We start from the raw sequence: 115,343 nt of genomic DNA, 5'->3' as shown, positions 1-115,343 counted from the left end.
TGTTTCCTTTACCAGCACATCCGCCAGCATAGGCTGTTCCTTCATCTCCGGCATTCTGTCTGAAACTCCCTGGACAGTGACCGGATTCAGAACTTTGTTGATTTCTCTTACCAGTGCCTCCCGGTCTTCGATCACTGCATGCTGTTCCACGGCTCTTAAAATTTCTGCTGCATCAATCTCGTGAGGCATAATGCCGTTAATCTCACTCAGTACCTTTTCCCGGAACTTGTGCTTGGAAGCCTCGTCTAGAAATGGTTTAACAAGAAACTGAAGCTTATCAGTCTCCAGCCGCACCATGGTGAAAACCAGGTCAAAGTCTTCCTTATATTCTGTAAAGTCTCTCATGGACAGACAGGTCAGAAATTCAATCTCAGGAAACAATTCCCGAAGTGTAAAAAATAAGAAATTAGACACGGAGACTCCGTTTGCACAGACGATGACAGCCCGTTTTTTCTGATCCTGAATATCAAGAATTCCTTCTCTCTGCAGCCATGCTCCGAAAAGTGCAGTAATATAGACCAGCTCTTCATCGGGAAATTCATTTCCTGCGAGCTCTTCCAGAGGCTTCATAGACTTTTTAACCATGGAATGAAGAGAGCTGTATCTGGGAAGCACCATATCCACAATGCTCTGTTCAATATGATAGTGGTATTTCACCCGGTAAAACGCCGGCTTCACATGCTGAAACAAAGCTTCCAGGAGGATGTCCCGTTCTTTAATGTTGACACATATAATCTTTTCAAAGTTATCAATCACCTGTCTGGCAGCTTCCATAATCTCTACTTCACTCCGCAGATTATCCGACTGAAAACTGTGATAATTGGAAATCTGGATCTGTGCGGCAAAGAAAATCTTCTCTGTCTGCCATGACACCTCATGTTCTTTGGCAAACTCCACCATGACAGAGTACTCTTTTGTTCCTGCGATATGCTGAAAAGATTCCGGAAGGTCTTCCAGTATCCTGCCTTTCTTGATGCGGATCAGCACCAGGCAGAGGATGTAGGGAAGCTCCCGAAGCCTTTCATCGGTAAAGCGGATTTTCAGCTTATTTTCAATTACACTGATCTGTCCCCGCACCTGTTTCATAAGCTCCGGATCCACCTGGGAAATCTCCATAATTGCTTCCTGCCCGTTGGGCATGTTTAAAATCTGCCGTATAATCGGGATCATAGCCTCCCTTTTGCAGAATTCACTTCCCGCCAGGTGATATCCGTCCTGTCTGCTGTAATTGATTCCAAGCCCATACGGCGCAAGCCTTTCCTCCAGTTTTTTAACGTCAATCAGAAATGTATTCTTGCTGATATCCAGCTTTGATGTAAAATGATAAATTGACAGTTCCTCTCTTGCACAGAGAAGAATCAAAAAAATCAGCGCACACCGTTCCTTGTCTGAATACACATAAGTATTATCTTTCATACCCATATCTTCGGTTCGGTACTGTTCAAGCACGGGAACCGGTATTACAAACTTTCCGGTACGCAGCCTTTCAATTTTGGGCAGTCCGTTATCCGCCAGGTATTGGTTGATCTTATCCATCGTATAGCTAACCTGTTTCCTGGACAAATCTAAAGACTGCTCTACTTCCTTTCCAGTTATAGACGGATTATTTACAATTGTTTTTAATACTAAATAGCCTCTTTCGTCTAAATACACTAGAATCCCTCTTTCATCGTTTCCGTCTCTACTTGCCGACCTCTATACCCGGTGACTTAGCCTCATAATCCAGCAGTTCTTTTAATTCGTCATCCAGGCGCATCACAGTCAGGGCAGCTCCGTTCATATCAAGTGAAGTCACATAATCCCCGATAAAAACTTTATAAACGGAAATCCCTCTTTCTTTCAAGTACGCTTCTATTTCATCATACAGTACATATAACTCCATAATCGGAGTTGCACCAAGACCGGAAAGCAGCACTGCTGCCTCTTCCCCATCTTTCAGTTCAAGATCCTCTGCCACAGTTTCTGCCATATTGCGGGCAATCTTATCTGCAGGCTCTAATTCCTGCACATTGATTCCCGGCTCCCCATGATGTCCGATCCCTACTTCCATGGTTCCTTCTTCAATCTGGAAATTCGGATGTCCCACTGCCGGTATAGCACACGGACTTAATCCCACACAAATACTCCTTGTGTTGTCCACAGCTTTCTGTGCAGAAGCGATTACTTCATCCAGGCTGCCGCCCTTTGCGGCTCTGGCTCCCCCGATCTTCCACATAAAAACGCCGCCTGCGATTCCATGCCGCTTTTCTTTTGTTTCCTTCGGAGATGAAGCCACATCATCGTTTGCGGTTACATATTTAACAGTGACACCGGCTTTTTTAGCTTTTCGGACAGCCATTTTCACATTCATATTATCTCCGGCATAATTGCCGAACAGGCAGGCTACTCCTTTTCCTGCATCTGCTTCCATAAATGCATCATAGAATGCCTGGGCGGACGGCGAAGAAAAAACTTCGCCGACTGCCACAGCATCCACCATATTCTTTCCGACATATCCGAGAAAAGCAGGTTCATGTCCGCTTCCGCCGCCTGTCACCAGTCCTACTTTTCCCTCAACCGGTGTATTTATGTACTTTACCACACGGTCGTTGGCTTCAGACTTAACAATAAGATCTCCATGGGCTTTTAAAAACCCTTTTACCATATCTTCAACGACGTAATCCGGATCATTGACAAACCTCTGCATAACTATTTCTCCTTTTCTATGTCCTTCAAATTAGCTGTTCATTTCCTCTCTTGCTTCCTTGGCAAGGCTTCTGTAATAGAATACAAAGCATACAACCCAGACAATCAGGATTACCAAAGGAATAAAGTCGCCGTCCAAAATCTTAAATACATGTGAGAACGCATAAGTCTGGATCGGTCCGTCGATAGAACTGTTAGAGATCATCTCTCCTGCTTTCAGTGATACAGCCCCTGTAGTTCTTGCCAGGTCTGTCATAAACGGTGCAAAAGCAGTACCTACCCATAAGAAGACCGGTGCAAAAATCGTACACAGGATAATCATTCGGATCAGGTTTCCTCCTGTTACAAGGAATGCCGGCACAGCCAGTGCAATGTTGATGATTCCGGCAAACGGAAGGATCTCATTTCCTGGAAGGAACATTGAGAATAATAATGTAATCGGTACTGAATAGATAACTGCCAGCCAGATCTCATTGGATCCTCCAAGGAACGGCCAGTCAAGTCCTACAACAAGAGTTCTTCCGGAGAACTTCTTATTCATGAAGTCACTGACTGCCTCTGAGATCGGAGCCAGAGCCTGCATGAAGTATTTTGTGATAACCGGGAATAAAGTCAGCGCAGTTGCGGCCTTGATTGCCAGTGTCAATGTATCTGCAACACTGTATCTTGCCAGTACTCCGAAAATAATACCAAGAATAAATCCAAGGATGTGGTTTTCAGCAAAAATACCAACTTTTTCTTTTAATGCTGCAGCGTCAAACTGCTTGTTCAGGGAAGGAACCTTTCTTAAAATGCAGTCGATCGGATACATCACGGCACCTAAGAAGGTCATCTTATGAGTACAGGTAACACCCGGAATTCCGGAAAGCTTTTCGATTCTGTGCTGATGCATATCTGCTGCCTTCAGCTCAAATATAATCTGGATTGCCGCTACAACAAACGCACACACAATAGAACCAAATGCTCCAAAATGTGGTTTTGTGATGGCTACAACAGCTACCGCAGTAAAGATCTTGCCCCATACATTCCAAAGATCGGCGTTAAATGTATTTGTTTTATTAATTAACAACATAAAAACATTAACAATAATCAGCAGCGGGAACATTAAGAATGCATATGGCCAGGACCATGAAATAGTGGACATCGTAGTCCATCCTCCATCAACGATAGGCAGTGAGATACCGGTTGATTTCAGCATGGCCTGCGCTGCCGGGCTGATGGTGTCTGTCATGAAGGAAATGAGCATTGTCATTCCTGTAAATGCCACACCAAGGGTGATACCTGCGGAAACCGCATCTCTCACTTTCATTTTAACAATAAGTCCGGCGATAATGATAATAATCGGTACAAAAATCGCCGCCCCCAAACTTAATAGATAATTGACAACTGAACTTAAGCCTTGCATAAATGCTTGCATACAATCTCTCCTTTCATTCTCTTACAAAGTGTCTTTAGTAGTTCTTCTCCTCTTATTTGCATGCCTCGATAAGCTTTTTCAACTCTGCGTCCTGTCCGACACCAGTTAAAAATGCAATACCGTTGATTACCGGAATCGGATACTCTTTATCAATCTTTGTGATTGCAATGTACGCTGCACTGGAATCCATGTAACGGTCTACAGATTTTAAATCCACTGCTTCTACCTGAGCATCTACTTTGTTTTCCTTTAATAAACGGTTTACCTTACTCGCTACTGTCTGAGATGTTGCTACTCCGCTTCCGCATGCTACAATAATCTTTTTCATAATTTTCATTTCCTTTCTTGTTATAATCCCTTTTATTCATTTACTTTCAGTTCGTGCTTAAAGTCCTTCCATGGAAAGAATAGCTTCCATATACTCTTCTTTGGTTTCTGCTTCCATAAGGCGCTTCATCAAAGACTCATCCTGGAAGTTTGCCACCAATACCTGAAGCAGTTCCACATGTTCGTCGGAACGCTTAAAGCCCAGCATAAAAACAAACCTCACATCATGCTGTACATCGTTTGCTGCCATCTCACACCACTTGATCGGTTCTTTCAGTCTCACCGGCGCAATAAAAGGCTTCAGGATGTGTTCTGGATCTGCATGAGGAATTGCTACCGGATACGGCTCTACAGCGAGTGCCGTTGGAAAGTTTTTCTCTCTTGTCTTGATCGCATCCACAAAGGTGTCTTTTACAAAACCGAGCTCTTCTAGCATTGCGGCCATCTTGTTAAAAAAGTCATCGGTGTCCGCCGCTTCCATATCAAGTTGTATCAGCTCTTTGTAAATCATGTCGCGTTTCAAACGTTATCACTCCTTTTCTATTTATTTTCGTTTCATTTTTATTACTCTTAAATTGTAACCCTGTATTACCCACTAAAACAATCTGAATTGGGTCCCAAAGTTGCTCATTGGATTGCTCATCACAAGCATGCGCAATGTCATTGCGCAACAATAAAAAAAGAGGACCCCTCCCAGAATCATCATTCTGAGGGTTGTCCTCTGAGTCTTATGGCGGCAGGGCGTTAAGCCTGTTTTGTCTCCATATATTCATTCAGTCTGCCAAGTAGTTCGTTCACATTCATACCGTGAACAAAAGCTGCTTCTTCCAGTGTCTCTCCCTGAGAAGACGGGCAGCCTACACAGTGCATTCCGGATGCCATTAAGATGGCAGCAAAATTCTGGTCAAGAGCCAGCAGATCTCCGATCACCATGTCTTTTGTGATTGTATTCATAAACAATACCTCCATTCTTAACAATTGATACTCTCCTCCATAAAATCCATGGGGAAGAATCTAACTTAGTATAATACATTACAGTTAAAAATACAATAATTCACGGGAATTCCCTTGATATTGTATATTAAGTATATTAAAATGAAAAGTACCTGGAAGGCGGGTTGCCCGCCATTTCATACACAACTTTTTAAAGGAGGAATATAGATATGGCATATGTAATTTCAGACGCTTGTATTTCTTGCGGAGCTTGCGAAGGAACTTGCCCTGCAGGAGCTATCAGCGAAGGGGACGGACAGTACGTAATCGATGCAGATACATGCTTAGACTGCGGAGCTTGCGCAGACGGATGTCCAACCGGCGCTATCAGCCAGGAATAATCGGTACATAAAAAGAGATGCCTCAGGGCATCTCTTTTTTACGTTTCCATTATTCCCGGTTTCTTTTCTTTTTCCTGAAAAAGAATCCCCGTTCTTTTGTAGCTGCAATCTCTTCCCGGCTCTGCTGCTGAAGACGGATCAGCTCATCAATTTTCTGGAATCTCTTTTCTTCTGACTCCTCCTTTTGACGGAACTGGTAGTCCATCTCCTTTGCCACCTGTCTGGAAACCTGGTCTCCAATCTCCCGGCTCAGCTGGCTTTTCTGCTCATTTAAAGCCCGTCCCATAATCTTAACCATAACACTTTGGAACTGTTCCATTTTATCCTGCGGACCCACACTGCTCCCGCCTGCGGGAAAAGGAATGACATTCTTCGGCAGAGCCTCTTTGATTTCATCCATGCTCATACCTTCATCCCTCATATCACGGATCTTCATAAATGTATGTAATTCTTTTTCCCCATAGTAACGGTAGCCTTTGTCATTCCGCGGAATATTCAGTTTCAGCTCTTCCTCCCAGGCCCTAAGAGTATAGGTTTCTAACCCTAATTCTTTGGCCGCTTCAGAAATCATTCGTCTTTTTTCCTTCATAAGTCCCTTCCTTTCTTCTTACTTATTATAAGGTGGGACTCCTTTTGCGGACAAGAAAAACCGCCCTCTAAAAGACGACGGTTTCTCGCATATTCTGCAGGCTACATCCTGATTTTTTCTTTGTTTCCGAACTTGGTGTACTGGCCTAACCAGACAAGCTCCACACTTCCGGTGGAACCGTTTCTCTGCTTGGCCACAATGATCTCCGCAAGCCCCTTTTTCTCTGAGTCCTCATTATAGTAATCGTCCCTGTAAATGAACATAACTACATCGGCATCCTGCTCAATAGAACCGGACTCTCTCAAGTCAGACAAAACCGGTTTCGGAGGCTTTCTCTGCTCCACCATACGGCTCAGCTGGGAGAGCGCAATGACAGGGGCATCCATCTCCCTTGCCAGCGCTTTCAGAGAACGGGAAATCTCTGAGATCTCCTGCTGTCTGGACTCTGACTTTTTACCGCCTGACATGAGCTGCAGGTAGTCAATGATGATCAGCCCCAGTCCGTAGGTCTGCTTATACCGCCGGCACTTAGACCTTAACTCTGCCACCGTGATTCCCGGGGTGTCATCAATAATCAGCGGAGAACGTCCGATAGTGCCGGCACTCTCCATGATCTTCTCCCACTCAGTCTCCTGAAGTTCTCCGGTACGGATTGCCTGTGAATCCACCATAGCCTCCATAGAGATCATACGGGTTACCAGCTGTTCCTTGGACATTTCCAGGCTGAAAATAGCGGTCGGCACATTCTTTCTCACCGCTGCATGCTGGGCAATATTTAAGACGAAGGCTGTTTTACCCATGGCAGGCCTTGCAGCCACCATGATAAGTTCAGACGGATGAAGTCCTGTAAGCTTAAAATCAAGGTCATCAAACCCTGTGGCAACCCCGGTGATCCTTCCGTCAGATGCCGCGGCTTCCTCTATACTTTCCAGAGTATTTAACACAACCTGGTCTATGGACACAAAATCCTCACGGCCGCTGGCCTCCTGCAGAAGTCCGAACACGTCCTTCTCTGTCTTTTCCAGGATCAGAGGAACTTCATCTTTTCCAAGATAGCAGTCCTTCGTGATTTCTTCCGTAACCCTGATCAGCTTTCTCAGGGTTGACTTCTCCTTGACAATCTGCGCATACTGCTTGGCATTGGCAGATGTAGGCACTGCCTCTAAAAGATCCCTTATAAACTCAAGGCTTTTCATGGACTCCGGCACATCTTTTTCTTTCAGCTTATTCTGAAGGGTAACCAGATCTACCGGTTTTCCCTCCTTATAAAGCTCTGACATGGACTCAAACAGAATCCCATTCTGCTTCTGATAAAAATCTTCTTTGGTGACAATATCAGAAACGTCAGCGATGGCATCCCGGTCCATAATCATTGCTCCGATGACGGACTGTTCTGCCTCCATGCTGTTAGGTTGTATTTTCTTGATAAATGCCTCATCCATTGTCTCTATTTATCCTCTTGCACTTTCACCTTTAATGTGGCTGTCACTTTCGGATGCACTCTAACCTCTACATTGTGTACTCCCAGAGTCTTGATCGGTTCTGTGTGCATCTTCTTTTTATCCAGTTCGTAACCCAGCTGTTTTTTGGCAGCCTCTGCAATCTCCTTTGTGGATACAGCACCAAATGTCCTTCCGCCTTCGCCGACTTTCATCTTTAAGATAACTTCTTTTTCTTTGAGCTCCTGGGCAAATCTCTTTGCCTCCTCCAGTTTCTCTTTTGCCACTCTGTCTTCATTGGCCTTTTTAAGCTTCAGGTCATTGACCGCCTTCTTGCTGGCTTCCACGCCAAGCCCCTTGCGCAGGAGCACATTCCTTGCGTATCCGTCGTTTGCATCAACAATATCGTCTTTCTTTCCTACATTCTTTACATCCTGCAATAAAATAACTTTCATTTTATATGTCTCCTTCCTCTTTCATAAACTGCAGAGTTCCTTTAATAATCTGTTTTGCATCATAAAGGGATACATCCACCATCTGGGCTCCCGCCACAGTCAGATGGCCTCCGCCTCCGAACTGTTCCATGATCTTTTGGACATTTACCTCATCAATGGATCTGGCGCTGACGTAAACACGCTCTTCCACGCCTGTCAGCACAAAGGATGCCTTGATTCCGTCAATGTCCAGCAGTTCATTGGCCACCTGGGCACCTACCACAGTAGGGCTGTCAATCCCGATGCCCACCAAAGTTGCAATGGCAAAAGAACCATACATGATCTCAGCATCACTGACTGCTTTGGCCCGGATCTTATATGTGTCCATACTGGTTCTGGACATCTTTCTGACCTTATTCAGGTCGGCTCCGCTCCGCTTCAGGAAAGCGGCTGCCTCAAATGTCCGGACTCCCGTCTTGTTGACAAAATTATCCGTGTCTATGAGCATTCCGAAATACATCGCATTAGCCTCCACCGGCAGAAGCTTTGGTTTTGTTGCAATATACTGCAGAATCTCGGCTACCAGTTCACAGGTAGAGGACGCATAAGGTTCGATATACGAAAGCACCGGATACTTAATCGTCTCTCTTCCCTTTCTGTGATGATCCAGTATGACAATGGTATTGGTCTGCTCAAGAAGCTCCTCACACTCTGTATAGCTTGCATGATTGACATCCACCACAATCAGAAGCGTATTGTCATCTGTGATCTCCATAGCCAGATCACTGGTGATGAACATATCCTCGTCATATTCCTCACATGCCAAAAGCTCTTCCACAATAGGGCGGACTGAAATTGTCGCCTCATTCATGACAATATGGGCTTTCCTTCCCAGGGAGAGCCCCAGCCGGTACAGCCCTACCGCCGCACCCATGGCATCCGGATCCGGTATCTTGTGGCTCATGATAACCACATTGTCTTTGGATTCCAGAAGTTCTCTCAGGGCATGGGCCTTGACTCTGGCCTTGACCCGGGTATTTTTCTCTACCACGGCTGCATTTTCGCCGTAGTATGAAATATCCTCACCGTCTTTGATCACCGCCTGGTCACCGCCCCGGCCCAATGCTAAATCCATGGCCGTACAGGCTGCCTCATAGTTTTCCTGATAGCTCTGTCCGTTGATTCCCAGGCTGATACTCAGTGTCATATTGCCGCTGCTGCCCAGATTGATGCTTTTAACTTCCTCTAAAATATGAAACTTTTCCTTTTTCACTTTTTCCAGGTACTTCTGCTGGAAAATGATCAGATACTTATCCTTCTCCGTCTTTTTCACAATACCGGAAATATTCTGGATAAACTTGTTGATCTTCTGGTCAGCCAGCGCCAGAAGCATGGACTGTTTTACCTCGTCCACATTGTCCAGAAGCTCGTCATAGTTATCAATATAGATCAGCCCGACCACCATCCGCTGATTCTCATTCTGCTCCATATACATCTTTAACATGGTCTGGTCAAAGAAATAGGCAGCTACCATAGACTGGTCTCTGAGCCACTGCTTTGACTTGCTCTCTGTCTCTTCATCAATCAGGCTGTCCATCTGAATCCTGACAAACTCTATCTTATAGAAGCAGGTCTTCTCCTCATCCTTCTCCACCGTTTGTTTCTTCACATGAGAAACTGCGTGGTTCATCTCTGACGGCAGAAGATTCTTGTCCAGCTCCGGAAACATCTGCTGCAGTTTGGATATGCTCTTCCCGTCCAGAATCTTTTCAAATGCCTGGTTGTGCCACATAATATCTCCGTCCCCGCCGATGAGCACATAGGGAAGGGGCAGTTCCTTGATGAGATGATTCTGGACACGGCTCTGCTCAAACATAAAATCCATCGTTTCCTGCATCATTTTCTTTTTATGGTATGGATAATAAAACAAAGAAAACAGCATAAAAACGAACACAAAGCAGGCCAGAATAACCCCTGACTTCACATCAATAGAAAATACCAGGATATCTGCCATCAGAAACAGCAGTCCGGCCAGAACCGGCCAAATGATATCTTTACTGATATTTATACTTGTATTCTTATTTTTCATGGTACAGCTCCTTAAACCTCGGATTCAAATATTGTATTTTTCATTATAGCATGACTGGCTGGCAAGGTCAAAAAAGCCGCCATACCCATAAGGATACGGCGGCTTGTCTTTTATTAATCCTGTGTATAAGGCATTAAAGCGAGATGTCTTGCTCTTTTGATCGCGCTTGTGACAGCTCTCTGATGCTTTGCACATGTTCCTGTAATACGTCTAGGTAAGATCTTACCTCTCTCAGAAACATACTTCTTTAATGTCGCTACATCTTTATAATCGATAACGGCATCGGCTTCTGTACAGAATGCACATACTTTTCTTCTTCTGCGTCCGCCTCTTCTCCTGTTCGGAGAATCACCTCTATTGTAAGCCATGATTAAACCTCCTATTTAACTAAATGGCAGCTCCTCTTCCAATCCGTCCGGAATGTTCATAAAACCGTCTCCTGCGGCCTGGCTTGGCTGCGGCGGTTTTGAAGGATTGGCTGTCTGCATGCCTCCCCCGTTATACTGGTCTGTAGCTGCCTTGCTCTCGCAGAAATCCTGTTCTTCCACGATCACGTCAGTAGTGTAGACCTTCATTCCGTCTTTGTTGGTGTAACTGCCTGTCTGGATTCTTCCGGAAATGACGATTTTGATTCCCTGGCGGAAATACTTTTCGGCAAACTCGCCGGCACGTCCAAATGCAACACAGTTAATGAAATCTGCATCCGGTTCGCCATCTCTTTTAAATCTCCTGTTAACAGCTAAAGTATATCTTGCAACTGCCGTCGCTCTTTCGCCCTGTGAATATCTCACATCCGGGTCTCTGGTAAGACGGCCCATCAAAATCACTTTATTCATATTGGATTCCTCCTGCCTATCAAAATGTTAGGCATCCTGTTTTACGACTAAATAACGTAATACATTTTCTGTAATTCGAAGTTTTTCTTCTAAAACAGCCGGAACTTCTGTCTCTGCGTCGAACTGGATGAAGTAGTAATATCCTTCTTTCATCTTCTGGATCTCGTAAGCTAAACGCTTCTTTCCCCATTCATCGACGTTTTTGATCTCAGCTCCTGCGTCTGTAATCATAGCTTTTGCCTTTTCTACTACTTCTGCTCTTGCTTCGTCTTCGATCTTAGCATTCACGACTAATGCGAGTTCATATTTACTCATGTTATCTGCACCTCCTTCTGGTCTTTTCGGCTCTTGGTCTACTGCCAAGAGCAAGGATAAATTTATATATCACAAGTTGATATGTTACCATATATTCCTGCTAACCGCAAGCTTTTTTGATAAATCCCCGGAAATTCTTCTCCACCAGCTTTCTGGAGACCATCACCTGGCGTCCGCATCCGGAACATTTAAGGCGGAAGTCCATCCCTACTCTAAGGATCTCCCACTCATTGCTTCCGCAGGGATGAGCCTTCTTCATTCTGATCACATCACCGACCTGAAACTCCATACATTTCCTCCTGTCTTGCTTTTTCTGAACAATGTTGTTAAACTCTCACTCTTTTAAAGGCTTAAAAGAAGAAAAAGGCAGCCGGATCAGGGCTGCCTTTAACAGAGACCGTTTATTTCTTCTTCTCTGTAGTTGCTTTCTGCTTTGCAGTAGTAGTCGCTTCTGTAGTTGTCTTTTCTGTTGCTGTGGTAGTTGCTTTGTATTTAAATGTGATTTTCTTCCACAGTTTCTGATTGATGCTCTTTTCGTCATCCCACTTCTTGTCTGCTTCCTTGGTCCACTTTTTGTATACCTTCTGATAAGCAGCCTGCTGTTTTTCCTGGAGCAGTGTGCTCTTGGATGTAGCGAGCGCACTTTTTACATTTGGATTCAGCATCTTGATGATAACATAAGCATCTCCCGTATCAACCACGCCGCTGACCTGATTCTTCTTTAATTTAGAAGCTGCATCTTCAAACTTTGTTCCAAGCACTGCTTTTCCTTTTGTGTAGCTTTCTTCATTGTCGGAATCCACCTTGTATTTCTTGGCAACAGACTTAACACTCTGGCCTTTCTTGATAGCCTTTAACGCTTCCTTGGCTTTCTTAAGCTGTGCAGCTTTTTCTTTTGCTGTCATGTCCACTTCTTTGCCGGTTTTGCTGTCGGTTTTCTTTGTAGTGAATGCAATTTTGTATACTTTTACAGTTTTTGCTTCCTCATCTGTCACCTTGACATCTGCCTTTGTGATGATCGCATTCATCACCTTCTGTGCGATGAGATTTTCCTTCTGGATCTCTTTGATATAATCCTTATCTGCATTCGTCACCTTCATCACGCGTTTTCCAAGTTCATTTTTTGTAAATGACTTTACAGACTCATCCAGCTGCTTTTTCTCATCAGAAGTAAGCTTCACCTTATAGTCGTCTGCATGGGCAGCCAGTACCTTTACAGTTTTAATCTGGTTAATGACATTGTCTTTGATGGAATCCTGCATGGTAATTTTCTTGCCTTTTTTGTCGGTTCCAACCTGAGTTGACCACAATTTATCACCTAAATATGCCGCATACTGCTGTTCTGCGCTGTACTGCATAATTCTTGCATATACGTGGGCTTCCTTATAAGTCACCTTATTTCCTGCATATTCAAACAGCTTCCTGTCATCCTGCTTTTTGCATCCCGCTAAAAGGGCTGCACACAAAGCCATGACCGCTGTAAGACATACGATCTTTTTCGCTACACGTTTCATTCTTTGTTTTCCTCCATATAATTTATTTCATTTTGCATTATACTACATAACTATCTGATTATCAACGCATCCAAAGAGTTCACACAATGTTCAATTTTTGAAAGCCACTGGCTTTTTTTCAAAGATGACAGATCCAGAATAAACACAGGCCGCTCTCCAGGACTGACGGAAAGCTCTTTCGGAAATTCGTTTAAAACATCCGGAATCTTCTCCACCTGTACGTTTGCCTGCGGATTCATCTCAAAGGATACCGTCTCGCCTTTCTGCTTTACATCGGTCATAAAGGCATGATGGGCCATAGATTTTAACAGTGCAATGTGGAGCAGATTGACAACCGCTGCCGGCAGGTCGCCGAAACGGTCCAGAAGCTCATCCTGCATATCTTCCATCTCATCTCTCGTTTCAATGGCAGATATCCTCTTATACAGCTCCAGCTTCTCCACTTCATTCCGAATGTATGCAGACGGCAGGAATGCGTCAATGTTCAGATCCAGAGCCGTATCGAAATCGGAATCCTCTGAAAGCTCTCCTTTGAGCCTCAGCACTGCATCATTGAGCATCTTGCAGTAGAGATCATAACCCACAGCTTCCATATGCCCGGACTGCTCTTCTCCCAGCAGATTTCCTGCACCACGGATCTCCAAATCCCTCATGGCGATTTTGTATCCGGAACCAAGATCCGTAAATTCCCTGATGGCCTGCAGTCTTTTTTCTGCAGTCTCTTTTAATAAAGTATCCCTTTTATACATTAAAAATGCAAAAGCATTCCGGTTGGACCGCCCCACACGTCCCCTGAGCTGGTAGAGCTGGGAAAGCCCCAGCTGGTTGGCATCGTGAATAATCATAGTGTTCACGTTGGGGATATCCAGCCCGGTCTCTATGATAGTAGTCGAGACAAGAACGTCGATCTCTTTTTCCATGAACTGCATCATGATATTTTCAAGCTCCCGCTCCCTCATCTGTCCATGGGCATAGGCAACTTTGGCCTCCGGGAGCAGTTTTTGGAGCCCGCTGGTGATCTCAGCAATATTGTTGACCCGGTTATATACATAATATACCTGCCCGCCCCTTGTCATTTCCCGGTGGACTGCTTCTTTCACCAGTTCTTCATTATATTCCATCACATAGGTCTGGATGGCCCGGCGGTCATGGGGAGGTTCTTCCAGGATGCTCATATCTCTGATGCCGATCAGGCTCATATGCAGAGTCCTTGGAATCGGGGTCGCAGACAGGGACAGCACGTCCACATCCTTCTTCAGCGTTTTAATCTTCTCCTTGTGTCCTACGCCGAACCGCTGCTCCTCGTCAATGATCAGAAGCCCCAGATCCTTATATTTCATATCCTTAGACAGCAGCCGGTGAGTCCCGATCACAACATCCACGATTCCTTTTTTCAGGCCTTCCATGGTTTCTTTCTGTTCCTTGGGGCTGCAGAATCTGGACATGACACGGACTGTCATAGGATAATTTTTGAAACGCTCGCAGAATGTATTGTAATGCTGCTGGGCCAGAATCGTTGTCGGCACAAGATAAGCCACCTGCTTTCCATTGGTCACTGCTTTGAACGCCGCCCGGATCGCCACCTCTGTTTTGCCGTATCCCACATCCCCGCAGATCAGCCGGTCCATGATCTTTGTGCTCTCCATATCCCGCTTCACGTCCTCAATGGCATTCAGCTGATCCTGTGTCTCTTCATAAGGAAACATTTCCTCAAACTCTTTCTGCCATACTGTATCCTTTTCGCACACATAACCTTCCTTGGCCTGGCGGACAGCATATAATTCTACCAGTTCTTTTGCAGTCTCTCTGACCTGCCCTTTCACCCGCCTGGTAGTCTTCTTCCACTCATTTCCGCCCAGTTTGTTCAGCTTCGGCTTCTTTGCATTGGCGCTTGCATACTTGGCAATTTGGTCCAGGGCAGAAGCCAGGATAAACAGATTGTCCCCGCCTTTATACTCAATGCTGATATAATCCTTCTCAACATTGTTCACGGTAATCTTTTCAATTCCCCGGTAAATGCCCACACCGTGCTTTTCGTGCACTACATAATCACCGATGGATATATCAGCGAAATTCTTTATTTTCTCGCCTTTTCCCTTAAATGCTGCCTTTTTCCTGCGCTTTTCTTTTCTTCCGCTGAAAATATCACTTTCAGAAATCAGCACCCACTTTGTCTCAGGATATTCAATTCCGCTCTTTAACTTCCCCGGTGTGATAACGATCTGCCCCGGGACGATGTCCTTTGAAAGCTTTTTCTCATAAGTAACCGTAAGACCGTTATCCCTCATGTCCTCAGACAGACGCCTGGCTCTTGTGACGGAAGGTGAAACTACCAGGATCCTGTAGTCCTTTTTCTGGTAGCGTTTCAAATCCTTGACCAGCTGTTCAAAACTGTTGTTATAGGACTGAACCGATTTTGCTTCCATAAAAAATGTCTCTGTGCCCGGTGCAGACTTCACCTCGGATGCCAGCGTGGATAAGAATACTGTCTGCTGCTTCATCAAACGGCTGAATGCCTCCTCAAAGCAGGACACTGTTTCCATCTGGCTCGGCAGAAGGTATCCCGCCTCCAGACGGCTTTTCATGCTCTCGGTAAACTCCAGATAAAATCCTTTTCCCCGTTCTTCCACATGCTGGGGCTCATCCACATAAACAACAGTATCCTCAGGGAAATAGTCCAGAAACGATACCAGTCTGTCATAAAAATACGGAAGATATCCTTCTGCCCCGATCAGCATGGACAATTCAGAAAGTTCTTCCCTGAGCCTTTTGTATTCCTTTGTAAGCCTTACCTCTTTGTCCGTCTCAAAAGCATTGTGGAACTTTGCGGCCAGGTCTTCATATTCCGCCTGTATCTTCTTAAGCCCGGCTGCGATTCTTTCCTCGCTTAACACAATCTCTGTGGCAGGATATACAGTCAGGCGTTTGACCTCCTCGATAGACCGCTGGCTTTGGGCATCAAAGCTGCGGATGGAATCCACTTCCTCTCCCCACAGCTCAATCCGGTACGGACAGTCTGCGGTAAACGGATAGATATCTATGATTCCGCCTCTCACGGCAAATTCACCGGCAGCCTCCACAAACGGAGTTCTTTCATATCCCATAGCCGTAAATTCTTTTGTAATCTCCTGCTCGGAAATCTCTGTCTCCAGGCTGATAACCACCCGGTTCTTCTTAATCTGTGAAAGCGGCACAACCCGGTCCATCAATGCATCAATCGACAGAACGAAGACTCCGCCCTGCCCCTTTATGATACTCTCGATTCCTTTCAGCCGCTCTTTTGCAATGGCATTTCCATGGACATCCGCACTATAAAACAGCGGATCTTTGGCAGGGAAATAGATGGCGTCTCCCCCAAAAAACCGATAGTTCCCGGCCCATTCCTTGGCCTTGTTCTCATCCGCAGTGACAATAATCTTATAATCCCCGCGTTTCCTGCTCCCTTTGAATGTACTGACCAAGTGGGCTTTTGCCCCATCCGTACATCCTGACACCAAAACAGGGCCCTGATGCTTCTCAAGGCCTGCTTTGATCTGTCCATATACTGCGTCGTTTTCAAAAATCTGCTCTAACACGTCTCATTCCTTACTTTCTGCTGCGGTTACTTCCTCGCCTTTTTATTATATTGATTCATTGCTCCGGATATGTCATCCATTGCCATCAGCTTCACCGCATCGTTCACATCCGGGAACACATCATCGTATAATTCCATCTCTCCTTTGGAGAAATGCCCAAGCACATAATCTGCCAGATCGTATCCTTTTGGTTTTTCTCCCACACCGATCTTGATTCTCGGAAAATCCATACTGCCCAGATGGCTGATGATGCTCTTGATCCCGTTGTGCCCTCCTGCACTTCCTTTTCTCCGAATTCTGAGCTGCCCTACATCCAGGGAGATATCATCAAAGATCACGATAAAATCGGAAGGATCCAGCTTATAAAAATCCATGATTCCCCGGAGGCTTTCTCCGCTCAGGTTCATAAAGGTCTGCGGCTTTGCCAGCAGGACTTTCTGCCCTCCTAAGTATCCGCTTCCGATGAGCGCCTTATGCTTCTTTGTAGAAATTTCTATCTGGTTCTTACCGGCAATATAGTCGACAGCTTCAAATCCAATGTTGTGTCTTGTGCGTTCATACTGCCTGCCGGGATTGCCCAGTCCGACGATAACTTTCATTTTACTGCTCCTTTGTCCTGATTCCTTATCAAATAAGTCTGCAACCAGTATAACAAAAGATTATAAATTTTGAAAGAAGTCTCTTGTTTTCGTAACTTTCTTCATCATTTCATCGAATCCTTCCGGTGTCAGTGACTGCGGGCCGTCGCAGAGCGCCTTGGCCGGATTGTTATGAACCTCCACCATCAGGCCGTCAGCACCGGCGGCAATAGCGGCCAGCGCCATAGGTTCTACCATAAACCGGATCCCGGTAGCATGGGAAGGATCCACAATGACAGGCAGATGGGATTTCTTTTTAATCATCGGGATTGCGGACAGATCCAGAGTATTTCTCACTGCCGTTTCGTAGGTTCTGATTCCGCGTTCGCAGAGAATTACGTTTTCATTTCCTCCTGCCATGATGTACTCAGCACTCATAAGCCATTCATCAATTGTACAGGCCATTCCCCGTTTTAACAGGACCGGTGTTTTGATTTTTCCAAGCTCTTTGAGCAGCTCAAAATTCTGCATATTTCTGGTTCCCACCTGGATCAGATCCACATCCTCAAACAGATGGAGATGACTGGCATCCATGATTTCTGTAACCACCGGAAGACCAGTGGCCTTTTTAGCCTCCAGCAAAAGCGTAAGCCCCTCATCATGCAGTCCCTGGAAAGCATAAGGTGATGTTCTCGGCTTAAACGCACCTCCCCGTAAAAATCCTGCCCCGGATTCTTTTACTTTGCGGGCCACTTCTGTCATCTGTTCCTTGTTCTCAATAGAGCAGGGCCCTGCGATCACCTGAAAGTTCCCTCCTCCGATCTTGACTCCTGAAATGTCCACGGCTGTGTCCTTGGGATGAAATTTCCTGTTGGCTTTTTTGTATGGTTCCTGAATTCTCTGTACGGTCTCCACAATGTCATTGGCCATTACATGGTCAACATCCACCTTGGAAGTATCCCCTATCAGGCCTAAAAGTTTCGTGTTGATGCCGGCCGACTCGTGAATGGCAAATCCCTGGGACTCCATCTCCTGTTTTAATGCTTCTACCTGCTGATCCTCTGCGCCGCTCTTTAAAATAATAATCATGATACTTTTCCTCCTTCATATAAAGTAAAAAGGACCTGTATTCTACTACAAGAATACAGGTCCTAAAAATGAACTTTACCGATTGACTTTACCGGATCCTAGGAGATGATTCATTGTAGCACAAAAAGCCGGGATTAAAGTAATAACCCCAGAAATAAAATGAAAAAGCATATGCATTTGACATTTCTCTTTTTGCTGACATAGTAATCTCCTAAAAAACAGCTGCAACATTCAATCAATAACTTTTATCTATCAATTTAATAGCTTCTGTCTATTAAATTACACGATTTTCCTCTGATTGTCAAGGCAAAACCTTTTTTCCTTCTCTGCTTTGTCAAATGACTTTGTACTGCCACTTTCCTTTGATATAGCGGATCAGGAAAAGAACAGCGCGCACTGCCCAGTCCAGTGTCATGGCAACCCAGACTCCAAACACTCCCCATCCAAGCCATTTGCCCAGCACAAAACTGAACAGAATGCGGAAAATCCACATGGAGATAATCGCAGTGACCATCGTATACTTCACGTCATTTGACGCTCTCAGTGTATTGGGCAGTGTGAAGGATACCGGCCAGACTGTAACACAGCACAGGGTATGGTACAGCAGGATTTTTCTGGTGATTGCCGCCGTCTCCGGCGACAGATGATAAGCCCTGATAATCACAGGAAGCATGACTACGATAAATGCGTTAAACACGATCAGCGAGGCATAGGCTGTTTTCAGCAGCTTCTTTGTATAATAGCGGGCCGCCTCATAGTCATCTGCGCCCACACACCGGGACACCACGGTAAGCACCGCAAGCCCCACTGCCATTCCGGGGATGATCTCAAACATGGCAACCATGTTGCTGACCGCATTCGCTGTGATTGCTGAGGTGCCAAAGCCTGCTACCAGACTCAGAACAAGGATTTTCCCAAGCTGAAACATACTGTTTTCCACTCCGTTGGGAACTCCGATATTTAATATCTTGCCGACCAGAAATCCCTTGAATTTAAAATGAAAATTCCTGCTGATATGTACCGCCTGGTTCCTGTTTTTCAACAGAACCAGGATCACGGCAGCTGCAATTACACGGGATGCTAAGGTCGGGATCGCCGCTCCTTCCACACCCATGCCCACACCGTAAATCAGTACTGCGTTTCCGGCAATGTTGATAGCATTCATAAACAGCGACATCTGCATGGCGGTCTTTGAATTCCCCATTGTCCGGAACAAAGCCGCACATCCGTTGTAAACTGCCAGAAATGGAATAGATGCCGTCACGATCATCAGATAGACTTCTGCATTATGCATAACCGCGGGCTCAATAGCCCCAAAAACCCCGTGAAGGATAAAACTTCTCAGAGCATAAATGGCGGCCATGATCGCCACAGCCAGCGCTGAGATAAATAAGATCAGCTGATCTGCTGTCTTACATGCCATCACATGCTTTTTCTGCCCAAGATACTGGCCGGCCACTACCGCTCCGCCTGTCGCCAATGCTGAGAACATATTGATAAGCAGAACCATGATGCTGTCCACCAGCGACACTCCTGAGACTGCCGCTTCTCCCACACTGGAAATCATAATAGAGTCAGCCAGGCCTACGGTTACGGTCAGAAGCTGTTCAATAATCAGCGGTATGATCAATTTCTTCAAATCTTTATTTGTAAATAATACCTCTCTTTTTTCCATTCCTTATTTCTTTTCCCCATTTTTCCTGTCAATACTGTCAACCATACAGGCAATGGCCTGGTCTCCGGTAATATTGCAGGCTGTCCCAAAACTATCCTGGGAAAAATGCAGGGAAATAATCAGCTGGCTCATCGGATCTGTAAAATGAAGCATTGATTTAATCAGTCCAAGTGCTGCCATGACTCCTCCTCCCGGTACTCCCGGAGCAGCCACCATTGTGATCCCCAGCATAAAGATAAACGGAAGGAACATGGACAATGTAGGCGTCAGCCCGTTGGCAATCATAATTCCCATAGATCCTATGACCAGACAGATGGTATCTCCGGAAAGATGGATCGTTGCACACAGAGGAATCACAAAATCCGCAATGTCCTCAGATATACCGCTGTCCTTGCTGCTCTCAAGATTCACCGGTATCGTAGATGCAGAGGACTGAGTTCCAAGCGCCGTAAAATATGCAGGTGCAATTCTTTTTAAGTTCTTAAACTTATTTTCTTTTGTAAACAATGTGGCAATCAAAAACTGGAATGCGATATACAGCCACTGAAAGATCAGAATCATCACATATAATTTGATGAACATCTTGATCGTCGGAAGAAGTTTTCCTTCTGCCGCAATCTTGCTGAACAGTCCGGCCACATAAAATGGAATCATCGGAATGATGATCTTATTCAGTGTTTTTGTAATGATCTCCTGAAGATCTTTTAAGCAGAGCAGCAGAGTATCATTTTTGCTGTTTGCAATCCCAAGCCCTAAAAGAAATGCCAGAATCAAAGCAGTCATAACCCCGAAGACGGGATCTGCCTGGATCGTAAAAATCGTTTCAAAAGATTTTGTCTGAATCTCACTCCCGGTGATCCGCTGGATCAGGGACGGCAGCAGAGCTTTTCCCGCAAAAAAGGCACCGACACCTGCAATGACAGTGGATGCATATGCCAGGAGCAGCGTCACTCCAAACAGTTTATTCGCCTTTTTCCCCAAGTCGGCAAGCCCTACCGCTACAAAGGAAAGAATCAGAAGCGGAATAATAAAATTCAAAAACGTACTGAACAGTGTGGTAAATGTAATAAACAGCCGAATGATGCCTTTAAAAATAAATGTATCTCCGACACCGAACAAATCCCCTATGGAACCAATCAGCATACCTGTAATGATACCGATCAGCAGCCGTGTCAATAATCCTATTTTTTTCTTTTTCATAAATATCAAGTCTCCCTAATTTTCATTTGTTTAAACCGCGGATAAAACTCCGTCTCACAGATTACTATTATACGTTGTGACAATAAAGATAACAAGGGGCACCAATATTTTTCCTATGAAACAAGAAAGAATCCCGCTTGCAGGATTCTCCGCATGAGGCGGGTCGCTTTGGCGACATGATTCCTTATCGCCGCAGTGCGATCCCCGCGGAGCGTTTTTTATTTCATGGGATGCACTTTCCCATGAAATAAAAAATAAGCACCAGACAAATGTCTGATGCTTTCAGCAGTCGGGGCAACAGGATTTGAACCTGCGACCTCGTAGTCCCGAACCACGCGCTCTACCAAGCTGAGCCATGCCCCGCTTTTGCTATTATATTACGTCTGGTTCAAAAATGGAAGAGGAAATTTCAATTTTTTTAAAATTTATTGTATATTTTTCTGTACTTCAAATCTTCTGCGCCAACAGCGGTCCAAATTCATCACCCGGCATGGGCCTGGCAAAATAATAACCTTGAATTTCATCACATTCAAGCTCTTTTAAAAATTCATACTGCTGTTTTGTCTCCACTCCTTCTGCGGTCAGGTGAATGCCCAGACTTTTGGAAAGATCAATGATACTCCTGATAATTTTTTCTCCCCTGCTGTCCCCGATGTCATCTACAAAACTCTTATCCAGCTTCAGCACATCAATCGGCATGGATCTTAACATGGTCATGGAGGAATACCCCGTTCCAAAGTCATCCATAAGCACAGAAAATCCGATTCCGTGCAGCTCATCAATGATGTTTCTCAGCAGTTCCTCATCCTCTGACATAACACTCTCCGTGATCTCTAAAGGAACCAGTGCCGGAGGAATATCAAATTCTTTGAGAGTATCCTGATATTTATTTATGAAAGCACTGTAAAAGATATTATACCGGGACAGGTTGACAGATATAGGCACCGCCTCTCTTCCCTCATCCATCCATTTCCTCTGCTGCCTGCACACTTCCCGGAACATAAATTCATCCAGCCCCATAATCAGCCCGTTTTCTTCAAAGACAGGAATAAAGTCAGACGGAGGTATGATCCTGCCGTCTTCTCCGATCCATCTGACCAGAGCCTCCGCTCCCACGATCTCTTTCGTCTCTGTGTCATATTTAGGCTGGTAATAGGCACAAAATTCATGTTGTGCCAGGGCGCTCTCCATCCGGTCTTCCATCTCTTTATTATGAATGATCCGGTTTTTCAGTTCTTCATTATAGAAAGCATAATAACTGTGCAGCTGGTTTTTCACGGTTGCCTGTGCAATCAGAGCCATATCCGGCATGGCATCAATGGATATGCTGCGGTCAGTCACCAGATAGATACCGATGCTGGGCTTTATTTTGTAGTTCATATTCTTCATTCGCTGAATATGCGTGATGAATTGATCCAGCCGCTGCAAAAGCTCATCCTCAGAATCATAATGCATAAGCCCTACAAAACGGTCGGCTTCTCTGTGGGCCGCCAGCTCTCCTTCCTTCATCATTCCGCTCCATACATGCCAGATCAGACGAATAATCTCATCTCCTGTCTTAAACCCAAACAGCTCATTGACCAGCTTAAAACGGTCAATATCCATACAGAGAATGGCGGTCTTTGCGGTCTCCTTTTCCAATATCTTTTCAGCTTTCAGGCAAAATGCCCGGTAATTGTCTCCGCCTGTCATACTGTCCGTATATGCAATCTCCATCAGCCTCAGCTTTTTCTTTTTTTCAGAGCGCACAATGAAGATCAAAAGGGCGAGAAACACCGCAACAATGATCCCTGACTGAATATAAGTAAGCTTCATGATCGCCATAGCTTTTGTATTTGCCACTTCCATTGGAACCACAGTCAGAAGATACCAGTCATTGATCCCTGTGGGAACATAATACATATACTTTCTCTCACCGTTGAAAAAATCGATGTGACCTTTTTTCTGATTTTTTAAGGCTTCTTTCAGTTCCTCTGAGCACCTTTTATTTTCCGAAGATGCAGCACGGAGAGATGTGAAAATATTATCCATATTCTGAACACTGTTTTTATTATCTGAATCCACCACAAGGTCACCGTTTCGTTTCACAACATAAGTATAGCCTTTTCCATAATAGGAGGATATGGACAAAGTCTTTTTAAAATCAGCGGTTCTGTAGGCAGCATACAGCACTGCTGTAACCCTGTTTCCCCGTATGATCGGTGTACTGTAAATATTGATTTTCTCACTGTTGGGGTCCAGACGGTCTGTCAATGTCTCTGAGATGGAAGAAATGCCCTTAAGCCCTGACTTAAAGTATTTACGGTCCGCCAGGTTCCCGCTCTTTCGGTCACTTGTATAAACGGTTCCATCCGTAAGAATAATCCCCATGCGCTTAAACTGGTACTTGTCAGAAACCTTCTGAAAGCTTTCAGCCAGCTTCTTCGGATCCTCAAGCCTTTTGTCACTGATCTCATTGGCAATCCCGTCCAACAGGTTAATCTCGCCAAGAATTTCTTTTCTCAAAATCTCCACACTCTGGCCGGAAACCTCATGGAGAGAACTCAGCACCTCATTTTCCAGATTCCTGTGCAGAGCCTGAGAGTATAAATATAAGGAAGAAAATAAGCCTAAAGAAAGCGCAATTACAAAAAGCAGTATTCTTTTCATGATAGAGCTCTCTTTCATTTTAATTCCTCCCTTGCCTTATATCTTTACTGTTCTTAAATTATAAGTCATAAGACGGGTTCAGCACAATCATTATTTTGTACAGCTGAGCTTTGCAATCTCCTGATCTGCCTGGGCCCTGCTCCGGAATAAGATTCCCGCATACCCGTATCTTTCTGCCCCTTCAATGTTTTCTTCTAAGTCATCAATAAAAACAGATTCCTCAGGGCTGATGCCGTATCTGCTTTCCAATGCCTGATAGATCTCTCTTTCCGGCTTCACCGAAAGTACCTCATACGAAATCACCTTGCCGTCTGCCTCTTCAAGAAATGAAAACGGATGTTTCCTTTTTTCAAAAGCTGTTTTTCCGTAATTGCTTAATATATATACAGAATATCCTGCTTTCTTCAGGCTTCTGACCCATTCTGCCGCATAAGGATATTCGTCCGTCATCTCGTGTATATGCTCATAAAACAGGTCCAGCTGCTCTCTGTACCGGGGTGCCAGGGAATAAAATCCCTCCATAATCTCCCGGTCAGACATGCGTCCCCGGTCAAACTCCTGCCAGTAAGGTCCTCTTACCGTGGCATCTGCTATATTCTCAAAAACCTCATCCTCAAATCCAAGCCTGTGAAACAGCCGTTCCCATGCAAAATCCGCCAGGACATTCCCGATGTCAAATATTATATTTTTTATCATGCTATCCTCCCAACCGCTGGTTTAAATAAGTTTAGAAAAAGATTTCCGGCTCTGCCCGCTCTGTATACTGCTCTTCCAGTTCAGTTTTGTGATACAGATAGCCTTCATCTTCATAGTATCTGGCCTGCTTAGGGCATTTCTTAATGCAGGCTCCGCACTTAATACAGATGCCGTTTACTTTGCTGAAATCCTCACGGCTTATGGATCCCATCGGACAGACCTCAGCACAGATACCGCAGCCGTCACATAACTCTGAGGTCAGCGGCTTTACCTTTCTTATATCAATAAAGGTTCCTTTTCTGTCACGGGGCTGATAATAACCTCTGTACGGAGCCGGGGTTCCTTTCACATATACAGGATGTCCGGCCGCTTCTCTTTCATACATCCTGATGCGCTGGCAAAGCCCGAATGCAAACTCCCTGGCCAGGCTGATGTCCTTGTGATCCGGCCGCCCTTCTGCCAGCGTTTTGGAAAAGGCATGTTCTCCCACAAAAGCTCCTGCCGCAACAGTACAGAACCGGTTCTGCTCCAGCAAATCACGGAGTTCTATCAGTGCATCATCATAATTCCGGTTTCCGTAGACTGTAACCGGCACTGCCAAGGCATGATTTCCCTTTATGTAATCTTTTAAGAACCCAAGAAGCACATTGGGCACTCTCCCGGCGTAGACTGGCGTCCCAAAGATTACAAGATCTTCAGGTTCAAAAACAAGGAACTCCTTTCTTGCACCGGGCAGAGTGAAGTCATACTCATGATATTGGGCCCGCAGCGTTCTGGCTGATTCCTTTGCCAAAGCTGTGACAATCTTTTTTGTTGTATCTGTGGCACTGAAATAGACTGCCCAAACTCTTTTACATTCCATAACCGATCCCTCCTTTGAACCAAGTCCGTATGTACAATAGTAATACAACTATTATATCAACTCAGTACCCGGTTTACCATCCGTGAAACAAAAAATAACAGTCCGGATTGACTGGCTAATTCAATCGTGGGATACTTACTGTATAAGTTTAACATGACTGGAATAAGGCACTCTAAGAGCCAAACGGAAATCATGTGGAACATGTCATGAAATATTAACATCTGCAAAAGAAAGGTTTGTAATTATGAAAACATCTGATGATTTGAAATCATTATTGCAGCGGATCGACCATAAGGGTTATCCAGCTTATAAGGATACAAGAGGAAGCTATCGGTTTGACGGTTATGTACTGAATATTGACCATGTACAGGGGGATCCTTTTGCATCACCATCTAAGCTGAGTGCTGTAATCCCCGGCGCAAAGGCCGGTTTCCCTCCTTCTCTGTTTGACCTGCCCCATAAACGTACTGCTCTCCAGGATCATCTGACACGCCTGTTTGGCAGGAAACTGGAGTCCTATAATTTCAAAGCGAAAGGTTCCGGAAAAAGCGGACTGATCTCTGTCAGCAGATGCGGACAGGAAATTCTTTCACGGACCGCTCTGTCCATTCATCCTTCCACCGGAGATCTTTCTGTTCACTTTGAAGTCGGATTTCCGGCCAGAGGGCGGACAATCGCAGCCTTTGAGCTCATCAAGATCCTGTTTGATTTTCTTCCCGAATGCATACACTCTTCCTTCTATTATAATAGGTTAAATTCAAGGGTCATAAAAGATGTGGCAGACCTTGCGGAAGATCAGCAGTATATCAGGGAACAGCTGCCCAAGCTCGGCCTTTGTGCTTTTGTGGCGGACGGTTCCATCCTGCCCAGAGAGAGCGGTGTATCTTCCCGTCCCATGAAAAAAGCAGTTCCGTTCCATTCTCCGGAATCCCTGAAGATTACGTTAGACCTGCCTCATCACGGACCCCTTGCCGGAATGGGGATACCCAGAGGAATCACCCTCATTGTAGGCGGAGGATACCATGGAAAGTCTACTCTGTTGAAAGCACTGGAGCTGGGAGTCTACAATCATATAAAGAATGACGGCAGAGAATATGTCATTACTGATAACACTGCGGTAAAACTCCGGGCAGAGGACGGACGCAGCATCAAAAACACGGATATTTCGCTGTTTATCAACAACCTTCCCAACGGTAAGGATACCTCATCCTTCTCCACAGAGGATGCCAGCGGCAGTACCTCACAGGCCGCTAATGTGGTGGAAAGCATGGAAGCCGGGACTTCTCTGTTTCTCATCGATGAAGATACCAGCGCCACCAATTTTATGATCCGTGACGAACTGATGCAGAGGGTAGTCCACCGCAATCATGAACCGATCACGCCGTTTATCGAGCAGGTTCAGGGATTATATGAAGACCACGGTATCTCATCCATTATTGTGGCCGGAAGCTCCGGAGCCTATTTTCAGGTTGCAGACCACATCCTTCAGATGGACCGTTATGTACCAAAAGAGATCACTTCCTTTGCAAAGGAAAAAGCCAAAGCCTTTCCTTCTGTGACACTTCCGGACGAAAAGCCGGCAAAACCTTCTTTCCGCCGAATTATCCGTAGTCATCCTTCTTTTGCAAAGAACGGAAGAAACAAACTGAAAACTCTGGGGAAGGACGCCTTTCAGATCAATAAGGAGACTGTGGACTTAAGATATGCAGAACAGCTCTGTGATTCCGAGCAGACTGCCGCCCTCGGATATGCACTTCTCTATGCCCAGCTTCATCTGATCGACGGACAGAAGGATCTGTGCCAAATCGTCGGGGAACTGATGCAGATGATAGAGACAAAAGGCCTTGCGTCGATTCTTGACTGCGGATATGTAAAGTCTAACCTTGCAGAACCAAGAAGACAGGAAATCTTTGCGGCATTTAACCGATACAGGAACCTTTAACGTTATCACATGAAATGATCTGTCTGATGTTTGTCCTCCTTTGAGGGATCATACAGACAAAAGGAGAAATGTATTATGAGTGAAATCATGGAATTTTCCAACAGAGAAGACTTTAGGAAATGGCTTTATAAAAATAGTCTGTCAAGTGCCGGTATCTGGCTGCTATTTGGCAAAGCCGGCGGGCCGAAAACACTCAAAGCAAAGGATGCTCTTGAGGAAGCCCTGTGTTTTGGATGGATTGACGGACAGATGCAGAAGATCGATGACAAAACTTATAAAAAATATTTTTCTTTGCGCCGGAAGAACAGCAAATGGTCAGAGAAAAACAAGGCATTAGTAAAAAACCTTGAGGAACAGGGACTTATGACTGATTACGGCAGAAAGAAAATAGAGGAAGCCAAAGAAAACGGTCAGTGGGATGCCCCGAAATCTCCGGCTGTAACAGAAGAACAAATGGATATTTTATCTGACTTATTAAAAGAATATGAGCCCGCCTATACAAATTTTCAGGCTATGTCCTTATCAGTAAAAAGAACTTACACAAGGGCATATTTTGATGCAAAAACTGATGCGGGGCGGGAAAAGCGAATCTTATGGATGATTGACCGCCTTAATAAAAACCTGAAACCCATGTAAAAAAGAAGCCCTGGCATGAAAATTTCTCATGCCAGGGCTTCGTCCCTGCGGGCGAAAAATGATTCAGAATATATTTACATCCTGCGCTCAAACACTTTATAAGAGACTATATATGTGATTACGAACACCCACACAAGAACTGTCATAACCTTAGTCAGGACCGGATACCAGAGACCTCCGATGAGCCAAACCCCATAGAGGGCAATAATCAATGCTGTTGCCGCAAACCGGTATGCTTTTTTCCCTATCTCCTGATTTCTCTCATCTGTATTGCTGAGCCGCAGTTCTTTTAATTTTGTGGGGTTCTTCAACACCAGCTGAAACCGGATCCACAGTACTAAAGCAGCTGCCATCAGTCCTGTTCCCAGTCCGGAATATGCACTTAACATATGATCGTTAATATTAACGTCCCAATAGCTGTATGCCATAAGGGAAACCGCCAGTGTCGCCGCTCCCACTATAAACAGAAGAATCAGATATTTCTGTTTTTTCTTTACCGCTTTCTTATATTCCTCATCGTTTTTTGCATTGCTTGCACAAAATAATCCTATCATAAATTCTCCTCCTCCTGATCAAATATAAAGATGTCCTCAATGGTCACCTGAAAGAACTGTGCAATCTTATGGGCCAGCACCAGCGAGGCCTTATATCTGCCGTTTTCCAGAGATATGATTGTCTGCCGGGTTACTCCTACAGATTCCGCCAGTTCTATCTGCGTTACCTTCTTTTCCTTTCTCAATTCCTGTATTCTTGTTTTCATATGTCACACCCTTTTTGTTTCCCCACAGGATACACCTGGTGTGTCCTGCATGTTAAAGTATAGTTTGCTTTACAATTAGAGTATAGTTCACTTTACATCTAATGTCAAGTATATTTTACATTGAAATATTTACATGTTTTCTTCCTTGTGTTAGAATCTTTACTGGCACTTTTACTTTCTATATTAGAATGGAGTCTTAAATCATGGATACTTTTAAAAAATTTATTAAATACTACGGCCCATATAAGGCTGTTTTCTTATTTGACCTGTTCTGCGCTGCCTTTATCAGTATCGTAGACCTGGCGTACCCGCAGATACTCCGCACGCTGACCAACACTTTATTTTTAGAAAAAGGTTCTGTTATTTTAAATAACATTTTTATTATCGGCGGCATACTCCTTGTCTGTTACATACTTCAGGCACTGTGCAAGTATTATGTAAGCTGCCAGGGTCATATCATGGGCGCCCAGATGGAAAGAGATATGCGCAGGGAGCTATTTGAACACTATGAAAATCTTTCTTTTTCATACTACGACAAAAACAACACCGGCCAGATGATGAGCCGTCTGGTCTCTGATTTATTTGACATTTCAGAGTTTGCCCACCACGGTCCGGAAAATCTTTTTATTTCAGTCGTTAAGATCGTCGGATCTTTTATCTTTCTATTTATGATCCAATGGAAGCTTGCGCTGATTTTATGTGCTGTTGTCCTTCTGATGATCTTTTTTAGTGCACTCCAAAACAAACGGATGCAGTCTACGTTTCTGGACAACCGGAAGAAGATAGGAAATGTTAACGCCACACTGCAGGATTCTCTGGCAGGCATCAGGATCGTACAGTCCTTTGCAAATGAGGATATTGAACGGGAAAAGTTTCACCGGGGAAATGAAGACTTTCTTCTTTCCAAGCGGGACAACTACAAGGCTATGGGTACTTTTCAGGGTGGCAATACCTTTTTTCAGGGTCTGATGTATCTGGTAACGCTTGTTGCAGGAGGCTGCTTTATCGCTGCAGGACAGATGAGTGCGGCAGATCTTGCCATGTATGCTCTGTATATCGGCATCTTTATCAGCCCGATTCAGATTCTTGTAGAACTCACTGAGATGATGCAGAAGGGATTATCCGGTTTCCGGAGGTTCCTGGATATTATCGAGACAGAACCGGAGATTACAGACCTGCCGGGTGCTGAACCGATTAAAAATCCCGAAGGAAACATCTCTTATAAGGATGTGAGTTTCAGCTATGAAGAAAATGAAGCAGTCCTTAACCATGTTTCCTTTGAGATTGAAGCAGGAAAATCTGTCGCTTTGGTAGGACCGTCCGGCGGAGGAAAAACTACCATCTGTTCTCTGCTTCCGAGGTTTTACGATGTCAGCCAGGGGACAATTTCGATCGGCGGACAGGACATCCGGGACATGACTCTTGAAAGCCTTAGAAATTCCATCGGCATCGTCCAGCAGGACGTCTATCTGTTTGGCGGAAGTGTCCGGGAGAACATCGCCTACGGAAATCCGGAAGCCTCTGTGGATGAGATCGTGGAAGCGGCAAAAAAAGCCAACATTCATGACTTTATCATGGGCCTTCCTGACGGATACGATACGTTTGTGGGAGAACGCGGAACCCGCCTGTCCGGGGGCCAGAAACAGCGGATCTCCATTGCAAGGGTCTTCTTAAAGAACCCGCCGGTCCTGATCCTGGACGAAGCAACCAGTGCTCTGGACAACGAAAGCGAACGCCACATTCAAAAGAGCCTGGAAGAGCTGTCCAAGAACAGAACTACCGTAACAATCGCCCACCGGCTGTCTACAATTAAACATGCCGACGAAATCCTTGTCATTGACGGCCACACCATCCAGGAACGCGGCTCCCACAGAGAGCTTTTAGAACAGGATGGCATCTACGCAAAATATTACAAAATGCAGTTTGAAGGGCTCGAAACCTTTGACATTTAAGGCAGACAGGGGATTTTACAGGGATTTCCTATACCTTATCGTGCGGAGCACGTCCATCCGAAGGATATAAAATACGGGATGCCCTGTGGGTATACTATAAAGAGGGACCGGACATTTTCTCCATGTCCGGTCCCTTTTCTCTTAATTTATTATCTCACAACTCTTCCGCTCCCGCCGCTGGCTGCCAGTGATTCTATCTCCGCTGCACTGACGTAATTCATGTCCCCTGGAATGGTGTGTTTTACCGCAGCCGATGCAGTGGCAAACTCCAGTGACCTTTCCGGCGGCCAGCCCTCTATGATCCCGTGGATAAACCCTGCCGCAAATGCATCTCCTGATCCCACCCGGTCCACAATATGCACCATATACTGTTTTCCGCGGCAGAGGCCGAAGTCTCCGGCTGCCTCTGCCCCATACCTGTTATCGGAAGCAGAGATGCTCTCCCTCAGTGAACTGACAAGGTAAGTGAACCCATAAGCTTTTCTTACATTCTGCATGTGCTCCTCATCCACGCATATCTGGTAATCCCCGGTGATAAAATCTGTCCCTTCTTCCTCATAACCCAGTACAAGCGCTGCGTCCCTGGCATTTCCAAAACAAATATCCACATAGCTCATCAGTTCTCTCATGATCTCCTGCTTTTCTTTTCTGTTTTCCGTCCAAAGCTTGGCCCGGTAATTCAGGTCAAAGGAAGTGGTGATTCCCTTTTCCCTGGCAGTTTTAAGTGCCTCTAAAGTAATCCGGGCTGCATTTTTGCTGATGACTGGGGTGATTCCGGATGTGTGGAACCATTCGGTATCTGCAAGGAGCCGGTCCCAGTTAAAATCTGACGGTTCAGCCTCTGCCATGGAAGACCCTGCACGGTCATACACAACACTGGAAGGCCTGACAGAAACCCCGTTTTCTAAAAAATAGATCCCCAGTCTCCGGCCGCCGTATTGGATCCCGGAACAATTAACACCAGACTTTTTCAGCGTGGCCGCTGCACAGTCTCCGATGGCATTTGAAGGCAGCCTGGTTACATATCGGACCTCATGTCCATAATTAGAAAGGGCCACTGCTATGTTTGCCTCTGTCCCTCCGTAGGTCACATCAAAGGAAGAAGCCTGGACCAGTCTTTGGTTTCCCGGAGGAGACAGTCTCAGCATTATTTCACCCAAGGCCGTTATTTTTCCCATCTTATCACCTCCCCTATTTCTGAACCAGATGGACCGCGAATCCTCCGATCTCCTGCCTGAAATAAACCGCACCCAGCGATCCGTCCGTCTTATAACTGGCACTTTCCTCCCGGAATGCATAGCCCCGTCTCTTAAAGTAGCTGACAGCCCGCCCTGCATCATCGGTTCTCACTGCAATGTGTCCCTTCTCCCCCAGAAACGGATATTTCATAGCTTCTATATAACTGCCTGCAAAAATAGAATTATCATTCTCACTTTTCTGGAATCCAAATATGGACTCAAACATTCCGGCAACCAGGACAGCTTCATCCCTGCTTTCCATGTTAATTCCCACATGAGCAAGCTCAAATCCCAGCATCCTGCGGACAGTTTTTTCCGCCATTGCCTTTACCGATATGAAATCACCCTTTTCCACCATCTTCTCCGGCGCCATAAAGGATCCCCCGCAGGCGGCTACCTGTGTAAGCTCCATATAATCCTTCAGATTTTCTTCTGTGATCCCTCCGGTAGGCATAAACTTCATTCCGGAATAAGGACCTGCCAAAGCCCTGAGCATGTTTACACCGCCGGCTGCCTCTGCCGGGAAGAATTTCACCAGCTCAAGTCCATATGCCATAGCCTGTTCTACATCTGACGGGTTTGAACAGCCCGGAATGACAGTAATCTCATGTTCCGTGCAGTATCTCACCACCTCCGGATTAAAGCCGGGGCTTACGATAAACCTGGCACCTGCTCTGACTGCCTGTTCTGCCTGCTCCGTTTTTGTCACCGTTCCCGCACCCACAAGCATCCCGGGACAGGACTCCGACATCCGTTTAATGGAATCCACACAGGCCTCAGTCCGGAACGTAACCTCCGCACAGGGAATTCCCCCTTCACACAATGCCTCTGCAAGGGGCACTGCTTTCCCGGCATCCTTAAGACATATGACCGGAACAATTCCGATATCCTGAATCCCGCAAAGAACGTCATTCATAATATCTGCCTCCTTCCATCCGGTTCACCGGATAGCGGATCGGTTCTCCCTGTGCAAACCGCACAGCCTCCTCTGCTGCCTTGCGTTTCAATTCCTCAGCGGCTTCCTCGGAGTACCACGCCATGTGCGGAGTCACGATCAGATTCTCATTTTCAAAAATGGACGAATCCGGAGACACGGGCTCTGCGCTCATACAGTCAAGGGCTGCTCCCGAAATCATCTTTTCCCTCAGTGCCTGATCCAGATCCTCTTCGTTGATAATTCCTCCCCTGGCTGCATTTATAATCACTGCTGAATTTTTCATCTGTTGAAACACTTCAAGGTTAAACAGATCCTTGTTTCCATCTGCCGGACAGTGCAGAGAAATTGCATCGGACTGGCTCACAAGTTCCTCAAAACTTACGATCTCGGTCTCCCCGATCCGGTCCCCCTGTGACAGTTGGGGATCATAGCCGATCACACGGAATCCAAGAGCCGATGCTTTTTTGGCAAAATTTCTGCCGATCCGTCCCATTCCCACAACCCCTGCGGTCTGCTCTGACAGGCGGCGGACCGGTATTGCCCGTGTATAATCCCAGCCGCAGGATTTTGTGAACCGGTTCATAATGTGCACTTTGCGGACCATCATAAGCATCATAGCCAATGCGTGATCTGCTACCTCATTCATGCCGTAGTCAGGCACATTGCCCACCTGGACTCCGTGCTGCACAGCTGCTTCCACATCCACCGTATCTACTCCTACACCATACCGCACAACGTACTTAAGCTCCGGCAGAGCCTCCATGACCCTTTCTGAAATGTTTGCATACTGCACAATAAATATATCTGCTCCTTTGCACTGCTCTATCACTTCATCTTCTGTCCTGGCACATTTCAGCTCAAATTCAATCCCGGCTTCCGTAAGAACCTTTGTCTCGATTTCAATATTATCATGATCACAGTCTGTAATAATAACCTTCATGTCATGCCTCCTTTTCTACCTTACAAGGTATCCGCCGTCTACCGGGATCACTGCGCCGTTCAGATAATCTGATGCGGAAGATGCCAGAAACACACATGGTCCCTTCATGTCTTCCCCGGTTCCCCATCTGTGGGCCGGAATTCTGTCAGTTATCTCTTTGTTTCTGGGATTCTTGGGATCCAGCAGTGCCGTATTCATCTCCGTGGCCATATATCCTGGTGCCAGTGCATTGACATTGATATTCTTTGATGCCCACTCATTGCAGAATGCTTTGGTGATCTGCGCAACTGCCCCTTTTGATGCCGCATAGGCCGGCACTGTATATCCTCCGAAGAAGGAAAGCATAGATGCAATGTTGATAATCTTCCCTTTTGTCTTCTGTACCATAAACTGCTTTGCGGCCATCTGGCACAGACTGAACACTGCTGTCAGGTTCACATCCAGCACAAAATTCCAGTCCTCCAGAGGAAAATCCTCACTGTTATGGCGTCTCTGGACCCCCGCTCCGTTGACTATAATGTCCAGCGTGCCTCCCAGTTCTTTTACCGCTTCTGAAAATGCCTGTTCCCTTTCCTTTTCATCTGCAATATTTGCAATTACATAACTGCACCTGAATCCCTTTTTTCTCATCTCAAAGGCAGTTTTCTCCGCTTTCGGATTGATATCAATAATGCACACAGAGGCTCCTGCCTCCATCAGGCCTTCTGCCATTCCCAGGCAGAGACCTCCTGCCGCGCCGGTTACGACAGCACATTTTCCGGTCAAATCAAAATATTCCATATTGTCTCCTTCCGCATGCAAAACACACATTATTCTACTTTTCTACATGTTTTTTACATCCGAAAGGTGCAGAGTGCCGCAGTCTATACAGCACCTTATTCTTATTTTCCGCTGATCAGCTCTGATACCGTCTGCTTTGTCTCCCAAAGCTTTTCCTGGATCCGGTTCAGATTATCTTCCTCTGCCCTGGTGACCGGCGCTGATATGCTGATCCCATAATTATAAGCTCCCTTATAATCCGGAATGCTCGTGCCGACACAGAACAATCCTGCTTCCCGTTCTTCCCAGTCATAGGCAAACCCTGTCTCCCTTGCCTGTTCCAGCTCTTTCAGAAGCTGATTAAGGTTCTGGATTGTTTTGGGCGTAAAAATGATATTTTCACTCTGATCCCAGATCTCCCGGACTTCCTCCTCCGGAAGTTCCGCAAGGATCGCCTTGCCCACCGCTGTGCTTGACATTTCAAGCTCCAGCCCTATGTAGGACCCTGTGGCAAAAATGTTTGCCGCCGGAAGCACTTTATCGATATAACGGATCTTGTTTCCCGCTCTCTGTACAAAATGCACTGTCTCTTTGCATTCATCTGAAAGCTGCTTCAAATAAGGATGCACCAAACGAATGACATTGTTTCTCTCCTGCACATAATTGCCCATTACAAGCAACCGGTAGGTTAAAAAATACTTGTCTGTTTCCTTTTCCTGCTTCGCATATCCAAGCTCCACCAGCGTGTTCATAATCCTGTGGACTACCGTCACTGTCAGCCCCGTCTCATGATGGATCTCCCGAATACCCATTGTTTCATTTCTTGCCATCAGTTCTATGATCTGAAATGCCCGTTCTACAGACTGTACTGTTTCTTTCGCCATAATATCCTCCTGCGTCTTGTCTATTACAGCTATTATACCACAATCTGCAGACTCGTCATATGAATCAGTCAGTCTCTGATGCCTCTCCATTGTCTTCATCCAAATGGCTCAGATCTTTAAACTTATCCTTTCTGGACAGATAGATCGGAAGCCCAAGGAGCGTAAGTCCTACTCCAACCAATGCGTTGACCGGCTGTGTAAAGACAGTGATAACTACTACGAACAGTCCGCCTAAAATTGCCAGGATCGGAATCAGCGGATAACACGGCGTCTTGTAAGGCCGCTTCAGATCCGGTTCATCCCTTCTCAGCTTGATTACTCCGTAAAAGGCGATTGTATAAAAGATCCAAATAACAAACATGCACATGTCCGTGAGAGAGTTATAAGACCCTGATATAATCATTATCGATGTGACAGCCAATAAAAAGATGCCGCTGACAACCGGAGTCGCATATTTAGGGTGGAGATAAGCAAACTGTTTGCTGAACGGCAGCTTATTCTGCACTCCCATGGCATATGGTATTCTCATACCCATCATAATGTTGCTGTTCAGCGTACCGAACACAGCAATCAGGATTCCTACGGTGATGAGCTTTGCACCTATGTTTCCGCCCAGCAGCTTAGCTGCCACATCCGCTGCAGGTGTTGCTGTATTGGCCAGCTGGTCTGCCGGTATCACAAGAAGGTATCCAATGTTGATAACTGCATATACAAGAATGACAATACTAAGACCCAGTACAATGGCCTTGGGAAGGTCCTTTTTAGGATTCTTCATCTCCCCGGCGGCATTTCCCACATGGATCCAGCCGTCATAGGCATACATACAGGTCAGCATTCCGGTGGCAAAGATGGCTATAAACGAATCTCCCGTGTGGATAAACGGCGTCAGATTTTCCGGGCTGCTCTGCGTGGAGGTGAATGCCATGAGAATAATCACGGCCAGCGGCACAAGCTTTGCGACTGTAAACACATTTCCGATCATTCCCCCTACATTTGCTCCCAGGCAGTTACATACGATCAGGAAAAACACCATAAAAATGGCAAACGAAATCGTATATTTACTGTCCACACCTACGAGCTTTAATGCCTGGATGGAAAAGATCGTTCCCAAGGCCCCTACGTTCGCCGGCCAAAACACTACGGACTCACACCATCCCAGCAGATATCCCAAACCCTTTCCAAAACATTTCTCTACCCAGGACACCAGACCTCCTGTTTTGGGAATAGACGCTGCAAGCTCTGCTGTCGTCAGGCCTCCGAACAGTGTAATCAGTCCTGCAAAAACCCAGATCAGCAGACCGATGCCGGGTGCACCTCCTGTGATCGTGTAGACTGCCTGCGGCTTGAAGAATACTCCGGAGCCGATGACCATACCAATGACAGAAAGCATAACAGTACTCAGTCCAAGGCTTCTTTTCAACTGTGTATTTGATTCATTTTTCATACGAATGCTATTAATCCTGAGATTAATATCCTCCTTTCCTGATTATAAACTCTCAACAAACTTCTGAATCCGTGCCATTCCCTTCCGTATTGTCTCCACTGAGGCTGCATAAGAGATTCTGATATATCCCTCTCCCTGTTCTCCAAAGGCAGATCCCGGTGCTACCACAACTCCCTCCTTTTCAAGCAGCCCTTCTGCAAACTCCGTAGAACCAAGCCCTGTTTCTTTGATATTGATAAAGGCGTAAAAAGCTCCTTTGGGAGGTCTGCATGAAATCTTTCCGATCTTTTCAATACATTCCAGCAGCACTTTTCTTCTCTCTGCATACTGTCCGTACATTTCCCGTATGGATGCCTGCCCGTTATTGATGGCCTCCACTGCCCCGTACTGTGCAAAGGTTGTGACACAGGACGGAACGTTTTCCTGAAGCTTGGGCATCAGGCTTACGATCTCTCCCGGCCCTGCCAGATATCCGATTCTCCACCCTGTCATTGCATAGGTTTTTGAACAGGAATCTATATAAATGGTTCTGTTCTTCATACCATCCAGGGATGCGATGTTGACATACTCACCCTCGTACAGCAGATGTTTGTAAACGGCATCATAAACCACATACAAGTCATGCTCCAGTGCCACTTTTGCGATATCTTCCATGACTTTTCTGCCTGCCACAGCTCCGGTAGGATTGCACGGTGAATTCAGCAGAATGACTTTTGTTTTATCTGTAACCTTTTCAGACAATGCCTCATAGGTAAAGTTAAAGCCATTTTCCTCATATACAGGAACCGGCACTGGTACTCCGTGGTTCATGCTGATCTGTCCATAATAATTTGCATAGCATGGATCAGAAATGAGCACCTCATCCCCCGGATCCAGCAGTGTGGCCATGCTCAGGTACAGTGCTTCCATTCCCCCTGTGCATACAAGAATTTCATTTTCCGGATTATATGCTACATGGTCATATTTTTTTGTCTCTCTGGCTATAGCCTGTCTCAGCGGCAGAATGCCTGCATTGTCTGTGTAATGCGTCTGTCCGTCCTCCAGCGCTTTCTGGGCCGCCTTTATAATGTTTTTCGGTGTATCAAAATCCGGCTCTCCCAGAACAAAGCTTATGGTGTCCTCTTTATTTTTTGCCAGATCAAACATCCTCCTGATGCCTGACTGAGGCAGCAGTGTTGCATCTGATAATTTCTTCATCTTTTATCCTCCTGACTTCAATCTTTATTCCCCAGGCTGCAGTCCACCAAAACCTTTAACGTACTCTCCCCGGGATCACGGATCAGATCAAATACAGTTTCTGCATTTTTAAGGTCTACAATATGAGTGACTACCCTTTCTAAGTCGTCCGCTATACGTCCGGCGTATTTCACGGCCTGTCCGAACTCTCTTTTTGTATATACACGGCTGCCCACCAAAGTCTGTTCCTTGAAATTCACATCCTGCAGGTTCACCGCATGGGGCTCCTTATGTACTCCTGTCAGACAGATTGTCCCTCCGATCCGGCAGATTTCTGTCATCTGGGCTGCGGCCGGTGCAGAACCGCTGCATTCAAACACCAGATCTGCCCCGGTTCCGTCGGTCTGCTGATTCACATACTCTGCCAAATCCTGCTCCTGTACATTTACTGTCTCAAGCCCAAAGTCTCTGCAGATTTTTAGCCGTTCCCGGTCCACGTCAGAAATTATGATCCTGGAGGCACCTGCATTTTTCAGCACAATTCCTGTCAGAACTCCGATCGGCCCGGCTCCGATAACTGCCGCTGTATCCAGCATTTGAAAATCTGCCTGATGCATGGTTCTGATGATCACCGCCAATGGTTCTATCACTGCCGCTGCCCGGTCCGATATCTCATCATCAAGCTTAAACAGCATATCCTCGTCACAGTTCACATACTCAGCGATTCCTCCGTCCACATCAATCCCGATCAGCTTTAACGATCTGCACACATGCGGAATGCCGTTTCTGCAGGCAAAGCATTCCCCGCAGGATAAAAGCGGATACGGAGCAACCCGGTCTCCCACCTTAAAATTTTTACTTCCGCCCCTGATCTCTTCAATGGTCCCGACAAACTCATGTCCCAGCACAAGCGGAGCCTTTGCCCTGGGATGTCTGCCTGAAAAGATCCCGATATCAGAACCGCAGATTCCGCAGTAATGCACCTTGATGCGCACTTGTCCTTCTCTCAGTTCTGCCGGGGGCCTTTCCTGCACTTCAGCCTTCTCAGGCCCGGAATAAACTAACGTTTTCATACTGCCTCCTTTCATTTGTTCCGTTATCCGGAACAGTGTTCCTTAATTACACTTGCATCATACAAGAATCATTTCCGGCTGTCAATCAGTTTTCGATAGATTCCATACGAACTATTTGTTTTTCCACGATTTAACCAAGATTTAATTTAAAACGAACCTGATTCTTCTCTTACTTTTAGTTAATTTTGCTAATTAACTTTTGTTAACTATCTCTTTTAAGTGACGTAAAAAAGATGACAGAGGTTCCAAAAAACCTCTGTCATCTTTTTCTTTTCCAAATTAATTATTCTAAAACTGCTCCGCTGCTGCCTGAAGTTACACTTCTTGCATATCTTCTCAGATAGCCTTTTTTAAGCTTCTGTTCCTTTGGCACCCATGCGGCTTTTCTCCTGTTAAGCTCATTTTCATCTGCCAGCAGGGAAATTGTATGATTGGGAATATCAATTTCGATCAGATCTCCCTCCTGTACAAGTGCAATGGGGCCTCCCACCGCCGCTTCCGGTGACACATGGCCGATGGCTGCACCTCTTGTAGCGCCGGAAAATCTTCCGTCCGTAATCAGTGCCACGCTGTCTCCCAGGCCGCTGCCCATGATAGCCGATGTAGGATTCAGCATTTCTCTCATGCCCGGTCCCCCTTTAGGGCCTTCATACCGTATCACAACCACATCTCCGGATACGATCTTCCCTGAATTAATTGCTTCCAGGGCAGGTTCCTCTCTGTCAAATACTCTGGCCCGGCCTTTGTGGTACAGCATTTCATCAGCCACTGCAGAACGCTTTACCACGCAGCCGTCCGGTGCAAGATTCCCTTTCAGCACAGCAATACCTCCGGTACTGCTGTACGGATTTTCTGCTGTTCGGATAATGCTTGTATCTTTGATCTCTTTTCCTCTGATATTCTCCCCAACCGTCTTCAGCGTGCAGGTGGGCAGATCTGTATGGATCAGTCCCAGTTTGTTCAGCTCATGCATTACCGCAGGAATTCCCCCTGCCTCATTCAGATCCTCAATATAGGCTTCCCCGGCCGGCGCAAGATGGCACAGATTCGGCACTTTCCCGGATATGTCATTTGCCATGGCAAGATCCAGGCGGATACCGCACTCATGGGCCACAGCGGGCAGATGAAGCATACTGTTTGTGCTGCATCCCAGAGCCATATCCACCGTCAGGGCATTTTCAAAGGCTTCCTTCGTCATAAAATCAGAGGGTTTCATATCCTTCTTAACCAGTTCCATGACCTGCATTCCTGCCTTTTTTGCCAGCCGGATCCTCTCAGAATAAACAGCCGGTATGGTGCCGTTTCCCGGCAGTCCCATTCCCAGCACTTCAGTCAGACAGTTCATACTGTTGGCCGTAAACATGCCGGAACAGGAACCGCAGGTAGGACAGGCTTTCTGCTCACATGTCTTCAGTTCTTCTTTGGTGATTTCACCTGTCTGATGTCTGCTCACTGCTTCAGACACAGTGGAATAGCTGATCTTCCGTTTCCCCACAGTTCCTGCCAGCATAGGCCCGCCGCTTACAAAGATAGACGGAATATCCAGCCGGGCTGCTGCCATCAGAAGGCCAGGTACATTTTTATCACAGTTGGGTATCATCACCAGCCCGTCAAACGGATGGGCTGTGGCCATAGCTTCCGTAGAGTCAGCAATCAATTCTCTGGTCACCAGGGAATACTTCATTCCCTCATGCCCCATCGCAATGCCGTCACAGACAGCAATCGCCGGAAACACAATGGGTACGCCTCCGGCCAGGGACACTCCTTGTTTTACTGCTTCTTCGATTTTATCCAGGTTCCGGTGTCCGGGCACAATTTCATTTTTTGAGCTGACAATTCCGATCAGCGGTCTTTCCATTTCTTCTTCTGTAAGTCCCAGTGCATACAGCAGAGAACGCTGCGGGGCTGCGGCATCCCCTTTTTTAATGCGGTCACTTCTCATATTCATATCCTCCTTTTATTATAAGACATCATATCTCTTGTTTGTTGTATTATAACTTATGCGTTGTATGATGTCAATGTATACATATGATATCATTTCTTTATACATTTGCACGGATCCGTTCAGAGTGCTTTTTATTCCAGCCGGTTGAGACTTCTCAATAAGCTGAAAAGCGCATGGCTACTGGGTTTTTAGCCAAATGTATCAGTTTATATATTGGCCGATTTGCCGCCTAAATGCTGCCCATATTTACTAAAGCCTTATAAAGGCTTGTAGGAACAAGTAACAAGTTTTAACTATGCCGCTCTGAATTTGACTTTTATGAGGAGCAGCTTTAGAATGTAAACATATACACCTTTGGCGGATAAGGTGTACTCGACAAATCGGTGTTTGCAGGGAGGTTACAATATGGACGGAAGCATTATAGGATTTATAGTATGGGCGTTATGCGGTTGTCTTATGATTGGTCTGGGAATTAGTGCCTTTTTCTCAAAGAAAGCAGTTGGTTTTTGGGCAAATATTAAGACTTTTCCAGTGAATGATATAAGGGGATATAATCATGCAACTGGTAAACTATTTATTATTTATGGAGTCATTTTTATCGTATTAGGAATGCCGTTACTCTGCGAACAAAATACGCCATATATCTTGCTATCCGTTTTGGGTGTAATGATAGAAACAATAGCAATTATGGCGATTTATAGTTTATCTATTACAAAGAAATACAGAGAGAAATAGAACAATTCCCATTTGTCGGTCTGATTCAACTACGCCTTATTGGGAGAATGCATACTACGTTATCTAGTTGTTTTCAATCGTGGAAAGTGTGGTATTTGATATGCCTCAGTAGGCTGGACAAGGACTTGCTGGTTTTACTTTTTCTTCCGCCCAAATGCAATTTGCCACAGGCAAATAATTTCTCTATGCATTTGTGCGCATCCTGCACGGAGTGCTTTTTTATTCCATAGGGAGGTTCGGAGAACTTTCCTATGGAATAAAAAAAGAAGGCCAAAGCCTTCTTGTAGTTCAACTCATAGTCTATATATTCAATTCCTTCATCGCATGCAGAATATGAATCCTCATTGCGCTTCTGGCTCCCTCTGCATTTCTGGCTTCCAGAAACTCCATAATCAGTCTGTGGTCATTTAAGGTATCTTTTACTGCCATCTCCTTCTGCCTGGAAAGAGTGACCCCCTGACCGATTCCCTGATAGATCACAGGCATAAGCTGATTCATAAATTCATTGTGGGTTGCCTTTGCAATGGACCGGTGAAACAGCTGCTCCACTTCCGTCCTGTCTTCGTTCTTCTGAATTTTATCTTCCACCCGGCGCCCATAGGCCAGAATCTGTTTAAGCTCTGTATCACTTGCCCTCATAGCCGCATAATAGGCGGCTTCCGGCTCAAAAATCAGTCTCATCTCATAGAGATCTCCTGCATTCACCCCGGCATCCTTTAAAGGTGTCAGAAACTCCAGATGATCCGCATCAATCCCCTGGCTCACAAACGTCCCCCGGCCTCTCTGAATCTCCAATATACCGTTTGCCACCAGCGCCCTGACCGCCTCCCTGAGAGTAGTCCTGCTGATCTCCAGCTCCTTTGAAAGTTCATTTTCATTGGGCAGCTTGTCGCCGGGCCCGAACCTTTTTTCCATTGTGATCATTGTAAGTATTTGCTCTGCAACGCTGTCTGACAGCCGTTTCTCTCCCATGATACCTCTCCTTTTACCTGGCGAGCAGGCCGAAGCCCTTCTCACTTTCCTGTCTTATCCACAGCCGCCTTACATGCAGCCTTCTTTTATCAACACCTGAGACAATACCTTCCAGACTCTTTCATACCCTTCCCTTGTGAGATGAACTCCGTCCACAGTATAGCTTAAAGGCAGTTCCCCATCTGCTCCTGCCAATCCGGCAAATACATCCACATAAAAATATCCACTGCTTTCGCATAGACTTTTAACAGCAGAATTTATCATCCTGATCTCATCATTTGACTTTCCCTCGGACCAGAATGGAATCCTGTTTCCAGTTTTTTTCGTATACATAGGATAAAGGGATTCTATGTAGATCCTGGTATCAGGCAGCTGCTTTCTGAGCCTGTCCGCTGCCCGCAGAAGCTGTTCTGCCACCGTCTCTGCGCCTCTGTAAAAAGGCAGCAGATAATCATTTGCTCCTCCCTGCATCAGGACAACATCCGGACACAGAGGTACTACATCCATAACAGCCCTGGCCGCCATCTCAGGAACCGTATTCCCGGCTTCTCCTCTGTTATACACCCGGGCTTTTACATTCTGAAAAAACTCCATCGGAAAATAATCTGTCAGAGAATCTCCGAACAATACGATGTTTTTGTCCGTTTTTATAGCTTTCTGCTGTTTCATTGGTCTCTCCTAAACATCACTCATCCAGCTCTATAAATTCATACACCTCATCAATAAATACTTTGCCATCCAGATGGTCGATCTCATGGCAGAAGCATTTTGCCATCTCTCCTTCCACCGTATATGCCACATCCTGTCCATTTTCATCCATTGCTTCTACTGTCACCTTAGCCGGGCGGAAGGTTTTTCCGAAACGGTTCGGAAAGCTCAGGCAGCCCTCCACACATCTTTGTGAACCGCTTTTTTCTGTGATAACCGGATTCACCAGCTTTAAATAATACCCCTCATAATCAATGACAATCATCCTTCTTAAAATTCCCGCCTGATTTGCGGCCAGAGCTGCACCATTATCCACACTGTGCAGAGTATCCATCAGATCATCCAGCTGGCGCCTGGCGGTGTCATCCACCTGCGGCACAACTTTGCACTTCTTTTTTAAGATCGGATCACTGCCCATCCGGATTTTTCTAACTGCCATTTTATTCTCCTCCTATGAAATAACTCCTTCAAATGAACCCTGCCCGTCCAGCGGATTCCTCTGCAATTTTAAACTTCTTTCTCTGCGAACAGCTTTATTCCTTCAAGGAACTGCTCTCCGTATTTCTCAAGCTTAAACTGTCCCACACCGCTTACTTCCAGCATCTCCTCCAGGGTTTTGGGCCTCTCTGAGCTCATGCCTGCCAGCGTTTTATCTGAGAATACCATGTAAGGCGGCACCTTCTCATCTTTGGCGATCTCCATTCTGAGCCTCCGCAGTTCTTCAAACAATGCCAGATCCTTCTCCGCCAGTGCAGAGACAGCACCGGCCTTCTTCTTCCGGGCTTTTGCCGGCTGTTTTTCTTCCTTCTTCGGAAATTTTACTGTCAGTCTTGCCCCCTCCAGAAGTTCAGCCGAGGTATCCGTCAGCTCCAGTACCGGGTAATCGTCATTGCTCAGCCCCAGATATCCCTGCATCATCATCTCGTTTAACAGCTGCTTCAGTCCCGGCACTGTCATATCTGATAACGCTTTATATTCCGGGTTGTCATTCAGATTCCTTTGACGGATCTTTTGATTGTCTGCCCCTCTCAGAACATCCACGATCAGGTTGATTCCAAAGCTTCTCCGGCAGTCCTGAATACATCTGATCACTTTCTCTGCCTGCTCCGTCATATCCGCAGGTTCAAACTCTTCCAGGCAATTGCTGCAGTTTCCGCACTCTATGCCGCTCTCTTCGCCGAAATAGTTCAGAATATAATGCCTCAGGCATTCACTGGAAGCACAATAAAATGTAATCTGCCTTAAACGCTCCAGATCTCTCTGCAAGACGATTTTCCTGGTCTCCTGGTCCAGTTCTTCATTCTCTTCTCCATTTTCAATCAGAAAACGGTTCGTCCTCTGATCAGAAGCTCCAAAGTAAAGAATACACTCTGCCGCTTCCCCGTCTCTTCCTGCCCTTCCGGCCTCCTGATAATAGCTCTCCATATTTTTCGGCATATTATAATGGATGACAAATCTGACATCCGGCTTATCAATTCCCATTCCGAATGCATTGGTTGCCACCATAATCTGCCTGCGGTCATAAATAAAATCATCCTGATTTTCCCGGCGCTCTGCATCTGACAGCCCTGCGTGATATCTTGTGACGGAAAATCCGGCCTCTCTGAGCCGGTAACAGACCTCCTCTACACTTTTTCTGGAAAGACAGTATACGATTCCGCTGCTGCCCGGCATCTTCTCTTCTTTTTCCTTTAGATAACGTTCTAACTCCTGATATTTATCCCTGGGCTTCTTTACTCCGAAAAACAGATTGCCCCGGTCAAATCCTGTAGCCATGACCAATGGACTTTTAAGCTCCAGAATGTTTAAGACATCTTCCTTTACCTCCGGCGTAGCTGTGGCTGTATATGCACCTAAAACAGGCCGGTACGGCAGTTTCTCTAAAAAGGAGAGAATCTTAAGATAGCTGGGCCGGAAATCCTGGCCCCATTGGGAAACGCAGTGAGCCTCATCAATGGCCAGAAAGGAAATTTCGGCTCCCGAAGAGAGAACAAACTGCAAAAAGCCTTCTGTCTCAAGCCTCTCAGGCGCCACATAAATGATCTTATATCTTCCTTCCCCGGCCAGCTTAAGCGCCTTCCTGTACTGGCCCATACTCAGTGAGCTGTTTAAGTAGGCTGCATGAATCCCGGCCTGGTTTAAGGTTCCCACCTGATCCTTCATCAGAGAGATCAGAGGGGAGACAACCAATGTAATCCCCGGCATCATCAGCGCCGGTATCTGAAAGCACAGAGACTTTCCTGCTCCCGTAGGCATGATACCCAGTACATCCTGACCGCTTAAAACTGCATCGATCAAAGGCTTCTGGCCCTCCCGGAAATCATCATATCCAAAATATTGTTTTAATAAGCCTTGTGCACTCTGCATAAATCACCTTTCATGATCAATCTCCGTATACTTAAGATTCTTTCCTCTTGTCTTGTCTTTGGGATACTTCCTTTTGTTTTTCTCTATCTTATCTGTGAGACATTCTCTGAGATCAAATCCATACATCTGAGAAAAGCGCAGAAGAAAGAAAAACACATCTGCAAGTTCCTCCGATATATGTTCTCTTGACCCTGGGGACTCCATCATCTCCTGCATCTGCTTTTCCGACTTAAAACGAAACAGATCCAGCAGCTCGTTGGATTCGGTGGAAAGTCCGATAGCCAAATCCTTCGGATCATGAAACTGATCCCAGTCCCGGTCCTCACAAAACTTCTGCACTTCTTCCGTTAAATATTCTAACATATCCATATTAATTCTCCATAGCTGTTCGTTTCAATGAATACTGTTATTATATAACACTTTGTCCTCACATGAAATACGGATCTTTATAATTTAGAATTTATTTACAAATCTAAACTTTGTTTTTAAAGGTTCTCCTTGCAAGACAGTTCTTCAGCCTCCAGCTTAAAGACACAGACTGCCTCCAGCATTTCCTCAGAAAATTCCCACTCTTCTTTCCCTGTATTGTGATGCATAATCAGACTCAGTGCCTTCTTTTTTTCTTCTGGTTCGTTAACGAATAACATCTTTCCGCTGCCGGTCACACTCTGGAATGCTGCAGAATAGCTGCAGGCATTGACTCCTTCCTTCAGCGTATAATTTGTATCAAGTTCAAATCCAGCATAACCATTTTTCCTGATCAGATCAATCTTTCTTCCCTCTTTTGCACTGTGAAAATAAAAGATTCTCCTGCTGTTTTCTTTTTCATACCCAAAGCTCAAAGGCACAATATAGATCCTTCCTTCGTCCTGAAGCCCCAGCCTGCAGCAGTAACAATCTGAAATAATCTTGTCGATCTTCTCTTCATTCAGCACTTCTCTGTCTTTTTTTCTCATCCTTTATCCTCCCATAAATGATTTACTGTGAAAGCTTTCTGGACAGCTCTTTTACCGGAAGACCGTTCTTCCTGATCTGCTTTCTCCACCCCATCTGTCCCGCCAGCTTATACATGATTCTTGGAATACCCGGTGAGATAAAACGGTCTTCTGCCCTGTGCCCTCCGGCGATATTTTCTGCAATTTCTAAAATACCCCGGGAAAATTCTTTTTTAATCCCTTTTCCTTCCGGTATATCTGCAATCATTGGTATCATTCCACCGCCGCCGATGCCCAGCCCCTGTCCCCAGGAAAGTCCTGCTTTCCGGCACCAGCACTTCATCATATTCAGCGCAATACGGTTTTGACTGCCCTCATAAAACCCGCAGTTTACAACAGCATACACCATCTTGTCAGAATGTGCATCCTTCCACATCTTTTCCATCTGCTGTAAGACCTCAATAAGATGAGAAGGGATGCTGTCCACATAAAGAGGAAAAGCAAAGACCACAGCTCCGCAGTCCAAAAGCTGTGTTTTCAGCTCCTCAGTTATCTCCGGGCTGTGGACAGATATTTCTGTAAATTCATGTCCGGACAGTGCGTCTTTCAGCTCTCTGAGAATCAAGCCCGAACTGCTTCCTGAATACTTGGGACTTCCGTTGATTCCTGCAATCTTCATACTCTATCTGCCTCCTAACTGATATGGTGTTTCACCAAACTGAATACTTTCAACGTCTGCGTACAAATTTACTGCGTTGGCTTTCACCAGTTCTTCTGCAATGTTCTTTTCCTCTTCCGTCAACTGTGCTCCATAAAACCGCACGGTCATCTTCAGTGTCTTTTTATATCTCTGTTTATGATGCATCTCATTATTTTTTATTACAAAATACGGATGCAGATATGGGATGCTCCGATCCAGCACATTTTTCACAAAAGGACTGTAGCCGCCGTAACAGCATTCACTGATAACCTCAATCTCACTGCACCTAGAAATCAGCTCTCCCATATCCCCATATCGGTCCCGGATAACACATCTCCCGGGAGTCTTGATCCAGCATCCAAAACATCCGGTACAATTCCGGATCCTGCCTTCCTTTCCCACCAGTGTTACCTTCTCTGAAGGGCCAAAATCAAAATGCTCTAATTCTTTTTCGTTCAAATCATGAATGACTACTTTCATTATTCTCCTTTCTGATCTGAGCCAAAAATGCCCAGAACGCCTCATCAGCCTTCCAAGAAACTTTTTGCATAAGAAAATTAATTAACTGTCTTCCTCTTTCTTTTTATAAAGCCGGGAAAATTCCAGCACCTGTTTTCTGAGGGCCCTTAACGCTTCTTCCTCTTTATCCGGTTCCTGGTCATATTGATTGAGAAGGAAAAAGATCGGCGCATAAAAATTAACTGCTATGGCTTCCGGGTCATTTCCCTCAAATACTCCTCTTTTCATCATTTCCGCAAATAACTCAGTCTGATATGAAATAGCCGCATCCATAAAAAGGCCGCGGTAGACTGCATATACTTCTTTATCTCTGTACTGCTCAGTCACAAGCATCCTTCGGAACCTGGCTGCAAACTCATCCTTCAAATAGAACAGAAAAATTTTTTCGCTCAGTGCCAGAAGTCCCTTTTCACTGATGCTGCCGTATAGCTCTGCCGCTTCTGCCATGTCATTTTCATCCGGCAGCCCGTTCTCCCTGGACATACGCTCCATGCGGACCGACATTTCCTTTACAATGGTATCAAATATTTCTTTTTTACTTTTAAAATGCTTATATAGAGAACTGTCCTTAATGCCCACTGCGTCTGCAATATTTTTTACACTGGTTCCCTGATACCCTTTTTCTGCAAACAAAGTCAGTGCTTCCTGGATAATCCGCTCTTTTGTGGTCATGCTTCTTCTCCCTCCAGCATAGCCTTTACCATCTGTTCCTGCTCAAATAAGGCACAGCCCCCGCTATGAAATTCTTCCAGCCTTTTGCTTCCCCGCAGTTTTAAAAACAGAGGAGATCTTAAGGCTTCTCTGAGGCTTGTATGTACCAGACTGGTATCTGAATAAGGAGAAAACGGACAAGGCTCTGCACTGCCTGCTGCATTGATATGAAAAAAACCTCTGCCTGCTGCCAGACAGCCTCCTGATGCTTTCTCATCTCCCGGAAATGAAATGAACATCATATCCTCCTGCTTCTTTCTCAAATGAAAAAGCCTTCTCTCAAATTCCTCTCTCTCCTTTTCTCCCGGTGCCAGATGCTGAGTCTTTCCATCCGCCGGCACATACTCTACATATACCACTGCTTTGCAGCCAGTGTCTGCCAGTCCGCGGATGAATTCTTCTGATGTAACTTCCTTAAGATTTTCATTGGTTACCGTAACCGAAACTCCAAACAAAAGGCGGCGTTCCTTAAGGCTCTTCATTGTTTGGCTGACTGCAGAATAAATGCCGTCTCCCCTTCTGGCATCGGTCTGCTCCCGGTCTCCTTCTATGCTCAGCACCGGCAGCAGATTTCTCTTATGGGCGAACATCTGAAGATCATCATCGCCAATCATCGTTCCGTTTGTGAATACCGGAAACAGAAGATCCTTATGTTTCCCTGCTTCCTCCAGAACATCTCTGCGCATCAGAGGCTCCCCGCCTGCCAGCAGGACAAAGCTGATGCCCAGATTCTCTGCCTGCAGAAATATATCTCCCCATTGTTCCCCGGTAAGCTCCCCGGAGTCAAAACCCTCGGTACACGCACCGTTTGCCCTTGCATAGCACCCCTTACAGTACAGGTTGCATCTGCTGGTAATACTGGCAATTAAAAAGGGAGGGATATGTTCTCCCCTTTCTTCTGCTTCTCTCCTCATATTTCTGGCTCTTTTTTCCGCAGCCATAAACTGAAGCAGAAAGAAACTGCCTTTCGGATCCGAGATTTTAACAATACTGCGAAGTATGCGTTCTGTCCCGCTGCTCAAATATTCTTCTAACTGAAAATCCTGCATAGTCCTGCCCTCCTTTTGTGAAGCCAACCAGGCTAGTGATTACTAGCTTTGTTATGATAAGTATAGCTAGCAATCACTAGCCTGTCAAGAAAAAGCTGACAAGTCCGCTGAAACATCCTGTACAGCAAAAGGCCCCCGACAATTTTCGTGTCAGAGGCGTGATTCAGAGATTTTTACTATTTGCCTGGATTTGTTTTCCACAGTATAAAGATCAAATCCTTTTTCGGTTTTTTCACGGTCAGGTTTCTTTCAGGTTTTTCATTTTTTCCAGTTCCTCCTGTGATACAGAATCCAGAAGATAATGCTTCTCCTTTTTCTGTTTGCTGAGAAATTCATCCCTGATCAACTGGTTTGCCAGGTGAACTTCCTCAAGCAGCTCTCTGGCAGAAAGCAGGGAACATCCCTGCCCTCTGATGATAATCTGTTCCAGCCCGTCGGAGGTCGCCACTGTCACATCATATTTATGCCCATTCTCATGTGCAAATTTCTCAATATATTGATCGGCAGTTTCAGCCTCTTTTGTATAAACCACGTGGATATTATGATAATCGAGGATTTCCGTTTCATGTCCTGTGACCCGGTAGGCATCAAAAACAACAATCAGCTCGCATTTCCTGATTCCCTGATAATTGCTCATAATATCCAGAAGTTTTCCTCTTGCCGCATCAATGTTGTCCTCGGCCAGTTCCCTTAAATCATCCCATGCAAAAATAATATTATAGCCGTCCAGCAACAGATATTTTTTCCCTGTTTTTTTCTTTACTGAAGCCCTTGATACAGAACTCTTATAGTCTTCTATCGTTCTTTCCAGCTTCTTTTTCTTCCATCCATTCTTCTGCTTTCTGTTTGCATAATACGTCTGCTCAATAATCCGGTCAATCTCTTCGGTATCAATCCATTCCTCGTCTGTGTACACCTGCCGGACAGGCTCCTCTTTTTCTGCGTCCCCGTCATCTAAACTCAGCTGGCTGTCCACATGCATATAGTCCTTTACCTGATCCCAGCTTACTGAGAATCCCGCTCCGTGGGAACAAAAAACGGAACTTGTGGGATTTTCAGCATCTTTCTCAGAGTCATAACCTGTCCGCTCTATCACCTCTTCGGCATTATGGCACGGCTCGTATCCTTTCAAAGCGCAGAAAAGACGGCCGCGCCCTTTTGTATAGGCAATTACCTCTCTCTGGTAATCGGACATTTCCGAAACCGGGGCAGTTCCGGTCAAGACCGACATCTCTCCTTCAGACTGAGGAACCTCAAAGCTTCCGTACATGCGCTCAATATCTGACATAGCCCGTCCCACCATCTGCTGCGGTACTTCCAGCCGGAACTCATAATACGGCTCCAGCAGCATACAGTCCGCCTGTTTAAGCCCCTGACGCAGTGCCCGGTAAGTAGCCTGCCGGAAATCCCCACCCTCTGTGTGCTTTAGATGAGCCCGGCCTGCTGCCAGGGTAATCTTCATGTCAGTAACCGCTGATCCTGTGAGCACGCCCGGATGTTCTCTTTCCTGTAAATGTGTAAGAACAAGGCGCTGCCAGTTTTTATCCAGCATATCTTCACTGCAGGATGTATCAAACTGAAGGCCGCTTCCCGGTTCCAGCGGCTCCATAAGCAGGTGCACTTCCGCATAATGCCTTAAAGGTTCAAAATGCCCGACACCTTCCACTGTATTCTTAATGGTCTCTTTGTAAACAATATTTCCGGTGCCGAATTCTATAGAAGTATCAAAACGCTCTTTAATCAGGCTCTTTAATATTTCCAGCTGTACTTCTCCCATGATCTGTACCTGAATCTCCTGAAGCTCTTCATTCCATACGATATGAAGCTCCGGTTCTTCCTCCTGAAGCTGTCTTAACTTGGGCAGCATCACGCTGGCACTGACTTCCCGGGGCAGGATCACCTGATAATTAAGAACCGGTTCCAGAACAGGGAAATATCCTCCCTCTTCGATGCCAAACCCATCGCCGGGGCGGGTCTTCGTAAGGCCTGTGACCGCACACACTGTCCCGGCCCTGGCTTCCTCTGCCGCCTGAAACTTTTCACCGGAATAAATGCGGATCTGATTCACCTTCTCTTCTTCAGTTCCATATCTCAGCACGGTTTTTACTTTCAGTGTCCCGCCTGTAATCTTAAGATGGGTCAGCCGGTTCCCCTGGCTGTCCCTGGAAATTTTAAAAACCCTGGCACCGAACTCCCCCGGATCCTGCTTCTCACCGGTATATGTCTCAAGCCCCTCCAGAAACTCATAAACACCGTCTGACTTAAGCGCCGAACCAAAAAAACATGGAAAAATTTTGCGGTCTGAAATCACATCTCTTACACTGTCATTTTGTATCTTTCCCGTCTCCAAAAATTCATCCAGAAGCTTTTCATCACTGACTGCGATATCCTCAAAAAACTCAGTACAGTTTTGCCGGGAAAAATCAACACAGCCTTCATCCAGGTATTTTTTCAGTTCTTCCAAAAGCCGTTCTTTGTCTGTCCCGTCCTGATCCATTTTGTTGATAAACAAAAATACCGGTATATGATATTTCTCCAGCAGACTCCAGAGAGTCTGGGTATGGCCCTGCACCCCGTCTGCACCGCTGATTACCAGAACTGCGCAGTCCAAAACCTGCAGGGTCCGTTCCATCTCCGCAGAAAAATCCACATGTCCTGGTGTGTCCAGGAGTGTTGCCTCCATCTCTCCGAACTGAAACACTGCCTGTTTCGAAAATATGGTAATTCCTCTGTTTCTCTCAATCTCATGCGTATCTAAAAACGCATCTTTATTATCCACCCGGCCCATGCTCCGGATGCTGCCGCTCTCATAGAGCAGCCCTTCCGACAGAGTTGTCTTTCCTGCATCCACATGGGCCAGAATTCCGATCACTAATCTCTTCATAATCTATAAACTCATTTCTATATTCTTATTAACTGCCAGCTTCATTATAACAAATACCGGCTGAACTATATACCTTCAGAAGTAAAATGCAGTACGGCAGGCCCCATCCGGAACCTGCCGCTGTACTTTATAGCCAGGGACTTCCCCTTTATTTCTTTTGGTAAACCGAGTGTCCCAGGAACTCCCACTTTCCATGTCCGGGACGAATAATTTCTCCATTGCCAAGGAATAAGTATCCGCCCGGTTTCAGACACTGGTACAGACCTTTTAGTATCTCCTTTTTCTTCTCCATATCCATATAAACAATAACATTGCGGCAGAATATCACATCATACTTGCTGTCAGGCCACTGCAGTTCAGCCAGATTGTGATAACTGAAATCCACCATATCCTTCAGCTGCTGGGTCACCGTATACGCAGCTCCATCCTTTTTAAAATACCTCATCTTCCAGTCAACCGGCACTTTTACCAGCTGTCTGGGCAGATACTTTCCTTCTTCTCCCTTTGTAAGTTCATGTTTGGCTATATCGGTTCCGGTTATTTCGATTTTGGGAAGTTTCCATCCCCGTCTGCGGCATTCCTCCGCTGTTATGGCAATCGTATAGCATTCCTCACCGGTGGCACATCCTGCACTCCATATGCGGAATACACCTTCTTTTTCTTTTAATCTCTGCAGTACTTCCTGTTCAAGATACCGGAACTGCCCGCTCTCTCTCATAAAGTATGTATAGTTGGTAGCGGTCAGGTCAATTAAATTCTGCTCTGTCTCCGGATCCTTCTGCACTTCCTTTACATATTCCAAAAAACTTTCCAGATGAAGCCGCTCCAGCTCATGCTGAATCCTGCACTGGATCAAATTTCTTTTGTTGGACAGCTTCATTCCATATCTTTTCTGAATGTATTCTGTCAGGGCGTCAAACTCATCTTGATTCATCTCAATCATTTTCTTTACTCCTAAGTTCTACAGAGATCTTAATTCTAATTTTTCAGCTGAGCGCACTCTGCGCGATAAGCTCTACTTTACAACTGTTTGAGATCCTTTTCAAGATATTATTTCATATATAGACATAATTTCAGCAAATTCATTAAAAAAGACTTTCTTTCAATGCTCTGCCATAGATATTTAAATCCTGTAACCTTATCCCGTTCCTCCCGCTTTATAGGTTCGGATAGTATTTTCAATTTCATGATAATCCCGTTCAAACAATTCATCACTGACCTGTGTTTTTAATAACTCTGCCGGAACCTTTTCAATAATTTTATCAATTACAAAAGCCTTGCTTTTTTGTCTGTACTTTGGAAGCTGATTTCGTTCCTGGATATGAGCCAGTTCGGGCCTCCAAAGCAATCGGAGCTTATTTTTCCATACAAGTTTTGGATTCTCCCCGGGACTTCGCAGCATATAAAAATCGACCGCATCTCCTGTTTCTTCTGCTGTAATAATCCCCCACCATGCAGGAATTTTCTCTTCAATATGCAGTGCATGCCTGGAACCCACAACTGCATAGTTATAGTCAAAAAACTGGTCATAATCCCTGATCTGCCTTTGAAGCCGGGCATAAGTATCCGCATCACTTTTAATCTCAATTCCAAATACAGAGTCCTCTGTGACCATGACAATATCGGCCCGCGACCGTCCCATCTGTTTTTCTTCAATGATTCTTATTTTTGCGTAACGCTCTTCCAGAAAGTCAAAAAGAGGCTCCCGAATGTCTTTGTCGTACAGCATGAATTTTTCTCCATTATCTCCAGCCGGCTCTGAAAAGGCCTCCTGCAGAAGACATTAATTCTAATCCTGAATTCCATATAAAATTATGAAGTTCAAGCTTTTCCTTTTATCAGTTCCAGGTTAATATTTTCAGCCACTGATAAATGTCGGTTCAGCAGTTCCTCAAGCTCTGCCCTGTCCCGCTTTTCAAGGGCAGCCATGATCCCCTTATGTTCCCCGATTGTCTCCTGCATCCTTCCTTCCCGTGTGAAAGAAAGAACATTCTGCCAAAAAATACGGTGCATATACTCTTCATATAAATGCAGCATTGCTGTATTTTCCAGGAATTCTACAATGCTTTGATGGAATTCACAATCAATTCTGGCAAATTCCTCGCTGGAACCGTTTGTTTCTATCAAGTTTTGCTGCTGTTTAATCTTTGCCCTCAGATCGATCAAACATTTCTGGGCATTGGGTGAATCAAAATCTGCAACCAGCTGTTTTAAACAAAAGGTTTCAATGGCATTCCGTATCTGATAAGTCTCCCTTATATCATCCTCCATCATTTCATGAATCATAAATCCTTTGCTTGGATAAACATCAATGTACCGCTCCTGCTCCAGACGTAAGACAGCATCCCTTAGAGGTGTTTTTGAAATCCCCAGTTCCTCTGCAACCTTTTTTTGAGAATAGATAACCCCATGCTCCAGCTTATCATTCAGTATAAGATCTTTCAGATAATCATAGGCTTTCGACTGCAACAGCTGTGTACTTTTCATACTACTACCTCTTCTTCTATAAAAACCGCTTCATATTGTTAACAATTACCTAATACTATACCATATCTTTCTGAATCTTTCATCATCTGTATGTTCCTCAAGGTCATTAAATTCATAACAAAAAGACATCCCTTTTTCCGATACTTCCGGAAAAAAGGATGCCCATAAAATCACAGATTCTTAAAAAATTATTTTATAAAGCATGGCCGCAAGAAACGCTCCGATCAAAGGGCCTGCTATAGGAACCCAGGCATATCCCCAGTTTGATCCTCCCTTATTTTTGATGGGCACCAATGTATAAATAATACGGGGCATAAGATCTCTTGCAGGGTTGATCGCATATCCGGTCAGCCCGCCGAAAGACATGACTCCTCCTGCCACTCCGCAGAATACAAAGAACATTGCCACCCCATTTGCCGGATTCTGATGTCCAAGAGAAAGCAGGACAAACATCAGGCAAAAGGTTGCCATAATCTCCGACAGACAATTCCTCCAGGAATTCCGAATGGACGGACCGGTGGTAAAAACACCGAGTGTAGTACCTTGGTTTTCCTCTTCATCCAAATGATCTTTATACAGCTGCCAGACAATCAGTGCCCCGATGGCGGCCCCAATACATTGTGAGATGATATATCCCGGAACAAGACTTCCGCTTAAACTTCCTGCTGCCCAAAATCCTACTGTCACCGCCGGATTGCAGTGTGCTCCGGATACTGGTCCAAAACAGACTGCTACTGTCACCATGGAGACACCCCATCCGAGAGCCGCTACAATGCCGCCGGCTCCGCACATGCCGGATTTGCTCAAGGAGATATTGGCGCACACCCCCAATCCTAACACCATAAATAACGCAGTTCCAACCAATTCTGCGAGATATAGATTCATATGTTCCATCTGCCGCTCCTTCCTAAACCGCTCATTTATCTGCGGATCAATTCCTCAACAGCCTCTTTCAGCGTAGAAGACTCCCCTACATTTCCCGGGAAAATAATATATGGGATCCTGGGGAACTTACTTTGTTCATCTGTCTGCCAGACTGGGATCCCCGGCTTGATCTGCCCCATAACATTTGCTTTTTTCACTGAAAGCGCTTTTGTACCTATATCACTGGATGTAATGCCCCCTTTTGCCACCACAAATGCAGGAACTATGTTCAACTTTCCCACCAAAGCCTGAACCCCCTGTGATATTTTAACGGACCGTAAGAGGGCTTCCATTTTGCTGTCGTTATCAACTGTCAGAAGCCTGCGTTTTGTAAAACATACCGCAGTCTTTCCGGACGCAATGATCTGTTCACTGAGGCTGACTACCCGCCTGATCTCGGCGTCAAAAGCCTGTTCTCCCTTAAGCACCAGATCTGAGTCAAACTCAATTCCTGTTACCTCTGTCAATGTCAAAAGTTCCTTTAACTGAGCCGTCGTCTTATTAGTATGAGATCCTACTACCACAATTCCTCCATGATTTGTGTCTGCAGTTATCATTTCTTTTCTGGTCAAAAGATCCCGATCTGAAACTCCACCGATCACCTTCACCAAAGATGCAGCTGAACGAAATAAAAATGTCTTTCCTTTTTCCATTGCCCGATAGAGTGCAGTACAAAATACTTTAAGGTCACAATAATCAACTGCATTGACAATCACTTTATGAAAGTTCTCAGCTGCCATCAGCCTCTGCTCAATTTCTGCATAGCTGCAATTTCTGAGCATTTCAAGGGAAATGCAGATCGTATCTCCGGCCTTAAACGCCCCTTTATTTTTTTCTTCCACATACTCTCTCAAATCTGAACTCCGGTATCCGAACGTCTTATCTTTGGCGAATTCCGTCTCCCCGGCTGGTATTAGCATTCCGCTGTCTTTTACATAATGAATATTATCAATCGTATATCTTCCGCCTTCTTTGAAAAAGAAACACAGAATTTCCCCGTCTACAAAATGATTCCCATGCTTTTCCACAGCTTCTTTTAAAACATTGGTTTCTAAAGGATAATGTCCCCTTAGTGTAGAATCACTCCTGCTGATTAATACATATTTCTGGTTCATCTCCTGTGAAATTTCCTGCGCTGTGCGGGCAATTTCTTCATGCACCTGCCTAGTCTGTTCCGGTGTCATGGATCTGGAATTGGTCAATATGTAAAACAGCCTGTTTTCTTCCAGAAATCCTTTTCTCATACTGGCTTTCGACCAGTCTGTGTATACAGAAACATCATGCACAGTCTGTATTCCAGTAGGGTCATCATCTAAAACAACAAATTTAATCTGACTTTTGTTCATCTCTTTATTCAGCAGTCTGTCAATCTCTCTTTCATCAACCGGCACGTACTGCTTTAAAACCTCTGCAGACATATATTCAGCCATTATCACTCACCTCTCATCATCCTCTCTTTTGATTTTTACTTCTGTCTGTGCAAGATCCTCAAAGTATTGGATGATTCCTGCATGATCGTCGTTCATATGTCCTGAAACCTTCAGTGCCTGAAACACCTCAAAAAGCTGGCTTGTAAACGGCACCGGCACATCAATTTCGTGGGCCGTCTCAACTACATTCTTAATGTCCTTGTGATTTATAGAAATTTTTCCTCCCGGCTTAAAGTTTCTGTCAAGAATCATTGGCAGCTTCGCTTCTAAAACAGCACTTCCGGCTAATCCGCCTCTGATGGCCTCAAATACTTTGGACGGATCTGCACCGGCCTTTGCGGCAAGCACAAAAGCTTCTGAAACCGCGGCAATATTCATGTTTACAATCACCTGATTTGCAAGCTTTGTAATGCTGCCGCTTCCGCTGCCACCAATCAGCAGTGCAGAAGATCCCATAATATCAAAATACAGAGACAGTCTGTCAAAAGCATCCTGGTCGCCTCCCGCCATTATGGCAAGAGATCCCGAAACGGCACCCGGTTCCCCTCCGCTTACCGGAGCATCCACAAAGCTGACTCCCAGCTTTTTTAATCTTACATAACATTCTTTAGACTGGACGGGAGTTACCGAACTCATGTCGCATACGACCGTTCCTTTCCGAATCGTGGAGGCGATTCCTTCTTTTCCGAAAACAGCATCTTTTACAACCGTCCCGTTTGGAAGAATCATAAATATAATGCCGCATTCCTTTCCAATTTGTGCTTTTGTTCCTTTCAAAGCTCCCAGGTCTGTCATCTGTTTTACTGTCTGATCATTCAGGTCATTCACCATCAGTTCTATACCTGCGTTTTTTAAATTAACCGCCATTGGGAGTCCCATGATCCCAAGCCCTACAAATCCTACTTTTGTCATTTTCATTCTCCTGTCATATCTCTTTAATCTCTGCCATACATACAACCTGGCTGGAATCCAGTCCTTCAATCCTCAGCGGTGCATTAATAAAATTAAGTATCTCTGCATCTCTGGGAAGTTCTGAAAGATGCATATCTTCAATCCCTGTCACAAATTTTCCTGTATAAAATCCAAGAATATTTCTGTGGCAGTCCGGAGGAAGCTCCCCTTCCGGTACTTTAGAGGATGGTGATCCGATAGCCAGAAAATCCATTCCGATACCTTTTAAATTCGGAAAATTTTCCGAAAGGTAAATCCCTGCACTTGGTGCAATATATGGCCCTTCCTTTTGATATCTTTCCGGCTCTGTAAACTTATACTGCTCAAATCCTGTACGGATCAGTGCAAAGGATACCTGTGATAAAACATCAGCGAAAGGTTCCAGATCCTCTCTCGTAATTCCCTGCGCATCGCTTTTGGGTATTTCTAAAAGTGCGGTTTTCTTATGAAAGAAATACTCTATAGGTAATTCATTGATACTTATTCCGTTTTTAACAAAGTGTCTTGGGGCATCCATGTGAGTCCCGAAATGATTAGGCAAAGTGCTTATGAAGGAACAAAACGGACAATCCTCAGATACGTCTGTCATCTGCTCTACCTTTATAACCGGTTCTCCCGGCCATGCCAGTCCTTCAGGATCTAACTTGTGTGATAAAAATAAATACATTGCAGCTACCTCCTTCTCTCTAAAAAATTATTAAATTCCAGCTCTGTTGATACGATTAGTATACCGGTATATCGGTATATCAGTCAATCATTTTCTGATATTTTGTACTATTTATATATCAATTTCATTAATTTATTGTGCATAATTACATATAATTTTATTTTTTCAAAAGAAAAAAGCCCCTCTATGTTAAAAATCATAAAGAGACTTTTGATGCAATTTACTTTTCACTATCTATCTTGATACTTTCTTATAAACTCAGCAGCTTATCTGCCCCACGGGCAGTCCGCTCTGTCACCCGGTCAAAATGTCCTCCCGGATTTATTTCATACAGTACATTAAAATCTTCTCTCCAATGCTGCACCAGAGCTTCTGTACATTCCTTCACCTTTGACATTCGGCGGTTTTTCACTTTATGCTCACGGCTTCCCAATGAAACGTACATCACGGTATCCTGCTTTTGGGGATTGTGTTCTAACGCATATTCTTTCCATCCGTCAAACCAGAAAGAAGCTGACATCATGCCTGCCCTCCCGAACAAATCTGTATGATACATTACATAAGAAGCAAATAACCCGGCCATAGAGTATCCGGCAATTCCCCGGTCTTTGACTTCATAGGACAGCAGAAATTCAGCTTTGGGTACGATCTCCTTCACAAATAACTCCAGATAGACGGCTGCTCCCCCTGCAAAGTTATCTCCGGATGCAAATGTCCTGTCTGCCGGCCACGGAGAAAAATCTCTGTTCCAATCGTTTCCTGTAACACTGATGAGAACACACCGTTCCTTTAACTGTGCACATATCTTTTCAGCTTCTCCCGGAAACGTGTGGATCCAGATCACCGGATCGTTTTCTTCTGCATTCTCATCAAAAACCTTAATCTCATAATCTCTGATTTTAAGCTGTTTCATTTTTCCAACTTCTTTCCCATCAGCTCATAATAAAAAATATACTGCTGCATAACACCTTCACACCCGCTGTATCTTTCTGCCGGGAATCCGTCTGGGTAATGTCCTTCCAGAGCCTGTCTGATATGAGTATCTACCGGAAATGCCTCGAAGTGATGCAGGGCAAACAGACAGATACAGTCCGCAACCTTTTCTCCGATGCCGTACAGTTTCATTAATTCAGCTTTTGCCTCCTGATACGGCATCCGCCTCACCTCATCCAGAGAAACCTCTCCTGATGCCAGGCTCTTTGCAGTCCGAACGACATATTTACTCCGATAACCTAAATTACAGTCTTTTAGAGCATCTTCAGGAAGCTCTGCCAATGCCTCTGCTGTCGGGAATGTATAGTACATATTTCCAAATCGGTCAGATCTTTGTTCACCATAACACTCACAAATATTATCAATGCACCGGCGGATGCGGACAATATTATTTTGCTGTGAGATTAAAAATGAAACAATCATCTCCCATAAATCCTGTTTCAAAATACGGATCCCATATCCAAACTTTGAAGCCTTCTTAAGGTATAGGTCTCCGCTGTCAATAGAATCCATATATTCTTTGTAGTCTCTGCTCAGATCAAAGTATTCCTTCCAAAACGTTTCATATTTGTCTTCATCACAGTCAAACATGCAGTGTTTTCCTGACTGTGTCACTTCCAAATATTCATCTCCTGCAATGACCGTATATGTATTATCATTCTTCTGCCTCATGCGGAAACACTGGCCGGAATCGCAGATCTGTGCGATGTCAAAATAGTCTAAATCTTTTGTAATCATAAAACTCCTTATAAAGACGGCTTAATAAACTGCACATTACCTATATATGTATATGGTTTTACATTAAACTTTCCATATTTACGGGAACCATTTTGCTAACATCGGCTAGTGCTTGAACATTCAATCATCTATCATTAATAAAAATCTATTATACAAACATTCATATCTTTGTTTCAAAATGGATTCCAGTCACTTATAGTTATTTCTAATACCCCTCATTAAAGCCCATAAAAACAGCCTCCATCTGAGTTCCAATCACTTATAGTTATTTCTAATACAACCCTCCAAATTGTGTTATCTGTTTCCTGGACTTGTTCCAATCACTTATAGTTATTTCTAATACATTAACGAAACTAGATTTATCCAGCTTTAATACAAAGTTCCAATCACTTATAGTTATTTCTAATACGTCTCTCCCAGAAGATCCTGTTCGGAAAACTCCAAGTTCCAATCACTTATAGTTATTTCTAATACGGTGCACTCAGAAAAGAGATCGAGATTATTGACGAGTTCCAATCACTTATAGTTATTTCTAATACACAGCCTGCAAAGACTACATCTGCAAAAACAATCAAGTTCCAATCACTTATAGTTATTTCTAATACTTAGTGTGTTTCAAGACATCTGGAAAATCTGCATAAGTTCCAATCACTTATAGTTATTTCTAATACACAAACCAGATAACAAAAAGACATGGATACATAACGGTTCCAATCACTTATAGTTATTTCTAATACCATCATGCCCTAATTTCTCTTCTGCCTTTTCTGTAAGTTCCAATCACTTATAGTTATTTCTAATACTCAGCTGGAATGATCCATCTCGGAAAGATAAAGAAAGTTCCAATCACTTATAGTTATTTCTAATACCTTGTGTAATCGTTCAGGCCGTCTAAGCGGCCTTGTTCCAATCACTTATAGTTATTTCTAATACAAATACAGAAAAATATATGGATGGAGCAAGTTTTATGTTCCAATCACTTATAGTTATTTCTAATACGGATATATAAATACCCTTATCCGCCGGACCACAAACAAGTTCCAATCACTTATAGTTATTTCTAATACGACAACTCCTCCTGCATGTGTGTACTTACCCTTATAGTTCCAATCACTTATAGTTATTTCTAATACCAAGATAGCTGTAACCTGCACCGTTGAGTAATTCAAGTTCCAATCACTTATAGTTATTTCTAATACCTTCCAATGGCAACGGAAGACCCTGCTGGATATCTTAGTTCCAATCACTTATAGTTATTTCTAATACGATTTGTATCTGATTTAGAAAAATCAACTTATCTTGAGTTCCAATCACTTATAGTTATTTCTAATACGTTTGAATTCAGTGAAATATGATGCATATCGTATTTGTTCCAATCACTTATAGTTATTTCTAATACATTATAGTCAGGAATCCATCCTCTTTCGATTCTATTGTTCCAATCACTTATAGTTATTTCTAATACTGAATCCACCTATAAGATTTCGATGAAGCTGTTTAAAGTTCCAATCACTTATAGTTATTTCTAATACCCATTTCTATCTCATAATACCACACTTCTTTCATAATGGAAACCGTCCCCTATTTTAGCATTGACCCTATTTATCCGCATAAAAACATAATTCCCTCAAAGGTCGATCCCCAGCTATTTTTACACTATTATAGGTCGACCTCACAAAATAATTTTCTGTTCATTTTTCTCAATACCTATCACTTCTCTTTTTGAATAATTCAAACTATTAAATCTATAAATAATAACAGAATCCGTTTCTTTATCGATAACTTGTTTTAACTCTAATTTTAACTTTTTTAAATTAGCTTCACCTATATCTCCTTCAAAGACTGAATTCTGTATCCATGTCAAATACTTTCTGCAGACCTTTAATGCTTTTGCTACTTTCCTATCCGTCACATCATATACTAAAATTACGAACATCCAACTCCCCCTTACCATTGTCCCACAAAACCATCATAATCAACGCCCTCAGTAATCAATTTCTGCAGTTTATATAATTCCAAACGGATGATCCGTTTATAGGTAACTGGCCTGCCGATTCCTTTATGCTGTATTGTTGTCATCAACTTACGGTTATACTCTTCAATAAATTTTTTCCTTCCAGTATTTTTTAGAAGAATACCTCCATAATTTTCATCAAAATCTTTATCAGTAATTACTTTTTTATTTAATACCGAAAAAATCACACGGTCAACTATAATTGGTTTAAAAATTTCAGCCATATCGAGATTCAAGGAAAACTTTCTGGCATTTGTTGAATGCAGATATCCTATTCTTGGATCAAGATTCGTTTCATAAATTTCACTTAACACAGTTGTATACATCATTGAATTTCCAAAACTAATTAGAGCATTGATCTTATCTCTCGGCGGACGTCTTGTTCTTCCTTTAAATTCAAATGTTTGATTTTGAATAATCTCATTAAATGCTTTGTAATATTGTTCTCTGATGTTTCCCTCGTAGGCCATTAGGGCCTCTGTATCCTCTGCTCTTTCTAACTGGACAAGTTTATCCTCTATATCAGAAATATAAATATCTACACTTTTTCCTCTTTTTTTATAATACTTTAATACAACCAAAATATTTTCAATCGCTGTGTGAATCAACTTTTTGGCAAGTATCATCCTTTTCCCATCATCCAGGTACGCCTCCGCCTGTTTTAAGATTACAAAACCCGAATTCAGATGCTCTCTTGGATAAAATGTTCCCGTATAATATTCATAATAATTAAAAAAATGAATCAGAATTCCTTTTTGCGACGCATAATCCAGAAATTTTTTATTCAACGTAATCTCACTGAAAACCCAGACAGAATCTAATTCTTCGATAGGCAGATATGTCTTTTTATCAGCCGTCTGGAAATAAAAAGTATTATCTTTTCTTTTGAGTTCACCATCATTAAAAATATAGATATCCTTCTTCATAAACCATCCTCCCTATGCAAAGCAGTACTCTTTGTATCCACAATTTCTGCAAAATGGTATCTTTTTGGGTAAAGGCGGTTTCTCCGCCTCTGTTATTTTTATAATATTTTTTTCTATATGATTTATTTCATCTTCTAGGGATTCCGTCAATTCGATGTCAACTCTCTTTTTTTCTGTAGGATAAAGCAGGATAAAGCAGCTGTCCTCTGGCATAAATTCCTGCATTCTTAAGAACTTTTCAAAAAAAAGCAAGCTGATATTTTGATGACTTCTTTGTTTCTCCAATAACAATCTCATCTTTATTCTTAAAAATAACATCAAATCTTACATTTCCAAACAAAACTTCTTTTTCGTTTCTTTGAAATGAATGTTCATGCATAAAACGTCCAATATCAATATTCTCATCCTTCTGGTCCGGCAAAATATTATGAGCCATCATCCATACTTCCCTTTTACATATCTTATAGAACCAGATAAGTGTTCCGTTTACTTCCATGCCTGCTCCTCCTTTATTACAATATCAAGAATTCTTCACTATTCTCTCTTATAAACCCAGTATCTTCTGAATAAAACATATCACACCCTTCTTTTGGCAGTGTCCATAAAACTTCCTGTTTTAAATGATTGATTTTTGATGCGTACTTTGCTGGTATAGATAAAGTGTATTCTGACATAGCTTTTTTCAGCTTTAGCTGCATTTGATGTCTTTCTCTCATATCCTGAGTATGCAGCATCGTGCAAAACTGCTCATACAAAGACTCTGCCGTTTCATCAATCTGTAAAAATACTTCTAGATAATCCCGTTCATTATCAATTAGTCTGAACTTTTGCACAGAAAAATCTGACTGATCAAAATTCAGCTTTTTTATTGATTCAATAAATTTTTTTGCTTTATCTTTATTAATATTTTTCTGCAATTTCTCAAAGTATTGATTAATTACCTCCAGATAGTCTTCTTCCAAGAGTAATTTTTCTTTGTATGGTTTTAAAAGTTCTTGAGTTATCTCAAGATAAGTATGTTCATAGACCATACTGCAGTATAAGGTACCTGTATGATTGAGTAAATTAATAACATCTGTTATTTTCCGGCCTTTTAAACCGTTACGATTTTCCCGGCCGGCAGCCTGAACGATCGCCTCAAACGGGGCCATGTCCCGAATTACATGATCAAAATCAAAATCCACTCCAGCTTCCACTACCTGGGTAGATATCACTATAAGATATTCTCCATTTTTTAATTTTTCACTGATCATCTTTATTCTCTGAGTCCTATGAATCGGCAATAAATTAGCAGACAGATAAATGACCTCTCTGTCCAGATCTTCCAGTAACTTATATAAATCTAAAGATTCCTGGATCGTATTACAAATTATTAAATATGATTCTTCCTCTATTCCCTGAATAAAGCCTTCAGAAAACTCCTCCAATGTTATTTTCTCCGGATGAAATCTCACCCCTGTTCTTTGAAACATACGGAAATACCTTTGTGCATCCCCCAGCAGTTCCTTAGAATCTTGCAGCAAGATTGGTTTGGTCGCTGTCATCATAATGATTTTGCAGCCTAATTCTTCCGAGGCCTTCTGAAGCACAAAATCTATCGTTTCCATTAACTTAGGGGGGAATGCCTGAACTTCGTCAATCAATAGAATAGAGTGGGCAATGGAATGAAATTTTTTTAGCATACGATTCCTGTTGCTGATCAACGTTTCCATAAGCTGTACAAAGGTAGTCACAACAATCCCGGAAGACCAGTTTTCCAACAGCATTTCTGCCTGCATTGTGTTTACATTGTAAGTTTTCTCCGTATACTCTACTTCCGCTAAAGAGTGGTGCTGAATCAAATATGCACTTTCACATGTTTCAAAATCCTTTACTGATTTCTTCAATAAATCATGAATCACTTGATAATTCTGTTCAATGATTGACCGGAATGGAAGCGAATAAATAATGGTTCTGTTGTCTCCGAGCAATGCTCTAAGTTTTTCTGCTGCAAAAAAGCCGCAAAAAGTTTTTCCCGTTCCTGTAGGCGCTGTAATTGAAAATGCAGAATAGTCCTTTGCATAAATCTTTAGTTGTTTTTGTACTATATTAAAAATTTCAGTTCGGATGGAATTTAATTGAAAGTTTTTCTTTCCTCCATTTTCAATCATTTTTAATCGTGCAGTGTTTAATGTTTCGTATGGCGCAATACGTATAGGAATATTTTCGGTCCTCGATGCACTAAACTTATCTGCTGCAATAAGCGCAGAATACAACTCTAAAAACTGAAAATATTTTCGGTAATCCGGATTGTCATCCAGCTCAAACGACTCATCGTCTAATTCTTCTATAATCTCATCCAAATTTGCTGATATGAGAAATTCTTCCACACTGTCTCCCAGCCCAAAGATTTCGTAGTCTATTTTTATCTCTTCCAAATGTTCTATCATATCCCTTCTTTGGATCTCCAGATCTGCGAAGCCGCCTTTTTCTTTGGGCTTTTTTATTTTTTCAGATAAACTCGAAAGGCTTCCGTGATGACTAAGAATGGCATGATAAACAAACAGGGGAAGACTATCGTCTTCCCCCGTCCGCAAAGTATCCGGATTCTGTATTACAATATATGCTCCCAAAAGCGCAGAAATATGGCTATGCCAAGTAAGTGTTGATCCTGATGTTCCTTCCCTCAAATAGCTTTGAAAAAAGGATGTATACTTGCCAAAATCATGGCAGACGCTTACAATTTTACAAACTTCACCGAACTTATTTCTGCTGAATATTTTTGCCTTATCCCACGTCTCCTGCAAATGATTAATCAGCAGTTTATCTGGATTTCTATGTGAATAGTATTCCATATATCCTCCTATAAAAATGTCACATATTCTGTTTTATCTGAATATGTAACCTTTAAGACTTCATTTGTAACCTGCATGTTAATACATTGGCCTCCGGTTTCCATCAAATAAGACTCCGTCTCCTGAAGATACCGTTCGTGGTTGAAATACCGGGGCATTTTTTCTCTGCTCAGCAAAAGAGGTTTTGAAAAAAAATCTACTGAATCTTCTATAATCTCATTAATCTTTGTTACCGTGCAGATTTCTATCGGTTCTTTTATAGATTCCAATAACTCTGTATCGGCCTCTTTTTTACACAGCATACATTGAAACGGTGCAGTTCCCATATAAGGAGTGTAGAAAAATTGTCCTTGGTCCAGTCTGCGCTCCATCTCCTCCATGAATTCTTTATCTTCATTCCAAAAATAAATACGGTACCGTACTTCTTTTTCATTAGTCAAAACTTCAAAAGGGATCTGTGTATGAACCTCTGGGCGGCGAAAATCACCCTTGCTCAGTATTTTTAAATAGTTTAATGTCTGGAGCACCTTCCTGTTCTTTGAAAGAATCTGAACACCAATTTTCGCTCTTTCAGGAGTAAACATCTCATAGTAGCTGTCTCTCTCAAATCCCATGACAGATGCTATCAAACCATAAATTGTGGTCCTGGGCGGCACAGAATAACTCAGAGAAGAGGAATTTGTTTCATATCTTCGAAAGTGGGCAAACTTCCCGCTGATATCAAAAATCAAAAATTTCATTTACTCACCTGATTTCACATAACTCAAACTCTTTTAACATTTCTCCAATTTCTTTTTTCTCTCCTCTGAACATTAAATTCAACTGAGAATTACAATAATAATAAATTTTTTGAATTTTCTCTTTGTTGTTTGTCAACAGCTGCACCAGATCTGCCATTTCCAGTTCCACATCCTGTATTCCACTTAAATCTTTCTTATTTTTCAGTACAATATAATCTCTTAAATCTCCCAAAATTGTCTCTGCATTATTATATTCCACACGTAAGTATAATCTTGGATACTGCCCTATTTTGCTTCTTGTTACCTGCAGAGGAATGGCATATTTCATCGCTTCATCCATCAATATAACATCCTCTTCACGAAGTTTTGTATGTTCTGCCCTATGTGCAGAGATCACTCCGGAAAATGCAAGAAAAGAGTACCTCACTCTATAATCCTTGCCAATGGCTCCCTGTTTTTTACTTTCAGAGGATGCAAATTGGGATGTAATGCTTGCTTCAATCAGCTCCACATCATTCAGCGAATATCCCCAATTAAACTGAACCGGACCTGTAAAGTGCATGTTATTATTCTTAATCGGCATAGTCGCACCAAACAGACGGACATCAGCAAAAGAATCCAGTACCTGATCTTCTGTTTTCAGCTCCTTGTCAGCTACACGTTTTTCTGCAGTCACAGATTCTCCATCCACCTTCTGGACATACAGCTCATGTCCTTTTTCCATGAAATAATCACGAATATATCTTTTTAAACGCAGATCTGTCACAATATTTTGATTGTCTATCATCCTTGGCCGATTTTCTTCATCTGGATCTCCATTAGTATTTGTTAGTTTTGCATCATATAAATATAACATTTCACTATTAACCATTATCCTTTACTCCTTCCACAGTTTTTGTATTTTTGTTTGTATTTGTTATCACATCTAAAGTAATAAAATTATAGCCTGAAAGAATGTAAAACAGATTCTCTTCGCTGCTCAGTGTTTTTTTACAAATATAAAACTGTGTAAAATATGCCAGGTACTTTTCATTATCCCCAAACAATTTTTCCTGAAAAACCTTTGCCTGCAGAGTCTCCGCCAGTTTTCTGACTTTTTCCGGATCCATCCCATTAAAATTCAATTTTTTATATATTGGTTTTGATGAAGTATTTTTGTATTGTGCCACACCAACATTGGCCACCACACAGCCAAGGAAAAATAATGCCGTCTGTTCTTCTGTATATCCTGCTTTTTGTATGTACTGTTTTATATTCTCATCTACCGATAGCCGCCCAACATCCATAGCATTCTCTCCCTTCATATTTCCAATCAACCTTAAAAATTTCAGCAGCGCAGTATGCTGCATTCCCTGGAATTCTGCCTGAACAGAATCTTTCTCATTCTTCTTAATATTAAATCCTTCTTTTTCATATCGAAGAACCCCCTGTGCCTTGACCATTTTAGAAATTAATTCTTTTTCACTCAGTTTCCTTCCGGTTAATATAGCCTCATACAGGTCAAGAATCCATCGAAACTGTGTCAAATCTCTTTTTTTATTCTCTCTGACAGCAAACAAATAAAAGATCAAATTTAAATTTAGAAAAGTTCTTATCTTGTCCTTAAAAAAATATCTGTTATACTCCATGTTGATCTCTTCCAGTCCCTGTTCTATCTGCTCAAACCTGGATGGATGAACATCTTGTATAAACTTTTGGACTTTAATGCCTGCATGTACATTTTTATAGAAAACAAAATTCAGCAGATAGTAAGACTTTGGCCGTTTCTTTTTCACAACACGATCCATTTTACTCTGAAAATAGGTAAGGCTCTTAAAATTCTTTATGGTATTAAAATCGAACTTAACTTCTTCACATCGTTTCTCCAGCCTTATTTTATCTAACGGCTCTCCTAAAATAAAATGTGGATACATGTATAACTGACAATTTGCAAGAGTCATACTCAAATTATTTTTAATGTAGGTTTCTCCTGCCAAATATGCATTTAGACAGTCCTGACACAACACCATATTTTTCTCATAATTTTTCTTGTCAGCATTACTGGCAAATCCACATAGATTCATTGTATATGTCTTTATTATCCCCAAATTAATATCTGAAGTCAGCTTGTCCTCTGTACCACAGTAGAAGCAATGTGTTCCCTCTGCTGTCTTCTTCTTTTTAAGAGAAGAATGTTTTTCCTTTAAAACTTTCTTTGCATACTGCTCTGTTGTGGATAAAACTTTTCCGTCAATCTCTATTAAAGATAGTGCAATATCTTTAAATTTTATAGTTCCTCCTTCTTCTATACACTTTTTCAGCTGCTGGCGTAATGCATTTTTTAAAACTTTTTTTCTCTCTGGAAGTGATTTTAGTTTATATTCTTCATTGACTTTTTGAATATCAAAACTACATCCCGGGATTTTTTGAAAGTCTAATGCATATCGATTTTTATTGTTTGTGAACTCGTCTCCCAAATCCACAAAGAAATATTGCTTAATAAAGTCCAGCTTTTGATTTAAGGCTTCGCCAAAATCCTTCTCACATAAATTAGGGATTGTTTCCGACAGATGATAATCCGAATTTTTTACTGCCGCATACCATTGTGATGAATTCCCTCCGGAGGACTTGCCTATATATCGATATTTCCGGGTGCTCTCCTGACTGACCATTTCCGCCGTATCCAATCTGAGTGTTCCTTGAACTGTATCAAAACAATACTTTAAAATATACATCTGCCTGTCCTGCTTCACAGATGGTATATCTTGAATCATCGTTTCAATTAATTCTTCTCCCTGAGAAACAATTTTCCCAATCTGTATAATCCCTTCCTGCATATCAGCCAAGCCCCCTTGTTAATTAATCCTTAATACAGCTCCAAACCCCAAAGCATTTCGTCCCCCTAATCCTGCTTCCAACGCAGCCTTAATTAATTCCTGTGATCCAGATAGTTTAAATATTCCATCCCATCCTTTGATAACATTATTTTTATATATTAATACTTTTTCTCTTCCATTCTTTATAAGCTGAATAGAAAAATCATCATCTTTGGGCTCTGTTCCGTGAAACGCCTTATATTTGTGCAGCAGATTATTCTTGATAAGATCGCTGTACTCTGCTTCTTTGGGTGAATAATAATATCTTTTTTGGGCTCCATTTTTTAGTTCAAAAGTAGAATACATTACAATAGGGCTTAGAGTCTTCACCAGACAAGGACTCGTATACCGTTCTTCTATCATATCAATGGATGAAAGCTCCAATGAATAATTACCAAGCCGAAGTGTTTTTCCCGAAAGAATATTATTCAGTATATACTTCATATACTTCGGATCATAGGACGATAAATATAGATGTATTTCATCTTTAAAGATTATATTTTTATTTTGTTGATCCATATAAAATTTCCCAAAGATTCTGGAATGAGTTTCCATCTTATATGTTCTTTTATGATCTTTAAAACCACAATCATGCAGAAATCGCTGGTAATCCCTGTCATTTATCCAATTTAACAAAGCAGCCTGAACAATAGTCTGATAGTTGATTGGAAGGCATATATCCGTTTTTAGTGGAAATGTCAGTTTGTATTTCATTATAATCTCCTAGTTATTTCCATAAAATCACTCATAGTATTCATTCTCTAATATACTCACTTTATCAAGCACAAGTTTCAATCACTTATCAATCACAATAAAATATACTCTTATAATACCAATATATGGGTTAAATTTCAATATAGTGCAGACATGAATACAATATATATGTATAAAATAATATTTTTTTACAATATTTATTTTAACACTCCATTGGATTCAACTATTTTAATGAAAGAGTATATTAAATGCTATAATGAAAAAGGGGGCTAGCGCCTATGGCATTTCTAATACTTTGTCGGTTCACTTGGCGGGGGCAAGTCATTCTGGTTTCAATCGCCTATGGCATTTCTAATACTTCCTTTCTTTTTCCCCATTCTTACTACTTCCTCAGTTTCAATCGCCTATGGCATTTCTAATACTGAGTGTTCTGTTCCACTTCACAGAGTTTTTCTTTGTTTCAATCGCCTATGGCATTTCTAATACCTGATGGCTTAAAAACGTGCGCCATGGTTTCCCGAGTTTCAATCGCCTATGGCATTTCTAATACACCGATCATAAACCTGTGTCTTTTGTTCTTCTGAGTTTCAATCGCCTATGGCATTTCTAATACTTTTGTCCCGAGGACTGATCGGACGCGGAGAAGCCGGTTTCAATCGCCTATGGCATTTCTAATACTTGATGAACTGAACACACTGAATCCGAAAGATGAGTTTCAATCGCCTATGGCATTTCTAATACTTTGTTGTAGTCTTTGTATACGTCCCCCTCCTGCGAGGTTTCAATCGCCTATGGCATTTCTAATACTGTTAAAATTAGATGTTGCTGTTTTAATCAAATAGAGTTTCAATCGCCTATGGCATTTCTAATACATGCTGAGTGGGGACAAGATGAGGGTGAAATCATAAGTTTCAATCGCCTATGGCATTTCTAATACTTACTTCTCCTTCTTCATCCCGTACACGTACAAGAGTTTCAATCGCCTATGGCATTTCTAATACTCGGTGAAAACATATATGTTACCTCCTTTATTTCACGTTTCAATCGCCTATGGCATTTCTAATACGGTAAAATAGGTATGATTTTAAGTGGGACATTTACATGTTTCAATCGCCTATGGCATTTCTAATACGCATATGCAGCAGATAAATACAAGTACTGTAAGTAAGTTTCAATCGCCTATGGCATTTCTAATACCCATTTCCTACGCATAAAATAGCCCTTTCACAAAAATAACTATTCTTACCAAAAAGTATTCCTTATCTCTTAAAGCTGCATAAGTACATGCTTTCTTAATTGGTCGATCCCCTATACTTTTTACACTATTATAGGTCGACCTCTACAGAATATGATACTATAACCAATATTCATTTTCTATATAAATCCAATTTTTCTAAATTAAAACATTATTCCATCAATTCTCCTCCCACAAGATTAATGGACTGGCCCGTCAGATAACTTGAACTGTCCGTTGATAAAAAGACTGCTGCATCCGTTACATTTTTAAGATCTACCAGCTTATGCATCGGAATATTTTTTTCAAAATACGGAAGCACTTCTTCTGGATCCATATTTCGTTTCTTTGCATACTCATATTTTAACTTTGCCCACATCTCTGTCGGAACAATTCCCGGACAGATCGTATTCACCCGGATACCCTTATCTGCAAACTCTTTTGCAATAGACTGGGACAAGCCCTGAACACCATATTTGCTGGCACAGTAAACAGTCTGCCAGGAACTTGGTTTTTTCCCGGACAGAGATGACATATTAACAATCGTTCCCCCGTATTCTAACATCGCTTTGACAGCAGCCTGACAGCATAAGAAGGTTCCTTTCAGATTGACGTTCATAGTAAGATCCCACAATTCCTCACTGCTCTCCAAAAACGGAGCCATCTTGGATACCCCGGCGGAATTGATCCATGAGTTTATTCTCCCATACTTTTCGACAGTTCTTTTGGTACTTTCTTCAATCTGATCCTTCTCTGTAACATCCGTCTTATAGAAAACAGCCTCGCCTCCTGCCTTCCTGATCTCATCCACAACCTGCTGTGATTTCTGCTCATCCAGATCAAAAACAGCTATTTTTGCTCCCCGTCCAGCAAATTCTTTTGCTATCGCTGCCCCCATGCCGCTTCCGCCGCCGGTAATTACAGTAACTTTGTCATCCAGCCTTGTCCCATCCATTCCATATCCCTCCTATGTTATCATGTTCGGACATCTGTTCTTTCTATCTATTATACATAGAAATTTTTATTATGTACACGCATGAAAGCCGGGAAATATAAATTCCCCGGCTCTGATTCCCCTGATTCATCTGCACAGACTAGTTCCCGTTTTCCTCCGCCCATATCCTGCACTGCTCAAGCTTAGGAGCCGGATCAAATCCTTCTTCCACTCCCATAGTAGGAAGCATTTCACAAGGAAAATCCGGACAGACTCCGCAGTGGTCAAGTCCTTTTCCTTCACAGCAGGATTTTACTTTGCACTCGCCTCCCCAAAATGGCTGCTTCATTTCTGTACATCCCTTACAGTGTACCTGTTCTTTCCGTTCACATGAATTGCAGCACACACCGCATCTTGATTCAAACATATCTTATGATCCTCCCACAGTTTTTATCTTACTGTTAAATAGTTTCTTTCAGTTCTTCAACCCATGTCTCCATCGCCTCAGCTAAAATAAGCTGCTGCCGCAGAACGGCCATTCCTGTTTTAGGTATCTCCGGCAAATGCTCTTTTAGATTAATATTTTCTTCGATGTAGCCTTTTAACGTCTTCACATTTTGTTCAATTTCTGTTAAACAGGACTTCTGGCTTTCTTTTGGAAGGCCGTCCAAATTTACAATGACAGCATTAAAGTCGAGAAATATCCTGACAGGTTTTGATGCAATTTCCAGCATGAGTCTTTCAAATTCTTTTTCCCCTGCCTTTGTCAATGAATAAACCGTCTTCTCCGCCATGTTGCCTTCTTTTACAATTTTACCTTCCATAAAGCCTTTTTTCTCAAGCTGAATAACTTTTTTGTATATAGAAGGTGTACTAATTTTCACCCACCTGGATATATTGCGGTACTCTACAATCTTTTGAATATCATAGGCACTGAGAGATTCTTTTTTTAAAATTCCCAATACAATCAGATCAATAGCTGCCATTACATCCTCCTTTTTCACTTGACAACTACTATAAATTATAGTAGTATGTGTCTCACCCCGAAAATACTATAATTTATAGTACTATATTTTATAACTTATGTCAACTGAAAGGAGAGTTCATTATGAACGGACAAAACAACAAAATGAAACTATTAGGAAGTGCTCCCATACCAAAGGCACTTTTAGCTATGGGGCTTCCTGCCATGATCGGTATGATGATTAATGCATTATACAATCTGGTGGATGCCTACTTTGTGGGCGGCCTGGGAACAAGCCAGATGGGTGCGATTTCTGTAGCATTTCCGCTTGGACAGGTCATTGTGGGCCTGGGCCTGCTGTTCGGAAACGGTGCTGCATCCTATATTTCCAGATTATTAGGAAACGGAGAAAAGGAAACTGCGAACAAGGCCGCAAATACAGCTCTTTACAGCAGTCTGTTTGTGGGAATGACCATTATTATCCTGACCATTATTTTTCTGAATCCAGTTCTGAAAATGCTTGGGGCAACTGAAAGCATCATGCCTTATGCAGTAACTTATACAAGAATCTTCATAGTCTCATCCATCTTTAACGTATTTAATGTAACAATGAACAATATTGTAACAAGCGAAGGGGCTGCCAAAACCACAATGTCTGCATTGCTGACAGGTGCTGCTCTGAATATGATTTTGGATCCTGTCTTTATTTATGTCCTTGATTTAGGTGTAGCCGGTGCAGCCATCGCTACGGCTATCTCACAGATTGTTTCTTCCGCCGTATATTTCGCCTATGTACTCAGAAAGAAAAGTGTATTTCATTTCAGTATAAAAGAATGCTGTTATTCAAAGGAGATTATGTGTGAAATCTTGAAGATCGGCATTCCAACGCTGGTTTTCCAGCTGCTGACCAGTCTTTCCATTGCACTTATCAACAAGCAGACAAAGGTATACGGAGATTCCGTCATTGCCGCTATGGGTGTGGTCACAAGAATCATTTCAATGGGAAGCCTCATGGTATTTGGCTTTATCAAAGGTTTCCAGCCAATCGCAGGCTTCAGTTACGGAGCTAAAAATTACAGACGTTTACACGAAGCAGTTAAGACCTCCATCCTATGGTCCACCATATTTTGTTTTATCTTTGGAGCGGCTGCCGCTTTATTTTCTTCCTCTGTCATTTCAGGCTTTACAAAAGGCGATGGGGATATGATTCATGCCGGACAAATGGCATTACAGGCAAATGGACTGTCCTTTCTGCTTTTTGGTTTCTATACTGTATATTCGTCTCTTTTCCTTGCACTTGGAAAAGCAAAAGAAGGTTTTATTCTGGGTGCATGCAGGCAGGGCATTTGTTTTGTACCCGTCATCTTATTGCTCCCAAGGGTATGGGGTATACAGGGGATTCTCTATGCACAGCCTATCGCTGATGTGATCTCTGCTATTGTCACAGTTTTCATGGCACTGTATCTTCATAAGGAACTTAAGGCAGAAGCAGACAGCACTTTCCAAACAATCCTGAAAGATGAAAGCATGAATTTTCAGTCATAAATGTGCACGCTAATGAAAGGATTAGTTTACAAAGATTTTTCTCTGTTTTTCAAAGGTATTGATAAGAAGCTTATCATTATGTCAGCAGCTGCAGTCGGTTTGCTTTTAATAAAAACAGGGATTTATCCAGGACTTTTGGCAACAGTTATTATTGCAATGACAATCGGAATGCAAAATATAATGAATTTTTCCTGCGATGAACAGGTAAGATGGAAAAAATATCAGCTTACTATGCCGGTAAATCCATTCCTTGCTGTCGGAAGCAAATATATTTTTGTCTTATTTACAACAGGATTAGGAATTGCGGCCAGTATCTTTTTTACTTTCTGTCAAGGGTTATGAATCAGCGTTTTAATGGAACATTATTATTCATCTCTATAGCAGCAGCGATCATTATTCCTTTGCTATGGACGGCACTTTGTCTGCCGATTACTTATTGGTTTGGTTTTCGTTTTGCACAGATGATGGGATTTCTTGAAATTGTGCCGATAGTCTATCTTATTAAATATTTCGAAGATAGTTCGGATCTTGTTTCTTTAACGGAAACTATTTCTGTATATATCTTGGTAAGTTTTATGATTTCCATAATATTGTTTATTTTTTCTTATGCAGTAAGTGTATCAGGATATTTGAGAAAGAAATAAGAAAATAACTTCTGACAAATAAGGCGAAGAAAAAGAAAAGGTACTAAGACTCAAAGCCGATAATCCATAGGTCATTGTACCTTTAGATTGTCGGCGTATTTTATTCTTGCATTCCATTATGTTTCTATATAATACGCTCCCTGAAAAGCAGCGTTCGCAACAGTGTCAGCAACCTTTACATTCCAATGTGTTTCTATTAATACTTTCACAAAAGAAAGTGGCCCTTGCCAAGACAGTAATCTTTATATTCCAATATGTTTCTATTAACACGGAGAGGATAAGCCGATTATGCAGCATGACCATTGTACTTTACATTCCAATATGTTTCTATTAACACCCATACTTCAAAAACAGTCCAAATTACAGTGTCTCTCAATCACTTTTTGTCGACCTATGAACATTTCTTATATTATATAAAATATTAATAACCGTTGCTTTAAACTATTAAGCTTTTCCTATATAAACCTATATTGTCGACCTCCCTGGGGTTTTTACATCATCATAGGTCGACAGAAAACTCTTGCATTCTTTAAATATTTTAAATCCGCTGAATAATCTCAGCAGATAAACAGCTCCCAGCTAAATGATACCATATTCACAGCTTTTTCAATATATCTTTCTTATACGCCAAAAACTCTTCCGTGAGGTTAAAGTCCTTTCTCCTCGGCTTCGGTTCCCTGATCACGATTTCTTCTGTGATTTTGCCCGGTCTTCCGGTCAGCAGATAAATCCTGTCAGACAGCAAGATTGCCTCATCAATATCATGTGTAATAAACAATGTAGACAGATGGATCTTATCCATTACATCCAAATACCAACGGTGCATATCACTTTTGGTCAGTGTATCCAGGGCACTGAAAGGTTCATCCAGCAGTGCCACATCACTGGAGAACATATAAGTCCTGAGCAGCGCTGCACGCTGGCGCATACCTCCGGAAAGCTGCTTAGGGTACTTCTTCTGAGTACCCTCAAGCCCGAACTCTTCAAAGAGTACACCTGCCTTCCGGCGGGCCTCTTTTTTGTTCTCACCTCTGATCAAAAGCGGCAGCGCAACATTATCCTCTATTGTCCGGTAAGGCAGCAGCAGATCCTTCTGAAGCATATAGCTGATATGACCAGGCTCTCCGGTGATGTCCTGACCATTCAGTATTACCTTGCCCTGATCAGGTCTCTTAAGACCGGAAATAACATTAAACAGCGTGGTCTTGCCGCCCCCGCTGGCCCCCAGCAGACAGACCAGCTCATTATCGTGCAGCTCTATATTGATATTTTCTATGATGTTTGTCTTTTCATAAGCAAGTGTAACATCATTAACAGTCAAATCTGACATTCTCTTTACTCCAAATAGTCATTGGTAAAACCGGTATTTTCCGGTATCTTTGTTTTTGAAAGACCTTTTTCACTGATCCAGTTATAAAATGCATTCCATCGTTTTGGATTGATATAACCCCATTGCTTGACTTCTGCTTTATACTGGTCTTTCATATATTTCTGGCTTGCCTGTACCATTTTTGAATCCAGCTCCGGTGATGCTTTACAAAGAATCTCCCCGGCATCTTTTGGATTTTTAATGGAATATTCATACCCTTTTTTCGCAGCTGATAAAAATGCTTTCGCCGTTTCCGGATTCTTTTTCATCCAGTCACTGTTTCCGATAATCACCGGAGTGTAATAATCGAAAACCGGATCAATATCTTTAAATGCGAAATAGTCTGTGTCAAGCCCTGCAACCTCTGTGGCAATTCCTGCCCATCCGTAATAAATCCAGATAGCATCTACCTTTTTGCTCTTTAATGCAGAAACCTCATCTGTGACAGTACTCGGGATCATTTTTACTTTGCTGAAATTCCCTTTATCCTTTTCGACCACCTGTTTTAAAATGGCTTTCTCTATATCCTGATTCCATGTAGCATATTTTTTGCCTTCCAATCCCTTCGGACGTTTGATCCCTTCGCCCTTTCTGGAAACAATCCCGGATGTATTGTGCTGCAAAACAGCAGCCACAGCTTTAATCGGAAGAGCATCTTCTCCGACAACCGCAGGCATCATGGTATCCTGGAATGATACACCGAACTGTGCCTTTCCGGATCCCACAAGAACTTCTGCACCATCCTCTGGCGGCTGTACAATTTCCACATCCAGGCCTGCCTCTTTAAAATATCCTTTTTCCTCAGCCACGTAAATTCCCGTGTGGTTGGTATTCGGCGTCCAGTCCAGAACAAACGTAATCTTTGTAAGCTTACGGCCGCCGTCCTTCGATTCATTCTTCTTTGATCCGCAGCCAGTCATTGCTGCGATTAATAAAACAGTCAGTAATACTGCTGATATTCTTCTTTTCATAATCCACATCCTCTATTCTCTTTCTGTCTTTCCGGTTATTCCCGGTTCTCCCATGGCATACATTTTTTCTGCAGAAGATTCACTGCCCACATCAGAAGCAGACTGATTGCAGAAATCATAAAAATCACCGCAAACATTTTGTCAAAAGCAAACGCTTTCTTAACCCTGATCATGTAGACACCCAGACCTTCAAAGCCGCCCAGCCACTCTGAGATCACAGCTCCCACAACCGCATAGGAAGCAGAAATGCGAAGACTTGCAAAAAACTGGCTTAGAGATCCCGGGAACTTTACATACCGAAATATCTGCAGTTTGGTTGCCCCCATGGAACGCATCAGACTGATGGTATCCTTGTCCGCTGAACGAAAACCGTCCAGCAGGCTTACCGTAATCGGAAAAAATGTCACAACAACAATTAAAATCACCTTTGGAAGCATTTCATAACCAAACCATAATACAAGCAGCGGTGCAATAGCCACTGTAGGTATCGTCTGTGTCAATACGATCAGCGGATAAAATGCCTGATACAGTTTATCAAAATGCTCCATTAAAACTGCCATAAAAAAGCCAATGACAACGCCCATCAGCAGCCCGATAAACGATTCAAAAACTGTTACTCTTGCATTCATCATCAAAAGCGAAAAATCATTTACAAATGCTTTTATTACATCCACCGGTGACGGGAGCAGAAATTTGGAAACCATTCCTGTTTGGCTGGCAGTCTGCCAAACAACCAGAATTACAAAAATTGCAGCTGCAGGCCACAGTTTACTGGTGGTGTTTTGTAACTTTTTTATCAATGGTAAGCACATCTCCTTCTGGCTTGTAGGATACCTTGATGTAGGCCGCAACAGAAGGAGCTCCTGCACGGACTGCGATATGCTGGCATTCCTTCACAATATCCATCAGCTCATCATAATCACCCTCGATTGCTGTTTCAAACGGCCCTACATAATAGGTAAGTCCTGTACTTTTAATATAATCGATCACCTGATCCACAATACGGATCAATTCTTCATCATTTGCCGCCTCCGGCAGTGTCTGGATTGCTACACTTGCGTTCATACTTTTTCCTCCTCTAAATAAAGTTCCATAGAAAAACCCCGCCGGATAAATCAGGCGGGGAAATAGTCTCTGACACATACTGTGCTGTTTTATTCCTACGCTGGCATTACCCAGATCAGGTCTAAGGGTTAAAGACTTTCTCACGTCTTACTCTCAGCCGGCACACAGCCAGCACCCCTGTCTATTTAATTATAACTGCTGTAGTTTCTTATTGCTATGTCTGTATTATAATCAATCCGCAGGAAGAAATCAATCTATGTTTCTCTTTTCCATTCATTTGACAAACTCCTTTTAAAGGATTATATTTACAATGTATTTGCTGAAAGGTTCTCAAAGGTGAAAACCCGTTTGAGGGCCTTTTTTGTCTATTTATATATCTGAAAGGAGATATTTTGATGAAAACAGAGAAAATCGAAAACATGTGCGGCGGAAAAGGACATGTCATCATCCATCATATTTTGGGAGAAAAAGAGCTGAACGGAAAATGCGATTTATATGCCAAGGTAATCATTGAACCGGGATGTTCTCTTGGTTATCATGAGCACCACGGCGAAAATGAAACATACTATATTCTTTCCGGACAGGGAGACTATGATGACAACGGCACAATCCGCCCGGTTAAAACAGGCGACGTAACATTTACACCGGATAACCACGGTCATGCTCTGACTAATACAGGCAGTGAAGATCTTGTGTTTATGGCCTTGATTATTTTTGATTAACCACACATTAGCCTAAACTTTTCTTGTTCCAGCCTTCACGTTTGGTTATAATAAATATATCAATTTAATTATTATTACAAATCGGAGGAATTTATGGGCGGATTTTTTGGTGTCACTTCAAAGCAGGATTGTGTTTTTGATTTATATTTTGGGACAGACTATCATTCCCATCTTGGAACCAGACGTGCCGGCATGGCAGTTTACAGCAAAGAGGACGGTTTCGACCGGGCTATTCATAACATAGAGAATGCTCCTTTCCGGACAAAGTTTGATAAAGATGTAAATAAGATGCATGGATACATGGGAATCGGCTGTATCTCTGACTATGAACCGCAGCCATTGATCGTGCGCTCCCATCACGGTACCTATGCAATTATGACAGTCGGAAAGATTAATAATACGGATGAAATCATTAAGCAGATGTTTGATTCAGGCCACACACACTTTTTGGAAATGAGCGGCGGCGACATCAATGCAACCGAGCTGGTTGCAGCCATCATCAACCAGAAAGAACATCTGGTAGAAGGAATTCAGCATGCACAGGATATCATTGACGGTTCTATGACCATGGTTCTTCTGACACCAAAGGGAATCTACGCTGCCAGAGATAAAATGGGCCGTACTCCGGTTGCAGTGGGTAAAAAGGATGACGGTTACTGTATTTCCTTTGAAAGTTTTGCCTACCTGAATCTTGGATATGTGGCCGACCGGGAACTCGGACCTGGAGAGATCGTTATTCTTACGCCTGAAGGTACCCAGACTCTTGCAAAGCCAGGGGAAGATATGAAGATCTGTACCTTTCTTTGGGTTTATTACGGCTATCCTTCTTCCTCCTATGAGGGAATCAGCGTGGAAGAAATGCGCTACGAATGCGGAAAGAAGCTGGCGCAGCGTGATGATGCCGCACCGGATACCGTGGCAGGAGTCCCTGATTCAGGAATTGCACATGCCATTGGTTATGCCAACGAATCCGGAATCCCATTTTCCAGACCTTTTATTAAATATACCCCTACCTGGCCCCGGTCTTTTATGCCGACGATCCAGAGTAAAAGGAATTTGATCGCCAAAATGAAACTGATTCCGGTACACGAACTGATCCAGGACAAAAGTCTTTTATTGATTGATGATTCCATTGTAAGGGGAACCCAGCTTCGGGAAACCACAGAATTTCTCTATCAGAGCGGTGCTAAAGAAGTTCATGTCCGTCCTGCCTGTCCGCCGATCATATACGGATGTAAATATTTGAATTTCTCTCGTTCTACTTCTGAAATGGACTTGATCACACGCCGGATCATTGAACAAATCGGCGGAGATTATAAGAATGTTCATCTGGAGAAGTTCTCAAATCCAGACTCTCCTGAATATCAGGCAATGATCGATGAGATCTGTAAGCAGCTGAATTTTACATCACTCCGGTATCATAGGCTGGATGATATGATAGAATCAGTGGGACTGGATCCTAAGAAGCTTTGTACTTATTGCTGGGATGGAAAAGAGTAGATAAATTTAAGAACAACACAGCTTTTGGTTGAGTCAATTGCTGTGTTGTTTTTATGTATTTTTCTATTTAAAATATTCCTTTACTTCACCCCATTGTACACAGTCTGACTTTGGATTCCAATATGTTTCTATTATCACAGCGTTGACTGCAAAAGGATTACAGTATGGAGAGAATGCGGTCAGCCCACATAAGCAGAGAGAGGTTCAGCCACTTTATTATGCCGATACCTTTGAGGAATTATTTAATCTTGCTGTTTATGGGGAGGTGGCTTGACATGACACATAAAGAATTTTGTGCTGAAATAACCCCTATCGTTTGTAATTTGAAAAATATATGTAAGGATATGACCCCGGTAGAATTTCAAACATTTAAGCAAAAAGCAAAAGAGATGGAAGATCTGGATGAGTTATGTAATGCATTTTTGGATGAAGTATTTTATATTATTGATCCGAACAAAGAACTTGTATACGACATTGCATTGTAATCTAAGTAAGGAGTTGTTGTTATGCGGCTCCTTTTGTTGTAGCCTGTCCTCTAATGTTGTATAATTAAGGAAAAAGAATGGGAGGATTTGAGATGGGATTGTTCAGTAAACCTATTGTTACTTGCAGTGTTTGTGGTCGAACAGTTGGAGAAAAAGAAAAAAGATGGGCTACAAAGGATGGTTATTTATGTCCTGATTGCCAAAAACCTTTTGGTGTTTTTGACGGGCCGAAAGCATTTGTTCAGTTTGATACAGAACAGTTGAAAAAGATGAAGTCTGATCGAACAAAAGCAAATGAGATATTAAAGGAAAACAGAAAAACATTTGCTGACTTTAAGCCAACAAAGGTTATTGAAAATACCTTATTTATTGATGAAAAAAATGAAAAGTGGTATTTCAGTAACCAGCCAATGGGGGCAATAGGGATTGATAGAGAAAAGCCTGTACCGTTTGTATTTAATTTTTCTGATATTATTGAGGTTTACACCTCGGTTGGTGGTAAAAAAATTGTTTCCACATCATCTACAAGAAAAGAAAAGGGTCTAAGAAAAGCATGGCTTGGTTATGTATTAGCTGGAAGTACTGGGGCTTTATTAGGCGGGATGATGGCACGAAGCAAAACGCTTACTAATTCTACCGAACTACAAAATGTCTTTGTAAATGTTGTTTTTGATGAAGGAACGGAACCTATATCAATTCCTTATCCAAATGAACAGTGTGCGGAAAAAGTTCATCATATGTTAGCATCCATGATTAAAGAGCCAGACAAAAGCAAAGACACTCCGGCCTTGTCACCAGCCGATGAAATAATGAAATATAAACAACTCCTTGACATGGGAGCAATAAACCAGGAAGAATTTGAAGCAAAGAAAAAACAACTTTTAGAATTATGAAATTAAATATCTTTAGCAAGCATCTATGGCCTTCATAGGTGCTTTTATTATGTCCAAAATTGTCCACAACGACACAAAACTACGGGGAGCGGAACTCTACACCCGGAAAGATAGAGACGTGAACATAGAAGACAGATGCATTTACATTCCAATATGTTTCTATTAACACCCATACATTCACAATAAAGCAAAAATAAGCATTTTTCAACCCTGAATTGTCGACCGGCTTAAAACTCACATTTTATATTCATTTTCTCTTCTATTAATAATCCTGATTTCAGGTTTTTACCGCTTTATTCCTTGCATTGTCGACCCCCAGGGTTTTTTACATTATCAGAGGTCGACAGAATACCATTTCTATATTAATTGTCTGTGCTGGTTCTTTCCCCCGGTCATAACGTCTGAGACCTGAAATTCTAAAACAGTACCCTGATAATATTCTGTAGCTATTCTTTCTTCTTTAAAATTGTGTTCAGCCATTTTCCTTCATCTCTCGCCGGTCTTACATCGGATGTGATCCATGTTTCCTCAATCGTAAAAACTGCTGTTTCATCTACTAATCTGTTTAACCGCTCCTCATTAAGATCAGTAAAATACCGTCCGTTCCGCTCTCCCTGAAAATTTCCGTATTTAAATGAAGCATATACAATTCCCTCTGCCTTTAATGCCTCTGCCACCTTTAACAAAACATGCTTCAACTCATTTATGGACAGATGAAGGATGGATGAGCAGGCCCAGATTCCATCATATATTTCTTCTCTATCCAGTTCATAAAAATACATATGCTGAACGTTCATTCCTGTAAAATCCGAAGCAAGCCTGCACAGTTCTTTTGACCCGTCCACTGCCTCTACCTGATAACCCTGATTTAAAAAACACGTGGTATCACGTCCTGATCCGCAGCCAAAATCCAGAATAAAAGCTCCCTTTGGAAGCCTTTCACAAAAGCGCTTCTGATTAGCTTCCATGTCAACTCCGATTGTATTAGAAACAAATTCGCTGGCATTCTGGTTGTAATAATCTATTGTTTTAGAAACCATAAATCCTCCGCTTTTCATCTCTCTACCTCAATAATTCCTTTAATTCTTCCCTGGTAAAGCTTGCCTGGCTCATTCCGTCTCCGCTCAGTATCTGCTCCGCCAGTTCCCTTTTCTTTTCCTGAAGCTTCATGATGTTATCCTCAATAGTTCCCTGTACAATTAATTTATAGACCATCACCACATTTTTCTGTCCAATACGGTGCGCCCTGTCTGTGGCCTGATTCTGCACTGCCAGGTTCCACCACGGGTCATAATGAATCACGATATCAGCCGAGGTAAGATTCAGCCCGGTACCCCCTGCTTTCAGGGAGATGCAAAAGACAGATGTCTCATCCTCATTAAATGCCTCCACCATTTTGGAGCGCTTTTCTTTGCTGACTGCACCTGTCAGAGTATAAAAAGAAATACCCTCCTTCTGCATCCGATCTTCCAACAAAGATAACATCGATGTAAACTGCGAAAACAGAAGAATCTTATGTCCCCCGCTGACTGCATTTTTTATCAGATCAATGCATAATTCTGTCTTTGCAGATCTTCCCGAATAGTTTTCAAAAATCAGTTCCGGGCTGCAGCAGATCTGTCTTAATCTGGTCAGTTCCGACAATATCTGAATCTTTGAGCTTTTAAATTCATCCTCTGACTGCTGATCCAGCATGATCTGCATACGCTTTACATGAGCATCATACAGCTTCTGCTGTTCTCCTTCCATTTTGGCAAAATAATTCTTTTCCAGCTTATCCGGCAGGTCCTTTAATACATCCTTTTTCAAACGCCGAAGCACAAACGGGCGGATCATTTTTTGAAGACGCTTTAATTCATTTTCACTGTTATCCTGAACAATGGGCTGCTCCAGCTCTTCCCTGAATTTTTGATAAGAATACAAAAAGCCGGGCATCAGATAGTCAAAAATACTCCAAAGCTCACTCAATCGATTTTCTACCGGTGTTCCGGTAAGCGCAAGTTTAAAACCAGCATTTACAGTCTTGACCGCTCTGGCCGCCTGAGTATTATGATTTTTGATGTATTGAGCCTCATCAATGACCTGATTGCTGAATATCATCTTTTGATATAGAGCAGTATCTCTTTTCAGAAGATCATATGACGTGATCAGTATCATATTGTCCTCTGCATTTTCAATGGCATCTTTTCTTTCGTGCGCTTTTCCAACTACCATTTGCACGGGAAGATCCGGGGCAAACCTGCGTATTTCACTGTGCCAGTTAAATACAAGGGATGCCGGTGCCACGATCAGGCTCTGTCCAGCATTTTGCTTCTCCGAATACTCTGATTCCAAAAATGCAATAACCTGAAGAGTTTTTCCAAGGCCCATATCATCCGCAAGGATTCCGCCGAATCCATTGTATTTTAATGTCTTGATCCACAAGAAGCCTTTCTTCTGATATTCCCTCAGTGTTTTCTCCATCTCGGCCGGCAGTTCAAAATCGTTATCCTCTGCCGTTTTCATATTTTGTATCAATGATTGAAATTCTTTGTTCTTCCGGGCAGAAACTGACTCCCATTCCTTCAGTTCTTCATCCAGATAAATGGCATTATATTTGGGCAGAATTACTTGATCCTCTTTTAACTGCTTATCCGAAAGATGAAGACCCTCTTTTAATTCCAGCAGAGCATTGATCCCTTCATCATCCATGCTTACAAAATCTCCGCTCTTCAGCCGGTAAAACTTCTTTTTCCTATTATATTTTGATAAAATCTCCAGCAATTCTTCTTTGGGCATATCCCCTGCAGTCACCTTAAGCTCCAGCAAATCCCCTGAAAGTGATACTCCTATGGAAACTTTCGGCGGTGAAGATACATTCATTCTCTTTAATGCATCGGATATATAAACTTCCCCAAGCTTCTGCAGCTCCGGGATCCCCCAGATCAGCAGTTCATACAGCTTATCCTCATCCTCTGCCAGAACCATCAGGTTTTCATTTTCATCATATGCGTTACACCAGTCGGATACTGCTTTGGCTACCTTCATTTCACTTTTCAGATCCCGTCTCTCCATTTTTTCTGTTTTTTCAAAAACATTATATCGATCCTGGCCATAAACCGCCACTGGCTTACATGTAATAAAGTCTTTTTGGGGAGCATCCAGATATATTTCAAAAACAGCAGGAACTACTCCATAATCTTCTTCTGCAAAAGCCTCCTTCGTACATTCAAAATAAGTTTCCAAAGCCGGCAGCAAATCTCTGCAGAATGCAGGCACATCCTCCTGTTCTATAAAAGCTTTTCTGGTGGGCAGTCCCTCCATACAGGATAAAAACCCCCGGATAGGCTCTATATCCGTTTTCTTTATTTTATAGACCTTTCCTTTTTGAAAATAAATATTATGTTTTACACACTGGTATCCAGCTAAGTAATTGATCCGCACATTAATGCCCTGCTCCTGTCCAGTAATCGTCATAGTCCGGGTAAGCGGCTCATCTGTCACCTGCCAGATATCCTCCTTCATTCCGCTGATATTTGCCTGAAACGCCTTGTCTCCTATGGCTTCAATCAGTAATTCCAGCTCACCTGTTTTCAGCGGAATCTTTCTTAACTTGGCCATTGGAATTCCTTCATATGAATATCCATAGTAGGAGGGCTGAATGTAACTGAATCTGTTCTGCCTTACCCAGTCCTGTAAAAATTGAATCAGCTTACGGGAATCATCCTCAAATACTTCTACATCATGGACAAAATGCAGTTTTTGCCCATAGGAATAGTTCTCTCTGTTTTCCAAAACATTAACAAAGGTAAAAACATCCTTTAACACATACATGTAAGAGGTTCCAATCTTAAATTCAACCTCAATAATCTGATCCTGACATGTTAAAAATGGCACCAGCCGTACCTGCCCATGAATCTCCTCCTGCAGTATTGGCAGTGTATTTTTTAACTGCTGTTTTGACAGCAGATCTTTGATAGCCGGAGTCGTTTTCGGATGATACTCATTGTGTAAGTCAGAGGGTTTTGTCTTCATTCCTTTCAGACTTTGGAGTGCCGCAAGACTGCTTTCCTGCTTCTTTTCGTGCTCCAGAATGGCTTCCTGCCTTTTTACATACTCATCATATTCCAGCAGTACTGCAATACAATGCTTGCACAGTCCATAATACTCATGGTAGGCGGGACAGTCACAGTAGGAATTCTCCAGACAATCTAGTTCTATGTTATACTCCAGATTTACATCATACTGCTTTCTTCCGCTTCCCTGGACTAAGGCGTCAATATAATCAATCTCATTTTGTCCGTCTACTGAGAAATCTAAAATATGGCCTGACTCGTATAGAGATCTGCCTCTTGAATATGAAGTTGGATTGGTTAGGGAGCGGATCTCTGCTTTAGATAGCATTTGGTATGACGCCTTTCTTTTGGTGGATTAAATAGCATGATATTTTACTATTTTATTATATGTTATTATTGGGGAGGTATCAAATGGATGGAGTGGATTTTTAATTTTTCCGTCTATACTACATTCTGATAATTTTTCACAAAAACCCCTGTGATCTATTTTTAGTAGTTCAGTTAATATTCCTTTTTAATAGTACTATATCGAGAAACGCTCATATCCTAAATATGGGTGTTTTCCTTCTAATTTCATATTATATATTGCTCTTTGTAGAATATTTTCCCCTTACTTTGTGGCTTTTCGCTTAAATCCATAAAAAATATTTGCAGATAGTAAATGGTAAGCGACAAAAACTTATATCTAAAATTCGGATTATCTGTTATGTACATGTAAAAAAGAGTAGTAGAATCGCTCACGTTACAGGATTCTTACTACTCTTAATGTTTGTGCCCTTAGATGTACATTTACCAAGTTAATAATAATTGGTCATCAACCTTTTTATCTTTCATAGTCTTTCCATCATTTTGAAGCCTATCAATCATTGAAGTCCCACAATTGACTAAAAATTTTCTTTCAAAAAGTCCGTCTGGCGGTGTGACTGAAATATTGGTTTTTTTTGAATCTTTCATGCCGTTTATTGATAGCATTACTTTTACACCACGTTCTTTGCATTCTGCAATCTTAGCAAATAATACGTTTACATCAAAATCTTGCGCCCCATAAATAATGCTTTGCGAATGTGTATATGGTGGATCGCAATAAACTACATCCCCCGCCTGTGCTTTATCCATTGCATCAATATAACTTTCATATTTAAAATCTGCCTTTTTTAACAATGAATTCCATAGATTGACACGTTTTTTAAATGTTTCTGGGCTAATTGGTTTGTGTGGTCCTTGAGGGGTGCTCATATATCCATCTGCTTTTCTGAATCGAATCACACCCGAATAACAAGTACGGGACAATAAACAAAAATCATAGGCGTTGTGCTCTTGATTAAATCTATCACGAATCTCCAAATATTTGTTCTTGGGATCAAGATAATATTCTTCTATTTCTTTTTTATAATAATTAACAAGATCATCGGGATTATTTTTAACAATTTTAAAAATATCAATTAAAAATGGTAGCACATCACTTCCATGAGCTTTTTTAAAATGTGGAAATAGTTTATTAATATCAGAATGTAGCAATTCTGCCATTACAGCACCACTACCAAGAAAAGGCTCATAATAATCATTAAAATCTTCTGGCATATATGAAACTATCAGTTCCGCAAATTTTCTTTTATTACCTATCCATTTTAACAATGCGGGTATCATTTTTTAACGCTCCAATCGTGTAACTTATAGTCTGTAGACCTATGGTCTACAATTCTATTATAATAATACAACATGGAGGTGTCAAGACATGAAAGAAGAAATACAGGTTTTGTTTGGTCGGGCTATTCGGAAATTTAGATCAGAAAAACATATTTCGCAAGAATCATTTGCCGATATGTGCGGATTACATAGAACTTATATTAGTGATATTGAACGTGGTCAACGCAATGTATCCATTGAAAATATCGAAAAAATGGCTGATGCCTTAAATATGAATATTTCTGATATATTTAAGGAGGTTGAACAAGATGAGGGCATTTGATAAATTTATGGATGCGCCCGCCGAATTTTGGCCATTTATAAAATTTATTTCCGAACAGTTGGGTTACTCAAAAAGGGGGTCCGGCACTGTCAGAAAATACACAAAACAAGAAATCGAAAATCTTTGCCGCGAAACACATACTCGTATAGACAATAATACTATCAGTGATGCGTTGACGTACACTAACATGCGTGCTGATTTGTTAAATAATGATGTTCAAAATAATTTGATGGATGCTGAAACAGCAAGACGGGCATTTGAAAGTGTCTATCCTATTTATAAACAGGACAATTTGCAGTGTAAATTACCACTCAATAAACAAAAAGGTGCTATGAAACAAATTGCTTACTTTACTGCAATAATCAATATTCTTGCTGAAAAGACAATTCGTGAGATAAAAGGTAATACACATACAATGGAATTTGATGATGACCCTAGAGGATTGACATATATATGGGATAGACACGGAAACATTATTGGGGGTTCTTCACGACGGTTTGATGGGGCATATCCGGGTATCCAGAATCCGTCTATTGTGTGGGAAATAAAAGAATATTATTATGCAACAACATTTGGCAGCAGAGTTGCAGATGGAGTTTATGAAACACAACTTGATGGTTACGAATTCAAAGATCTTTTTGACAGAACGGGGTATAAAGTACATCATATTTTATTTTTAGATGCCTATAGAACATGGTGGACACAGGGAAAGTCATATCTATGTCGAATTATTGATGCTCTTAATTCTAGGGCGGTTGATGAGGTTATAGTTGGACAGGAAGTATTTGAACGATGGCCAGAACTACTTCGTGAATTAATATAATATTATTATTTTTTTGGTAATACCCAATGTCATTAAGTTAAGGCTGAGATGCGGATACTCTGATAAAGCAAGGTGTATAGAAATATATACCCTGCTCTTTTTTATGATTTTTCAAAAAAGTATTGACAATGATACAAAAATTTGTGGCGAAGCCTCTTGTTTAAAGGAGATATTACAAATGAACAAAAATGCAGATTATTTAAAGACCTGTTTGGATGCGTGTATTTGAAAAATTACAGCTCATCTAGAGAACTATTCCCTGATTCCAAATACTTTTTCAAATTATTTCGGGACAAGTTAACTTCCAAGCCTATTTTGTTTTAAGGGTACCGGATTGCTGCAATCGATGGCAGTGACCTCTCCCTACCCTTTAATCCCAAAGAAGATTATATATTAGGTGATTATCATTATTCCACTCTTCGTTTAAACAATCTATATGATGTGTGCAGCAAAGTCTTTATTGATGCAGTTATCCAGCGTGGATTGAAAGAGAATAAAACAGATGCTGCTTGCACTATAGTTGATCAGCCTGCGGAAACTTATCCAGTTATTATTGTGGCAGATAGAGGATACGAGAATTACAATCTGTTTGCACATATAGAGAAGCGACTTTTTAATTATGTCATTAGGATTAGGGACATTGGTTCACGCGCAAGCATGTCATCAGAATTTGATTTTCCCTCCGAGGGAACTTTTGACCTGACGCGTGATATTATAATTACCAGACAATCCACTAGGCAGGAAATCAAATCAAATACAAATATTTCAGCAAACAGGCACGTTTTGATTAAATAAAAGACAGTAAATGCGCCGATAACGAACTAACGATTCGTTTTGTTTGGTCTCGGTTAAAAGTTGAAAACTATGAATTGGTAGCTACAAGTCTTCCGGAAGAAGACCCGAAACACCACCAACAGATCATTTCACAGAAGCGTCCGAATCTGTATTACATTTTTAGACACAAAAGAAATGAACCTCCGTTTGATATAGGGATCACAATAGCAAGGTTCTCATTACCAGAAAGGCCCAACCGATCCCGACCAAAAGATTCCGTAAATCCCGAAGAACGAGTGTATATAAACATCATTCTCCGGGGTTACTGATACCACTAAAATATTATCTTAATGACATTGGTGTAATATCCCCCATTTTTTCTCTTACAATACAAGGTCAGATCTGCCTTGTAGCCCTCGAATACATCAACCCGTGTTATATAATACAATATGCCTTTGAACCTTATAACATGAGTTGTTACTACATCCGGGCGGTAGCCTATCTAAAACAGCGCTTCTTCTTTATGATTGATGGTAGGCCGGATAGCTACCGAAAATACGCCCACACAGGCGGGATAATGGGTTCCAGTGTGGTTCTTGTAATACCCAATTCCTCAACCTCCTGGCATAACACCTAAATTTAACAAAAAGCCATACAAAAAATAAACGCCAAAAACCTACCCAATTTTCACTTTCTAAAAATCAGTAAGGTTTTATATGCTATTAAAGTGATTTATTCATTAAATGATATCCGAAATGTCTCCAAATCGTTTCCAACGCTTAAACAGATTGCTCGTAAACTACTCAAACTCAATCGTAGCCGGCGGTTTCCCCGTGCAGTCGTACATCACCCGGTTCACATGCTCCACTTCATTCACGATCCTGGTAGTTACCTTCCCAAGCACTTCCCAAGGAATCTGTGCTGCATCTGCAGTCATAAAGTCTGACGTATTAACAGCCCTCAATGCAATGGCATAGTCATAGGTTCTTCCATCCCCCATAACTCCCACAGACCTCATGTTTGTCAGGGCCGCAAAATACTGGCCAAGTCCTTTGTCAACTCCTGCCTTTGCAATCTCTTCTCTGTAGATTGCATCAGCATCCTGCACGATCTTAACCTTCTCAGCTGTCACTTCCCCAATGATACGGATTCCAAGTCCCGGTCCCGGGAATGGCTGTCTCATAACAAGGTATTCCGGGATTCCAAGCTCTCTTCCGGCCTGCCTTACTTCATCTTTAAACAGGTCGCGGAGAGGCTCGATGATCTCCTTGAAATCTACATAGTCAGGAAGCCCTCCCACATTATGATGGGATTTGATGGTGGCAGATTTTCCCACACCGCTTTCCACCACATCCGGGTAAATAGTTCCCTGTACAAGGAAGTCCACAGATCCGATTTTCTTTGCTTCTTCCTCAAACACACGGATAAATTCTTCACCGATAATTTTGCGTTTCTGTTCCGGCTCTTCTACTCCGGCTAATTTCTCATAAAATCTGTCCTGTACATTCACACGGATAAAGTTCAGATCATACGGTCCTTCCGGCCCGAAGACTGCTTCCACTTCATCTCCTTCATTTTTGCGGAGCAGGCCATGGTCTACGAAGACACAGGTCAGCTGTTTTCCAACTGCCTTTGCCAGCATAACGGCTGCCACAGAGGAATCCACGCCGCCGGATAATGCACAGAGCACTTTTCCGTCTCCTACTTTTTCACGAATGGATTTGATCATGTCTTCCACAAAAGAATCCATGTTCCAGTCACCCCTGCACTCACATACTTTATATAAGAAATTATAGATCATTTCTTTTCCCTGTTCTGTATGCATAACTTCCGGATGGAACTGGGTTGCATAAAGCTTCTTGTCCGCATTTTCCATCGCTGCCACCGGGCATACCGGAGTCGTTGCGGTAATCTTAAAGCCTTCCGGTGCTTCTGCGATATAGTCTGTATGGCTCATCCAGCAGACTGTTTTTTCTCCCACGCCGTCAAAGATCTTTGATGAAGGATCCAGATCCACTTCTGTGTGTCCATACTCGCTGACAGGCGCAGTCCCTACCTTGCCGCCCAGGACATGTGCCATCAGCTGGGAGCCGTAGCAGATACCCAGGATCGGGATTCCCAGTTCAAAGATTGCTTTTTCATAGGTAGCGGAATCTTCTCCGTAGACGCTGTTCGGTCCTCCGGTAAAAATGATTCCTTTTGGATTGTATTCTTTTATTTCTTCAAGTGAGGCAGTGTAAGGTTTGATTTCACAATAAACGTTACATTCTCTGACTCTCCTTGCAATAAGCTGATTGTACTGTCCCCCGAAATCAAGGACTAGAAATTTCTCGTGGTTCACGGGCGTTCCTCCTATATTCCTGTATTACTTTATAAAATATCCTATATTCTTATATATTATAAGGTAGGCATGGTCTTTTTACAACTCAATTCTTCCCTGATCTCATTGATTTTGACAGCTTTTGGTGCTAGAATGATAAAAAAGTCGAATGAAATGGAGAATTTTATGAAATTATTAGAGGAGCGCATTGTAAAGGACGGCGTATTAAAGGATGGGGGAATCCTCAAAGTTGACAGTTTCTTAAACCACCAGATGGACATCGGGCTGCTGCAGGAGATCGGAAAAGAATTCAGAAGATTATTTCCAGAAAATATCACCAGAATTTTAACCATTGAAGCTTCAGGGATCGGGATCGCTACGATTGCAGCACAGTATTTTGACAATATCCCGGTTGTATTTGCCAAGAAGTCCATGTCTAAGAATCTGGACGGCGACCTGCTGACCTCTAAGGTAATCTCATATACAAAGGGCTTGGAGTTTGATATTTTTGTTGAAAAGAAGTTTTTGTCTCCGGATGACAATATTTTGATCATTGATGATTTCCTTGCCAACGGACAGGCTTTGAACGGCCTGATTGATCTTGTCAACGGCTCTGGTGCGAACCTGGTGGGCTGCGGTATCGTGATTGAGAAAGGTTTCCAGGACGGCGGACAGATTATCCGTGATAAAGGCGTACATTTAGAATCTCTGGCTATCGTTGAAGATCCGAAAGACGGAAAGATTTGTTTTAGAGAGCAGTAAACCTACATATTAAAAACCTGAGAGCTGATGTTTTGACACGTCAGCTCTTTTTCACTGCTCATTTCCCTCCAGCGGCACGCCGGATGAATCATTTGTTCTTGTATATTCCATTTTTTCTTCCTTCCTGTTTCTTATCCAAGTATGATTAACCTGTTTTTATATTCCGCTTCCTCCAGGCTTTTTACGTACCGTACCGGTGTCATATTTGTGTATTTTCGAAAATCCTTCATCATATGAGACTGGTCATAATAACCTGCATTCATGGCAATAGCCAGAAGGTCTTTTTCGTCTTCCTCCCATTTCAAACTGTTTAAAATCGTCTGGAACCTGGCGATCTTGCAGTAGGTTTTCGGGGAAATTCCCATGTTTTCTTTAAACACTTTGTTGACATAACGGACAGAATACCCGGTCAGTTCTCCCAATTCTTCTATTTTTATATTTCCGGCTCTCTGGGTGATTTCATCCACCAGATAATTTCCAAGATTCCGGTCATCGAGATGCTCCAGTGCGTCCTGATGATAATTTACGTAGAATTCTAAAAAGTTTCGGATCTGTGCCAGAAAATCACGGCTCATAATGATCTTGTCAAACACTTCTTCCTCCTTCATAAATTCCATCAGGGCCGCCTCCCCTTCCACCAGCTCATCCGGCTTTACGGTGTCCGGAAGGAGGACTTTTCCGGGCATGAACCGGACGCCGAAAAAATAATCTCCCGGTTTTCCTATCATCGGGGAAGCCTTCAGTCTCGTGCCGATGATGCTTGCATACGGGTGGTCCTGGCTGCAGTAAAACAGAAAGTCCACACATCCGTCCGGTACAATGGACAGGATGTCGTGGACGTCCTCTTCGACTCTGAATGCATAAAAATGTGAAATTCCATAAGCTGTCATAACGGCCTTGTAGTAGTGGGATGTAGTCATCACCAATGACGGCTGTTTGGGTACGATCAATTTTTTTGGATGTTTCGGCTCCATAGTTTTCCCCCATTTTTGTTTTTTATAATCAGATCTTTGCCTGGAATCGGTCGTACCTTAATTCTGTCAGATCCAGGGCTGTGCTGCCGTCAACAACCAACTGGGAGAGCTGTTCTCCCACTGCCGGAGCGATGCCGAATCCGTGTCCTGAAAAGCCGCAGGCAAGGATCAGGCCGGGCACTTCCTCTACTTTGCTGATGACCGGTACTTTGTCGGCGCATAGGTCCATCCAGCCGGCCCAGGTACGGACAATTTTTGCTTCCGAGAGGGAGGGGAAATATTTCATGATGCCCCGGCAGATACAGGATGCCGTAATACTTGAATTGACCGGAGTCCCGTTGTCTTTGTTGAAGCCTTCAAAATTAGAGGAGCCTCCGAACACAAAAGAACCATGCTTTGTCTGATGGCCATAAAAGTCCGCTTCCGCTGTTCCCAGCATCTGGCCGAACATCTCCGGTTCAGCCTCCGTCACCAGACATTCCAGCAGTGCCGGCTGCATGGGGATATCCACGCCTGCGGTTCCTGCGATCTCCCGGCTGTGGATTCCCGCTGCCAGTATGATACTTTCTGCTTCATACACATTTTTTTTGGTGATAAGCTGCCTTGCTTTCCCGCGGACCTTCCGAACAGCCGTCACATCCTCCCCGGTTATGAATCTGGCACCCAATTCTCTGGCTTTCTTGTAAAACGCCAGCGTAGCAAGCATAGGATTTGCATGGCCGTCTGTGGGACACCAGCTGGCTCCTATGACTTCATCAGAGAGATATGGACAGATATCCCTGACTTCTTCCCCGGAGATCATGCGCACATCCAGTCCGCAGGAACGGGCATTTTCTGCCAGGCCGCTGAGTATTTCCATATGCTTTTCCGTCTTTCCAAGGCGGAGATTTCCGTCCTGGCAGTATTCCACATCAGTTCCCAGCTCCTCTGAAAGTGTGGGCCACAGATTCTTTATCCCGTACATAGCAAGGGGCAGTTCCCGCTTATCACGGCCCGACTGCCGGACTCCGCCTCCGTTTCTGCTGGATCCTCCGTCACCCAGGTGGTCACTTTTCTCCAGCACGATAACGGAACAGCCTTTCTTTGCCAGATAGTAAGCTGTGGCATTTCCAATAATGCCTCCTCCAACCACAATAACATCTGCACAGTTGTTTCCCATATTAGCGTACCTCCTTTCCCAAAACTTTCATTTCTGTAGGGCGCATCGGTGCTCTTGAAGCAGCAGGCTCCAATTCTGCCGGTGAAACTCCAAGCTCCCCTGCCACGATTCCCTTGACCAGCTTCGAACAGGTCTGGCCCTGGCAGAGCCCCATTCCCGTCCTTAAATATCTGCGGATCTCTGTCAGTGTAAACATCCCGTCGTGAACCGCTTTCCGGATCTCTCCCTTTGTGATCTCTTCACACCGGCAGATAATTGTATCATCATCCTCAGCCGGAATAAATTCCTTTATTTTTTTTGACCTGTCATTGATCTGATTCACTGTTCATTCCTCCTCCGTCATTTTGAACTGCACCTGTTATGATGCCTGAAAAAATCTTGCCTTCATTGCCATTTCAACAGGCACTCTGATGGTCAGAAGGCTGGTGCGGTCAAATGCCTTTGATGTCTTGACATCAATCACCTCTGCCGGGCATACTTCATTTCCGCTGCGGTCAAGTGCCTTTCCCGCTTCTCCTTTTTCCGGCAGGGGAAGAAATTCATATGGCAGAGTCACACTTGCATAGTCCTCTTCATACTGCTCATTGACCAGGAAAATAGCCTGGCCGGAACAGGCAGCCACACACATACCGCATCCGATGCATTGGGCTTCCGGATCCACCGCCGGCAGGGAGGTAATGTTTTCTCCGATTTTGATACATTTTTTCGGGCAGGCATCCTGGCATGGGTTACAGGGAATGTTCTGGGTACATTCCATTACCGGATGAACCCCTATGGTCTTCGTAACTCCCGGGTACTGTTTCACCTCTGTCTCATCCAGATACCCTTTTTCAAGAAGGTTCATGGAAATGCCACAGCCCTCTTCTGTTTTCTCCAAAAGCTTTCCTTTGTTCTCCGGCCCGAACATTCCCTGCCTGAGACTTTCTAGTGCTTCCTCCAGGGAAGCAAGCTTTTCATCCCGTTCTTTTTCTTCCATAAAACCAAGTTCGCAGGCAGCGGCTGTTCCTGCCATACGGCCTTCGATCATGGCAGAGCTGGCTTCTTCAATGCCGGAGACATCTCCTGCTGCGAAGATCCCTTTCACTGATGTCTCACCGTATTCATCACAGATCGGCACCTGCCCTCCCTTTTTCGGATTGTCCTCCGTTCTGCATCCTGCCATCTTAAGCAGCTGGGACATCGGGGAAAGTCCGACTGCGAGACATATGGTATCCACATCAAAATGCTTTTCGGAGCCCGGCACGGTCTGCCAGTTCTCATCTACTTTGGCGATCGTAACACCTGTGACACAATCTTCTCCTTCTGCTTTTACAATGGTGTGGGATAAGTAAAACGGCACGCCGCATCTGGCCACCTTTGCGGCGTGGACACCATACCCTCCGATCCGCGGAGCCGCATCCACGAGAGCCGCCACTTCACAGCCTGCCTGCATCAGCTGATAGCTGACCACAAGGCCTACATTTCCGCTTCCAAGCATTAAAACTTTTTTCCCGGGCTTTATGCCGTGCAGATTCATCATGGTCTGGGCCGCCCCTGCTCCGATGACCCCCGGCAGTGTCCACCCGTCAAAGGTCACCATATTTTCTGAAGCCCCGGTTGCTGTAATTATGGCATCTCCTTTGAAATGATGAATTTCATCTCCGATCCGCACTGTGATCTCTTTATCCAGATAAAGCCCTATGACCGCGGCATTTAAGACAACCTGCACTCCCGCCTGTTCCGCTTCCTTTAACAGGTCTTCCCCAATCTTAAATCCCCTGATCTTGGCCTTATGTTCTTTAGAGCCAAAGAACTTATGTATCTGCTTAAACAGCTGTCCCCCAGGTTTTTCATTTTCGTCAAAAACAACCACCTGCATTCCCTTTTTTGCCGCCTCAATAGCCGCAGACAGGCCGGACGGACCCGCTCCAACAACGATCAAATCATACCGTTTCATATTTTCATCATCCCTTCATCTGATTATTCCCTGCACTGACTCCGTACTGAGTCTGCACCCTCATTCCTTCTTTCAGAGGTGTCACACAAGTCCTCACATTGGGCCTTCCATCCACAACCATAACACAGTCTGTACAGCGCCCGATGGCACAAAAAATACCCCGCGGCTTACCATACTTTTTCGTATGCCGGTGCACCATCACCCCTGCAGCCTTCAGCGCCGCCGCAATCGGTTCACCCTCATAACCCGTCATAGGCCTGCCGTCATAAAAGAAAGAAACCTCCTTTCCCTTATCTGTTTTTCCTAAAATGGGATGTTCTTCAATTCTCATATTTAAAACCCTCCTTTTCCAGTCGGTGATAATAAACTCACGCCATCCTCGGTGCATCCCACAGGTTAAGCTTCGTCCCAACTCCCTGGTCCAGTGCTTTCCGATAGAGTTCTGTTCCCCACGCTACATCTTCCACTGGCATTCCTCCAATGGAGAACAGAATGATCTCATCATCATTTTTTCTCCCCGGAACCTTTCCATTGATGATATCGCCGATATCTTCTATTTTTTCTCTCGGCATCATACCATCATGATACATATCCACAAATTTAGTACCGATGATGGCTACGGTTTCAAAAGACGGATGAGGGTATTCCTCAGTCCACGCTTCATAAAGTCCAAAATTATCTACCACAGTCTTTGCCCTGTTGATCAAAAAATCATCCTCAAAGTTGGCACATGCGGGAAGGCTGAAAAATGCTCCCGGCTTGATCCATTCCTCCTTGATCATCGGATAATTTTTAGAACCCTCCGGACAGGATGTTGCCATGCTGATAATATCCGATCCCCGGACAAGCTCTTCCAATGTTTCTGATACCTCTATGGTCTTAAACTGAGGGAACTTTGTTTTCACATAATCTATAAAGCTTTCAATGGAACCTTTGCCTCTTCCTTTAATTTTAATCGTATCCAGATCCGGACACGTGCAGACAAAGGCCTCCAATGCCGTTTTATTCATAACACCGGGTCCGTAGACTGCAAGAACTTTTGAATTTTTTCTCGCCAGATGTTTGGCGCCGACGCCCGGGACCGCCCCTGTGCGGTAAGCACTCAGCAGATTTGCAGACATCAGAGATCTCGGCGCCCCGGTTTCTTTGTCATTCAGCATAAGCATCAGGATGGATCTTGGAAGACCTTTCTCTTTGTTTTCCACATTGGATCCGTACCACTTCATGCCTGCCATATCATACTCTCCGCCTAAATAGGCAGGCATCGCCATAAACCTCCGGTCAGGACCGTTCACCGGCATGTTCGGAAACGGCGAAGCATCCGGAAAAGAAACCATACATCCATGGGAATTGCCGTTAGACCCTCCCATGGCGTAATCCCCCTTGCTAAGAAGCCGGAACATATCTTCCATGCTTTCCACACAGCCCTTCATATCTGACACCCCAAGCTTCACCATTTCCTCTTCATTTAAATATAAAAAATCAACCTTCGCTTTGCTCATAATCTGATCCTCCTGTATGAAATATGAATATTTACTGTCTGCCGGCATATATCACTGGCCGAACTGTCATGCCATTGTATTTACTGTCTGCATTTCCGGACATTCCACGGTTCCTCTTTTTTTGATTCCTTTAACCCATACCACTGAGAATGCCGTCAGTGCCAAGAGCAGTGTGCCGAAAATTTTATAAATCAAAATCTTTGCATCTCCTTCCGCTATATTTAAAATCATGTAGATATCTCCTATGATACAGATGATCTGAGGGATGCCCTTAAACATAAGTTTTTGATTCCTTCCCTCTGCCTCCGGATACCGTTTTCTTAAAATAAGCACTGTGATATTGACCATAATATAAGATGTAAGCCAGAAACAGGATGCCGCCAGAATGATGTTCGTAAGCCCTGAAGACTGGGTAAATCCGCTGACAATTAATACAATGATTCCGCCGCTCAGCAGGGCAATTCCTGCCGCCGGAACTCCATATTTATTTTTTCTTTGAAAAGCTGCGGGGAATAATTCATTTTCCGCCATGCCGCTCAGGATATTGGGAATGCCGCCGAGGACTGTGTTGACTGTGCTGATCCCTGCCAAAAGAGTAACAATTCCCATCCAGTAAACTCCCATCTGGCCCATGCAGCGTTCCGCAAACAGCATATGGGGCATCGGGTTGGCGGCAAGTTCCTGTAAGGTGACATATTGGGTCATTCCCACACCGAGAAGGGCCTGAACTCCAAACAGCACCACAATGCCGATAATCATAGCCAAAAGCACATCCCGCTTTGGATTTTTCAGATCTTTAGACACGGGGATAACAAACTCAATGCCGATAAACAGCCAGAATGCCAGGGCAGATAAGGATACGATTCCTCCGATGCCTGTGACCTGGGGTTTTGTCTGCTGTGCGGCAGTGATCACTTCCCCTGTCCCCAGATGGAAAAAGCTGATAATCCCCATCAGGAGAAACGAAGCCAGCAGCAGAAATACTACGATGTTCTGTATCCTTGCAAAAAAATCCACTCCCTTATAATTCACATAAGACAAAACTCCCAGAAGGATGACACTGATCACCGGCGCCGGGATCTGAGGAAGAAATATCTGGTGGAGTACTGTCCCGCACATGGCAATCTCTACAGATCCTGATAAAATATCCACGATTACATATGCGGAAAGTGTAGAGATCATTGATGCTACCGGTCCAAGGCCCACCAATGTATACTGCCCAAGCCCTCCTTCTGCCTTTGGCATCATGGAATGAAGCTCTGAAAAGCTCAATGCCAAAAAACCGTTTAAGATCAGTACAACAAATAATGCGATAATGAAATTCTTGCCTGCAAGCCCCATCCCCTGCCCCAGGGAAAGCAGACAGCTTGTTGCAACGATCAGGCCCACACAGACAGATACCGCACTTCCAAGTCCCAACTTTTTTGTAGTCTCCATATATACCACTCCTTTTTCACAAACAAGGAAAAGGCGTCCTCCGGATCATCATCCGGTGAACGCCTTTGTTCCCAACTCTTATTTATTCGTTTCTTACTGATGGACTACAGCTTACTCTCTTTCATTTCATATGAATTGTAAAAATCGGAACTCCTTAAATTATTTCTTCAAATCTCACAAGACCGATGTAATATCTGGCGGAGTCATCAAGAAGTACTTTCTCTGGAATCTCTTCTCTTTCTCCGCAGTTGGACCAGATCAAAGTACGCTTCTCCTCGTCATACCCTGTGATGGTCACCCAATGCCAGTTGTCCTCACGGAACTCCTTCCTGGAATGTCTCCAGATCAGCAGGGCAACGGGGTGTCCGCTGTACAGTCCTTCTTTGATAAATTCCAGGCAGGCCTGCCTGTCTCTTGGCAGAAACATACTCTTTGCCCTGAGTTCCCTGCCTCTGCCGGATGCAAAGCTTATAAAATCCTTTTTAAACTTTCCGATCAGCGGATAGCCCATAAAACCGGGCGTCATATAACGATACATCTCTTCCATAAGTTCCAGATATGATTCATAGGATATAGAAGCAGGATCCTTAACCTCTTTAGAAAACAGTCCCTCACAGACGGCGATATTGGTGCCCGTAACGCTGCCGCATCCCGCCCGGCGCTGGAAAGTGCCTGGAAACCATTCCTGATTGCCGCCGTAAGCTAAATATTTTCCGTTTTGATATATCTTCGGACACTTTAATTCCATCTCGCATCTCTCCTTTTCCCACTATAATAACTTTTTTTGTCAAGATATACAACCCTTGCTGCATAGACTATGTAAAAAGGCCCAGGTGTGTGTTATGAAACAATTGTCAAAAAAGCAGCTATTAAAACTCTGCATCGTATTTCCGATTCTGGTAAGCCTGCTGTCCAGGCTTTTAACTCCCCGGATGGATGAGGTCTTCCGCCAGCTGAATAAACCTCCCTTCGTTCCGGCTCCATGGATCTTTTCTGTAGTATGGCTGATCCTCGATATTTTACTCGGGTTAAGCCTTTATACAATGCTGGTCTCAGACATAACAGAGCAGGAAAAAAAGCAGGGACTTAAGCTGTTTCTTGCCGTGTCCTGCTTTCTGTTCTTCTGGCCGATCATTTTCTTTGAATATGGGCTGGTGTTCTTCTCCTTTGTATGGATTTTAGCTCTGAATCTGCTCAACGCACTGATGTTTTATGTCTACAAGAAATTCATCAGAAAATCTGCCTGCCTTCTGATTCCGTATATCGTCTGGTGTCTTTTCGCGGCCCTGTTAAACCTCGGATTCCTGATCGTCAATTAAACCTTTAAATCCCGCCGGATAAATACATACTTGGATTCTGTCGACAGAGACGGTTCATACGCATATCCATCCCAGTCAAACTCTTTGATATCCTCCGGCCGGTCAATCCTGTTTTTCACAATATGACGGACCATCTGTCCTCTGGCCATCTTGGCCCATGCCACGATGGTCCGGAGTTTTCCGCCCCTCATGGTGAGAAATTCCACGTCCACAAAACGGTCCGGCCCATCCAGATACTTCCTCACAGTTTTCGCATACTCTTCGGAAGCCAGATTGAGGATTACATCCTGTTCTCTGTAAAGTTCCTTATAAATCTCATCTCCCCAAAACTGGTACAGGCTCTGCCCCGCCGGCTTAAACCTGCACCCCATCTCCAGACGGTACGGATGAATGGCATCTGCCGGCTTCAGCACTCCGTACATCCCGCTCAGGATTCTGACATGTTTCCGGGCATATTTCATATCCCATCCGTTAAAGTCTGCTGCCTTTATATTCTGAAAAACCAGGCCGTCATAGGTGAGAATGGCAGCGCTGCCGGGTCCGTTTTTAAAATCCTGTATATCTAAAAAAGCCTGCAGGGCAATCTTTTCATTTACCTTCATCAAGGATTCGATCTCCCAGGGCTTTAAAGTTTTCAATTCTTCATAAATCTGCTCAGTCTTCTCAAAAAAGACAGGGGCTGTCAGATTCTTCTGTTTCTCATTCCTGACTTTCATATTTTTTGCAGGTGAAATAATCGCTATCATGGTACTTCCTTGTGTTATAATGGGTTTCATGAAAGGCGGTGCATCATGAAACAATTTCTGCTTACAATCTCATTATCGGTGTTTCTTATTACATTTTCGGTCATCTTCACGCTGAACTTCCGGCCGCTTTATTACGCTGATATTCAGCTGCTCCATATCAGCCGGGAATCCGGATACTCTGAAAAACAAATCAGAGAAAATTATGACCGGCTGATCGACTATAATTCTGTATTTTATAAAAAAGACCTGAAGTTCCCCTCTCTTTCCATGTCAGAGGAAGGAAAGATTCACTTTCAGGATGTGAAGCGTATTTTCTCCGGTATTCAATATGCCTGTGCGGCATCTTTTATCATAATCCTTGCAGGCCTTTTATGGAAGCGGGAAAAAAAGGATTTCCGCTTTTTAAAAAAAGCATCCGTTTTAGCCGCCCTGCTTCCCCTGATTTTCGGAGTCCTTATCTGGGCGGCCGGATGGGACAGGTCCTTCGTGATATTTCACGAACTTGCCTTCTCCAATGATTACTGGATTTTTGATGAAGCTTTTGACCCTGTCATCACCATCCTGCCGGATGCCTTTTTTCTTCACTGCGCTGTCCTGATGGCCGCAGTCCTTGTCCTGTTATGCGCTGTGTGCTTCCTTACAGGAAAGCATTTATGCCGCAGGCAGGAATCTTAATAGTATCTTCCCAATGCGTCCGCTGCGATAATCGCTGCATATACATCCTCCGGAGTCACTTCAAACGGCATGTTGCCCAGGGTGTCATCCGGAGAGCATGCAAGGCGCGCTACTTCCATGATCTGTTCTTCTTTGACTTCCTTGATTCCCAGATCCGCAAGGGTAGTCGGAAGCTCTGCCTCCTGGCAGAATCCCAGAACCTCCTGAATCTCATCCTGGTCTGCCCCTTCCAGAACCAGCTGTACCAAGGTTCCGAAAGCTACCTTCTCTCCATGATAAAACTCATGGGTTTCCGGGATTGCAGTTAAACCGTTGTGGATTGCATGTGCCCCGGCCAATCCGCCGCTCTCAAATCCGATTCCTGACAGATAGGTATTTGCCTCAATGACATGTTCCACTGCTTTTGTGCAGATATTTTCACGGACAGCAAGTTTTGCATCAATTCCTTCATCCATCAAAGTTTCATAACAAAGTTCTGCCAGAGCCATTGCAGCAAGTGTAATCTTTCCGCCCACACAGTTGGATGCGTCAGACTGCTTACATGCCCTCGCCTCAAAATATGTTGCCAGTGCGTCTCCCATTCCGGCTACCAAAAGGCGTTCCGGCGCTTTGCTGACGATATCAGTATCCACCAGCACCATATTCGGACTTGCAGGAAGGAACAGGTATTTCTCGAAGACACCTTCATCAGTATAGATAACAGACAGTGCACTGCACGGAGCATCTGTAGATGCAATGGTCGGCACTATGATCACCGGCTTTTTCATATAGTAAGCCACTGCCTTTGCAGTGTCGTGAATTTTTCCGCCGCCGATTCCCACGATAACTTCGCTTCCGGCTTTTTCACACATCTCCATAACACGATTGATCTCTGTCATGCAGCACTCTCCGTTAAATGCCTCATATGTAATCTTTGCATCACCCTGACCATCTGTGATGGAAGGCTCCACCCTTTTTCTTCCGGACGGACTTGTCAGCACAAAAAGGTTGCTTCCATAGTTCTGTGCGTATGTACACAGGTTCTTGATCTCCCCTTTTCCCTGAATATAACGGCTTGGGCTTGCGATAATACTTGCCATAGTGATTTCCTCCTTGAATACTTTGATTCTTATGAATCGTTTGAGAGATTAACTAGTATCAATATATTTACTATACCATGAAGTTCTTTTGAAAATCCACCGCTGAATGTTAAAACTTTGTCATAGGAATACTTGGAAAGGCTCCCCGATAAATAAAGATAGACACAGCCAATGCTTTTCTGTTATTTTTATGTTATATTATTATTTAACGCATTTATTACAATCTCTTTACAAAGGAAGAAGTGTATGCGCACCCGAAAAAAATTTAAAACAGAATCAATCAAAAAAGCCGTAAAAAAAGCAAAACATCAGCCACGGCATATACGGGCGGCAGCACAGAAGGCTGCTCTGTATCTGTCCTTTTTCGCTGTTTTGGGCGCCGCCATATTCTCAGGAGTCCATGTTTACAAAAGCTACAGCAAGGAGACATGGAAGTCACAGGAAAAGCCCGTACAAACCGGCACAGAAAAAACATCTGAAGAACAAAAAGAGAACACAAAGCAATGGTATGACCACCGCGCTGTTGCCCATGCTCTGGGTGAGATCGACGGAAAAGAATATACAAATTCCAAAGATGCTTTCTTAAACTCTTATGAAAAGGGCTTCAAGGTTTTTGAAGTGGATCTGATGCAGACCACTGATCATGTCATGGTTGCCCGGCATTATTGGGGAAAGGATTTAAGTGATCCGAAAAGCAAAGGGGGCAGCCCCGTTTCTTATGCGCAATTTAAAAGGGTCAAGCTTTATGGAAAGTATACATCCGTCTCATTAAAAGAACTCTTTGAACTCATGGACCGATATCCTGATACTTACATAATGACAGACACAAAGGACAGCGATGCCGCTGCAGCAAAAGATGATTTCTCAGTCATAGTACGGACTGCTGAGAAGATGAATAAGAAATATCTTCTTGACCGGCTGATCGTACAGATTTATAATCAGCCAATGTATTATGCCATCAAGCAAGTTCATCCCTTCCGCCATGTTGTATATACGACCTACAAGCAGACGGACGTTGCTTTCAGCAAGATGATACGGTTTTGTAAAGCTAACGGGATTGAAGCCGTTACTGTTCCGTCCGGCAGTGTCAATGATTTCAGAATGGAATTACTCAGTAAGGCCGGCATTTACTCTTTTACCCATACAGTCAACAGCGTCTATGAAACCAGAGAATATATGAAGCTTGGAGTTTATGGGGTTTACACAGATTACTTAACAAATACAGAGGTAGATTTGTGTTCTCTCAACCTGAAAAAACAGGAATTTCTGAATCAGTTTCTTAACAAACATTAAAAGAATCCGGCACAGCATTTTGGCTGTCCCGGATTCTTTTTTCCCTTCAGTATCTAATCCTGCTGCTATAACAGGGATTTGTAAATTCCGATGATATCCTCTAAGCTTGCATCCTTTGGATTTCCCGGCGCACATGCATCTGCTGCCGCTGATTCTGAAAGGAACTGAATGTCTTCTTCCTTCACAATCTCTTTCAGATCCTGAGGAATCCCCACATCTACAGAAAGCTGTCTCACTGCATCCACAGCAGCCTTCCTGTATTCTTCCTGGCTCATTTCCTCTGTGCCTTCCACTCCCATAGCTTTGGCAATATACTTATACTTATCTCCTGTAGCATCCGCATTGTATTCCATGACTGCCGGAAGAAGAATAGCATTAGCAACGCCGTGAGGTGTGTCATAGACTGCACCCAGAGAGTGAGCCATAGAATGAACGATTCCAAGGCCTACATTAGAGAATCCCATACCTGCTACGTACTGTCCGAGGGCCATTCCCTCACGTCCCTCATCTGTGTTATTTACTGCACCTCTTAAATTCTCAGAAATCAGTTCAATCGCTTTTAAATGGAACATGTCTGTCATTTCCCAGGCATCTTTTGTAGTATATCCTTCAATGGCATGTGTAAGGGCATCCATTCCGGTAGCCGCTGTAAGCCCCTTCGGCATAGAAGACATCATGTCCGGATCAATCACAGCGATAACCGGAATATCATGGGTATCTACACAGACAAACTTTCTCCTCTTTTCTACATCAGTAATTACATAATTAATGGTAACCTCTGCTGCTGTTCCGGCAGTTGTGGGAACCGCAATGATCGGCACAGAAGGATTCTTTGTAGGCGCCACACCCTCAAGGCTTCTGACATCCTCAAACTCCGGATTGGCAATAATAATTCCTATGGCTTTTGACGTATCCATAGAGGAACCTCCGCCAATTGCAATCAGGTAATCTGCTCCGGACTCCTTAAACGCTTTCACTCCGGTCTGCACATTTTCAATCGTCGGATTTGGCTTAATGTTAGAATATACTTCATATTCATATCCAGCCTGGTCAAGTACATCCGTTACCTTTTTTGTCACACCGAACTTTACAAGATCCGGATCAGAACAGATAAAAGCTTTCTTAAAACCTCTGGCTCCGACTTCTGCTGAAATCTCACTGACTGCACCTTTTCCATGATACGATGTTTCATTTAACACGATACGCTTTGCCATAGCAACCTCCTTAACTTACCACTGGTCATTTGTCTCTTTAACTCCAGTTTAATCTCCTTATGGCTGCCGGACAAGTGACAGATTTCACTGAATGTCAAAAATGTGACAATCCCAAAAAAGTGTAACCTAAAGATCTTTTAAAAGCTCTGAAAGTTCCGGCGGCAGGGCACGGATCAGCAGATCTGCCATCTCCTCTGTGCTTCGTTTCATACCCTCTGTCACCCATTGAACGGTCATATAAATCGAACCGCGGCAGTACATCTCAAGAAGAAACCTGATGTCCGCAGGTATTTCCTTTTGAAGCTTCTTTTTTATAATATCGGAATAAAATCTGTAGATGAAATCATAATCATGCTGAAGGAGAGAATTATGGTCTTCTGACCTGAATGCCGCAGTAAAAAAATGCCGCTCTCCCTTGATAAACTCAAACTTTTTGATCAGTCCTTCTCTTAGAGTCAGGCTGACCCCCATCTGCTCAAACGACACGATGGCAAGTTTGTCAAAATACCAGTTTACCAGGTCATATTTATCTTTAAAATTCCTGTAAAAGGTCTGCCTTGTGAGACCGCAGCACTCCACGATCTGTTTCACCGTGATCCGGTCCACCGGCGTATAAGCCATCAGCTCTTTGACGGCTTTGGCCAGTTTATATTTTGTCCTCTCGGAAGCATCCATATCATTCACCTCTGTTCCTTTATTCGTATTTTTTAATATAACACATGTCCGGTGCAAATAAGCTGAGCTGGGTTTCCACGCAGGTCTCTGCCTTCCGCTCTTTTATCCTGTCATATGCATCCGGTTCACTGCAGAGCGCCAGAGATTCCGGACTGTATTTTTCTGTCTTCTTCTTTACAGATACATCGTCCCTGTTGGCATAACAATAGACACATCCGTTGGGACAGGTATCGTAAGCCCCGATATCTATGCTGGCCGCGCATCCACACTCTGATCTCTGATTTTTATCTTTATCCACAGAAATATCCATCCCTATGACCTTTTCCACAAGCCTGCGGTCCACACAGGAACCTGGCTGAATGCCAAAACAGGACAAATCGTATTTTTCTGCGCAGGTAACAACCTCCATACCGTGTTTCCCGGCCGCTGCACCAGCTGCTTCAGCAAAAGAAAAGACTTCTTCTTCCGTAAGAGGTCTGATCCCCATGTGGGACAGTCTGATTTTTATCTTTTTATACACATCAAGAAAGCTTATGACTACCCTGTCTGCATATCCGCCCAGGGATGCTGCCATCTCTTCGAATTTACGGATCTGCCATTCTAAGGAGTACTTTTCACTGATTAATACAGGATCATAACGCCAGATATTTCTCTCCCTGCCGATCTGCCCGGAAAGCTCTTTAAATAGAGGAATCATCCTCTGCTCCTTGTCCGGAATCCCCGGTTCTATTTCTTTGCCGTATCCATTTAAAGTAAACTGAAAGTAAAACGGATAGTCCTTGAGCTCTTTCAGGCGGTGCATAAAGTTTGATGGGTTTTTCGTCCAGAATACAATGCAGTCAACGTTCTCCCTGGTCAAAGCAATCCAGCTTACTTGTTTTGGATTTACAGGATTCCTCACAAGAACAAAGCCTTCCTTTATTCGATTTAAAAACCAGTCTCCGTAAAATGCAGGTATATCCGTCCGGCGGCTTACACTCAGAATCATAGTGATGTTCTCCTTTTAAATATAGTATATCATGGCCAAAGCAATCTGCTGATATAATTCTTAAAATTATTAGATTTTCTGTTGACACGAATAACTGTAACTGTTATGATTACAATATAAACTGTAACTCAGATAATTACATATTTGATGAAACAGAGGGGGATCAATATATGAACAGCGAATTTACGATAGCAGTCCACGCACTTGTTTTTTTAAATCACAAAAAAGAAAGCGTATCCAGCGATAAACTGGCAGCCAATATATGTACGAATCCGGCCAGAGTCCGAAAGATTATGGGCAAACTTAAAAAAAGGGGCCTGATTTCTACAAAGGAAGGTGTGGTGGGAGGATATTTATTTGACTTAGACCCTTCAAAGGTAACATTGGAAGACATCAGCAGAGCCCTGGATGTGCAGTTTGTTTCATCCTCATGGCGCAGCGGCGACAGCAATCTTCCCTGTCTGGTTGCCTCCGGCATGGCAGGTATTATGGATGACGTTTACGGAAAACTGGATAATTTGTGCAGAGATTATTTAAAACAGGTAACCATTGAGACTATCGATCAGAAGATTTTTGGTCATTCCACAGTAAAGGAGAATGAAGTATGAAAAAATACGATGCAGTGATCATTGGTTTCGGAAAAGGCGGAAAAACATTAGCAGGAACCTTGGCCGCCGCCGGAAAGAAAACAGCCCTTGTCGAGAAGGACAGCAAAATGTATGGAGGAACCTGCATCAATGTAGGATGCATTCCTTCCAAATCATTTGTGACAAGTGCAGCTTTTTCCGCCAAACTTGATACTTCCTTTGAAGAAAAGGCAAGACTGTATAAAGAAGCAGCCGCCAAAAAAACGAAGCTTACAGATGCACTCAGAAATAAAAATTATCATAAAGTTGCTGACCTCGAAAATGCAGATGTTTTCAACGGTGAAGCATCCTTCGTGGACAGCCGTCATGTAAAAGTAGCTCTGCAGGATGAGACAATCGAGCTGGAGGCAGAACAAATCTTTATTAACACCGGGGCAAGTCCTTTTATCCCTCCGATTGAAGGTCTGTCCGGCAGCCGCCGTGTCTACATCAGCGAGACTATGCTTTCCCTTGAAGATCTGCCAAGACAGCTGGTTATCATCGGCGGCGGATATATCGGTATGGAGTTCGCCTCTATCTACCGGAATTTTGGATCTGACGTCACGGTGATCCAGGACGGCGGAGTATTTCTTCCAAGAGAAGACCGGGATATTGCAGATGCCGTTGCAGCAAGCTTAAAAGAGCGCGGGGTTGAACTTTTGCTTTCCACGAAAATCAGCTCCGTACATGACAGGGAACAGCAGACCGTTGTATCTGCAGAAACACCGGAAGGTCCGAAAGAGATTTTGGCAGATGCTGTTTTAGTGGCTACCGGACGCCGTCCCAACGTAAAGGATTTGAATCTCAGCGCCGCAGGAGTTGAGCTGACCCCAAGAAATGCGGTAAAGACGGATGAATTTCTTCAGACAACAGCTCCCGGTATTTACGCTATGGGAGATGTGGCCGGGGGCCTTCAGTTTACTTATATCTCTCTGGATGATTTCCGCATTGTAAAATCACAGATTCTGGGAAACAAAGAGCGGAACATTAACAACCGCGGCGCCGTACCGTACAGTGTCTTTTTAGACCCTCCGTTTTCCAGGGTTGGATTAAGCGAGGCTGAGGCTGTACAGCAGGGCTATGAGGTAAAAACAGCAAAACTGCCCGCCGCCGCGATTCCGAAAGCCAACGTTCTGGGCCAGACAACAGGCCTCCTGAAAGCTGTAATTGATGCCAAAACCAACGAGATTTTAGGCGCTCATCTATTCTGCGCTGAATCCCATGAAATGATTAACCTGATCAAACTTGCCATGGATGCCCATCTTCCATATACAGTACTGAGAGATACTATTTATACGCACCCGACCATGAGTGAGGCATTTAACGACTTATTTAATATCTAGGAGAATTTATGCAGTATTTGATATCATTTTTAGAAGGAATCATCACCTTTATTTCACCCTGTCTTCTGCCGATGCTGCCCATCTACATTTCATATTTTGCAGGTGAGACGACAGACCGGCCGAAACATAAGGCTCTTTCCAATGCCATAACCTTTGTAGCCGGATTTACCTTTGTATTCGTTCTCCTGGGTGCCTTTGCAGGCACTCTCGGGGGACTGCTCAATTCACATAAGACCATTGTAAACATTGTAACAGGACTGATTGTAATTGTTTTCGGCCTGAATTTTATCGGGGTATTCAACATAGGCTTGTTAAACCGGACAAAACGCAGCCAGATGGAAGTTAAAAAACATTCCCTCATCTCATCTTTTATATTCGGCATCGTTTTTTCCATTGGGTGGACTCCCTGTGTAGGTGCGTTCCTGGGTTCTGCCCTGATGATGGCATCCCAGCAGGGTTCCGCAGCCAAGGGGATCCTCATGCTTTTTCTCTATTCCATGGGGCTGGGTATACCGTTCATCATCAGCGCTGTTATCATTGAGCGGCTGATGACCGCATTTGGATGGATCAAAGCCCACTATGGGATCATCACAAAAATATCCGGTATTCTGCTTATTATCGTGGGCTTCATGATGATGTTCGGAATGATGGACCGCTTTTTATCAATCTTGACATTTTAGGAGGAATCTATGAAACAGAGAACAAAACTGATAGGGATTGTTATCATCCTCATCATACTATTAGCCGGAGCTTTTATCCTTTACCAGAATCTCAGCAAAAACTATACGGCAGAGGAAACAGCGGAAGAGACTTCTTCAAATGAAAGTACAGAAAAACAGGAAACGGTCACGGCACCGGACTTCACAGCTGAGAATGCCAAAGGTAAATCTGTCAGCTTTTTCTCTTTGACCGGAAAGAAACCCATTGTCCTTAACTTCTGGGCCAGCTGGTGTCCTCCCTGCAAGCAGGAGATGCCGGGATTTGAAGCCATGTATAAAAAATATTCAGACAAAGTGGACTTCGTCATGGTCAATATGACTGACGGCGCAAGAGAGACAAAGAAAAAAGCCTCTGATTTTATCAAAAAACAGGGCTACACTTTCCCTGTTTATTACGATACGGAACAGGAAGCTGCTTATAACTATCAGGCGGAATCTCTTCCCACAACTTATTTTGTCAGCCGGGACGGTGACATCGTATCCGGGGCAAGAGGAGCCATGGCAGAAAGCACCTTAGAATCAGAGATTAAAAAACTGATAAAGGAATAATAAAAGAAGGAGGGAAACTGACAACGGACAGCTTCCCTCCTTTTCCTGACTCAAATATCCACTCTGCAGTTCATAGCCTCACCCAGCATCCGGATCTCGTCTTCAAAAATACAGTGCTTTATTTCCTTTTTCTTCACTTTTTCCTGGAATTCAAAAAAATCTATCCAGCGCACAGACTCCACTTCCTCTTTCTGGAGGGTGAATTCTTCTTCCGTAAGCTTTGTCTCATAAATGTATATTGCACTCAGCTCATGATTGTGAAATGGTTTCCCATGAAAAACATCCTTTACCACTGAGTCTCTCATACCTATAAACCGCAGCTCCCGGGGCTCTGCCTGTACTCCAAGCTCCTCGGAAAGCTCTCTCACAGCAGTATTCAGATAATCATCTCCCGCATTCATATGTCCGGCAGAAGACACATCATAATAGCCGGGAAATGCATCCTTTCCCAGGCTGCGCTTCTGAAGCAGAAGATCGAATCCATCCTTCTTCCTGCGCACCAGCCAGATATGGGAAGTCCCATGTAGGTCTCCGTTCCCGTGTACTATTGATCTCTCCTTCACTACTCCTGTAGCTTCCCCATCCGGTGTGAGGATATCAAAGAGCTCCATATCACTGCCGTTTAAACACGCCTGTCTCAGACGGTCTCCTTCATACACAAGCTTCAGGGAAAAGAAAGGCTCGTTCTCAGCCAGCAGTTTAAAAAAGATTTTGTCTCCCTCCCAAAGGTTCAGGTTCATGATATCCTTCTTATCCACCCACTCTAAGACGCCTTCATCACAGGAGATCATGTCCCCTTCATAACCGTCAGCTGTAAACAGGCTGATATATTCCATAGGCCAGTCATCACAAAGAAATGTAAGAATGCCGCGGAACTGAAAGGATGTAAGCCTTAGTCCTGTCTCTTCCCGCACTTCCCTTAAAAGACAGTCCTCCGGGCTTTCTCCGTATTCAAAATGCCCGCCGACACCGATCCACTTATCTTTATTTACATCATTCTTTTTCACTGTCCGGTGCAGCATTAAATACTTGTGGTCCTTTTCTATATAGCACAGCGTTGAAAATTTAATCTCATTCATCTATCATCCATCCTGATTTCATCTGTTTATAACGGGCGGAATTCCGCCCCGTTTCCTAACTCCCAGTACCCTGCTTTTCCTGTTCCCAGCTCAAAATGAAGTTTTGCAATCCCCATATCGATCTCTTCAAAACCATTTTTGACTTCCGCAGAAACGCTGAGCTTTCCGTTCTGCCACAAAAATTCCACAGGCTGGCCGTTCATAGCGGAAGGCGCTTTTACGACAGCTTCCATACCTTCCATGATCCAGTCCGGAACTTCCCCATCTGCTTTCAGCATCTGCTCTGCTGTTTTGCCCTTTTTCTTTACAAAGGATGAAATCATCTTTTCTTTAGTCCTCTTATCTGTCTCCACATACCCTATGGTGATAACCGCTTCCAGGCTCTCGTCCCGCTCCACATCGCATACACAGCTGTCTTTTTTATATGTACCTCCGACCCAGCATGTGCCAAGTCCTGCAGCAGTGGCCAGCAGCACCAGCTTTTCACCGAAATAACCCAGCTTCTCCTTAAGATTTGGATCGTCCTTTTTCCCCACCATTGCAATAAAACCATGTACATTTTTAAACATGCCGTAACTCATTTTAATCTTCGATATATTTCCCTCATCTGTAATAAGCTGCAGATGAAGTCCCTGTTCCTTATTGATCTCCCGGATCATCTGAAACAAGGGCTTAGCGTCTTTTTCTCTTAAATACTCCGGAAGATAGGTTCTTCTGGAACATCTCCGGCTGATCGCTTCTCTCGTATTCATTTCTGCCTCCTTATGCTCGCCCTGATTAAATCGTAGCTCTCCCCGATCATTCGTTTTATATCTTTGTCCGGGACGGAACCGTCCAGAATAATTGAATTCCAATACTTTTTATTCATATGATAGGCCGGCACAACAGAATCATAAGTCTCTCTCCACACTGAGATCCACTCCGGATCACACTTTATATTGACCCAAATATGCCCGTCCCGTTCAAAAATATAGGCAAATGTCTTTTTGTTTGTCTCATGCCTCATCACCGTCCAGTTACTGTCATGAAACGGATAATCCTCATAAACCTGGTTCAAAGACATGCAATATGCAATTACTTCATCCCTTGTCCGCATACCCGGCCTCCTTTCCATAGTCTTTCTATTATAACACTGATTTTTGGTTTTTGCCCAGAAAAAGAAGAAACAGACAGCGGACTGCTGCCTGTTTCTGTTAATATTTAATATCTTTGAATCATAAATGCATTTGTCTGGGGCGGAATGCTTGCCGTCATAAAATCCGCATGCTCTACCCGCACCCGGTCACCCTGCCTTAAATCCCGCAGCCGGATTCTGCTGCCCCGGCGGTCCAGAATGGGAGTATCTTCTGTGACCACAAATCGGATCTGGCTTTCGGCTCTGCCGGGTATCCCTGTATATAGAAAGTTGTTGTGCAGATCAACTTCGGCCACTTTTCCGTTGGTCAGCGCTGTTCCGCAAGGACTGCTTTTCACAATAATTCTGTACGCCCTGGTCTGAGGGGGAATACTGCGCGTCATGGCCATGGAAACCCATGCATCAATCATCATGCCTTCTTTTAAATCTTTGGAAGTGATCTTTTTCCCGTTGCTGCAGTGGATTAATGTATGGTCATCCACAATCATTATGACAACAGACTGTTTTTTACTGCTTTCGGGCAGAAAGCAGGTTGTCTGTACATAATCAATGGTTCCGGAACGCATGATGTTTTCAATTGTCCCGCCCTTGATCTTTATACTTTCTTCCTGATCAGAATCCCATATATTTTCACAAAAGCTCATGCTTAAACTATTCCTTTTTCTTTTATATTATGCAGAACTATAAAATTGTGAAGTTATTTACTGTATTTCCCTGAAAGATGCTTTTTCAAGCGCTTTTTTGCACTTTTTTGATCCTGAATGTTCTCTTTTTCCTCTGTAAAGTATTCTACTGCATCCTGCCATTCTTTTAAACTGAAACTGTCAGCATCCACTTTGTCCAAAACTTGATTGATCACTCTGCTCTTAATCCCGTCTCTGAGTTCCGAAAGATATGCACATCCGCTTTTCTCTGCCAAAAAATCCAACAGTCCCTGTTTTGCCATTCTTGATATCCTCCCATCCTCTGCCGCCTGTATTTCCGTACAAAAACTACGCCTGGTGATTAAAGCAGACTTTTTTCC

General features: G+C 43.3%; 111 protein-coding genes, 1 tRNA gene, 2 pseudogenes, 2 CRISPR repeat arrays and 1 riboswitch (1 of these 117 running past the window's edge). Of the genes and pseudogenes, 22 read left to right on the top strand and 92 right to left on the bottom strand.

Features of this window, described 5'->3' with window-relative positions:
- From KH180_RS00575 to KH180_RS00550, 6 genes are all read right to left on the bottom strand, one after another.
- Positions 1–1,653: the 5' portion of a BglG family transcription antiterminator gene (locus KH180_RS00575; protein ID WP_290755390.1), read on the bottom strand. Its footprint begins 426 nt before the window's first position; 1,653 of the gene's 2,079 nt are visible here — the first part of the coding sequence; the start codon lies at positions 1,651–1,653; its stop codon lies beyond the left edge, outside the window.
- Between the two features lie 28 nt (positions 1,654–1,681).
- Positions 1,682–2,686, bottom strand: coding sequence for a dihydroxyacetone kinase subunit DhaK (locus tag KH180_RS00570; RefSeq protein ID WP_290755388.1), 1,005 nt, complete (start codon positions 2,684–2,686; stop codon positions 1,682–1,684).
- 30 nt (positions 2,687–2,716) lie between these two features.
- On the bottom strand, positions 2,717–4,090 hold the full coding sequence (locus KH180_RS00565; protein ID WP_334300441.1) for a PTS galactitol transporter subunit IIC: 1,374 nt from the start codon (positions 4,088–4,090) through the stop codon (positions 2,717–2,719).
- 64 nt (positions 4,091–4,154) lie between these two features.
- Positions 4,155–4,430, bottom strand: a complete 276-nt coding sequence (locus KH180_RS00560; protein ID WP_290755384.1) for a PTS sugar transporter subunit IIB — start codon at positions 4,428–4,430, stop codon at positions 4,155–4,157.
- A gap of 57 nt (positions 4,431–4,487) precedes the next feature.
- On the bottom strand, positions 4,488–4,952 hold the full coding sequence (locus KH180_RS00555; RefSeq protein ID WP_290755383.1) for a PTS sugar transporter subunit IIA: 465 nt from the start codon (positions 4,950–4,952) through the stop codon (positions 4,488–4,490).
- Positions 4,953–5,173: 221 nt separating this feature from the next.
- Entirely contained in the window at positions 5,174–5,383 is a 210-nt protein-coding gene (locus KH180_RS00550; protein WP_290755381.1) for a DUF1858 domain-containing protein, read from the bottom strand.
- Between the two features lie 209 nt (positions 5,384–5,592).
- On the opposite strand from KH180_RS00550, the gene KH180_RS00545 reads away from it, so the two are divergent.
- The gene (locus KH180_RS00545) at positions 5,593–5,763 is read left to right on the top strand and encodes a DUF362 domain-containing protein (protein ID WP_006567628.1); all 171 of its coding nucleotides are present in this window, start codon (positions 5,593–5,595) and stop codon (positions 5,761–5,763) included.
- 49 nt (positions 5,764–5,812) lie between these two features.
- On the opposite strand, the gene KH180_RS00540 is transcribed toward KH180_RS00545, so the two are convergent.
- The 18 genes from KH180_RS00540 to KH180_RS00455 all read right to left on the bottom strand — a co-directional run bounded on the left by KH180_RS00540 (position 5,813) and on the right by KH180_RS00455 (position 25,303).
- Positions 5,813–6,352 (bottom strand): MerR family transcriptional regulator, encoded by a 540-nt coding sequence (locus tag KH180_RS00540; protein ID WP_290755379.1) that lies wholly within the window; start codon positions 6,350–6,352, stop codon positions 5,813–5,815.
- Positions 6,353–6,453: 101 nt separating this feature from the next.
- Entirely contained in the window at positions 6,454–7,794 is a 1,341-nt protein-coding gene (gene dnaB / locus KH180_RS00535) for a replicative DNA helicase (RefSeq protein WP_290755378.1), read from the bottom strand.
- Between the two features lie 5 nt (positions 7,795–7,799).
- Complete coding sequence (gene rplI, locus KH180_RS00530) at positions 7,800–8,246, bottom strand: 50S ribosomal protein L9 (RefSeq protein WP_290755376.1); 447 nt, start codon at positions 8,244–8,246, stop codon at positions 7,800–7,802.
- 1 nt (position 8,247) lies between these two features.
- On the bottom strand, positions 8,248–10,314 hold the full coding sequence (locus KH180_RS00525) for a DHH family phosphoesterase (RefSeq protein WP_290755374.1): 2,067 nt from the start codon (positions 10,312–10,314) through the stop codon (positions 8,248–8,250).
- Between the two features lie 113 nt (positions 10,315–10,427).
- Positions 10,428–10,682, bottom strand: a complete 255-nt coding sequence (rpsR, locus tag KH180_RS00520) for a 30S ribosomal protein S18 (RefSeq protein WP_006567633.1) — start codon at positions 10,680–10,682, stop codon at positions 10,428–10,430.
- Positions 10,683–10,697: 15 nt separating this feature from the next.
- Entirely contained in the window at positions 10,698–11,150 is a 453-nt protein-coding gene (locus KH180_RS00515; protein WP_137327381.1) for a single-stranded DNA-binding protein, read from the bottom strand.
- Between the two features lie 27 nt (positions 11,151–11,177).
- Positions 11,178–11,465 carry a 30S ribosomal protein S6 gene (gene rpsF / locus KH180_RS00510; protein WP_175403559.1) on the bottom strand — a complete coding sequence of 96 codons (288 nt, stop codon included), beginning with the start codon at positions 11,463–11,465 and terminating at the stop codon, positions 11,178–11,180.
- 100 nt (positions 11,466–11,565) lie between these two features.
- Positions 11,566–11,754, bottom strand: coding sequence for a DUF951 domain-containing protein (locus KH180_RS00505; RefSeq protein WP_290755369.1), 189 nt, complete (start codon positions 11,752–11,754; stop codon positions 11,566–11,568).
- A gap of 112 nt (positions 11,755–11,866) precedes the next feature.
- Complete coding sequence (locus tag KH180_RS00500; protein ID WP_290755367.1) at positions 11,867–12,979, bottom strand: peptidylprolyl isomerase; 1,113 nt, start codon at positions 12,977–12,979, stop codon at positions 11,867–11,869.
- A gap of 50 nt (positions 12,980–13,029) precedes the next feature.
- Positions 13,030–16,554 carry a transcription-repair coupling factor gene (gene mfd, locus KH180_RS00495; protein WP_290755365.1) on the bottom strand — a complete coding sequence of 1,175 codons (3,525 nt, stop codon included), beginning with the start codon at positions 16,552–16,554 and terminating at the stop codon, positions 13,030–13,032.
- 26 nt (positions 16,555–16,580) lie between these two features.
- Positions 16,581–17,153, bottom strand: a complete 573-nt coding sequence (gene pth, locus KH180_RS00490; protein WP_290755364.1) for an aminoacyl-tRNA hydrolase — start codon at positions 17,151–17,153, stop codon at positions 16,581–16,583.
- A 60-nt stretch (positions 17,154–17,213) separates the two neighbouring features.
- The gene (gene aroF, locus KH180_RS00485; protein ID WP_290755362.1) at positions 17,214–18,221 is read right to left on the bottom strand and encodes a 3-deoxy-7-phosphoheptulonate synthase; all 1,008 of its coding nucleotides are present in this window, start codon (positions 18,219–18,221) and stop codon (positions 17,214–17,216) included.
- A gap of 334 nt (positions 18,222–18,555) precedes the next feature.
- Complete coding sequence (locus tag KH180_RS00480; protein ID WP_290755361.1) at positions 18,556–19,896, bottom strand: MATE family efflux transporter; 1,341 nt, start codon at positions 19,894–19,896, stop codon at positions 18,556–18,558.
- Between the two features lie 3 nt (positions 19,897–19,899).
- Positions 19,900–21,096 (bottom strand): dicarboxylate/amino acid:cation symporter, encoded by a 1,197-nt coding sequence (locus KH180_RS00475; protein WP_290755359.1) that lies wholly within the window; start codon positions 21,094–21,096, stop codon positions 19,900–19,902.
- A gap of 289 nt (positions 21,097–21,385) precedes the next feature.
- Positions 21,386–21,459 (bottom strand) — tRNA-Pro (locus KH180_RS00470).
- Between the two features lie 84 nt (positions 21,460–21,543).
- Positions 21,544–23,763 (bottom strand): bifunctional diguanylate cyclase/phosphodiesterase, encoded by a 2,220-nt coding sequence (locus KH180_RS00465; RefSeq protein WP_290755358.1) that lies wholly within the window; start codon positions 23,761–23,763, stop codon positions 21,544–21,546.
- 72 nt (positions 23,764–23,835) lie between these two features.
- The gene (locus tag KH180_RS00460; protein WP_290755357.1) at positions 23,836–24,441 is read right to left on the bottom strand and encodes an HAD family hydrolase; all 606 of its coding nucleotides are present in this window, start codon (positions 24,439–24,441) and stop codon (positions 23,836–23,838) included.
- A 31-nt stretch (positions 24,442–24,472) separates the two neighbouring features.
- A complete protein-coding gene (locus tag KH180_RS00455; protein ID WP_290755356.1) occupies positions 24,473–25,303 on the bottom strand; it encodes a 4Fe-4S binding protein in 831 nt (276 codons plus the stop codon).
- A gap of 244 nt (positions 25,304–25,547) precedes the next feature.
- Between KH180_RS00455 and KH180_RS00450 the strand changes: the two genes are divergently transcribed.
- Positions 25,548–27,245 (top strand): ABC-ATPase domain-containing protein, encoded by a 1,698-nt coding sequence (locus tag KH180_RS00450; RefSeq protein WP_290755354.1) that lies wholly within the window; start codon positions 25,548–25,550, stop codon positions 27,243–27,245.
- A 75-nt stretch (positions 27,246–27,320) separates the two neighbouring features.
- A complete protein-coding gene (locus KH180_RS00445; RefSeq protein ID WP_290755352.1) occupies positions 27,321–27,881 on the top strand; it encodes a YdeI/OmpD-associated family protein in 561 nt (186 codons plus the stop codon).
- 74 nt (positions 27,882–27,955) lie between these two features.
- Here KH180_RS00445 and KH180_RS00440 read toward each other — a convergent pair whose 3' ends face one another.
- Positions 27,956–28,435 carry a hypothetical protein gene (locus tag KH180_RS00440; protein ID WP_290755350.1) on the bottom strand — a complete coding sequence of 160 codons (480 nt, stop codon included), beginning with the start codon at positions 28,433–28,435 and terminating at the stop codon, positions 27,956–27,958.
- Positions 28,432–28,641 (bottom strand): helix-turn-helix transcriptional regulator, encoded by a 210-nt coding sequence (locus tag KH180_RS00435; RefSeq protein ID WP_290755349.1) that lies wholly within the window; start codon positions 28,639–28,641, stop codon positions 28,432–28,434. Before KH180_RS00435 ends, KH180_RS00440 begins: the two co-directional genes overlap by 4 nt.
- A 203-nt stretch (positions 28,642–28,844) precedes the next feature.
- On the opposite strand from KH180_RS00435, the gene KH180_RS00430 reads away from it, so the two are divergent.
- The gene (locus KH180_RS00430; protein WP_290755347.1) at positions 28,845–30,593 is read left to right on the top strand and encodes an ABC transporter ATP-binding protein; all 1,749 of its coding nucleotides are present in this window, start codon (positions 28,845–28,847) and stop codon (positions 30,591–30,593) included.
- A 149-nt stretch (positions 30,594–30,742) separates the two neighbouring features.
- On the opposite strand, the gene KH180_RS00425 is transcribed toward KH180_RS00430, so the two are convergent.
- From KH180_RS00425 to ilvD, 9 genes are all read right to left on the bottom strand, one after another.
- Positions 30,743–31,771, bottom strand: coding sequence for a sugar kinase (locus tag KH180_RS00425; protein ID WP_290755346.1), 1,029 nt, complete (start codon positions 31,769–31,771; stop codon positions 30,743–30,745).
- A 13-nt stretch (positions 31,772–31,784) separates the two neighbouring features.
- Positions 31,785–32,747 carry a bifunctional 4-hydroxy-2-oxoglutarate aldolase/2-dehydro-3-deoxy-phosphogluconate aldolase gene (locus tag KH180_RS00420; RefSeq protein ID WP_290755345.1) on the bottom strand — a complete coding sequence of 321 codons (963 nt, stop codon included), beginning with the start codon at positions 32,745–32,747 and terminating at the stop codon, positions 31,785–31,787.
- Positions 32,740–33,708 (bottom strand): C-terminal binding protein, encoded by a 969-nt coding sequence (locus KH180_RS00415; RefSeq protein ID WP_290755343.1) that lies wholly within the window; start codon positions 33,706–33,708, stop codon positions 32,740–32,742. Before KH180_RS00415 ends, KH180_RS00420 begins: the two co-directional genes overlap by 8 nt.
- A 15-nt stretch (positions 33,709–33,723) precedes the next feature.
- Positions 33,724–34,488 carry an SDR family oxidoreductase gene (locus tag KH180_RS00410; protein ID WP_290755342.1) on the bottom strand — a complete coding sequence of 255 codons (765 nt, stop codon included), beginning with the start codon at positions 34,486–34,488 and terminating at the stop codon, positions 33,724–33,726.
- 101 nt (positions 34,489–34,589) lie between these two features.
- A complete protein-coding gene (locus KH180_RS00405; RefSeq protein WP_290755340.1) occupies positions 34,590–35,351 on the bottom strand; it encodes an IclR family transcriptional regulator in 762 nt (253 codons plus the stop codon).
- Positions 35,352–35,415: 64 nt separating this feature from the next.
- A complete protein-coding gene (locus KH180_RS00400; RefSeq protein ID WP_290755338.1) occupies positions 35,416–36,795 on the bottom strand; it encodes an APC family permease in 1,380 nt (459 codons plus the stop codon).
- 42 nt (positions 36,796–36,837) lie between these two features.
- A complete protein-coding gene (locus KH180_RS00395) occupies positions 36,838–37,992 on the bottom strand; it encodes a pyridoxal phosphate-dependent aminotransferase (protein WP_290755336.1) in 1,155 nt (384 codons plus the stop codon).
- 17 nt (positions 37,993–38,009) lie between these two features.
- Complete coding sequence (locus KH180_RS00390) at positions 38,010–39,044, bottom strand: zinc-dependent alcohol dehydrogenase (RefSeq protein ID WP_290755332.1); 1,035 nt, start codon at positions 39,042–39,044, stop codon at positions 38,010–38,012.
- A gap of 283 nt (positions 39,045–39,327) precedes the next feature.
- Positions 39,328–40,986 carry a dihydroxy-acid dehydratase gene (gene ilvD, locus KH180_RS00385; RefSeq protein ID WP_290755629.1) on the bottom strand — a complete coding sequence of 553 codons (1,659 nt, stop codon included), beginning with the start codon at positions 40,984–40,986 and terminating at the stop codon, positions 39,328–39,330.
- A gap of 408 nt (positions 40,987–41,394) precedes the next feature.
- Between ilvD and KH180_RS00380 the strand changes: the two genes are divergently transcribed.
- Positions 41,395–41,724 (top strand): hypothetical protein, encoded by a 330-nt coding sequence (locus tag KH180_RS00380; RefSeq protein WP_290755329.1) that lies wholly within the window; start codon positions 41,395–41,397, stop codon positions 41,722–41,724.
- A 300-nt stretch (positions 41,725–42,024) separates the two neighbouring features.
- Here the strand turns inward: KH180_RS00380 and KH180_RS00375 are convergent, their stop codons facing one another.
- The 31 genes and pseudogenes from KH180_RS00375 to KH180_RS00220 form a co-directional block, all read right to left on the bottom strand.
- The gene (locus KH180_RS00375) at positions 42,025–42,696 is read right to left on the bottom strand and encodes a FadR/GntR family transcriptional regulator (protein WP_290755325.1); all 672 of its coding nucleotides are present in this window, start codon (positions 42,694–42,696) and stop codon (positions 42,025–42,027) included.
- A 69-nt stretch (positions 42,697–42,765) separates the two neighbouring features.
- Positions 42,766–43,365: an SGNH/GDSL hydrolase family protein gene (locus KH180_RS00370; RefSeq protein WP_290755323.1), complete on the bottom strand. Its 600-nt coding sequence runs from the start codon at positions 43,363–43,365 to the stop codon at positions 42,766–42,768.
- Between the two features lie 16 nt (positions 43,366–43,381).
- A complete protein-coding gene (def, locus tag KH180_RS00365; RefSeq protein ID WP_290755320.1) occupies positions 43,382–43,843 on the bottom strand; it encodes a peptide deformylase in 462 nt (153 codons plus the stop codon).
- A gap of 68 nt (positions 43,844–43,911) precedes the next feature.
- A complete protein-coding gene (gene recQ / locus KH180_RS00360) occupies positions 43,912–45,771 on the bottom strand; it encodes a DNA helicase RecQ (RefSeq protein ID WP_290755318.1) in 1,860 nt (619 codons plus the stop codon).
- 3 nt (positions 45,772–45,774) lie between these two features.
- A complete protein-coding gene (locus tag KH180_RS00355; RefSeq protein WP_290755317.1) occupies positions 45,775–46,140 on the bottom strand; it encodes a nucleotide pyrophosphohydrolase in 366 nt (121 codons plus the stop codon).
- Positions 46,141–46,256: 116 nt separating this feature from the next.
- Positions 46,257–46,727, bottom strand: a complete 471-nt coding sequence (locus KH180_RS00350; protein ID WP_290755316.1) for a pyridoxamine 5'-phosphate oxidase family protein — start codon at positions 46,725–46,727, stop codon at positions 46,257–46,259.
- Between the two features lie 22 nt (positions 46,728–46,749).
- The gene (locus tag KH180_RS00345; RefSeq protein ID WP_290755314.1) at positions 46,750–47,385 is read right to left on the bottom strand and encodes an NAD(P)H-dependent oxidoreductase; all 636 of its coding nucleotides are present in this window, start codon (positions 47,383–47,385) and stop codon (positions 46,750–46,752) included.
- Positions 47,386–47,388: 3 nt separating this feature from the next.
- Positions 47,389–47,886 (bottom strand): flavodoxin family protein, encoded by a 498-nt coding sequence (locus tag KH180_RS00340; RefSeq protein WP_290755312.1) that lies wholly within the window; start codon positions 47,884–47,886, stop codon positions 47,389–47,391.
- Between the two features lie 81 nt (positions 47,887–47,967).
- Positions 47,968–48,597, bottom strand: a complete 630-nt coding sequence (locus KH180_RS00335; protein WP_290755309.1) for a TetR/AcrR family transcriptional regulator — start codon at positions 48,595–48,597, stop codon at positions 47,968–47,970.
- Positions 48,594–49,685 (bottom strand): radical SAM protein, encoded by a 1,092-nt coding sequence (locus KH180_RS00330; protein WP_290755307.1) that lies wholly within the window; start codon positions 49,683–49,685, stop codon positions 48,594–48,596. The genes KH180_RS00335 and KH180_RS00330 overlap by 4 nt, the downstream gene beginning before the upstream one ends.
- Before the next feature lie 238 nt (positions 49,686–49,923).
- Positions 49,924–52,569, bottom strand: coding sequence for a translation factor GTPase family protein (locus tag KH180_RS00325; RefSeq protein ID WP_290755305.1), 2,646 nt, complete (start codon positions 52,567–52,569; stop codon positions 49,924–49,926).
- A 148-nt stretch (positions 52,570–52,717) separates the two neighbouring features.
- Positions 52,718–53,512, bottom strand: a complete 795-nt coding sequence (locus tag KH180_RS00320) for a CheR family methyltransferase (RefSeq protein WP_290755304.1) — start codon at positions 53,510–53,512, stop codon at positions 52,718–52,720.
- 195 nt (positions 53,513–53,707) lie between these two features.
- Positions 53,708–54,298, bottom strand: a complete 591-nt coding sequence (locus tag KH180_RS00315; protein WP_290755302.1) for a sce7726 family protein — start codon at positions 54,296–54,298, stop codon at positions 53,708–53,710.
- 92 nt (positions 54,299–54,390) lie between these two features.
- Entirely contained in the window at positions 54,391–55,056 is a 666-nt protein-coding gene (locus KH180_RS00310; protein WP_290755300.1) for a GntR family transcriptional regulator, read from the bottom strand.
- A 180-nt stretch (positions 55,057–55,236) separates the two neighbouring features.
- Complete coding sequence (locus KH180_RS00305; RefSeq protein WP_330624219.1) at positions 55,237–55,950, bottom strand: MIP/aquaporin family protein; 714 nt, start codon at positions 55,948–55,950, stop codon at positions 55,237–55,239.
- 26 nt (positions 55,951–55,976) lie between these two features.
- Positions 55,977–57,410 (bottom strand): four-carbon acid sugar kinase family protein, encoded by a 1,434-nt coding sequence (locus KH180_RS00300; RefSeq protein WP_290755299.1) that lies wholly within the window; start codon positions 57,408–57,410, stop codon positions 55,977–55,979.
- A 6-nt stretch (positions 57,411–57,416) separates the two neighbouring features.
- Positions 57,417–58,322 (bottom strand): NAD(P)-binding domain-containing protein, encoded by a 906-nt coding sequence (locus tag KH180_RS00295; RefSeq protein WP_290755297.1) that lies wholly within the window; start codon positions 58,320–58,322, stop codon positions 57,417–57,419.
- A gap of 13 nt (positions 58,323–58,335) precedes the next feature.
- Positions 58,336–59,028 carry a cyclase family protein gene (locus KH180_RS00290; RefSeq protein WP_290755294.1) on the bottom strand — a complete coding sequence of 231 codons (693 nt, stop codon included), beginning with the start codon at positions 59,026–59,028 and terminating at the stop codon, positions 58,336–58,338.
- A 250-nt stretch (positions 59,029–59,278) separates the two neighbouring features.
- On the bottom strand, positions 59,279–59,941 hold the full coding sequence (locus KH180_RS00285; RefSeq protein WP_290755291.1) for an alpha/beta hydrolase: 663 nt from the start codon (positions 59,939–59,941) through the stop codon (positions 59,279–59,281).
- Positions 59,938–60,759: a DNA-3-methyladenine glycosylase family protein gene (locus tag KH180_RS00280; protein ID WP_290755288.1), complete on the bottom strand. Its 822-nt coding sequence runs from the start codon at positions 60,757–60,759 to the stop codon at positions 59,938–59,940. Before KH180_RS00280 ends, KH180_RS00285 begins: the two co-directional genes overlap by 4 nt.
- Positions 60,760–60,941: 182 nt before the next feature.
- Positions 60,942–62,291: direct repeats of the CRISPR family, unit length 30 nt; unit sequence GTTCCAATCACTTATAGTTATTTCTAATAC.
- A 140-nt stretch (positions 62,292–62,431) separates the two neighbouring features.
- On the bottom strand, positions 62,432–62,695 hold the full coding sequence (gene cas2 / locus KH180_RS00275) for a CRISPR-associated endonuclease Cas2 (protein WP_290755286.1): 264 nt from the start codon (positions 62,693–62,695) through the stop codon (positions 62,432–62,434).
- A gap of 11 nt (positions 62,696–62,706) precedes the next feature.
- Entirely contained in the window at positions 62,707–63,699 is a 993-nt protein-coding gene (gene cas1b, locus KH180_RS00270) for a type I-B CRISPR-associated endonuclease Cas1b (protein ID WP_290755284.1), read from the bottom strand.
- 12 nt (positions 63,700–63,711) lie between these two features.
- Positions 63,712–64,135 (bottom strand): annotated as a pseudogene (locus KH180_RS16915) (CRISPR-associated protein Cas4).
- Between the two features lie 76 nt (positions 64,136–64,211).
- The gene (gene cas3 / locus KH180_RS00255; RefSeq protein WP_290755278.1) at positions 64,212–66,533 is read right to left on the bottom strand and encodes a CRISPR-associated helicase Cas3'; all 2,322 of its coding nucleotides are present in this window, start codon (positions 66,531–66,533) and stop codon (positions 64,212–64,214) included.
- A gap of 8 nt (positions 66,534–66,541) precedes the next feature.
- Positions 66,542–67,273 carry a type I-B CRISPR-associated protein Cas5b gene (gene cas5b / locus KH180_RS00250; protein WP_290755275.1) on the bottom strand — a complete coding sequence of 244 codons (732 nt, stop codon included), beginning with the start codon at positions 67,271–67,273 and terminating at the stop codon, positions 66,542–66,544.
- Positions 67,274–67,277: 4 nt separating this feature from the next.
- Positions 67,278–68,144 carry a type I-B CRISPR-associated protein Cas7/Csh2 gene (cas7b, locus tag KH180_RS00245; protein ID WP_290755272.1) on the bottom strand — a complete coding sequence of 289 codons (867 nt, stop codon included), beginning with the start codon at positions 68,142–68,144 and terminating at the stop codon, positions 67,278–67,280.
- The gene (locus KH180_RS00240) at positions 68,137–70,089 is read right to left on the bottom strand and encodes a TM1802 family CRISPR-associated protein (RefSeq protein WP_290755269.1); all 1,953 of its coding nucleotides are present in this window, start codon (positions 70,087–70,089) and stop codon (positions 68,137–68,139) included. Before KH180_RS00240 ends, cas7b begins: the two co-directional genes overlap by 8 nt.
- An 18-nt stretch (positions 70,090–70,107) precedes the next feature.
- On the bottom strand, positions 70,108–70,842 hold the full coding sequence (cas6, locus tag KH180_RS00235; RefSeq protein ID WP_290755266.1) for a CRISPR-associated endoribonuclease Cas6: 735 nt from the start codon (positions 70,840–70,842) through the stop codon (positions 70,108–70,110).
- Positions 70,843–71,107: 265 nt separating this feature from the next.
- Positions 71,108–72,039: direct repeats of the CRISPR family, unit length 29 nt; unit sequence GTTTCAATCGCCTATGGCATTTCTAATAC.
- Positions 72,040–72,248: 209 nt separating this feature from the next.
- Entirely contained in the window at positions 72,249–73,031 is a 783-nt protein-coding gene (locus KH180_RS00230; RefSeq protein ID WP_290755263.1) for an SDR family NAD(P)-dependent oxidoreductase, read from the bottom strand.
- A gap of 139 nt (positions 73,032–73,170) precedes the next feature.
- The gene (locus tag KH180_RS00225; protein ID WP_290755260.1) at positions 73,171–73,437 is read right to left on the bottom strand and encodes a DUF3795 domain-containing protein; all 267 of its coding nucleotides are present in this window, start codon (positions 73,435–73,437) and stop codon (positions 73,171–73,173) included.
- Positions 73,438–73,471: 34 nt separating this feature from the next.
- The gene (locus tag KH180_RS00220) at positions 73,472–73,996 is read right to left on the bottom strand and encodes a PadR family transcriptional regulator (RefSeq protein WP_290755257.1); all 525 of its coding nucleotides are present in this window, start codon (positions 73,994–73,996) and stop codon (positions 73,472–73,474) included.
- A gap of 122 nt (positions 73,997–74,118) precedes the next feature.
- On the opposite strand from KH180_RS00220, the gene KH180_RS00215 reads away from it, so the two are divergent.
- Positions 74,119–75,519, top strand: coding sequence for an MATE family efflux transporter (locus tag KH180_RS00215; protein WP_290755255.1), 1,401 nt, complete (start codon positions 74,119–74,121; stop codon positions 75,517–75,519).
- Positions 75,520–76,163: pseudogene (locus tag KH180_RS16910) on the top strand (ABC-2 transporter permease). It abuts the gene before it with no gap.
- Positions 76,164–76,758: 595 nt separating this feature from the next.
- Here the strand turns inward: KH180_RS16910 and KH180_RS00200 are convergent.
- From KH180_RS00200 to KH180_RS00185, 4 genes are read right to left on the bottom strand one after another with little or no spacing between them, the layout of a single operon-like run.
- Positions 76,759–77,493, bottom strand: a complete 735-nt coding sequence (locus KH180_RS00200) for an ABC transporter ATP-binding protein (protein WP_290755246.1) — start codon at positions 77,491–77,493, stop codon at positions 76,759–76,761.
- A gap of 5 nt (positions 77,494–77,498) precedes the next feature.
- Positions 77,499–78,503 (bottom strand): ABC transporter substrate-binding protein, encoded by a 1,005-nt coding sequence (locus KH180_RS00195; protein WP_290755243.1) that lies wholly within the window; start codon positions 78,501–78,503, stop codon positions 77,499–77,501.
- 35 nt (positions 78,504–78,538) lie between these two features.
- Complete coding sequence (locus tag KH180_RS00190; RefSeq protein WP_290755241.1) at positions 78,539–79,303, bottom strand: ABC transporter permease; 765 nt, start codon at positions 79,301–79,303, stop codon at positions 78,539–78,541.
- Entirely contained in the window at positions 79,272–79,568 is a 297-nt protein-coding gene (locus tag KH180_RS00185; RefSeq protein ID WP_290755238.1) for a thiamine-binding protein, read from the bottom strand. Before KH180_RS00185 ends, KH180_RS00190 begins: the two co-directional genes overlap by 32 nt.
- A gap of 75 nt (positions 79,569–79,643) precedes the next feature.
- A riboswitch (TPP riboswitch) is annotated at positions 79,644–79,757 on the bottom strand.
- Between the two features lie 206 nt (positions 79,758–79,963).
- On the opposite strand from KH180_RS00185, the gene KH180_RS00180 reads away from it, so the two are divergent.
- The 4 genes from KH180_RS00180 (at position 79,964) to KH180_RS00165 (ending at position 83,168) form a co-directional block, all read left to right on the top strand.
- A complete protein-coding gene (locus KH180_RS00180) occupies positions 79,964–80,290 on the top strand; it encodes a cupin domain-containing protein (protein ID WP_290755235.1) in 327 nt (108 codons plus the stop codon).
- A gap of 93 nt (positions 80,291–80,383) precedes the next feature.
- Entirely contained in the window at positions 80,384–81,790 is a 1,407-nt protein-coding gene (locus KH180_RS00175) for an amidophosphoribosyltransferase (protein WP_290755233.1), read from the top strand.
- 275 nt (positions 81,791–82,065) lie between these two features.
- Entirely contained in the window at positions 82,066–82,275 is a 210-nt protein-coding gene (locus KH180_RS00170; RefSeq protein WP_290755230.1) for a hypothetical protein, read from the top strand.
- A gap of 77 nt (positions 82,276–82,352) precedes the next feature.
- A complete protein-coding gene (locus tag KH180_RS00165; protein ID WP_290755228.1) occupies positions 82,353–83,168 on the top strand; it encodes an SHOCT domain-containing protein in 816 nt (271 codons plus the stop codon).
- Positions 83,169–83,614: 446 nt separating this feature from the next.
- Here KH180_RS00165 and KH180_RS00160 read toward each other — a convergent pair whose 3' ends face one another.
- The 3 genes from KH180_RS00160 to KH180_RS00150 form a co-directional block, all read right to left on the bottom strand.
- Positions 83,615–84,208 carry a class I SAM-dependent methyltransferase gene (locus KH180_RS00160; protein WP_290755225.1) on the bottom strand — a complete coding sequence of 198 codons (594 nt, stop codon included), beginning with the start codon at positions 84,206–84,208 and terminating at the stop codon, positions 83,615–83,617.
- A gap of 22 nt (positions 84,209–84,230) precedes the next feature.
- Positions 84,231–87,551, bottom strand: coding sequence for an SNF2 helicase associated domain-containing protein (locus KH180_RS00155; RefSeq protein WP_290755223.1), 3,321 nt, complete (start codon positions 87,549–87,551; stop codon positions 84,231–84,233).
- A gap of 461 nt (positions 87,552–88,012) precedes the next feature.
- Positions 88,013–88,870 (bottom strand): DNA adenine methylase, encoded by an 858-nt coding sequence (locus KH180_RS00150; RefSeq protein ID WP_290755220.1) that lies wholly within the window; start codon positions 88,868–88,870, stop codon positions 88,013–88,015.
- 88 nt (positions 88,871–88,958) lie between these two features.
- On the opposite strand from KH180_RS00150, the gene KH180_RS00145 reads away from it, so the two are divergent.
- From KH180_RS00145 to KH180_RS16905, 3 genes are all read left to right on the top strand, one after another.
- Positions 88,959–89,192, top strand: coding sequence for a helix-turn-helix domain-containing protein (locus KH180_RS00145; RefSeq protein WP_290755217.1), 234 nt, complete (start codon positions 88,959–88,961; stop codon positions 89,190–89,192).
- The gene (locus KH180_RS00140; RefSeq protein ID WP_290755216.1) at positions 89,179–90,015 is read left to right on the top strand and encodes a DUF7687 domain-containing protein; all 837 of its coding nucleotides are present in this window, start codon (positions 89,179–89,181) and stop codon (positions 90,013–90,015) included. The genes KH180_RS00145 and KH180_RS00140 overlap by 14 nt, the downstream gene beginning before the upstream one ends.
- Before the next feature lie 333 nt (positions 90,016–90,348).
- The gene (locus KH180_RS16905) at positions 90,349–90,810 is read left to right on the top strand and encodes a transposase (protein WP_442859899.1); all 462 of its coding nucleotides are present in this window, start codon (positions 90,349–90,351) and stop codon (positions 90,808–90,810) included.
- A gap of 778 nt (positions 90,811–91,588) precedes the next feature.
- Here KH180_RS16905 and guaA read toward each other — a convergent pair.
- The gene (gene guaA / locus KH180_RS00135) at positions 91,589–93,130 is read right to left on the bottom strand and encodes a glutamine-hydrolyzing GMP synthase (protein ID WP_290755213.1); all 1,542 of its coding nucleotides are present in this window, start codon (positions 93,128–93,130) and stop codon (positions 91,589–91,591) included.
- A 165-nt stretch (positions 93,131–93,295) separates the two neighbouring features.
- Between guaA and KH180_RS00130 the strand changes: the two genes are divergently transcribed.
- Complete coding sequence (locus KH180_RS00130; protein WP_290755210.1) at positions 93,296–93,871, top strand: xanthine phosphoribosyltransferase; 576 nt, start codon at positions 93,296–93,298, stop codon at positions 93,869–93,871.
- A 131-nt stretch (positions 93,872–94,002) separates the two neighbouring features.
- Here the strand turns inward: KH180_RS00130 and KH180_RS00125 are convergent, their stop codons facing one another.
- The 8 genes from KH180_RS00125 to KH180_RS00090 form a co-directional block, all read right to left on the bottom strand.
- Positions 94,003–94,845 (bottom strand): helix-turn-helix domain-containing protein, encoded by an 843-nt coding sequence (locus KH180_RS00125; protein ID WP_290755207.1) that lies wholly within the window; start codon positions 94,843–94,845, stop codon positions 94,003–94,005.
- A gap of 28 nt (positions 94,846–94,873) precedes the next feature.
- Positions 94,874–96,004, bottom strand: coding sequence for an NAD(P)/FAD-dependent oxidoreductase (locus tag KH180_RS00120; RefSeq protein ID WP_290755204.1), 1,131 nt, complete (start codon positions 96,002–96,004; stop codon positions 94,874–94,876).
- 1 nt (position 96,005) lies between these two features.
- Positions 96,006–96,326: a (2Fe-2S)-binding protein gene (locus KH180_RS00115; protein WP_290755202.1), complete on the bottom strand. Its 321-nt coding sequence runs from the start codon at positions 96,324–96,326 to the stop codon at positions 96,006–96,008.
- Between the two features lie 36 nt (positions 96,327–96,362).
- Positions 96,363–97,940: an FAD-dependent oxidoreductase gene (locus KH180_RS00110; protein WP_290755199.1), complete on the bottom strand. Its 1,578-nt coding sequence runs from the start codon at positions 97,938–97,940 to the stop codon at positions 96,363–96,365.
- A 7-nt stretch (positions 97,941–97,947) separates the two neighbouring features.
- The gene (locus tag KH180_RS00105) at positions 97,948–98,271 is read right to left on the bottom strand and encodes a (2Fe-2S)-binding protein (protein WP_290755197.1); all 324 of its coding nucleotides are present in this window, start codon (positions 98,269–98,271) and stop codon (positions 97,948–97,950) included.
- Between the two features lie 37 nt (positions 98,272–98,308).
- Positions 98,309–99,442: a tyramine oxidase subunit B gene (locus KH180_RS00100; RefSeq protein ID WP_290755194.1), complete on the bottom strand. Its 1,134-nt coding sequence runs from the start codon at positions 99,440–99,442 to the stop codon at positions 98,309–98,311.
- Positions 99,443–99,508: 66 nt separating this feature from the next.
- Positions 99,509–100,879: an APC family permease gene (locus KH180_RS00095; protein ID WP_290755192.1), complete on the bottom strand. Its 1,371-nt coding sequence runs from the start codon at positions 100,877–100,879 to the stop codon at positions 99,509–99,511.
- A gap of 154 nt (positions 100,880–101,033) precedes the next feature.
- On the bottom strand, positions 101,034–101,627 hold the full coding sequence (locus KH180_RS00090; protein WP_290755190.1) for a hypothetical protein: 594 nt from the start codon (positions 101,625–101,627) through the stop codon (positions 101,034–101,036).
- 94 nt (positions 101,628–101,721) lie between these two features.
- On the opposite strand from KH180_RS00090, the gene KH180_RS00085 reads away from it, so the two are divergent.
- Complete coding sequence (locus KH180_RS00085; RefSeq protein ID WP_290755188.1) at positions 101,722–102,198, top strand: TspO/MBR family protein; 477 nt, start codon at positions 101,722–101,724, stop codon at positions 102,196–102,198.
- Here the strand turns inward: KH180_RS00085 and yaaA are convergent.
- A complete protein-coding gene (yaaA, locus tag KH180_RS00080) occupies positions 102,195–102,944 on the bottom strand; it encodes a peroxide stress protein YaaA (RefSeq protein WP_290755184.1) in 750 nt (249 codons plus the stop codon). The two genes, KH180_RS00085 and yaaA, sit on opposite strands and share 4 nt — an antisense overlap.
- A gap of 45 nt (positions 102,945–102,989) precedes the next feature.
- Between yaaA and KH180_RS00075 the strand changes: the two genes are divergently transcribed.
- On the top strand, positions 102,990–103,619 hold the full coding sequence (locus KH180_RS00075; protein WP_290755180.1) for a TIGR01906 family membrane protein: 630 nt from the start codon (positions 102,990–102,992) through the stop codon (positions 103,617–103,619).
- Here the strand turns inward: KH180_RS00075 and KH180_RS00070 are convergent.
- Positions 103,616–104,698 carry a glycerol dehydrogenase gene (locus tag KH180_RS00070; protein ID WP_290755177.1) on the bottom strand — a complete coding sequence of 361 codons (1,083 nt, stop codon included), beginning with the start codon at positions 104,696–104,698 and terminating at the stop codon, positions 103,616–103,618. The two genes, KH180_RS00075 and KH180_RS00070, sit on opposite strands and share 4 nt — an antisense overlap.
- 246 nt (positions 104,699–104,944) lie before the next feature.
- Here KH180_RS00070 and KH180_RS00065 point away from each other — a divergent pair, with 246 nt between their 5' ends.
- Positions 104,945–105,991, top strand: a complete 1,047-nt coding sequence (locus tag KH180_RS00065; RefSeq protein ID WP_290755174.1) for a phosphatidylinositol-specific phospholipase C/glycerophosphodiester phosphodiesterase family protein — start codon at positions 104,945–104,947, stop codon at positions 105,989–105,991.
- A gap of 65 nt (positions 105,992–106,056) precedes the next feature.
- Here KH180_RS00065 and fucO read toward each other — a convergent pair whose 3' ends face one another.
- The 3 genes from fucO to KH180_RS00050 form a co-directional block, all read right to left on the bottom strand.
- The gene (gene fucO / locus KH180_RS00060; protein WP_290755172.1) at positions 106,057–107,205 is read right to left on the bottom strand and encodes a lactaldehyde reductase; all 1,149 of its coding nucleotides are present in this window, start codon (positions 107,203–107,205) and stop codon (positions 106,057–106,059) included.
- A gap of 126 nt (positions 107,206–107,331) precedes the next feature.
- Positions 107,332–107,880, bottom strand: a complete 549-nt coding sequence (locus KH180_RS00055; protein ID WP_290755626.1) for a TetR/AcrR family transcriptional regulator — start codon at positions 107,878–107,880, stop codon at positions 107,332–107,334.
- Between the two features lie 19 nt (positions 107,881–107,899).
- A complete protein-coding gene (locus KH180_RS00050) occupies positions 107,900–108,868 on the bottom strand; it encodes a DUF1848 domain-containing protein (protein WP_290755170.1) in 969 nt (322 codons plus the stop codon).
- Positions 108,869–109,038: 170 nt separating this feature from the next.
- Here KH180_RS00050 and KH180_RS00045 point away from each other — a divergent pair, with 170 nt between their 5' ends.
- Genes KH180_RS00045 through KH180_RS00030 form a run of 4 tightly spaced genes read left to right on the top strand, consistent with a single transcriptional unit; the run spans position 109,039 to position 112,105 of the window.
- Complete coding sequence (locus KH180_RS00045; protein ID WP_290755167.1) at positions 109,039–109,476, top strand: RrF2 family transcriptional regulator; 438 nt, start codon at positions 109,039–109,041, stop codon at positions 109,474–109,476.
- Positions 109,473–110,837 (top strand): FAD-dependent oxidoreductase, encoded by a 1,365-nt coding sequence (locus tag KH180_RS00040; protein ID WP_290755164.1) that lies wholly within the window; start codon positions 109,473–109,475, stop codon positions 110,835–110,837. The genes KH180_RS00045 and KH180_RS00040 overlap by 4 nt, the downstream gene beginning before the upstream one ends.
- Positions 110,838–110,845: 8 nt before the next feature.
- Positions 110,846–111,517: a cytochrome c biogenesis CcdA family protein gene (locus KH180_RS00035; RefSeq protein WP_290755161.1), complete on the top strand. Its 672-nt coding sequence runs from the start codon at positions 110,846–110,848 to the stop codon at positions 111,515–111,517.
- A 9-nt stretch (positions 111,518–111,526) separates the two neighbouring features.
- Positions 111,527–112,105, top strand: a complete 579-nt coding sequence (locus KH180_RS00030; RefSeq protein WP_290755158.1) for a TlpA family protein disulfide reductase — start codon at positions 111,527–111,529, stop codon at positions 112,103–112,105.
- Positions 112,106–112,155: 50 nt separating this feature from the next.
- Here KH180_RS00030 and KH180_RS00025 read toward each other — a convergent pair whose 3' ends face one another.
- The 5 genes from KH180_RS00025 to KH180_RS00005 all read right to left on the bottom strand — a co-directional run.
- On the bottom strand, positions 112,156–113,184 hold the full coding sequence (locus KH180_RS00025; RefSeq protein ID WP_290755155.1) for an NUDIX domain-containing protein: 1,029 nt from the start codon (positions 113,182–113,184) through the stop codon (positions 112,156–112,158).
- 26 nt (positions 113,185–113,210) lie between these two features.
- A complete protein-coding gene (locus tag KH180_RS00020) occupies positions 113,211–113,936 on the bottom strand; it encodes a nitroreductase family protein (RefSeq protein WP_290755152.1) in 726 nt (241 codons plus the stop codon).
- Positions 113,933–114,280, bottom strand: a complete 348-nt coding sequence (locus KH180_RS00015) for an MmcQ/YjbR family DNA-binding protein (protein ID WP_290755149.1) — start codon at positions 114,278–114,280, stop codon at positions 113,933–113,935. The genes KH180_RS00020 and KH180_RS00015 overlap by 4 nt, the downstream gene beginning before the upstream one ends.
- A 104-nt stretch (positions 114,281–114,384) precedes the next feature.
- Positions 114,385–114,963 (bottom strand): hypothetical protein, encoded by a 579-nt coding sequence (locus tag KH180_RS00010; RefSeq protein ID WP_290755146.1) that lies wholly within the window; start codon positions 114,961–114,963, stop codon positions 114,385–114,387.
- A 53-nt stretch (positions 114,964–115,016) separates the two neighbouring features.
- Positions 115,017–115,343 (bottom strand): hypothetical protein (locus KH180_RS00005; protein WP_290755144.1); only part of this gene is annotated, 327 nt, incomplete at its 5' end.

The sequence above is a fragment of the Anaerostipes sp. genome, assembly GCF_018381315.1.
Classification (GTDB): Bacteria; Bacillota; Clostridia; order Lachnospirales; family Lachnospiraceae; genus Anaerostipes.
This window is presented reverse-complemented; position numbering and strand designations above follow the sequence as displayed.

What these genes read in the sequence shown, in the direction of transcription:
- KH180_RS00570 (WP_290755388.1), bottom strand. Translation starts at nt 2,686, where the DNA reads ATGCAGAGGTTTGTCAATGATCCGGATTACGTCGTTGAAGATATGGTA.
- KH180_RS00565 (WP_334300441.1), bottom strand. Translation starts at nt 4,090, where the DNA reads ATGCAAGGCTTAAGTTCAGTTGTCAATTATCTATTAAGTTTGGGGGCG.
- KH180_RS00560 (WP_290755384.1), bottom strand. Translation starts at nt 4,430, where the DNA reads ATGAAAAAGATTATTGTAGCATGCGGAAGCGGAGTAGCAACATCTCAG.
- KH180_RS00550 (WP_290755381.1), bottom strand. Translation starts at nt 5,383, where the DNA reads ATGAATACAATCACAAAAGACATGGTGATCGGAGATCTGCTGGCTCTT.
- KH180_RS00545 (WP_006567628.1), top strand. Translation starts at nt 5,593, where the DNA reads ATGGCATATGTAATTTCAGACGCTTGTATTTCTTGCGGAGCTTGCGAA.
- KH180_RS00540 (WP_290755379.1), bottom strand. Translation starts at nt 6,352, where the DNA reads ATGAAGGAAAAAAGACGAATGATTTCTGAAGCGGCCAAAGAATTAGGG.
- dnaB (WP_290755378.1), bottom strand. Translation starts at nt 7,794, where the DNA reads ATGGATGAGGCATTTATCAAGAAAATACAACCTAACAGCATGGAGGCA.
- rplI (WP_290755376.1), bottom strand. Translation starts at nt 8,246, where the DNA reads ATGAAAGTTATTTTATTGCAGGATGTAAAGAATGTAGGAAAGAAAGAC.
- KH180_RS00525 (WP_290755374.1), bottom strand. Translation starts at nt 10,314, where the DNA reads ATGAAAAATAAGAATACAAGTATAAATATCAGTAAAGATATCATTTGG.
- rpsR (WP_006567633.1), bottom strand. Translation starts at nt 10,682, where the DNA reads ATGGCTTACAATAGAGGTGATTCTCCGAACAGGAGAAGAGGCGGACGC.
- KH180_RS00515 (WP_137327381.1), bottom strand. Translation starts at nt 11,150, where the DNA reads ATGAATAAAGTGATTTTGATGGGCCGTCTTACCAGAGACCCGGATGTG.
- rpsF (WP_175403559.1), bottom strand. Translation starts at nt 11,465, where the DNA reads ATGAGTAAATATGAACTCGCATTAGTCGTGAATGCTAAGATCGAAGAC.
- KH180_RS00505 (WP_290755369.1), bottom strand. Translation starts at nt 11,754, where the DNA reads ATGGAGTTTCAGGTCGGTGATGTGATCAGAATGAAGAAGGCTCATCCC.
- KH180_RS00500 (WP_290755367.1), bottom strand. Translation starts at nt 12,979, where the DNA reads ATGAAACGTGTAGCGAAAAAGATCGTATGTCTTACAGCGGTCATGGCT.
- pth (WP_290755364.1), bottom strand. Translation starts at nt 17,153, where the DNA reads ATGAAAGTTATCGTCGGACTGGGCAATCCCGGCAGGCAGTATGAACGC.
- aroF (WP_290755362.1), bottom strand. Translation starts at nt 18,221, where the DNA reads ATGATTATTATTTTAAAGAGCGGCGCAGAGGATCAGCAGGTAGAAGCA.
- KH180_RS00480 (WP_290755361.1), bottom strand. Translation starts at nt 19,896, where the DNA reads ATGGAAAAAAGAGAGGTATTATTTACAAATAAAGATTTGAAGAAATTG.
- KH180_RS00475 (WP_290755359.1), bottom strand. Translation starts at nt 21,096, where the DNA reads ATGAAAAAGAAAAAAATAGGATTATTGACACGGCTGCTGATCGGTATC.
- KH180_RS00465 (WP_290755358.1), bottom strand. Translation starts at nt 23,763, where the DNA reads ATGAAAGAGAGCTCTATCATGAAAAGAATACTGCTTTTTGTAATTGCG.
- KH180_RS00460 (WP_290755357.1), bottom strand. Translation starts at nt 24,441, where the DNA reads ATGATAAAAAATATAATATTTGACATCGGGAATGTCCTGGCGGATTTT.
- KH180_RS00455 (WP_290755356.1), bottom strand. Translation starts at nt 25,303, where the DNA reads ATGGAATGTAAAAGAGTTTGGGCAGTCTATTTCAGTGCCACAGATACA.
- KH180_RS00450 (WP_290755354.1), top strand. Translation starts at nt 25,548, where the DNA reads ATGAAAACATCTGATGATTTGAAATCATTATTGCAGCGGATCGACCAT.
- KH180_RS00445 (WP_290755352.1), top strand. Translation starts at nt 27,321, where the DNA reads ATGAGTGAAATCATGGAATTTTCCAACAGAGAAGACTTTAGGAAATGG.
- KH180_RS00440 (WP_290755350.1), bottom strand. Translation starts at nt 28,435, where the DNA reads ATGATAGGATTATTTTGTGCAAGCAATGCAAAAAACGATGAGGAATAT.
- KH180_RS00435 (WP_290755349.1), bottom strand. Translation starts at nt 28,641, where the DNA reads ATGAAAACAAGAATACAGGAATTGAGAAAGGAAAAGAAGGTAACGCAG.
- KH180_RS00430 (WP_290755347.1), top strand. Translation starts at nt 28,845, where the DNA reads ATGGATACTTTTAAAAAATTTATTAAATACTACGGCCCATATAAGGCT.
- KH180_RS00425 (WP_290755346.1), bottom strand. Translation starts at nt 31,771, where the DNA reads ATGGGAAAAATAACGGCCTTGGGTGAAATAATGCTGAGACTGTCTCCT.
- KH180_RS00420 (WP_290755345.1), bottom strand. Translation starts at nt 32,747, where the DNA reads ATGAATGACGTTCTTTGCGGGATTCAGGATATCGGAATTGTTCCGGTC.
- KH180_RS00415 (WP_290755343.1), bottom strand. Translation starts at nt 33,708, where the DNA reads ATGAAGGTTATTATTACAGACTGTGATCATGATAATATTGAAATCGAG.
- KH180_RS00410 (WP_290755342.1), bottom strand. Translation starts at nt 34,488, where the DNA reads ATGGAATATTTTGATTTGACCGGAAAATGTGCTGTCGTAACCGGCGCG.
- KH180_RS00405 (WP_290755340.1), bottom strand. Translation starts at nt 35,351, where the DNA reads ATGGCGAAAGAAACAGTACAGTCTGTAGAACGGGCATTTCAGATCATA.
- KH180_RS00400 (WP_290755338.1), bottom strand. Translation starts at nt 36,795, where the DNA reads ATGAAAAATGAATCAAATACACAGTTGAAAAGAAGCCTTGGACTGAGT.
- KH180_RS00395 (WP_290755336.1), bottom strand. Translation starts at nt 37,992, where the DNA reads ATGAAGAAATTATCAGATGCAACACTGCTGCCTCAGTCAGGCATCAGG.
- KH180_RS00390 (WP_290755332.1), bottom strand. Translation starts at nt 39,044, where the DNA reads ATGAAAACGTTAGTTTATTCCGGGCCTGAGAAGGCTGAAGTGCAGGAA.
- ilvD (WP_290755629.1), bottom strand. Translation starts at nt 40,986, where the DNA reads ATGAGAAGTGACCGCATTAAAAAAGGGGATGCCGCAGCCCCGCAGCGT.
- KH180_RS00380 (WP_290755329.1), top strand. Translation starts at nt 41,395, where the DNA reads ATGGACGGAAGCATTATAGGATTTATAGTATGGGCGTTATGCGGTTGT.
- KH180_RS00375 (WP_290755325.1), bottom strand. Translation starts at nt 42,696, where the DNA reads ATGGGAGAGAAACGGCTGTCAGACAGCGTTGCAGAGCAAATACTTACA.
- KH180_RS00370 (WP_290755323.1), bottom strand. Translation starts at nt 43,365, where the DNA reads ATGAAACAGCAGAAAGCTATAAAAACGGACAAAAACATCGTATTGTTC.
- def (WP_290755320.1), bottom strand. Translation starts at nt 43,843, where the DNA reads ATGGCAGTTAGAAAAATCCGGATGGGCAGTGATCCGATCTTAAAAAAG.
- recQ (WP_290755318.1), bottom strand. Translation starts at nt 45,771, where the DNA reads ATGCAGAGTGCACAAGGCTTATTAAAACAATATTTTGGATATGATGAT.
- KH180_RS00355 (WP_290755317.1), bottom strand. Translation starts at nt 46,140, where the DNA reads ATGGATATGTTAGAATATTTAACGGAAGAAGTGCAGAAGTTTTGTGAG.
- KH180_RS00350 (WP_290755316.1), bottom strand. Translation starts at nt 46,727, where the DNA reads ATGAGAAAAAAAGACAGAGAAGTGCTGAATGAAGAGAAGATCGACAAG.
- KH180_RS00345 (WP_290755314.1), bottom strand. Translation starts at nt 47,385, where the DNA reads ATGAAGATTGCAGGAATCAACGGAAGTCCCAAGTATTCAGGAAGCAGT.
- KH180_RS00340 (WP_290755312.1), bottom strand. Translation starts at nt 47,886, where the DNA reads ATGAAAGTAGTCATTCATGATTTGAACGAAAAAGAATTAGAGCATTTT.
- KH180_RS00335 (WP_290755309.1), bottom strand. Translation starts at nt 48,597, where the DNA reads ATGACCACAAAAGAGCGGATTATCCAGGAAGCACTGACTTTGTTTGCA.
- KH180_RS00330 (WP_290755307.1), bottom strand. Translation starts at nt 49,685, where the DNA reads ATGCAGGATTTTCAGTTAGAAGAATATTTGAGCAGCGGGACAGAACGC.
- KH180_RS00325 (WP_290755305.1), bottom strand. Translation starts at nt 52,569, where the DNA reads ATGAAGAGATTAGTGATCGGAATTCTGGCCCATGTGGATGCAGGAAAG.
- KH180_RS00320 (WP_290755304.1), bottom strand. Translation starts at nt 53,512, where the DNA reads ATGATTGAGATGAATCAAGATGAGTTTGACGCCCTGACAGAATACATT.
- KH180_RS00315 (WP_290755302.1), bottom strand. Translation starts at nt 54,298, where the DNA reads ATGCTGTACGACAAAGACATTCGGGAGCCTCTTTTTGACTTTCTGGAA.
- KH180_RS00310 (WP_290755300.1), bottom strand. Translation starts at nt 55,056, where the DNA reads ATGAAAAGTACACAGCTGTTGCAGTCGAAAGCCTATGATTATCTGAAA.
- KH180_RS00305 (WP_330624219.1), bottom strand. Translation starts at nt 55,950, where the DNA reads ATGGAACATATGAATCTATATCTCGCAGAATTGGTTGGAACTGCGTTA.
- KH180_RS00300 (WP_290755299.1), bottom strand. Translation starts at nt 57,410, where the DNA reads ATGGCTGAATATATGTCTGCAGAGGTTTTAAAGCAGTACGTGCCGGTT.
- KH180_RS00295 (WP_290755297.1), bottom strand. Translation starts at nt 58,322, where the DNA reads ATGACAAAAGTAGGATTTGTAGGGCTTGGGATCATGGGACTCCCAATG.
- KH180_RS00290 (WP_290755294.1), bottom strand. Translation starts at nt 59,028, where the DNA reads ATGTATTTATTTTTATCACACAAGTTAGATCCTGAAGGACTGGCATGG.
- KH180_RS00285 (WP_290755291.1), bottom strand. Translation starts at nt 59,941, where the DNA reads ATGAAACAGCTTAAAATCAGAGATTATGAGATTAAGGTTTTTGATGAG.
- KH180_RS00280 (WP_290755288.1), bottom strand. Translation starts at nt 60,759, where the DNA reads ATGATTACAAAAGATTTAGACTATTTTGACATCGCACAGATCTGCGAT.
- cas2 (WP_290755286.1), bottom strand. Translation starts at nt 62,695, where the DNA reads ATGTTCGTAATTTTAGTATATGATGTGACGGATAGGAAAGTAGCAAAA.
- cas1b (WP_290755284.1), bottom strand. Translation starts at nt 63,699, where the DNA reads ATGAAGAAGGATATCTATATTTTTAATGATGGTGAACTCAAAAGAAAA.
- cas3 (WP_290755278.1), bottom strand. Translation starts at nt 66,533, where the DNA reads ATGGAATACTATTCACATAGAAATCCAGATAAACTGCTGATTAATCAT.
- cas5b (WP_290755275.1), bottom strand. Translation starts at nt 67,273, where the DNA reads ATGAAATTTTTGATTTTTGATATCAGCGGGAAGTTTGCCCACTTTCGA.
- cas7b (WP_290755272.1), bottom strand. Translation starts at nt 68,144, where the DNA reads ATGGTTAATAGTGAAATGTTATATTTATATGATGCAAAACTAACAAAT.
- KH180_RS00240 (WP_290755269.1), bottom strand. Translation starts at nt 70,089, where the DNA reads ATGCAGGAAGGGATTATACAGATTGGGAAAATTGTTTCTCAGGGAGAA.
- cas6 (WP_290755266.1), bottom strand. Translation starts at nt 70,842, where the DNA reads ATGAAATACAAACTGACATTTCCACTAAAAACGGATATATGCCTTCCA.
- KH180_RS00230 (WP_290755263.1), bottom strand. Translation starts at nt 73,031, where the DNA reads ATGGATGGGACAAGGCTGGATGACAAAGTTACTGTAATTACCGGCGGC.
- KH180_RS00225 (WP_290755260.1), bottom strand. Translation starts at nt 73,437, where the DNA reads ATGTTTGAATCAAGATGCGGTGTGTGCTGCAATTCATGTGAACGGAAA.
- KH180_RS00220 (WP_290755257.1), bottom strand. Translation starts at nt 73,996, where the DNA reads ATGGCAGCTATTGATCTGATTGTATTGGGAATTTTAAAAAAAGAATCT.
- KH180_RS00215 (WP_290755255.1), top strand. Translation starts at nt 74,119, where the DNA reads ATGAACGGACAAAACAACAAAATGAAACTATTAGGAAGTGCTCCCATA.
- KH180_RS00200 (WP_290755246.1), bottom strand. Translation starts at nt 77,493, where the DNA reads ATGTCAGATTTGACTGTTAATGATGTTACACTTGCTTATGAAAAGACA.
- KH180_RS00195 (WP_290755243.1), bottom strand. Translation starts at nt 78,503, where the DNA reads ATGAAAAGAAGAATATCAGCAGTATTACTGACTGTTTTATTAATCGCA.
- KH180_RS00185 (WP_290755238.1), bottom strand. Translation starts at nt 79,568, where the DNA reads ATGAACGCAAGTGTAGCAATCCAGACACTGCCGGAGGCGGCAAATGAT.
- KH180_RS00180 (WP_290755235.1), top strand. Translation starts at nt 79,964, where the DNA reads ATGAAAACAGAGAAAATCGAAAACATGTGCGGCGGAAAAGGACATGTC.
- KH180_RS00175 (WP_290755233.1), top strand. Translation starts at nt 80,384, where the DNA reads ATGGGCGGATTTTTTGGTGTCACTTCAAAGCAGGATTGTGTTTTTGAT.
- KH180_RS00170 (WP_290755230.1), top strand. Translation starts at nt 82,066, where the DNA reads ATGACACATAAAGAATTTTGTGCTGAAATAACCCCTATCGTTTGTAAT.
- KH180_RS00165 (WP_290755228.1), top strand. Translation starts at nt 82,353, where the DNA reads ATGGGAGGATTTGAGATGGGATTGTTCAGTAAACCTATTGTTACTTGC.
- KH180_RS00160 (WP_290755225.1), bottom strand. Translation starts at nt 84,208, where the DNA reads ATGGTTTCTAAAACAATAGATTATTACAACCAGAATGCCAGCGAATTT.
- KH180_RS00155 (WP_290755223.1), bottom strand. Translation starts at nt 87,551, where the DNA reads ATGCTATCTAAAGCAGAGATCCGCTCCCTAACCAATCCAACTTCATAT.
- KH180_RS00150 (WP_290755220.1), bottom strand. Translation starts at nt 88,870, where the DNA reads ATGATACCCGCATTGTTAAAATGGATAGGTAATAAAAGAAAATTTGCG.
- KH180_RS00145 (WP_290755217.1), top strand. Translation starts at nt 88,959, where the DNA reads ATGAAAGAAGAAATACAGGTTTTGTTTGGTCGGGCTATTCGGAAATTT.
- KH180_RS00140 (WP_290755216.1), top strand. Translation starts at nt 89,179, where the DNA reads ATGAGGGCATTTGATAAATTTATGGATGCGCCCGCCGAATTTTGGCCA.
- KH180_RS00130 (WP_290755210.1), top strand. Translation starts at nt 93,296, where the DNA reads ATGAAATTATTAGAGGAGCGCATTGTAAAGGACGGCGTATTAAAGGAT.
- KH180_RS00125 (WP_290755207.1), bottom strand. Translation starts at nt 94,845, where the DNA reads ATGGAGCCGAAACATCCAAAAAAATTGATCGTACCCAAACAGCCGTCA.
- KH180_RS00120 (WP_290755204.1), bottom strand. Translation starts at nt 96,004, where the DNA reads ATGGGAAACAACTGTGCAGATGTTATTGTGGTTGGAGGAGGCATTATT.
- KH180_RS00110 (WP_290755199.1), bottom strand. Translation starts at nt 97,940, where the DNA reads ATGAAACGGTATGATTTGATCGTTGTTGGAGCGGGTCCGTCCGGCCTG.
- KH180_RS00105 (WP_290755197.1), bottom strand. Translation starts at nt 98,271, where the DNA reads ATGAGAATTGAAGAACATCCCATTTTAGGAAAAACAGATAAGGGAAAG.
- KH180_RS00100 (WP_290755194.1), bottom strand. Translation starts at nt 99,442, where the DNA reads ATGAGCAAAGCGAAGGTTGATTTTTTATATTTAAATGAAGAGGAAATG.
- KH180_RS00095 (WP_290755192.1), bottom strand. Translation starts at nt 100,879, where the DNA reads ATGGAGACTACAAAAAAGTTGGGACTTGGAAGTGCGGTATCTGTCTGT.
- KH180_RS00090 (WP_290755190.1), bottom strand. Translation starts at nt 101,627, where the DNA reads ATGGAATTAAAGTGTCCGAAGATATATCAAAACGGAAAATATTTAGCT.
- KH180_RS00085 (WP_290755188.1), top strand. Translation starts at nt 101,722, where the DNA reads ATGAAACAATTGTCAAAAAAGCAGCTATTAAAACTCTGCATCGTATTT.
- yaaA (WP_290755184.1), bottom strand. Translation starts at nt 102,944, where the DNA reads ATGATAGCGATTATTTCACCTGCAAAAAATATGAAAGTCAGGAATGAG.
- KH180_RS00075 (WP_290755180.1), top strand. Translation starts at nt 102,990, where the DNA reads ATGAAACAATTTCTGCTTACAATCTCATTATCGGTGTTTCTTATTACA.
- KH180_RS00070 (WP_290755177.1), bottom strand. Translation starts at nt 104,698, where the DNA reads ATGGCAAGTATTATCGCAAGCCCAAGCCGTTATATTCAGGGAAAAGGG.
- KH180_RS00065 (WP_290755174.1), top strand. Translation starts at nt 104,945, where the DNA reads ATGCGCACCCGAAAAAAATTTAAAACAGAATCAATCAAAAAAGCCGTA.
- fucO (WP_290755172.1), bottom strand. Translation starts at nt 107,205, where the DNA reads ATGGCAAAGCGTATCGTGTTAAATGAAACATCGTATCATGGAAAAGGT.
- KH180_RS00055 (WP_290755626.1), bottom strand. Translation starts at nt 107,880, where the DNA reads ATGGATGCTTCCGAGAGGACAAAATATAAACTGGCCAAAGCCGTCAAA.
- KH180_RS00050 (WP_290755170.1), bottom strand. Translation starts at nt 108,868, where the DNA reads ATGATTCTGAGTGTAAGCCGCCGGACGGATATACCTGCATTTTACGGA.
- KH180_RS00045 (WP_290755167.1), top strand. Translation starts at nt 109,039, where the DNA reads ATGAACAGCGAATTTACGATAGCAGTCCACGCACTTGTTTTTTTAAAT.
- KH180_RS00040 (WP_290755164.1), top strand. Translation starts at nt 109,473, where the DNA reads ATGAAAAAATACGATGCAGTGATCATTGGTTTCGGAAAAGGCGGAAAA.
- KH180_RS00035 (WP_290755161.1), top strand. Translation starts at nt 110,846, where the DNA reads ATGCAGTATTTGATATCATTTTTAGAAGGAATCATCACCTTTATTTCA.
- KH180_RS00030 (WP_290755158.1), top strand. Translation starts at nt 111,527, where the DNA reads ATGAAACAGAGAACAAAACTGATAGGGATTGTTATCATCCTCATCATA.
- KH180_RS00025 (WP_290755155.1), bottom strand. Translation starts at nt 113,184, where the DNA reads ATGAATGAGATTAAATTTTCAACGCTGTGCTATATAGAAAAGGACCAC.
- KH180_RS00020 (WP_290755152.1), bottom strand. Translation starts at nt 113,936, where the DNA reads ATGAATACGAGAGAAGCGATCAGCCGGAGATGTTCCAGAAGAACCTAT.
- KH180_RS00015 (WP_290755149.1), bottom strand. Translation starts at nt 114,280, where the DNA reads ATGCGGACAAGGGATGAAGTAATTGCATATTGCATGTCTTTGAACCAG.
- KH180_RS00010 (WP_290755146.1), bottom strand. Translation starts at nt 114,963, where the DNA reads ATGAGCTTTTGTGAAAATATATGGGATTCTGATCAGGAAGAAAGTATA.